Origin of the sequence: Helicobacter pylori, from assembly GCF_015904775.1 — a bacterium.
In the GTDB taxonomy this organism is placed as follows: Bacteria; Campylobacterota; Campylobacteria; order Campylobacterales; family Helicobacteraceae; genus Helicobacter; species Helicobacter pylori_DM.
Window position 1 is genome coordinate 54,786 of the sequence record NZ_JADZNC010000003.1, and the last position, 106,176, is coordinate 160,961.

Genomic DNA, 106,176 nt, shown 5'->3' on the forward strand with positions numbered 1-106,176 from the left:
AAAGTCCAAAATCCCTATAAACCGAATGAGGTCTCCCACAAATGCGGCATCTGGTATAAGCCCTTACTTGAAATTTTGGTTTCCTTTGAGCCTTTGCGATCATTGATTTTTTAGCCATATTAACCCCTTATCTCACTTTTGCAAAAGGCAATCCAAGCAATTCTAACAACTTGAACGCTTCTTTATCGTTGTCCGTAGAAGTTACCATAGTGATGTTCATGCCATGACTGACCATAATATCATCATAAACCACTTCCGGGAAAATCAACTGCTCATTGATCCCAAAGGTGTAATTCCCACGCCCATCAAAACCATTTCGTGAAATCCCTCTAAAGTCTTTCACTCTGGGTAACGAAATCACAATCAGCTTTTCTAAGAAATTATACATGCGTTTATTCCTTAAGGTAACTTTCGCCCCTACCGCCATGCCTTCTCTGATCTTAAAGCCTGCAACGGATTTTTTCGCTTTAGTGATAACCGCTTTTTGCCCTGCAATCAAAGAAATCGTTTGCGCGATATTTTGCATGATTTTCATGTCTTTTGCATGAGCCCCAGCGCCCACGCTGATAACGATTTTTTCTAGCTTGGGTAAAAGCATGGGGTTTTTGATGTCTAATTCTTGAGCGAGTTTTATTCTCACTTCATTTTGATAAAATTGTTTCAAACCAAACATGTATCCAACTCCTTAGGCTTTCTTCACATTGGAAATGTGCATGGGCTTTTCTTTATGGATAAAGCCCCCTTTAGGGTTATCATCAGTAGGTTTAATCGCTTTTTTCACCACTTTACACCCTTCAACAACCACTTGAGAAGTCTTAGGCAACACCGCTAAAACCTTAGCGACCTTGCCCTTATCGTCTCCTGCAATGACTTTCACCATGTCATTTTTTTTGATTTCGCTTTTCATTATACAACCTCCGGCGCTAGAGAAATAATTTTCATGAAATTAGCGTAACGCACTTCTCGGCTCACTGGCCCAAAAATCCTTGTGCCAACAGGATCTTTTTTAGCGTCCAAAATCACTGCTGCATTGTCATCAAAACGCACCAAAGAACCATTTTTCCTTTGGATTTCTTTTTTCGTTCTCACCACAACGGCTTTGACGACTTGACCGCGTTTCACTTTGCCATTAGGGATAGCTTTTTTCACGGAAGCCACGATCACGCTACCCACGCTCGCATAGCGTTTGTGGCTGCCTCCTAACACCTTAATGCACATGATTTCTTTAGCGCCGCTATTGTCAGCGACATTCAATCTTGTAAAACTCTGTATCATGCTCATACTCCCACTACTAAAATTTCTTTAAGCGTGAAAGACTTGGTTTTAGAAAGCGGTCTGCACTCAATCGCGCTCACAAAATCCCCTACTTTCACCTGATTGTTTTCATCATGGATGGTGTATTTTTTAAACTTTTTAACAATCTTTCTGTATTTTTCATGCACCACTTTTCTTTCTACAAGAATCACAGCGCTTTTTTCAGCAAACTTGCTGATAACCTTGCCTTGCACCAGCCTTTTATGCGGCTCTTTCGTATTCATTGCTTACCCTTTTTTACTCAACGCTAGAAGAATAATGTGCATTAATAGCCGTGTTAATGCGAGCGATATTTCTTCTAGCTTTCTTAATCTCGTTAGGATTACTCAATTGCATAGCCTTTAATTTAACGCGCAACTCAAAAAGCTCCGCCTTTTTAGCATGCAACAACTCTTCTAATTCCTTGATACTCTTATCTTTCAATTCAGTATATTTCATTTTCGCTCTCACAAGTTACAATTTTGGTTTTAAAAGGAAGTTTGCTCTGAGCTAGTGCTAAAGCTTCTCTCGCTAGTCCTTCTTCAATGCCTAGCATTTCATAAACGATTCTGCCCGGCTTGATATTCATCACCCATTTTTCCACAGAGCCTTTACCTTTACCCATCCTGGTTTCTAAAGGCTTAGCGGTCAAAGGCTTATCAGGGAATACTCTAATCCACACCTTACCCGCTCTTTTAATGTGCCTTGTCATAGCCACCCTTGCGGATTCAATCTGGCGTGAATCAATCCTCCCATGCTCTATGGCTTTAATCGCAATATCCCCAAACGCAATAGAGTTACCACGATGGGCTTTCCCACGATTGCGCCCTTTCATTTGCTTTCTGTATTTTGTTCTTTTTGGCATTAACATGATTATTGCCTCCCTCTTCTGCTTCTTCTAGGCTCTCTTTCTTCTTTAGCCTCTTCTTTTTTCTCAAATTGGATGCCTTTTTGCAAAACTTCCCCTTTGAAAATCCACACTTTCACGCCAATAATACCATATACCGTCATCGCTTCAGCAAAGCCGTAATCAATCTTAGCCCTTAAGGTGTGTAAAGGCACGCGCCCTTCCATATACCATTCGGTGCGAGCGATTTCAGCCCCTGCTAAACGGCCAGAAACGCGCACCTTGATCCCTTTAGCACCAGATTTTAACGCCGCTTGCATGACTTTTTTCATCGCGCGGCGGAAAGCGACCCTTTTTTCTAGCTGGGTGGCTACATTTTCTGCGGCTAATTGGGCGTCAGCTTGGGGGCGTTTGACTTCTTTAATATTAATGGAGACTTCTTTTTTGATGAGCGTTTTTAGGCCTTCTTTGACTTTTTCAATATCCACGCCTTTTTTACCAATGATAAGCCCTGGGCGAGCCGCTACGACCGTAACGCGCAGTTTTTTAGCCGCTCTTTCAATCACAATCTCGCTCACGCCAGCATAATAAAGCTCTTTTTTAAGGAATTTCCTAATTTTATTGTCTTCATCAATATTGCTTGGAGCGGTGCGAGCGCTAGGGAACCATCTGGAAGTCCAATTCCTATTAATACCTAATCTCAAACCTACCGGATTAACTTTTTGTCCCATGCCCTACTTACCTTCTGCTTGATTTTTTTTATGGCTTTTAGAAGATTTCATTTCTTTCCCTTCTGCTACTTCTACGAATACATGAGATGTTGGCTTTCTAATGGCTGTGGCTCTGCCTTTAGCCCTTGGAATGGAGCGCCTAAGCACAGGGCCAGCATCCACTCTGCAAGAAACAATCAGAGCGCTCTTGGCGTCTAAAGAGCTGTTAGCGACCGCAGAAGCCACCACTTTTGAAAGCACTCTGGCCGCTTTATTGGGCGTAAATTCCAAACTAGCGATCGCTAATTCAGCGTTCATGCCTTGAATCTGTCTTGCAATCAATCTGGCTTTAGTAGGAGATAACCGCACAAATCTTAATAACGCTTTACTCATTCTACCCCCTTACTTGCCAATCTTTTTTTGGACACTGCCTTTGTGCCCTTTAAAAGTTCTTGTAGGAGCAAATTCCCCTAACTTATAACCCACATGGTTTTCTGTGATATACACAGGGACAAAAACCCTGCCATTATGCACATTATAAGTAAAACCAATCATTTCAGGCAAAATGGTGCTTCTTCTAGACCATGTTTTAATCGGGCGGTTATCCTTGCCCTCTTTTGCCTTGAGCGTTTTTTTCATCAAGTGGTCGTCTATAAAAGGACCCTTTTTAATTGACCTAGACATTCTTTAACCCTTTATTTATGTTTCTTTCTGGAAATGATGAGCTTGTCGCTAGCTTTTTTCTTTCTAGTTTTATAGCCCTTAGCTGGAGTGCCCCAAGGCGATACAGGATGACCGCTTGTCCCTGTTTTACCCTCACCCCCACCATGCGGGTGATCCACTGGGTTCATAGCGCTCCCACGAGTTTGTGGGCGAATGCCTCTGTGGCGGTTACGCCCTGCCTTACCGATAGAGACATTGATAAAATCCTCATTCCCTACCACGCCAACACTCGCCATGCATTCGCTTAAAATGTAGCGCATTTCAGAGCTTGGCATCCTAATAATGGTGTATTTATTTTCCCTACCCATAATTTGAGCACTCATTCCCGCGCTTCTGGCTAATTGCCCACCAGCTCCTGGATGCATTTCAATGTTATGCACCACCGTTCCTATAGGGATATTTTTTAACTTCATCGCAAAGCCCACTTTAATATCCAAACCGCCTTCAGCAGCGATAACGCTATCGCCCACTTTCAAACCGCTTGGCTGTAAAATATAGCGTTTGTCCCCATCAGGATAGACCACAAGAGCGATGCGCGCGTTTCTGTAAGGATCATACTCAATCGCAGCCACTTTCCCTTCAATGTTGTATTTGTTGCGCTTGAAATCAATAATGCGATAGAGTTTTTTAGCCCCTCTCTCTTTGTGGCGGCTGGTGATGCGCCCGTTATTGTTTCTCCCTGCTGTTGCTTTAAGCTTAGTGAGTAAGCCTTTGACACTGCTTTTTGCAGTAATGTCTTTAGAGTCCAACACCGACATGAAGCGTCTGCTTGGGGTGTAGGGCTTATAAGTTTTAATCGCCATAACGCTTTCTCCTTATCTACGCGCCAAGGGCGGCAATGCTAGCGCCCTCTGGAACTTTCACATAAAATTTCTTAAACGACTTTCTTTGTCCAAGCTTCCCTCTAAAGCGTTTCACCTTACCTTCTTGTTTCAAAGAATTGATTTTCAAAGGCTCAAAACCAAAGTAAGTTTTAAACACTTCTTTGAGCTGGTTTTTGGTTACATTTTGAGCCGTTTGGACCACTAAAACACCTTTTTCTTGCAATCCTAATGACTTTTCAGTGTAAAGAATTGACTTTATATCCATGATGTCTGCCATTTTTTACTCCTCTGTCTTATCTTGCACCACATGCTGAAACGCTGCTTCTTCCATCACGACAGAGCTAAACGCCGCTAAAAGATAAGCGTTCAACTCGCTCACATCAATAATAAGGCATTTTTTAAGGTTACTAAAGGCTAACTCGGTGCATTCGTCCATGTTCATGCACACAAACAAAGTGTCTCGTTGCTCTAAAGCCTGGAACATTTGGTTGGCTTCTTTAGTCAAATGCTTTCTTTTGTTGTCTTCAACCACGCCTTTTATAGCGATTTTTTCCACCACAAAAAGCTTGTTCGCTTGCGCTTTTTCTTCTAAAGCGTATTCTAAAGCCAGGCGTTTTTGTTTTTTGTTGATTTTAAGGTCGTAATTGCGCTTATTCGTAGCCCCATGAGAGACACCCCCACCCACAAACACAGGCGAAGTGATGCTCCCTGCTCTGGCTCTTCCGCCCCCTTTTTGCGCCCAAGGCTTCCTGCCGCCCCCGCTCACTTCAGCGCGGTTTTTACTTTTAGCGGTATTAGCGCGCGCAGAAGATAAATAATGTTTCACATAAAGATAGAGGTTATGGCTGTTGATGCCCTCATATCTTTTAGGTAACTCCACGCTACCCTTTTCTTTCAAATGGCTGTCTAAAACGATGGCCTTACTCATATCAAACCCTTTATATTATATTCAATGTATGGTTTTATACCGCTCTAATGCGTCCATAAGCCCCAGAAAAGCCGGCCACTGAACCCTTTAGCACTAACACCATACTTTCTTTATCAAAAGAGAGCACCTCGTTTTGGCAAGTAACTAGCTCATTGCCATAATGCCCTGCCATTTTCCTACCCTTTTGCACTCTTCCTGGCCATTCTCTGTTACCAATAGAACCAGGGCGGCGATGGAAACGGCTCCCATGCGCTGCAGGCCCGCCTTGGAAATTCCAACGCTTCATCACCCCCGCAAAGCCTCTCCCCTTCGTTTTAAAGCTCGCTTTAACCCTTTTAAGCGTTTCTAAAGCGCTCAAATCCAAATCGCCCAACTCTTTTTGTTGGGAAGCTTTTAAGGTAGCGAAATGGTTGAACTCTTTGCTGAGCTGGTATTTCTTTTGCTGGCCTTCAATCGCCTTATTGTGTTTTTTATGCATCGCATAGGCCACTAAAGCTTTCCCGTTTTCTAGCTGGCACACTTTCGCTTGCAAGACTTTAAGCAAGGTTACAGGCGTGCTGTTAGCGTCAATGGTGCGACTCATGCCTATCTTTTGAACTAAAAATTCCATATCTAACCCTTATTTTATTATCTCAATGCGTTAGGACTACTTCGTTTCCATAGAAGTTACTTCTACATCCACTTCAGGAGCCAAATCCAACTTCATCAAGCTATCCACGGTTTCTGGGGTGGCCGAGATAATATCAATCAACCGGCTATAAACCCTAATCTCAAACTGCTCTCTTGAATCCTTATTGACATGCGGGGAGCGTAAAACGGTGTAACGCTTATTCTTAGTCGGTAAAGGGATAGGCCCTCTAATTTCAGAACCTGAACGCTTTACGGCTTCCACGATAGCCACAACAGAGCGATCCAACACTCTATGGTCATAAGCTTTGAGCTTCAACCTGATTTTTTCCATAAACTCTCCTAAAAGAACTCGTTTCATTCGTTACTTAAAAACAGAATAAAACAATAAAATAAAAACTGAAATACTACTCAAAATGCGCCATTTAGTCAATAACTTTTGCTATTTTTAGGGCTTTTTAGGGATTTTTACTTCCTTTTTATAAGGAAATATAAAAAAACGCGCTACGATTATCTTAATCCAATCCCATTTGAAAGGAAGTTCATGCCCCTTTCTTGCTTGCACCCTTTTGGGCCTTTTGAAACCCCTAAAGAGCCGGCTTTGAACAACCCGCTTTCAAACCCGCCTTCAAGCGATAAAATCTGTCTTTTAGGGCCGATGAAATCCGGTAAAACCACTTTCGCCCTCAAACTAGCGAAGGATTTTAAAAACCCTGTGTATCTCAACTACAACGACATGCGTTTGAACCAAAACATTCTAAGCTCATGGCTTTTAAAATGGCATTTGGAAAAGAAAATGGATTTGCTCATTTTAGACAATATAGAGCGGTTGGATTTCAGCCTGCCCAAGCTTCCCAAAATTATTCTTATCCCTAATTATTTAAGCCCCATAACAGCGCCCAATTTTAGCTTATGCTATGCGTTAGGGTTGAGTTTTAAAGAATATATTAGCTTTTTCAAACCCAACACCCCTAAAAACACCCTGTTTAACCGCTTTTTAAGAGACGGCAACGCTTTAGATTCGCTTTTTACAGAAAACGAGCAAGAAAAAATCCTAAAAAAACAAGAAAATATCAAACTAGCCTTTCAAACTTACGCCCCCTTAATGGCTAAAATCTGCTCGTATCAATCTAAATTTGTGAGCGCTTTTTATCTTTATACGCAATTCAAAAAAGAGCTTAAAACTTCTAAAGACACCCTTTATAAATTTTTACACGCGCTAGAAAAACAACGCATCCTTTTTTTAGTCCCCAGTTTTGAAAACCATAAAACCAAATTGTATCTGTGCGATTTTGCCCTACCTTATAGCCTAACTCCCAGCCCCTCGCTTTTAAATGTTTTTGAAAACATGGTTTTTTTAGAGCTTTACAAGCAATTCCCCAGCCATGAGCTTTACTCCCATGACAACGGGATTTTTATTTTGCATAAAAATTCTACCAACAAGCTCGCCCTCATCGCCCACGCTTTCCCCACGCCCCATTTTTTAGAAAAACAGCTTTTATGGTGCCATGAGCATGGGTTTTTTAATATCGTGGTGGTTTCTATCAACGCCCCTATTTCAGCCCATAATCCCCCCTACAAACACCTCAATTTCATTGATTTTTCTTTGGATATTCAATCTATTTTGGTATAATAGTTATTATGTATTTATGTATTTAATATTATTACTCACATTTTTAAATTATTATTGCATATTTTTATTTTTTCTTAAGCTAACCCACTATAAGCTATCCCAGTATTTCGCTTTTTTGAGAAATACCACCTACCCTAAAAGCGTAGGGCGTTTTTAATATTCTTTTATAGAAAGGAGTCTATAATGAACGCATTGAAAAAATTAAGTTTCTGCGCCTTGCTATCCCTAGGCCTCTTCGCTCAAACAGCGCATGCTAAGAGTTTGAAAGACACGATTAACTATCCTGATTGGCTTAAAATCAATCTTTTTGACGACAAGAACCCGCCCAATCAATATGTCGGATCGGCTTCAATTTTTGGTAAAAGGAACGATTTTTATTCCAACTATATCCCCTATGATGACCAATTGCCCCCTGAAAAGAACGCTGAAAAAGTGGCTTTTTTAAGGGCTAAAATGAACGCTTATAGCGCTTTAGAGGTTCTCTTAGTGACCAAGAAAGTGCGAGAACGCATTTATAAGGAGTTTCAAGATAAAGACCAATCCATCAACAATCTGTTTGGAGTGGTTGATTTGTTAGTGTCTAAATCCATTTTAGCCAAAAGGTTCGTGGATACCATCAACCATCGTGTGTATGTCATGGTGCAATTCCCTTTCATTCAGCCTGAAGACTTAATCGCTTACTTTAAAGCCAAACGCATCAGTCTTTCTTCAACGAGCGCTACCCATCTCAGCGCCGTTTTAAATAAGGCGTTGTTCCACCTCTAAGAGTTTGGGATTTAAGATGCGGTTTTTAAGCGTGAAGCTATACCGATGAAAAGGCGTAGCCCCTAGCTTAATGATCGCTTCTATATGCTGCTTAGTCCCATACCCGCAATTCTTATCCCAGCCGTATTCCTTAAACAAAGCGTGCAATTCTAGCATTTCTCTGTCCTTAAAAGCTTTCGCTAAAACAGACGCCATAGCGATTTGAGCGATTGTTTCATCGCCCTTGATGATGGTTTGTATATTGGGGTAGCGTTTGTTCAAGCCAAACGCCGTGTTGCCATCTATTTTTATTTCATTAGCTAAAGGGCAGCCATTTTCTACAATTTCTTGAATAGCGAGTTTCAAACACGCTCCCAATCCCAAATGATCAATTTCATTCGCGCTTTTTTTAATCACGAAAAACTTCACCTCACCATGCGTTTTGATTTTATCTTCTAGGAAAAAGCGCTTTTTGGGGCTGAGCTTCTTGCTGTCTTTTAAACCCATTTTTAGAAATTCTAAGGCTGTTTTTTCACTGCACGCCACCCCAGCCACAAAAAGCGACCCGGCCAAACACCCCCTACCCGCTTCATCAATGCCTAAAACCATTGATACGCAACCCAACCGGTATAAAATTCCTACTCATGCACTCCATGCGTTATCCTGTTTCCTCTTAGTTTCTTAATAAACTCTGTCAATTCTTTTTCAAAGTTTTTCACGCTTTTTCTGTCGCTTGGCGATGAGAGGATAGTCAAAGAATACGCCCCACTAGTCAGCTTGGCATGCTTACTTCCAGATTCCAAATAAAGATTCAAATCTTTATTGCCATGCAACGCCTCTTTTAAGATCTTACGAATCTCTTTGCAATGAGTGGCTTTTTCAGGATTCATCTCGCACGCCCACCCAAGGTTTCAAGCCTTAGGCCCGATCATCTTTTCAGGCACCACGAATTTGTCAAAATCTTCAGCGCTCAAGAGTTTCAGTTCCAGCGCGCTTTCTTTTAAAGAAATGCCTTTTTTGTGGGCGTTTTTAGCGATTTTAGCGGCGTTTTCATAGCCTACATGCGGGTTAAGGGCGGTTACTAGCATTAAAGAATGGTGCAAGTAATAATCAATTTTTTCTCTATTAGGCTCAATACCGATCGCGCAATGGGTGTTAAAACTTTCCATGCTGTCGCTCAACAGCCTCAAACTCTGCAAGAAATTATAAATGATCACCGGCTTGAACACATTCAATTCAAAATTACCCTGACTGGCCGCAATGCCAATAGCGGTATCATTCCCCATCACTTGCACGGCCACCATGGTCATCGCTTCGCATTGCGTGGGATTGACTTTACCGGGCATAATAGAACTGCCCGGCTCGTTTTCAGGGATATTAAGCTCGCCCAAACCACAGCGCGGCCCGCTCGCAAGCCATCTAATATCGTTAGCGATTTTCATCAAATTCGCCGCTAAAGCCTTAAAAGCCCCATGCGCATAAGCGATAGCGTCATGGCTAGTGAGCGCGTGGAACTTATTGGGCGCAGAGATGAATTTCACGCCGCTAAACTGGCTCAATTCTTCAGCCACTTTTTCACTCAATTCTTTATGAGCGTTTAGCCCTGTGCCTACGGCCGTCCCGCCTATGGCTAATTCCCTTAAATGCTCCAAACTCTCTAAAATTTGTTGTTTAGAATGCTCTAGCATGCTCGCATACCCGCTAAATTCTTGCCCCAAAGTTAAAGGCGTAGCGTCTTGCAAATGCGTGCGCCCGATTTTGACAATCTCTTTAAATTGTTGGCTTTTGTCTTTAAAGGTCTTTAACAAATTCTCTAAACTGGGCAGTAGTTTATGCGTGATTTCTAGCACGCTCACAATGTGCATTGCGGTAGGGAAAGTGTCGTTGGAGCTTTGAGACATGTTCACATCATCGTTAGGGTGGATGAGTTTTTTCTCTCTAAAATTACCCCCTAAAATTTCGGTAGCCTTATTGGCAATGACTTCATTGAGGTTCATGTTCGTTTGAGTCCCGCTCCCTGTTTGCCATATCGCTAAGGGAAACTCGCCGCACAACTCGCCTTTTAAAATGCAATCGCACGCTTTGATAATGGCTTGGGATTTTTCTGGGCTTAATTTCCCTAACTTGTGGTTGACAACCGCTAAACTCCTTTTGAGTTTGGCAAACGCACCAATGAGTTCTTTAGGCATTTTTTCAGTGCCGATTTTAAAGTTTTCAAGACTGCGTTGCGTTTGAGCCCCCCAGTATTGGCTATCATCCACTTGAATTTCGCCCATCGTGTCATGTTCAATTCTAAATTGCATACTAATCCTTTGAAATTTGATTTTAAAACCTTAAAAAAATAGCATAAACTCTTATACCTTCTACTTAAAAACCTTAATTTTTTAAACACCATTTCCACAATTTTTACACAAAAGAGGGTTATTATCCGTTCGCAACAAGGATTTTCTTGTTATCTTAATTTAAAGGTCAAAACGATGAAAAAGTTAGCCGCTTTATTTTTAATGAGCGTGTTGGGGGTTATGAGCTTAAACGCATGGGAGCAAACCCTAAAAGCCAATGACTTGGAAGTGAAAATCAAATCCGTGGGTAACCCCATTAAAGGCGATAACACTTTTGTGCTTAGCCCCACTTTAAAAGGTAAGGCTTTAGAAAAAGCTATCGTTAGGGTGCAGTTTATGATGCCTGAAATGCCCGGCATGCCAGCGATGAAAGAAATGGCGCAAGTGAGTGAAAAAAACGGCCTTTATGAAGCTAAAACCAATCTTTCTATGAACGGGACATGGCAGGTTAGGGTGGATATTAAATCTAAAGAGGGCCAGGTTTATCGCGCTAAAACAAGCCTGGATTTATAAGAGCATGCTATCTTTTGTAAGCGCGTTTTATAAAAGGGGCGTTTCAATACGCCTTTTAACAGCCTTGTTACTGCTTTTTAGTTTGGGTTTGGCTAAAGATTTAGAGATCCAATCTTTTGTGGCTAAATACCTTTCTAAAAATCAAAAAATACAAGCCTTACAAGAGCAAATTGACGCTTTAAATTCTCAAGAAAAAGTCGTTAGCAAATGGGATAACCCTATTTTGTATTTAGGCTATAACAACGCTAACGTGAGCGACTTTTTCAGGCTGGATAGCACCTTAATGCAAAACATGAGCTTGGGTTTGTCTCAAAAAGTGGATTTAAATGGTAAAAAACTCACGCAATCTCAAATGGTCCATCTAGAAAAGCAAAAAAAGATATTAGAGCTTAAAAAAACCAAGCAGCAATTGGTAATTAATTTAATGATAAATGGCATTGAAAATTATAAAAACCAACAAGAAATAGAGCTTTTAAAGACAGCGATTAAAAATTTAGAAAACACCCTCTATCAAGCCAACCATTCCAGTTCGCCCGATTTAATAGCGATCGCCAAGTTGGAAATTTTAAAATCGCAATTAGAAATCAAAAAAAACAATTTAGAAGAAGCGCTCTCTAGCAGCCATTATTCCATGGGCGAATTGACTTTTAAGGAAAACGAGCTTTTAAGCATTGCCCCTAAAAATTTTGAATTTAATAACGAGCAAGAGCTATATAACATTAGCGCCACTAATTATGATATTGCGATCGCCAGGCTTGATGAAGAAAAAGCGCAAAAAGACATCACTTTGGCTAAAAAAAGCTTTTTAGAAGATGTAAACGTTACCGGGGTGTATTATTTCCGCTCCAAACAATACTATAACTACGACATGTTTAGCGTCGCTTTGTCTATCCCTTTACCCCTTTATGGCAAGCAGGCCAAATTAGTGGAGCAAAAGAAAAAAGAAAGCTTAGTGTTTAAAAGCGAAGTGGAAAACGCCAAAAACAAAACCCACCACCTGGCCCTAAAACTCCTTAAAAAATTAGAAACCTTGCAAAAAAACCTGGAAGCGATCAATAAAATCATCAAACAGAATGAAAAAATCGCGCAAATTTATGCGCTTGATTTGAAATCTAATGGCGATTACAACGCTTATTACAACGCTTTTAATGATAAAATCACCATTCAAATCACCCAACTTGAAACCTTGAGCGCTCTCAATAGCGCTTATTTGTCTTTACAAAACCTTAAAGGATTAGAATGAAACGGCTTTTATTGTTAGCCCTATTTTTTAGCCTCTTATTGGCTAACGCTCAAGAAATTAAAGAAACTCAAGAGACTAAAAAAACTAAAGAAGCTAAAAGCCAAACTCATTTTAACATTTCCACCACTAAAGTTATAGAAAAAGAATTCGCCCAGAGCCGGCGCTATTACGCGCTTTTGCAGCCTAATGAAGCGCTGATTTTTTCTCAAACCCTGCGTTTTGATGGCTATGTGGAAAAGCTTTATGCGAATAAAACCTATACCCCCATTAAAAAGGGCGATAGGTTATTGAGCGTGTATTCCCCTGAATTAGTGAGCGTTCAAAGCGAATTGCTATCGTCATTGAAATTCAACCAACAAGTGGGAGCGATTAAAGAAAAACTAAAACTATTAGGGTTAGAAAACTCCAGCATTGAAAAAACCATCAGCTCTCATAAAGTCCAAAATGAAATCACTATTTACTCTCGTTTCAACGGCGTTATTTTTAAAAAAAGCCCAGATCTCAATGAGGGGAGCTTCATTAAAAAAGGGCAAGAGTTGTTTCAAATCATAGATTTAAGCCAATTGTGGGTGCTTGTTAAAGTCAATCAAGAGGATTTAGAGTTTTTAAAAAACACGCATCAAGCGATCTTGTTCGTAGAAGGGATTAAAGGCGAGCAAGAAATCACGCTTGAAAACATCAACCCTATCATAAACCCGCAAGATAAAATGCTAGAAGCACGCTTCAATGTGCCTAATGTTAAACAGCTTTATTACCCTAACATGTTCGCTCAAGTAGAAATCTTTCAAAAACCCCAAAAAATGAAGATCCTGCCTAAAGAAGCGGTTTTGATTAAGGGGGGGAAAGCTATCGTGTTTAAAAAAGATGATTTTGGTTTAAGCCCGTTAGAAATTAAAGCCGTCCGCTTGAGCGATGGGAATTATGCAGTTTTAGAGGGTTTAGAAGCGGGCGAAGAAGTCGCTAATAACGCTTTATTCGTGCTAGACGCTGACGCTCAAAACAATGGGGATTATTAAAAATGATAGAAAAAATCATTGATTTAAGCGTTAAAAACAAACTCCTTACCACTCTAGTCACTCTACTCATTTTCTTAGCCTCTTTGTGGGCGATAAAAAGCGTTCGTTTAGACGCTTTGCCAGATTTAAGCCCCGCTCAAGTGGTCGTGCAAATCACTTACCCCAATCAAAGCCCTAAAATCGTGCAAGAGCAGGTTACTTACCCGCTAGTTTCTACTTTCATGAGCATCGCTAACATTGACACGGTTAGGGGGATTTCTAGCTATGAAAGCGGCTTGATTTACATCATTTTTAAAGACGGCGTGGATCTATACTGGGCTAGAGACAGGGTTTTAGAGCAACTAAACCGAGTGAGCAATTTGCCCAAGGACGCTAAAGTGGAAATAGGGAGCGATTCCACTTCTATTGGCTGGGCGTATCAATACGCCTTATCTAGCGATAGCAAGAATTTAAGCGATTTGAAAGTCTTGCAAGATTTTTATTATCGCTATGCGCTTTTAGGGGTTGATGGAGTGAGTGAAGTCGCAAGCGTGGGGGGCTTTGTGAAAGATTATGAGGTAACGCTTCAAAACGATTCTCTGATCCGTTATAACTTGAGTTTGGAACAAGTCGCTAATGCGATTAAAAATTCCAATAACGATACCGGTGGGGGGGTTATTTTAGAAAACGGGTTTGAAAAAATTATAAGATCGCATGGCTATATCCAATCTTTAAACGATTTAGAAGAAATTGTGGTTAAAAAAGAAGAGGCTATCCCTTTAAAAATCAAAGATATAGCCAGCGTTAGGTTAGTGCCAAAACCGCGCAGAGGAGCGGCTAATCTCAATGGTGATAAGGAAGTGGTGGGCGGGATTGTCATGGTGCGCTATCACGCTGACACTTACAAGGTGCTTAAAGCCATTAAAGAAAAAATCGCCACCCTACAAGCGAGTAACCCTGATGTGAAAATCACAAGCGTGTATGACAGGAGCGAATTGATTGAAAAAGGCATTGACAATTTGATCCACACGCTCATAGAAGAAAGCGTAATTGTGTTAATCATTATTGCGATTTTCTTACTGCATTTCAGGAGCGCTTTAGTGGTGATCATCACTCTGCCTTTAAGCGTGTGCATTAGTTTCTTGCTCATGCGTTATTTCAATATTGAAGCGAGTATTATGAGTTTAGGGGGCATTGCGATCGCTATAGGGGCGATGGTGGATGCGGCTATTGTGATGGTGGAGAACGCTCACAAGCATCTGCAACACATTGATACGAAAGACAACACTCAAAGGGTTAATGCTATCATGCAAGGGGTTAAGCATGTGGGGGGCGCGATATTTTTTGCTTTAATGATCATCGTGGTTTCTTTCTTGCCAATTTTTGCACTCACCGGCCAAGAAGAAAAGCTTTTTGCCCCTTTAGCTTACACCAAAACCTTTGCCATGCTAGTAGGAGCGCTGCTTTCTATTACGATAGTCCCTGTTTTAATGGTATGGCTCATTAAAGGGCGGATTTTAGAAGAGTCTAAAAACCCTATTAACGCTTTTTTCATGAAAATTTATGGCGTGAGTTTGAATGTTGTGCTTAAGTTCAGATACGCTTTTTTGATAGCGAGCGTTGTGGGTTTAGGGGGCTTGTATCTAGCGTATAAAAAACTTAATTGGGAATTTATCCCCCAAATCAATGAAGGGGTAGTGATGTATATGCCAGTAACGCTTAATGGCGTGGGCATTGACACCGCTTTAGAATATTTGAAAAAAAGTAATAGCGCTATCAAGCAACTGGATTTTGTCAAACAGGTTTTTGGCAAGGTGGGGCGCGCTAACACCAGCACCGATGCCGCCGGTTTAGGAATGATAGAAACCTACATTGAATTAAAGCCAAAAAACGAATGGAAAGAAAAGCTCAGTTACAAAGAAGTTAGGGACAAATTAGAAAAAACCCTGCAATTAAAAGGCTTGACCAATTCATGGACTTACCCCATTCGTGGGAGAACGGACATGCTCTTAACCGGCATTAGAACGCCCCTAGGCATCAAGCTCTATGGTAACGACACGGACAAATTACAAGAATTAGCGATCCTTATGGAGCAACAGCTCAAAACCCTAAAAGAGAGTTTATCCGTCTTTGCCGAGCGATCCAATAACGGCTACTACATCACGCTGGATTTGAACGATGAGAATCTGGCTCGTTATGGCATCAATAAAAACGCCGTGTTAGATGCAATTAAATTCGCTCTGGGCGGAGCCACGCTCACGACCATGATTAAAGGCGTAGAAAGCTACCCTATTTCTTTACGCTTAGAAGACACCGATAGAGACACCATTGAAAAATTAAAAAACCTCTACATCAAAACCGCTTACAATTACATGCCCTTAAGGGAATTAGCCCATGTGTATTACGATAATTCGCCGGCGGTGCTAAAAAGCGAAAAGGGTTTGAACGTGAATTTTATCTATATTGTGCCGCAAAATGGTATCAGCTCTGATGCTTACAGGCAACTGGCTCAAAAAACGCTAGAAAAAATCCAATTGCCTAACGGGTATTATTATGAATTTAGCGGCGAAAGCCAGTATTTAGAAGAAGCGTTTAAAACCTTACAATACATCGTGCCGGTGAGCGTTTTTATCATTTTTATTTTAATTGTCTTTGCTTTAAAGAATCTCACCAATTCCTTACTATGCTTTTTCACTCTGCCTTTTGCGTTTTTGGGGGGGTTAATTTTTATGAATCTCATGGGATTTAACATGAGCGTGGCGGCGTTAGTGGGCTTTTTAGCCCTTTTAGGGGTAGCGAGCGAAACGGCTATTGTGATGATCATTTATTTAGAGGATGCGTTTCAAAAATTCATCAAAACCCCTTTAAAAGAGCAGAAGACTGCCGCCTTAAAAGAAGCTATCATGCATGGGGCGGTGCTTAGGGTAAGGCCCAAGCTTATGACCTTTTTTAGCATTTTAGCTTCACTCATTCCTATCATGTATAGCCATGGCACAGGAAGTGAAATCATGAAATCCATCGCTGCGCCCATGCTAGGGGGCATGATAAGCAGCGTTGTTTTAACGCTTTTTATTATCCCTACGGCGTATTTTGTGATTAAAAACGCTAGGGTTAGGAAACATGAATATTAAAAAAAGCCTTTTCTAACGCATGGCTTTGGACTAAAACCATATAAAGAATGGTAGGGAGCGTGATGCTTAAAACAAACACCTTAAAAATGCGGTGCAAAAGGATAACGGATAAAAAAGCGGTGATTTCATTGATCCCATAAGGGGGTTTTAAAATGTGAATGTCTTTAAAACAATAGATCACGAGCATGCCTATCACTGAGCATGATAAAGCCCTACCCAAATAACGCACAAAGTCGTTGGGCGGGTTTTTAGCGTTAAACACCATAAAAGGCCAAATGCGCGTGAAATAAGTCGTTATTATAATAACTAAAATAATAAGTATAGAATGCGTTAACATTCTAACTGCTTTCTAAAAACAATGAGAACAAGCACCATTAAAACCAAAGCGATGAGCAAAAAGTATTCAGTCCCAAAAAGCGCTAAACAAACAACCGCAATAAAAATCCCAAGCCATGCGTTTTTGTGATTCGTGTTTCGTTTGTATTGCTCCATGAACAGCACGATAAAAATCGCTGTCATCACAAATTCCATGCCTTGAGTGTCAAAAGAAAAATGCGAACCCACTAACGAACCCACTAACGAGCCAAAAATCCAATAAGAGTGGTTGAGTAAGGAAATACTAAAAATGAAGTCTTTTTCACTCACCCCCTCTTTAGGAGCGTATAAATTCAATAGAGCAAAGGTTTCATCCGTGAGCGCGTGCGCTAAATAGGGCAAACGCCATTGGGTGTTTTTGAATCGATCTAGCATGGAAAGCGCATAACAAGTCTGTCTCGCGTTCACTAGCAAGCTCACAATAACGACATTCATCAAACTCGCTTGCGCGCTTAAAAGCGTGATCGCTACAAATTGCACCGCCCCAGCGTAGATGAATAACGACATGAACAGGGCGACTTTATAATCATAGCCATGCTGGACTAAAAGCATTCCAAAAGTCATTCCCATAAGCAAATACCCTAAAAAGATAGAAATGGTATGAGGGAAAGCGTCTTTGAAGGCTTTTAGAAAATCATGCATCAACAACCTTTTATTTGAACCAGTCTTTAATTTTAGAAACGCAAGTTTCTAAAACGCCTTTATGCGGTTCGCCCTCATAGCCAAAACTCGCATGCAATTTTTCCAATAACCCTTGCTGCTCTTTATTCAAGCTTTTAGGATAAATCACTTGCAACACCACGATCAAACTCCCCCTATAAGAGCTTTCAGGGTGCTTCACGCCCTCGTTTCTAAACGCAAAAGTTTGCCTGTCTTTGGCGTTTCTAGGGATTTTTAATTCCAATTCGCCTCCTCTTAAAGACGGCACTTTAATCGTATGCCCTAAAGCGATAGTGGTGAAAAACACCGGCGCTTCAATGAACAAATCACAGCCTTCGCGCTTGAAATGCTCATCTTCTTTGACTCGCGCTTCTAAATACAAATCCCCTCTTTTCCCCTTCTCGTATTCATTGCCTTTATTTTTAAGCACCATGCGGTTTTGATCATCAATGCCCTCAGGGATTATCGCATCAATTTCTTCATCTTTAAGAATGTAGGTTTTACCCTTGCACGCTTGGCATGGGTTTTTAATGATCTTGCCCTTGCCTTGACACACCCCACAAGTTTGCGCAAAACTCATAAAACCTTGACGCATAAACACCTGCCCCTGCCCATTACACTGCTTGCAAGTCTCTAGGGCTTTATCTTTAGCGCCCGTGCCATCGCAACTTTCACAAACACTCTGGTATTGGACCTTAATGGTTTTTTTACAGCCAAAAACCGCTTCTTTAAAACTCAATTCAATGGTTTGCAAATAATCCGGCGCGATAGAGCTTTTTTGCCTTTTGCTCCCCCTAGCGCTAAACCCAAAAGCGTCTTCAAAAAACGAACCTAAATCTTCAAAAAAATCAGAAAAATCGCTCTGGCTCGCACCGGCTTGGTTTAAGCCTTTTTTACCATACCTGTCGTATAAGGCCCGCTTCTTTTCATCGCTTAACACCCCATAGGCTTCATTGATAAGCTTGAATTTTTCTTCGGCTTCTTTATCGCCGGCGTTTCGGTCCGGGTGGTATTTTAAAGCCAGCTTTCTGTAAGACTTTTTAATGGTCTCTTGGTTGCTGTGTTTTTCCACTTCTAAAATTTCATAATAACTCAATTCCACGATCGCTCCAAAAATGGCATCAAAACGCTTATTTTATCTTAAAAGCGATAATTTTGCGTGTTTTAGCGCATGCCAAAACTTAGATAAAATAACACGATGAAACTATAGTAATAAAGATAACCTTATGAGATTTTTTTGCTTCTTCTTATTTTTTCTAACCTTTTCAAACGCACAGATAATGATGACTTTTGATTCTCAAACTAACGCCAAGCTCTCGCGCTCTAACGAACAGCTTTCAGACATGCTTTACAAACTCAATGAAAGTTTAAGAATCTATCAAAGCGTGCTTTCCAATAACCAGGATCAACTTAAAGAAATCAAAAAGGCTAACAGCACCCTAACTAGTCAAAGGCGTTTTTTTAACGCCAGCCAGATCCGCCTTATGGACACTGATGCGTTATTGAAACAAAGCGCTTTGGAATTAGAAAAATTACAAGCTTTAGAAAAACGCTTAAAAGAGAGCATGGAGCATGAACGCTTAATCAAAGAATCCCAAACGCTTTTCTTACAAGAACATTGCCCTTATTTGAGCGGCGTTAAGAATTTAGAAGAGGCGTCAAACGCTTTAGAAGTCCAAGAAAAAAACAACGCCCTTTTCTTACTCAAAGAGCCTAAACTCGCCCAATTACTCTCGCAATTGGATTTGATGAGCGCTTTAAACGCCTTATGCGATCAGGTTTTAGAAAATGAAATACAGGATCAACAATCCCATAACAAAACCCTAGAATACAACGCTCTTAAAAACCATGATTTTCAAGCCTATAAAGCCATGCGTTTGAAAAAATTTAAAAACAAGCTTCAAAGCCAAATCCAAGCCAAAGAAGACGCCCTAAAAACCTTTTTACCCTTAGAAAAACGCCTAGAAACTTTAAAAACGCATTTTTTATGCGATAAAGAAAACCTCAAATCATGCACTAAAGAATTGCACCAACGCTACCAAAACGCCCTAATAGAGCGAGACAAGGAATTAAAAAACGCTAAAAACAACAAAGAAAAGCATGCTTTAATCCTAGCCAATTACGAGCATACTTTAAAAACCTTGAATATAGAATTTTTAAGCGAATTGAGTGAGCAAATGGCGTTTTTAAATGAAACCATGGCGTTAAACGCCCAAGTTTTAGCCCTTTTAGCCAAACAGCATGCCAAAACGCCAAAACCCTTCAATTTGAGCGGTGATTTGAGCGATAAAAAGGCTTCCATTAAAAATATCCGCCTAGATCCGCATGGATTCCCTAGCTTTGAAAATTTTAAGCGGGAGTGAGTTAAAAAGCAATCAATCAGGCTATGAGCGTAAAAAGCCTTAAACAATCACGCCCCCGCCAAGCAAGATGTCATCTTTATAAACCACTAAGGCTTGCCCTTTAGCCACGCCATAAAAAGGCTCTTTAAATTCCACTTCAATCACCTCATCTCTCAAGCTCACAAACGCTTTAGCAGGCACGCTCCTGTAACGAGCCTTGATAGAATATTCGCCCTGTTTAAAATCTTTCATCAAAGATTTGTTTTTAGCCTTAAGGGAATGCGTGGCTAAATCTTCTTTTTTGCCCACGACTAGCTCGTTCTTTTTGGCGTCAATCCCCACCACAAAATGCGGTTCTAACGCGCCTTTAATGTTAAAGCCTTTGCGTTTGCCAATCGTGTATTGCATATAGCCCTTATGCGTGCCAATGACTTCGCCCTGTAGGTTTTTCACCACGCCCTCTTTTTCCACTTCAACATGCTTTTTTAAAGTGTCAATGTAGCTTTTTTCCACAAAGCAAATTTCTTGAGATTCCTTATAAGTTTCTAAAGTGCCTAAAAAAGGCATCGCATTCAAGGCTAAAGGCTTAATGTCTTTTTTTAACAAATCCCCTAAAGGGAACACCAATTTAGCGATGACTTCATGCTCTAAAGCGTATAAAAAATAGCTCTGATCTTTAGTTTTATCCACAGCCTCTTGAATATAACTTATTTTGTCAATTTCTTTGACCCTCGCATAATGCCCGGTAGCGATCTTTTCACACCCTAATTTTAAAGCGTGATCTAAAGCTAGCCCAAATTTCATTAAAGGGTTGCACAACGCGCATGGGTTAGGGGTTTGCCCCTCTTCATAAGCGCTGATAAATTCATCATAAACCGCGCTTTTAAAATCCTTTTGAAAATCCAACACCTCTAAAGGAATGCCTAAAAACTCGCACGCTTTTTGAGCGTTTTTGATGTATAAATCATGCTTTTTTTCACTCGCATGGAGTTTTAAATAAATCCCCACTAATTCATGCCCTTGCTCTTTTAAGCTATAAGCGCTATAAGAGCTATCCACCCCCCCACTGAGTAATACCGCTATTTTCATTTTTAATCTTTCATTAAATGTTATGGCTCGTAGTCTAGCGCAAAAACCATTCATAACCACCTTTTTTAACCATTGGCATGCTAAAATACCTAAAGATTTTTTAAAATCGCATCAAAACGCATGGAGAAAATAAGGGTAATGGCCAAAATTGAATTGTTAGCCAGATTCACGCAAATCGCGCTCCCTAACAGCCACCCTTTGTTGAAAAAAGTTTTAAACTACGCTAAAAAACATTTCAGCCAGTGCCACATGCTCTCTTCATCGTTACTCATCTTAAACGACACGGAATGTTTTAAAAAAAACTACTTGCTCAATTGGGTCTATCATGCCCTTGAATGCACGCATGAGAAAGATATTAGCATGCATTCTTTAGAAGAGGTTTTACAAAAAAGCCACTTGCCCATACGCATCAAAATCATCAATCAAAACACGCTTTTAGAAAAGATAGAAGTGAAAGTTTTAACCTTTGGGGCAGAATACGCGCTTTTTATCACCAAACACCCTATCGCCAAGCGGTTTTTACGCCAAAAATTCAGCGGCTATGTGTTTTTAGAAACCCAAGACGAATTGCATATAAGAGGCGATTCAGAGCGTTTTTGGGAACTCATTGTAACGCTCAATGAAAATAGAATCGTCCATAACGCATGCTTAGATTTCATCTACCCTAATGGCTTTGGCAAGGACAGCTACACCACTATGGCTGAACGCAAATTAAAAGAATGCTATAAAACGCTAGGGTTTATCAAGCATGAAAATTTCAGCGAAGTCAAAAAGCGCTATTTAGAGTTGGCTAAAACCTACCACCCTGATTTATGCGATCTTAAAGAAAAAAAGGCTCTTTATGCCAAACGCTTCGCTATCATTCAAGAAGCCTACCGCCACATTAAAAAACACGCCTAAACCCCTAAACTAGCCCTAATCGCGCTAGAAGAAATCGGTGCGTCAATGCCCTTTAAAGGGAAATAACGCCCCTTAAATTGGATCTCTTCATAGCCAATCCTTTCAAAAACCACTAATTCCACCCTTTTTAAAAGCTCTGTAGCGTTAGTCCAAGAAGAAAGATGCCTCAAGCAATCCGCTCCTATGACTAAATAAAGCGTTTTAGGGCGGTAGAGTTTTTGAAAATGAAGCGTGCTTTCTATCGTAGGCACGGCCCTTTCTTGCTTGATTTCAAAATCGCTCAATAGCACCCTATCTATTCCCTTTAAAGCTCTTTCTAATTCCTTAAAACGGGTTTGTGCGTCCAAAAAACATGGCTTTTTGAAAGGGTTTTGATAAGCGGGCAAGACAATGAGCTTAGCGAATGGCAATAATTCTAAAGTTTGCTCAATAATGGCTAAATGAGCCTTGTGCAAGGGATCAAAACTCCCTCCATAGAGCGCTAATTCTTTGTATTTTAAGACGCTATTCATTGTATTCAAAGCTAGACGCCTTAGTCAATTTAGCGAATTTAACCCCCCTAAGCCCTCCGATTTCTAATTGCAAGCGTTGGATTTCAAACGAATTGCCTTGTAAAATAATCGTCTCCAAACAATTATGCTCATCTATATGAATGTGCGTGGTGCATAAAACATGCGTCCCGCTGGCATGCTGAATGTCTATCATGCGCTGGTTTAATTCCCTTTGATGGTGATCATAAATCACCACAAGCACGGCGATTTTGCTCTCATCATTAGGGTTATCTTCTGCCCAATTGTCTTCTACTAATTTTCCTCTGATCATGTCGCGCACCAATTCTGAGCGAGAAGAATAGCCGTTTTTAATGATGCGGTTGTCTAATTCGTCTAATAAATTTTGTTGCAAAGAAACCGAAAAGCGGATGATTGAATCGTCTTTATTGGGTGTATCCATTGAGAAAAATCCTTTTTTGGCATGAGTTTGTTAGAAGCCACTCATGCTAGTATGATTGAATTAATTTAAAATTAACAATTATAATACAGATCGGATTTAAATGGTTGGTCATAAGAGCGTTTGAATTTGATTGTAATTATTAGCTTAATCATTATTGACTTGTTATTATTAAAACAATATAATCAACAAAACAACATTCCTTTATCATTTTGGAGCATTTATGCGAACGGATGTTTCTTAAAGAGCGCATGCTCTTTGGAGTGTGGCTGTATCGCAGTGGCTTTAATCTTAAGGGAATTGTTTTATCATAGACAAGGAGTTTTTATGGGCGGTTTTTCAGTGGGAATGTTGAAAGATTATGTGGACATATTTGTTTTTGCGGTGCTTGGCGTGGCCAGTTTTTTAGCTTTGTGGTTTGTGATTGAAAGGGTTATTTTTTATTCTAAAGTCAATTTGAAAGCTTATGATGATATAGATGCCCTGAATTTGGATTTAACCAAGAATCTAACCATTCTCTATGTGATTTTTTCTAACGCGCCTTACGTGGGCTTATTAGGGACGGTTTTAGGGATCATGGTGATTTTCTATGACATGGGCGTGAGTGGCGGGATGGACGCTAAAACGATCATGGTAGGTTTGTCTTTAGCTTTAAAAGCGACCGCTCTAGGGCTTGCTGTGGCGATTCCCACTTTGATCGCTTACAATAGCTTATTGAGAAAATCCGATGTTTTGAGTGAAAAATTCAGGATCATGAAAAAATGAAAAGCATCAGAAGAGGCGATGGGCTGAATATTGTCCCTTTCATTGATATTATGCTTGTTTTGCTAGCGATTGTGTTAAGCATTTCTACTTTTATCGCGCAAGGTAAGATTAAAGTCAATCTCCCTAACGCTAAAAACGCTGAAAAATCCCAGCCAAACGATCAAAAAGTGGTGGTCATCTCTGTGGATGAGCATGACAATATTTTCGTAGATGACAAACCGACGAATTTAGAAGCTTTGAGCGCTGTAGTCAAGCAAACAGACCCTAAAACCCTTATAGATTTAAAAAGCGACAAAAGCTCTCGTTTTGAAACTTTTATCAGTATTATGGATATTTTAAAAGAGCATAATCATGAAAATTTCTCCATCTCCACAGAAGCTCAGTAAAGTTTCAACGAGTGTTAGCTTTTTAATTTCTTTTGCCCTATACGCTATAGGGTTTGGCTATTTTTTACTGCGCGAAGACGCCCCAGAGCCTTTAGCGCAAGCTGGGACCACTAAGGTTACCATGAGTTTAGCCAGCATTAACACCAATTCTAAAGTGAAGACGAATGCCGAATCCGCTAAACCCAAAGAAGAGCCTAAAGAAAAACCTAAGAAAGAAGAACCAAAAAAAGAAGTAACAAAGCCTAAGCCAAAACCCAAGCCCAAGCCTAAACCTAAACCCAAACCTAAACCCAAACCTGAACCCAAGCCAAAACCTAAGCCTGAGCCAAAACCCGAGCCTAAGCCTGAACCTAAAGTTGAAGAACCTAAGAAAGAAGAGCCTAAAGAAGAACCCAAAAAAGAAGAAGCTAAAGAGGAAGCTAAAGAAAAAAGCGCTCCTAAACAAGTAACGACTAAAGACATAGTCAAGGAAAAAGACAAGCAAGAAGAGTCTAATAAGACTTCTGAGGGTGCGACTTCTGAAGCTCAAGCGTATAACCCAGGGGTGAGCAACGAATTTTTAATGAAGATCCAAACCGCTATTTCTTCTAAGAACCGCTACCCTAAAATGGCGCAGATTAGGGGCATTGAGGGCGAAGTGCTAGTGAGCTTTACGATCAATGCTGATGGGAGCGTTACAGACATTAAAGTGGTCAAAAGCAACACGACTGATATTTTAAACCATGCGGCTTTAGAAGCCATTAAGAGCGCGGCGCATTTGTTCCCTAAACCAGACGAAACCGTGCATCTAAAAATCCCTATCGCTTATAGCTTGAAAGAAGACTAACTAGTCTTTCTTTTAAAGGCGGTTTTTAAGCCTTAAAAGTTAGGCCAAAACCCCTATTTTTCGCAATTTACAAAAAAACAAAAACAAAACCTCTGAAATTTAAAGCTAAAATTAGCCATAAAATTCCATTTATTGCTTATAATATGAAGTTTCTTTGTATCAAAGAAAAATCTATTAAAAGGAGAAAACATGAAAATCAAAAAATCCCTCTTACTCTCTCTTTCTCTCATGCTCTCATTATCAAGAGCTGAAGATGACGGATTTTACATGAGCGTGGGTTATCAGATCGGCGAAGCGGTTCAACAAGTGAAAAACACTGGAGCGTTGCAAAACCTTGCGGACAAATACGATAACTTAAACAACCTTTTAAACCAATACAATTACTTAAATTCCTTAGTCAATCTAGCCAGCACGCCTAGCGCGATCACCGGTGCGATTAACAATTTAAGCTCAAGCGCCATTAACCTCACTAGCGCTACCACCACTTCCCCCGCCTATCAAGCTGTGGCTTTAGCGCTCAACGCCGCTGTGGGCATGTGGCAAGTCATAGCCCTTTTTATTGGCTGTGGCCCTGGCCCTACCAATAATCAAAGCTACCAATCGTTTGGTAACACACCAGCCCTTAATGGGACAACCACCACTTGCAATCAAGCGTATGGGACAGGCCCTAATGGCATTCTATCCATTGATGAATACCAAAAACTCAACCAAGCTTATCAAATCATCCAAACCGCTTTAAACCAAAACCAAGGAGGCGGGATGCCTGCCTTGAATGACACCACCAAAACAGGGGTAGTCAACATACAACAAACCAATTATAAGACCACCACACAAAACAATATCATAGAGCATTATTATACAGAGAATGGGAAAGAGATCCCAACCTCTTATTCAGGCGGAGCATCATTCTCGCCTACGATACGATTGAAATACAACAATAACGCTGAATACCTTTTGCAACAAGCCGCCACTATCATGCAAGTCCTTACCACTCAAAAACCGCATGTGCAAACGAGCAATGGCGGTAAAGCGTGGGGGTTGAGTTCTACGCCTGGGAATGTAGTGGATATTTTTGGTCCTTCTTTTAACGCTATTAATGAGATGATTAAAAACGCTCAAACAGCCCTAGCAAAAACCCAACAGCTTAACGCTAATGAAAACGCCCAAATCACGCAACCCAACAATTTCAACCCCTACACTTCTAAAAATAAGCAATTCGCTCAAGAAATGCTCAACAGAGCGAACGCTCAAGCAGAGATTTTAAATTTAGCTAAGCAAGTAGCGGACAATTTCCACAGCATTCAAGGGCCTATTCAAGGGGATTTGGAAGAATGTAAAGCAGGATCGGCTGGCGTGATCACTAATAACACTTGGGGTTCAGGCTGCGCGTTTGTGAAGGAAACTCTCAATTCCTTAGAGCAACACACCGCTTATTATGGCAATCAGGTCAATCAAGAGAAAGCTTTGGCTCAAACCATTTTGAATTTTAAAGAAGCCCTTAATACTTTAGGGAACGACTCAAAAGCAATCAATAGCGGTATCTCTCACTTGCCTAACGCCAAGCCTCTTCAAAACATGACGCATGCCACTCAAAACCCTAATTCCCCAGAAGGTTTGCTCACTTATTCTTTGGATACCAACAAATACAACCAACTCCAAACCATCACGCAAGAATTAGGCAAAAACCCCTTTAGGCGCATCGGCGTGATTGACTATCAAAACAATAACGGCGCAATGAATGGCATCGGCGTGCAAGTGGGTTACAAGCAATTCTTTGGCAAAAAAAGGAATTGGGGGTTAAGGTATTACGGCTTTTTTGATTACAACCATGCGTTCATCAAATCTAACTTTTTTAACTCGGCTTCTGACGTTTGGACTTATGGGGTGGGAATGGATGCACTAACTAACTTCATTAACGATAAAAACACCAATTTCTTAGGCAAGAATAACAAGCTTTCCGTGGGGCTTTTTGGCGGTTTTGCGTTAGCTGGGACTTCATGGCTTAATTCCCAACAAGTGAATTTGACCATGATGAATGGCATTTATAACGCCAAAGTCAGCACTTCTAATTTCCAATTTTTGTTTGATTTGGGCTTGAGGATGAATCTCGCTAGGCCTAAGAAAAAAGACAGCCATCATGCCGCTCAGCATGGCATGGAATTGGGCGTGAAAATCCCCACCATTAACACGGATTATTACTCTTTCATGGGGGCTGAACTCAAATACCGAAGGCTCTATAGCGTGTATCTCAATTATGTGTTTGCTTACTAGGTGGCGCAAATTCTCTTTTTAAGGGGGCTTCATTGCGAAATGCCCCTATGCGCTTATGAGTTTTGATTAAAATTTAGTTACCGGCACTTAAAAAAAGCACAAAAACCTTTTATAAACCATTCATTCAATCTTAAAAGACCTAGCTTTTTTTCATTTTCTTTTCTATGAAAATGTTTAAGCATTCTATGAGCAAGGCAAAACCAATACCCGCATACAAATAATTTTTATCAACATGCAAATGCAAGCCCTCTAAAAACAAAAACACGCCCACAACGAGCAAAAACACAAAGGCTAAAGTTTTGATGCGATAATGCCTTTCAATAAAATCGCCAACGATTTTGGAAAAAAACATCATCACGATTACAGATAAAATAATAGCAAGCACTATGACTTCTAGGTGTTTAGCGATCCCAATAGCCGTGATCACGGAGTCTAAAGAAAAGACAATGTCTAAAAACATGATTTCTATTAAGGTGATGGAAAAGCCAAACGCTTTTTCTTGGTGTTTTTCTTTAGGGTAGATCTGCTCTTTTAATTCCACTAACGCTTTAAAAGCCAAAAACGCCCCCCCTACAAGCAGCACCACATCACGCCATGAAAAGCTCATGCCCGCTATAGTGAATAAAGGCTTTTGCAAATGGCTGATGAAAAACAAGCTCCCTAAAAGCCCTATACGAGCGATCATCGCTAAGCCCAAGCCTAAAATCATGGCTTTATTTTGCTGGTGTTTGGGGAGTTTATAGACCATCACCGTGATAAAAATGATATTATCAATCCCTAAAACGATCTCTAAAAGCGTGAGCGTAGCCAAGGAGACTATGCCATGCAGTGTAGAAAGAGCGTCTAAGAGTGAGGATAAAAATTCCATAAAAGGCTACAACCAGCCTTTCTTTTTAAAATAGAGCACAGGCAAAATCGTAGAAATCGCCATGACAATCAGCGCGAAAAGATACCCGTATTGCCATTCTAACTCCGGCATGAATTTAAAATTCATGCCATAAATCGTGCCAATCAATGTGGGGGGCATCATCGCCATGGTCGCCACAGTGAAGAGTTTGATGGTTTTATTTTGCTCCACATTCACTTGAGAAGCGAACAGGTTTTGAATGTTATCAAGCGAGTTGAGATTGACCGTTGTAGACTCCACCAAAGAGCTAAAATCGGTTAAAATGATATTTAAATTATTTTTAGTATCGCTATCCACTTTATTGCTCCTTAATAATGCGGTGATAATGCGCCGTTTGTCAAAAAAAGAATCCCTTAAAGCCACATTAAATTCTTGCAAATTGGACAAGCGCACTAAAATATCATCATGCGTAGAAGTTTCTTTGAAAATGATGTTTTTGCGCAACAGGCTCGTTTGTTTGTTGATCCACTCCAAACATTCCACGCCTTTTTCAAAATACACTTCAAAGATTTTAGTTAGAATATCAAACCCGTCTTCAAATTTTTTAGGGCTAGCCAAAACCTTTTTTTGGATAGAATCAAAGATTTCTAAAGTCCCGTAATAAATCGTGAAAAGAATGTTATTAGACAAAATAAAGGTCGCCATTTCCGTATGAAAAGTCTCATTTTCATCCTGATTAGTGAAAAAGGCGTTGATCGTAACGCTGGAGCTGTCTTCCCAATATTTGGTAACTGATGAGACTCGTTGGGAATGATCTGTGTTGTAGTGGATAGCGTATTCTTGGCTTAGAGTGGCTAATTCATTGGGCGTAGGGTTGATTAATTCAAACCATAAAACTTCATTTTCCTCTATATCAAAACCATTAAAATCATTAAAGCGTTTTTTAATGACAAATTTTTGCTGTTTGAAAAACACGTTCACCATAAGCGATCCTTAGAGTTAATGGCGTTTGTCCAAAACCTCAAAACAAGGTAAAATTTTGCCCTCTAATAGTTCCAAGCTCGCCCCCCCACCGGTAGAGATAAAGCTCATGTTATCCTTTTCGCCCGCACGATTGATCGCATCAATGGTATCGCCCCCACCAATGAGCGAGAAAGCGTAAGTGTTAGCGATTTTGTGGGCTAAAAAGGTTGTGCCTCTGGCAAATTCTTGCTTTTCATGCACGCCTAAGGGGCCATTCCATAGGATCGTGGGTGCACTCTCTATGACTTCAGAAAATAATTTCAAGCTCGCAGGCCCTATGTCAGCGATCTTGTGCTTAGGCTCAATGTCTTGGACGGGTGAAATTTTAATGTGTTTGGGGTTGAGAATGTCATCAGTGGTTACAGCGTCTATAGGTAAATAGACTTTGACTTTTTTTTCTTTCGCGCTTTGCAATAACTCTAAAGCGTCTTTTATCAAAGCGTCTTCTACAGAAGAATCTTGCACATCATAGCCTAAAGCTTTTAAGAAAGTGTTACTCATCGCCCCGGCAATAATGAGCTTGTCAATGAGATCTAAAATGTTTTTTAATAAAGTGAGTTTGGAGCTGACCTTAGCCCCCCCCACAATCAACAATAGAGGGCGTAAAGGGTGGTTAAACGCTTGATAAAACGAATCAATTTCTTTTTTGAGCAAAAACCCGCTCACTTTAATAGGGGCGAATTGCGCCGTGCCATAAGTGCTGGCATGCTTTCTGTGGCTCGTGCCAAAAGCGTCATTCACAAACACATCGCACAAGCTCGCTAAATCTTTAGCCAGATTTTCATCATTTTCTTCTTCGCCTTTTAAAAAGCGGATATTTTCTAAAAGAAAAATCCTTGTGGGCGCGTTTTCGTTTAGGGCTTGCTTGAGTTGTGCAATATTTTGAGAAAAAACCACTTCATGATTTAAGAGCCTTTCAAGGCGTTTTAAAAAGGGTTTCAAGCTCAATTTTTCTTCAACCCCTTTAGGGCGGCCCAAATGGCTCACTAAAATAATATCTTTAGCCTTGTTGTCAATACAAAATTGGATGGTAGGCAAGCTCTCTCTAATGCGCGTGTCATCGGTAATATTCAAATTTTCATCTAAAGGCACATTAAAATCCACTCTAATAAGCACCCTTTTGTGGCTCACTTCCACCTCTTGAATGTTTTTAACGTTTTGCATAAACGACATTTTAGCTAACATGAAAAATCCTTTCTTTTAATTTTGTGCTATATATTGCGCCATGTCTATCAAGCGCTCGCTATAACCCATCTCATTATCATACCATGCCAATACTTTAGCATTTTTTTCGCCTATTGTCATGATTTGATCATCAATCACGATCGCGCTAAAAGGCGAAGAAATAAAATCGCTTGAAACAAGCCTTTCTTCATCAATACTCACAACCCCTTTAAAGGCATGCTTACAAGCGTCTTTAAGCGCATGCTGAACGCTTGCTTTACTCACGGATTTTTTAAAATTTAAAGACAAATCCACCAAGCTCACATTAGGGGTAGGCACTCTAATCGCAAGGCCTGTAACTTTAGAGCCTAAATGCGGTAAGACTAGCGAAATGGCTTTGCTCACGCCGGTGCTTGTGGGGATAAGGTTTAAACCAGCCGCTCTAGCGCGGCGGATGTCTTTGTGCTTGGTGTCTAAAAGGTTTTGATCGTTAGTGTAGCTGTGGATGGTGGTTAAAAGCGCGTTTTCTACTTTAAAGGCTTCATCTAAGATTTTTAATAAAGGAGCGGTAGCGTTAGTCGTGCAAGAGGCGTTAGAAATCACGCTTTCGTTATGGTAATTAGTGTGATTCACCCCATAGACAAAGGTGGGCGTATTTTGCGCGGGAGCGGAGATGATGACTTTTTTCACGCTGTTTTTAAGATGAGCGCTTGAAGCTTCTAAGGAATTGAATTTCCCGGTGCATTCTATGATGATTTCTGCGTTAGCGGCAGAAAAATCAAGCTTGTTGATGTCTCGCTCGCTCAACACTAAAATATTTTTACTATGCCCGATATTTAGGGTTCTATTGGCGTTTAATTGGGCTTCAAAATGCCCATGCACGCTGTCATGGCGGATCAAATGCAAAAGAGTTTCTAATTCAGCGGTAGAATTGATGGCGACAATTTCTATATCCTTTCTTTGGCTAGCGACTCTTATAGCGCACAAACCAATGCGCCCAGTCCCATTGATAGCGATTCTAATTGGCATGTTTTCCCTTTATTTAAAAATCACCATTCTATCACAAATGCTCTTAAATCAAGGCATTCTTAAGGGGTTCTGTCTCATTAATCACAAACTAAAATCAAAATCCTTATGATAAACCTCTCTATAAGCTTTTTGAACGCTTGTAAAAACCCCACTCCCTAAAAAACCTCTAGATAAGGGGCTAGGGTGAGGAGCTGTGATGATGATATGCTTATTAGGGGGAATTAGCGCGATCTTTTTTTGGGCGACTTTCCCCAATAACACCACGATTAAGGGGGCGTTGGCTTCAAAAAGTCGCATCAATATTTGATCGCTAAAAGCTTCCCAGCCAATATATTGGTGCGAAGCGGCTTGGTTTTTTTCCACGCTTAAAATGGCGTTCAATAACAGCACACCCCTTTTAGCCCATGCGCTCAAATCCCCACAACAAGGCACAGGCACGCCTAAATTCGCATGCAATTCTTTAAAAATATTTTTTAAGCTTGGGGGGATGGGGGCGTTTTTTTCCACGCTAAAGCTCAACCCCATCGCCACCGGCAATTCTCGCTCATTTTCTAGGTAGGTGGAATGGTAGGGGTCTTGCCCTAAAAGGATGATTTTAACCGCACTAGGGGGCGTTAGATTGAATGCATAAAACAGATTAGAGCTTTTAGGGAAAATGGTTTTAGGGCTTTTTAGGGCTTCTAAGTAGCGTTTTTCTATTTCTAAAAAATAAGGCTTTTTAAATTCGCTTTGCAAAAACTCCCGCCAAGCCAAACTCAAAGGAGCGTAGTCAAAAAGCTTCATTGTTCGCTAGGGTTTAATTCATGATAGTGTTTTAAATACTCTTTTTGCATGCGTTCTTGTAATTCTTCATACCAGGTGGGCGAGTTAAAATCAGGCGTATAGCTTTCTAGCATGACTAAACGGGTGCGCGCTTTATAGGCTTCTAGAGGCTTGGAATTAAAGATTTTAATGGAATTGATTAACACCATGGGTTGGATTTTGAGCTGGAATTTTTCAGCGATAATCTTAGCCCCTTGCTTGAAAGGGAGGAATTTTTCTCCTCCTTTGCCCCTAGTGCCTTCAGGGAAAATCACTAAAGGGCGGTTTTGGTCTAGCTTTTCCTTACACGCTTTCAAAAGGCTCACAATCCCCTTTTTATCCTCTCTGTCAATTAAAATCATTCCGGTATCCGTTAAGGCATGCCCATAAAAGGGGATTTCGCCCAGCTCTTTTTTGGCGATCCAGCAAATATTATTGGGGTGGTAGGCTTCTAAATAAATGATGTCTAGTAAGCTTTGGTGGTTTAAGACAATGAGTTTAGCGTCCGTATCAAAAGCGCCTATTTTTTCTAAAGTAACCCCGGTAAGGGAAAAAAAGCACGAACAAGCCCTACGGCTGGAGCGTGCGTTATTGTTTTTGCGGTTAAAATAATTGAAAACAATGATAACGGCTAGTCCTACAGCGATCACTAAAGCCCTATAAATCGCTCTCAAACTATTTGACTTCATCTTTTTTGACCCATCCTATTTGTTCATGCGGCGTTAGGATTTTATAATAATCATCATGCGAACCTAAGATTTTAATCGGCATTTCATTTTTAGAAAGCCCTAAAATGGTGGAATTTTGCGTGGGCAGAATGCGGATTTTTTTATGAGCGAGCAATAGGGCTGATTTTTGCGTGAATAAAAGGTGATACAAAACAAACCCTAAGCACAAAATCCCAAGCCCTAAAAAAATGAGTTTGCGCCCAAAAATGAAAAACAACACCAAGAAAAACACGCACAAAGCGAGCAACGCCACATTAGAAAAGACTAAAAAATTGTTTTTAGGGATGAGATCGCTTTGAATACCGGTAGTGTCTTGAGTGGGAATGGTTGAAAAAGATAAGGTTTTAAATTGCTTATTTGAAAGCGAGAAATAATCAAAAGAAAGGTTTTGAATGGTTTTAGGCAACACGCAATAATAAAAAACGCTCCCTTCTTTAGCCTTGATTTGGTTTAAAGAGGCGTTATCAAACCCTTGTTTGATCGCTTCTTTGATGTGAAAATCTTCCCAAGTGGCTTCTTTGAACGCTAATTCCATCACCAAAATATTGTTTTTATCGTCATAATCTTTGGTTTTGTATTGCACAACTTGTAAATCTTTGGCCATGACATTCGCGTAACGAGGGTTTTTGGACAAATCCGTTACCTGCAAAGCAACTTTGGGGGCTATGGAATAATCTATATACTTGTCTTTATTGGAAAACGCGCTCACTTCTAAGGACGGGATACTCGCTTTTACGCCCTTAATCTTGTAATAATAAGTCGCTCTGAAAAGCTCTTTTTCCACCTTTTTCCATTTGGGCATCTTATTCAAAAGCTCAATTTGGGTTTTATCCAACCCGTCTTTGATTTTGGCTTCCAAAAACTCAGCGTCAAACAGCAATAAATCATAAGTTACGCCTATAATTTGACCGATATAAACCGGGGTGTTTTCTAAATCTTCTAATTGGGGGATTTTCACATAAACCACTTTAGCCTTGATTTCTTCTGACTCAGAAGTGTTTTCAGCAACCAAAAAGCTTACCAAAAGGCTTAAAATCAAGCTAACGATTGCGATGGTTTTCATTGAAAACGCCTAAAAATTAAAACATGGTTTTATCATTCTTCAAATAAAAACCCCATGAGTTTTTATTTCTTCTTAGGCGCTTTTTCATCCATTTTCTCATCCACGATAGACCAGGTTTTCAAGCTGTCAATAGCGGTTTTTAGCTGAATATCATCGTTGATCATTTTAGGAGTAACCTCTTTTTCCTCTTCATTTTTCTTGTCTTTATCCGCCTCTTTGGAATTAGGGGTTTTATCGTCAAGTTTTTTAAGCTCTTGCTCTAAATGGTGTTTTAAATCCGCTTCTTTCAAGCTGAATTTATTTTCATTTTCTGGCGCTTTACCCGGATAAATCACAATATCAGGCGTGATCCCCTTAGCTTGAATGGTGCGCCCGCTCGGCAAATAGTAGCGCGCGGTTGTGATTTTAATGGCTTCGTCTTTATTGACAGGGAGCAGCATCTGCACGCTTCCCTTACCAAAGGTTTTTTCACCGATAATCACGGCTCGCTTGTGATCTTGCAGCGCTCCTGCGACAATCTCGCTCGCGCTCGCTGAACCGCCATTGACTAACACCGCAATAGGCAAATTGGTATAAGGGGCTCTGCCATTAGCCTTGTATTCTAAATTTTCTTCTTTGTTTTTGCCTTTTTGAGAAACTAAAACCCCCTCTTTAATGAAGAGGTTAGACAGGCCCACCGCCTGGTTTAATAACCCTCCAGGATTCCCTCTTAAATCCAACACGATCCCCTTAGCCTTAGGGTTAGCTTTTAAGCCGTCTAAAACCGATTTGGTAACATTCTTGTCAAAACCACTCACTCTCACATACAGATAAGGGGTTTTTTCAATCTTTTTCACATAGACAGAGGGGAGTTTAATGATGTCTCTAATGATGTTAAACACCAAGGGTTTTGGCTCGTTTTTTCTTACAACAGTGATCTGAATAGAGGTTTTTGGCTTGCCGCGCATGAGGTTGATCGCATCATCAATGCTCATGCTCAGCGTGCTTTCGTTGTTGATTTTTAGAATGTTATCGCCTGATTTAACCCCAGCCTTGTAAGCGGGAGTGCCTTCTAAAGGCGCAATAACGGTTAAAACGCCATCGCGCATGCCCACCGTGATCCCAAGCCCCCCGAATTCGCCCTCGGTTTGGGCTTGAAATTCCTTAAACTTCTTTTCGTTCAAATACGCTGAATGCGCGTCCAAATTAGAGAGCAAGCCCTCAATCGCTTTAGCCATGATCTCAGAAATACTGATTTTATCCACATACTTTTTTTCAATTTCTGAAACCACATTAGTGAAGCGATTGAACGCTTCCACCCTTTTAGCCGCTAATTCTTGCGGATCTTCTTTAACCGGCTTGACCGGCTTTTTTTCCTTAACTTCACCACCATGCAAACTCACAGCAAGAGAAATCGCTAACAACCCTTTAAAAAGTCGTTTTGTCATTGTTAATAGCACCACCCATTTTTGAGATTAGAAAGAATCACCTTTAAGGTTTTATTCAATTTTTGCGTTTATTCTATCTAAAATTTAGATAACATGCCCACTCATTCACTCATTTTGAGCCTAAACGATACAACAAAAACGCATAACTCCCCGATCCATTCACATGCAAATCAAAAGCATGCCCGTTACAAAAACATTAGAAATGGGGCTTACTTTAGAGCTTCTATCGCAAAGACAATAACTTTTCTTCTAACTTTGACGCTAATTGCTGATAGATTGTTTTATTTTGTTGTCTAAAATGCTCTACTAACATTTTTAAAACTTTTTGTTCTGGGAATAAAATTAACACAAGATTGAAAATTCCATCATTATCCAAAAGCTTTCTATAAACGCTTGGCGCTAAATCTTTGATTTCTCTAAAGCTTTCTAAAGGATTTTCATCAAAATTCAAACTGGGCAAATCGGGTAAAATTTCACGCCGCTAAATGGTTTAAAACCTCATCCCAAACTTGCGGGACATTAAGTTTTTCAAACAACTCCTTACCATAGCACAAGCTCAAAGGCACGCCATAATCAACAGATAATTTTTGCAATTCTTCTTTATAATAATTTTGATTTTTATTCAAACCCCCATCTATAAAGTAAAAATAGCCTTGAATGTTTTCGCCATAACGATGGATTAAAGTCTCTAATTTTCTTTCAAAGTTATCTATTTGCCCTCTCTTTTTGGCGCTGTCATGGTCGTCTCGCATTTTTTGTTCTATAAAATAATAGGTGTTATCTTTTTTAGCGAACTGATCCAATTCTAAAGACTCCCTTTTTTCTTTATCCTTATTGTAATAAGGAATTTTTTTAGATAAAGGTGAAAAGTTATGCTCTTTTAAGTATTGTTCTATTAAGTATTCAAACGCATCGCCAAACTTAATCTCATGAGAAGTCAATAAATTTTGTAATAGTTTTGTTTTGGGCTTAGTGGGTCTAAAAATCCCCAAATAGCGTTCAGGATTTTCAGCAATATTTTCAAGTAATTTTGCTTTAGATGTTCCAAAAACAAAACGATTAAAAATCTCGTTAAAGGTTTGATAATCCATTAAAAATCCTTTTGGCAGATATAACGCAATTCATCTAGCAACAAAAATTGATTTTGATAATACGCATAAAAAAATTTCCAGCCATTATGGTTGGTTTTATTCAAATACTTAGCGCTCATCTTATGGATAGAAGTTTCATAATTTTCATTATCCCTTACCTGTCCGTTTTCTAAAACTTGACAAATTTTTTCTTTGTTAGGTGAGTATAAAAAATCCCCGATTTTTAATAATTGTTTAGAAATTAAAAGACTCATAGGGATTTTTGGGGGTTTAGTTTCTAAGTCTAAATTAGTGATAAAATCGCTTTTATCCCTAGCGCTATTAAGGCGTTTTGTCGCTTCTTTAATATAAAAAGAATCTTTTTCAATGCCAATAAAATACCTGTTCATGGATTTAGCCACAGCCCCTGTTGTGCCTGTGCCAAAAAAGGGATCTAAAACAATATCTTTAGGTTTAGTCGCGCTTAAAATGATTTTTTTTAAAAGCGCTTCTGGTTTTTGCGTGGAATGCACTTTTTTACCTTGCGCATCTTTTAGTCTTTCGTTACCCATGCAAATAGGGATTTGCCAAACCGATTTTTCTTGCTTGTCGTTATTGAGATACTTCATTGTTTTATAATTAAAGGTAACTTTGCTGTTTTTGTGTTTAGCGCACCAAATAAGCGTTTCATGGGCGTTGCATAATCTCTTGCCAGCAAAATTAGGCACCGGGTTACTCTTGTGCCAAATAATATCGTTGAGTATCCAAAACCCTAAATTTTGCAAATGAAAACCAATTCTAAAAATATTTTGAAAACTCCCTATCACACAAATACTGCCATTATCTTTTAAAATCCTTTGGCACTCTTTTAGCCAACCCAAACAAAAGGTATCGTATTCCTTAAAAGAGCCAAATTTATCCCAATGATCCTCAACGCCTTGAAATTTTGTGCCTTCAAAACGCTTCAATTCCCCCTCTGTTTGCATAAAATATGGGGGGTCAGCAAAGATAAAATCAACGCTTCTGTTAGGGAAATCTTTCAACTTTTCTAAACAATCCCCCTCTATGATAGTATTTAAGTTTTCTTTTAAAAAATCCATGATTAACTAACCTTTTATATCTGCTACTCTAATTATTTTAACACAAGCATTTTAAGGCTATCTTAATGTTTAATCTCTGACTCTGTTCTCATCAAATGATAGAAGTTACCTATCTCAACCTAATGTTAAACGATACAACAAAAACGCGTAACTCCCCGATCCATTCACATGCAAATCGCAAAGCATGCTCGTTACAAAAACATTAGAAATGGGGCTTACTTTAGAGCCTCTATCGCAAATGAGAGCGAGATTAGACAAGGCAGAATAAAGGGAAGGCTGAACCTCCGCCTCTGCGGTAGATATTGTTGTCGCTTGTTTCTTTGCTGATGAATGCGGCATCAAAGTCAAAATCTCCGATGGCTTTGGCTTGGCGCGATAAGATAAGGGCGATATTGGTATTAAATGGGGGGGGGGTGGATTTTGCAAGATTTCTTGCATTAAGGCTTGGCTGTCATTCCCTTTTAAATGAGGCAAATCGCTCGTCAAAAATCCAAGCGTTTTTTGGATTTCAATCGTGCGCGCGATGACTTTAATGATGTTACTTACATGATCAAGGTCGCAAGGCTCGTTTTTATGGCTTTTTAAATACTTGTCTAAAACGCCATACCCCCCTATCATGTAATTATAAATTTCCTCACTCACCCCCCTAAAATAAGCGCTATGGTTGATATAAAGCCGTTGTTCTGGTTTATTATAAGCGGGTTTTTTGATGATGCGATCATGCGCTTCTTTGTAGTAGGATTCGCCTATGGTGGCGTCTTTTAATTTGTTAAAGCTGTGATTCAAGCTTTCTTGGTTTAAGACATGCAAGCCGATTAGTTCAATCCCTAAAAGGCTTAAAGCCCTAAACAAATCCTTATTTTTTGTGAAAAGGATTTTAGGGTAATCGTTTTTAAGGAAGTCTTCATAACGCTTGCGGTAATTTGGGGAATACAATAACGCATAAATATAGCCTAAAACCTCTAACGGCTCAAAAGAGTGGTTATAATGCTTGTCTATGAAGCTTCTAAACTCTGGCGTAAAATTTTCGGTGTAGTTAGGATCTCTAAACTGATAAAGGGGGTAATTATATCCTACCCCCATGCTTCCTGCCGAAGCTATTAGATTTATATCAACTAATTCTTTATGTGCCATTACATAACGCCATTCGCCATGCATTTTGCTTTGTCGTGCAATATTTAGTGCGACATTTTTGCGCGTTTGATTGGGTGTTTTAGGGTTTGTTGGGGGGGGGGGGGGTAACATGTGTTTAAAAACATCATATACAGGTCTAGCTAAAAATCCACAACTTTTATCAGTGTAATAAGTCCAACGATAATCAAAAGGGCGGTATTGGCACAAAACGATGTATTTTTCTAATTCATGTTGATTTTTCTTAACATTTTCAATTGCCCTTCCAAGTTTCCAACCTTCAGTATCTTTTATATCATATTTTCTGCACAATTCAATGGGTTCTAAGGTTGAAAAATCCTTTAAAAGCTCTAGCAAGCTTTCTTTGTCTTTATGGAAAACGACATGATCTCTTTTAGAGCAAATACCAGTGCCTCCAACTTGAAACATCTTCTGAACGCTAAACCCTTGTTCATATTCATCTAACAAGCGCGTTTCTAAAGGCAACAGCAAGTAAAAAGGCTCTCTTGGGGTAAGCTCAAGCCACTCAATGCTATTCAAATCATTTTGGGCTAAAAAGGCGTATTTTTCAGCCCTTTCGCCATAGACATCATAATAAAAGATTTTTTGCTTGGTGGCTTGCACCTTTTTGACAAAGAGATTAATGGACACGCCTTGCATGATATTGAAAACGTTTTCATCTTTTGCGCCTTGTGGGGTTTCCTCCTTTTTCCTCGCATCTCCATGCAAGTTTAAGATATAAAGCTCATCGTAGCATTCTAAAAGAGAGTGCCTTAACCCCCTAAAAGTAGGGTTGTCTAAAAAGGCGTTGTTAGAGATAAAGCCAAAAAGGCCATGCCCTAAAGATTTAATCTTGTTTTGAGCGAAACGCATGAATTTCACGTAATCGTCTAAGAGCCATTTAGGGTTTTTCTCCTTTTGCAGTTTGTATTTGGAATGGAGATTTTTAAGTTCCTTTAGGGCGTTTTTGCTGCCGCTTTCTTTTTGTTTTTGAATGTTCTTTAAAAGCGTTTGGATCTTATCGGTAAGCTTAACATTTTTTTCAATTTCTATGGTTTGAAATTCAGGCTCTATGCCGTAAGTGGCTTTCACTTCCCATTCAAACAAACCCTCATTACTGCTCGCCCCGCTATAAGGGGGGTTACCGGTGATGATAAGGATATTTTCATCTTTTTTGATTTCTTGAGCGTTTGAAAGCTCTTTTTCAAAAATCGGGTTTAGCCCACGATAAGCGATGGTCTCACTAGGCTGTATGAGGGTGTTGGTTAAAATGATTTTAAGCGCATCGTTTTCTTTGAGAGGTTTTTTAAATTCCTCCTTAAAGGCTTGGCTGAGATTCAAATGAGCGATCGCATAAGGAGCGATCAAGTATTCAAACCCATAAAATTGTTTTAAGAGGTTTTGGTATTTGTCCTCTTTAGTGGAGATGCCTCCATCGCTTGTTTCTCTCATTTCTAGGGCTTTTCTGAACGCTTCTAATAAAAAAGTGCCCGTGCCGGTGGCAAAATCTAAGAGCTTGATATTTTCGTTATCCAAAGCGCTTTTTAAGCCTAAGGGAGCGTCTTTGAAACGCGTTTTAAGCAAACTATCCAAAGCGTTAATGATGAATTTCACCACAGAATCTGGGGTGTAATACACGCCCTTACTCTCTCGCAATTTAGGGTCATAAGCGCTTAAAAAGGTTTCATAAAAGTGCAAATAAGGGTCTTTATCGTCATTCAAATCTTTAATGATAAAATCCATATCAACATGATTTATCGAGCTTAAAATTTCATTTAAAAGCCATTGGATTTCTTTGATTGCATCAAGCCTCTTTAAAAAATCCGCCATTTCTCTGATCACAGCGAAGTTTTTAGGGATAGAGCTCCTCACATTATCCAAATCAATTTTTTCAAAAGGGTGGCTGAGCTTGGCTATAAAAAGGCTGTAAGTGAGCGTTTGAGCGAACGCATCGCTAAAGTCTTCAAAACTCAATTCTTCATAAAGATATTCTTTAAAATTCTTAAAAATGCTAGAAACTTGCTCGTCTTTTTGGTATTGGATTAAAGCGTCTTTTAAATACCTGGTGCGCGGGCTTAATGCGTTTGCGAAATCTTTAGCGTTAGTGATAGGGGCTGCTTCGTGATTGAAAAAGCTTTTGAACAATTCAATTAAATCGCGCTCGGTTTGTGGCTTGGGTTTTAGGGGTTTAGAGAGTTCATCAAGGCTAGCGACAGAGATTTCTTTTTTGATTAAAGGGGCGTTATTTTCATCTTTCCCTACCCACATGAAATTAAGATAATCAGTGAGCATGAGGTTAGGGTTTAATTCTAAATATTTACGGATTTGATCGCTTTTTAAGAGCTGGCTAAGATTGATCCCTGCTCTTTTATTTTCTATATAGCCGATGTTAAGCCCTTGAAAAGAAACGCGAAAATCAGGCTGGCTTCCTTGCTCTCTTTTAGGCTCATGTTCAATCTTAAATTCTTTATTGAAATGGTCTTTTAAGCGATTAAGCAAGTTGTATAAAGAAGGGCGGTGCGCGAGTTCATTGTCTTCAGTAAGATCTTTAATGCTTTCTAAATATTCTTTTAGCATGCTAATAACCCCTTTTAAAGTCTTTAAGCCATTTTCATGTGCATGTCAATAAAAGTGGCTTGATGGATTAAAGCCCCTACGCTAATGGCATCCACGCCGCTTTTGGCGTAAGCGTTGATGGTCTCTAGCGAAATGTTCCCGCTCGCTTCCAATAAGACAAAAGGATAATGCGCATCTCTATAAGCGGCAATTTCTTTAGTCTCTAAAACGCTCATGTTATCGCACATCACAATATCCGCTCCCGCATTCATGGCGTTTTTGGCTTCTTCAAAGCTCTCGCATTCAATTTCAATTTTAGCCGTGAAAGGCAAGTTTTTTCTGGCATGCGTTAAAAAGCTTTTTAAATCTTTCACATGCTTTAAATGCGTGTCTTTAAGCATTAAAGCGTCATCTAGCCCTAAGCGGTGGTTACTCGCCCCCCCATTAAGCACGGAATATTTTTCAAAGATCCTTAAAAGGGGTCTGGTTTTTCGTGTGTCCAACAAACGCACCTTATGAGAATTTAGAGCTTCTACAAAACGGCTCGTTAAAGTGGCGATCCCGCTGCTGTGTTGCAAAAGATTTAAAAGGGTGCGCTCAATCTTTAAAAGCATGCTAAAATCCCCCCTAATCTCCATTAAGGTGTCTTTAGGCTTGAAACGCTCTTTATCCTTAATCGTTTTGACGCATTCAATGCCGGTCATTTCCAACAACTCTAAAGCGTATTTTTCGCCTGAAAACACGCCCTCTTGTTTAGCCCTAACAAACGCTGTGGCTTTAAAGTCTTTTTCTAACACCCTTTCAAACAAATCCCCATGCCCTAAATCTTCTTTTAAAGCGCATTCTAAAAAGGTTTTAATCTCCATTAAGATAACTCCATCATTTTGGTTAAAGCGAGTTTGGCTAAGCGCGCCACCTCATCTTTTAATTCAACCGCATTATAAGCCCTGTGGTTTTTATAGGCTTTTAAGACTTCAAACAAATCCTTTAAAGTCGTTTCATTCATGGTAGGACAAAAGGCGAGCGTGCTAGAAAGAATGAAAGTGTTTTGATGGTTACGCTTAGCTTTCAAGCGGTTGACTAAATGGCTTTCAGTGCCTATGGCGACTTTTTGATGGGGGCTTAGCTTTTCTACAAATTCTATGATCTGACTCGTTGATCCGCTAAAATCAGCGTTAGAAACCACGCTAGGATCGCACTCTGGATGGACAGCGATTAAAATATCCGGGTATTTTTGGCGGTAAAATTCAATGTCTTCTAATTTGAAAAGCTGATGCACCGAACAAAAGCCGTTATAACAAACCACATCAGCGTTTTTGATTTCTTCTTGGCTATTTACGCCTAAAATCGCACTTTTTAAGCCATTTTCTAGAGCTAGATTTTCCCCCAAGCATTTATCCGGTAAAAAAAAGATTTTTTTATTTTGTTTTAAAGCGTGATTAAAGATTTTAGAAGCGTTGCGACTCGTGCAAACCACGCCATCATCTTTAGCGACTTTGGCCTTCACTTCAGCGTTAGAATTGATATAAGTGATAGGGTAAAATTCTTTAACGCCGCATTCTTTTAATAAATGAACGCTCCTATCGTAGTAATGGCTGTCTATCATTCTCGCCATAGAACAGCATGAGAGTTTGGGCATGATCACTTGTTTGTCAAAGGCTAGGGCTTTCACGCTCTCGCCCATGAAATGCACCCCGCAAAACACGATGAGGTTTTTATCGCTCTGGCTTGCGATTTTGGCTAATTCCAAACTATCGCCTGTATGGTGGGCTAACTCTACAATCTCATCTTTTTGGTAAAAATGAGCCACTAAAAGCGCGTCTAAATCGTTCAACAATTCCACAATAGAAGTTTTTAAATCGTTGTCAGTTGGCATGAAATTCCCCTATACTTTCCCCAAACTTCACGCTTTTTTCTTTCAAATCTTTAAAAGCGGTGTTTTGAATGAATAAAACGATAGTAGAGCCCATTTCAAAATTCCCTAAATTATCCCCCTTTTTGATTTTAATGGGGGGGTTGTAAGAGTAGGTTTGCGTGAAACGGGCTTTAGCGTTAGTTTGGATATTCTTATCAAAATTAAAACGCATTTTACCCACATTTAACGCCCCCACCGCTACAAAATACAATTGATTGCCTTGAATGTCTTTTGCAACAAGCACTACCCTTTCATTGCCCACAAACAGATTGTTGTTTTTATAAAGCGAGGGCTTATTGACTGGCAGTAATTTCCCCGCAAAATAACGAGCTTCTAAAATTTCTAAATCGCAAGGGGCGTGGTAATGGTGGTAATCTTTGGGCGAAAGGTAAAAATTCACATAGAAAAAAGAAGGGTTTAAGGGGTTGATTTCGCCCACTAATTCATGCGCTTTATAGGGCATGCCTTTAATCTGTAAAGCGCTATCGTTGTCTAAACAAGCGCATTCAGTGATTAAAGCGTCGCAAGGCGCAATGCAAATATTAGGGGCTTTGTCAAAGGGGCGTTCTTTTTTTAAAGAGCGCGTGAAAAGAGCGTTCAAACTCTTATAATTTTCCAAAGGTTCAAACTCGCTCAAATCAATTTTAAAGATCTTAACGTAAAGAGCGTTGATGCCTTTTTGGATAAAAGAAGGGAATTTATAACCAGCCACAGAGCCAAAAACCCTTGAAAGAGCGTTGCTTAAAGCTACCATTTTAACCCTGCCATATTCAGTATAAATTCCACCTCGCCCTTACTCACTTTAAATTCTTTAGAAATAGAATCCACGCTATAGCCTTCTTGATACATTTTCAAAACCTGTTTTTCGTTGATTTCATCGCTAGCAGCATAATGCCCCATGTCTTTGAATTTGTTTTCTAAAGTAATGATTTTTTCTTCTAAATAATCGCGCTCTTTGTCCATGGATTTTTGGATTTCTTGCAACTGGTTATAAAGGTGTGAAAGGGTCGTTTTTAATGAGCTATCCTCTTTAGCGCTTTTTTCTAAAGAAAGGCTTTCCAAACGCCCCTCTAATTCTTTCAAACGCTTAGAATAAATATAATTTTCTTGATAGGATTCATCTAAAGTCTTTTCTAAACGCCTCATTTTATGGTAAAACTCTTTTTCTTTAAGATACAAATACCCCACCAAGCACACCAACACCAATAAAATCGCCCCTAAAACGACCATAAACAAATCATTAGAAGATAACATTACCGCTCCCGTTCATAATTTCAAGCCTTTTCTTTCGCTATCAACAATGAAAGAATCATAACGCTTAATGTCTAGGGCATGCATGCGAGTGATTTCTAAAAAATCTTTATCCCTAGCCACGCCAAAAAAGGCTAGGATTTTCCCCTCTAACACGCAACGCCCATAGTAAGTTTGAGACGCTATCAGGCTTTGTTTTTTTAAGCAAATAAGCCCATGCCCTAAAGCGGTGATGCGATCCTTTTGCTCTAGTTCAAGTAAATTTTCTTTTAAAAGCAGGCTTTCTAATTTTTCTAGCTTAAAATACAGCGCTTTGAGCAATTCTAGAGTGTCATTTTCAACATTCAAGCGTGAAAAATCAAAGCCAGAATTTAACCAATCAAATTCTTCTAACACCGCTAAAGAGCGTTTACTTTTAGAAATAAACCTTTCATAAGAAAACGATAAATCGCACTGGACTAAGCGCGTTTCAAACCCTAAAGCTTGGGATCTTAAAACCAACTCATGCATGCTTAAACCCCACATCAAGGACGATAAAAATAAAAAACACCACCCCCAAATAGCCATTACTCACAAAAAAGGCTTTAGGGATATTTTTATAATCTCTGGCCACTAAAATCTGCTCATAGAGTAAAATCAAGGCTGAAACCCCTAAACCTAGATACGCAAAAAGCCCCCCATGATAGCATTTCACAAAACAAAGCCAGCAGATCAGCGCCACAAGGTGTGAGAGCCTTGAAAGGTTCAAGCACCATTTTTCCCCTAATTGGCTAGGAATGGAAAACAAGCCCCTTTCTTTATCAAACTCCATATCCTGTAAAGAATAGAGCAAATCAAACCCAGCCACCCATAACATCACCCCTAAAGCCAAAAAGACATTCCATAAAGGGATCGCTCCTAAAACCGCCACGCTTCCTGCAATGGGGGCCAAACCCAAAGCCAAGCCCACGATGAAATGCGCCAAAGAAGAAAAGCGCTTGAAATACGAATACCCCCCTAAAATGATCAAAAAAGGTAACGAAAGTTTGAAAGCTAAAGGGTTAATGAAATAGCTCACTCCCACGAATAAAAGAGCGTTTGAAACGCTAAAAATCACCATGCCTTTAACGCTGATTCTGCCATCCACGCTCGGGCGGTTTTTCGTCCTTGGGTTATCCTTATCAATGTCTCTATCCACCAAGCGGTTAAACCCCATAGCGAAATTTCTCGCCCCTAATAAGGCTAAAAAACAAAGGATTAAGGTTTCTAAGCCAAAAAAGAGCGTTTGATTTTTTTGATAGGAGCTTATGACCATAGCCATGAGTAAAAACATGCTAGAAAATATCGTATGCTCTAATGCGACCAATTCGCTTAAAGCTTTGATTTGGTGCGTGATTTTTTTAAGCAATTATTTGATCCCTAATAAAATGACTTTTCTAACCCACAATTGAACTAGGCATTATAATATATTGATAGCAACAATACAAGAAAAAGCCCGCACTCAAAACATTCATGCTCAAATAAACTTTAAAAAAACGCGCGCTCAAAATCGTTAAAAATAAATGCACCCCTAAAAGCCATAAGGGTGAAGAAATCGAAATCGTAGGGATTGCTAAAGGCATGCTTAGAATATGATCCAATAAAGACCCTAAACCCACCGCATGCAAGAACAAACTCAAAGGGAAAAACACGATAAAAATCAAGCCTAAAGGAATGCTAAAGAGCTGGTAGGGCGAAAACATAGGGAAAAAGGCATGCGCGACAATGAGCATGTTCAAAAACACTAACACGCTTAAAGCGATCGCTTGAAACGATCGCTTTAAAAAAGAAGAATCTTTAAAAAAAATTTGAGTGTGTTTTAAAAATAAAAAGATATACCACACCCCACAAACAGAAAGCAAAAACCCCACGCTAAAAAGCAATTTAGGGAGTAACGCTATGGCGATACAGCACGCTAAAATCAAAAGTTTAAAACTCAAAATCCTTACCCCAAAAAAGCATGCCAAAAACCCTAATAAGCCCATTAAAAACGCCCTGAAAAAAGAGGGTAAAAAATCTAATAGCAACAAATACCCCAGCAAAAAAACCCACACCAAAACCCCTATATCATAAAAAGCGTTCCTATAAGGGAAATAGCGTTTTTGTAAGGGGGTATAAAAAAGAGAGAAAAGGAAATACACGCTCGCACTCAAAATCCCTAAATGAAACCCGCTAATGGCTAGTAAGTGGTTGATCCCTAGCGCGTTAGCCCTGTCTCTTAAATCCTTATTCAAATTATCCCCTATGAATAACGCTCGATACAAATTACCCACCAAAGCGTTGGAATGGGCGCTGTCAATGAAATGGCGCGCATGCGATTTGAAATTGTGTTTTCGTGTTAAAGAAAAAGAATAAGTTTGAAAAAAACATGATTTTAGAGACTCTAAGAACGAACAAAATTTGAACTTGCCAAAAAATTGCGCATGGCGGTATTGGAGGTTTTTTAAAGGCTCTTTAATGGTGGTGTAAAAGATCATGCCCTTTGATTGGAGCTTTAAAACAAAATAGGTTTTTTGATCTTTAGTTTTAGGGTATTGTAACAAGATTTGAGCGTTCAGGCTTGTAGGTTTTGAAAAATCAAGCTTTTGGTAATTCAAGTATTCTAAATAAAGATTGATTGCCAACAAAAGGCTTAAAACAACCCCACACCATAAGTATTCTTTGGGGGTTGCAAGAAGTTCAAACGCCCCCTGAAAAGTTTTGTCTTTCAAGTTGTAACTATATCGTAATCCACTTTAGTTTCTTGCCCCTCTTCTAAATGAGAATCTATGGGCATGTCTTCATAGCGTGTGAAAGGAGCGTTAAAGCGCGTATAAACCGTTCCTGTAGCCCCATTCCTGTTTTTAGCCACGATGATTTCAGCCTCTTCAATGCTGCCATTTTGCTTGTGGATACGCCTTTCTTCATTAACTTTTAAATGCAACTCTTGCGCCTCTTCAATTTTGCCTTCTTTTTTGAGTTTGTCTATTTTGTTGTCTTCAGCCCTCATTTGATAGATATAGCCTCTATATAAAAATAAAACAATATCAGCGTCCTGTTCAATCCCCCCGCTGTCTTTAATATCCGAAAGAATGGGCCGTTTATCGTCTCGGTTTTCTAGGCTGCGGTTGAGTTGCACTAACGCTATGATAGGGATTTCTAATTCTCTGGCTAAAGTTTTAAGCTCCCTTGAAATTTCAGCGATTTGCTCATGGCGTTCTTTAGTGGCTTTACTCCCTGGCATGAGTTGCAAATAGTCAATAAAAGCGATACCCAATTCCTTGTGTTGGGATTTAAGCTTTCGCAGTTGCAAGCGGATTTGCTCTATCCTCACATAACTTTTATCGTAGAAAAAGAGTTTTTTGCAAGAAAGGTGATCGTAGCATTTGGCTAAATTTTCCCATTGATCATCATCAAGCCTCCCGCTTTCTAAATCATGCATGTTAATAGAAGTGAGATCCGATAACGCCCTTAAAGCGAGTTGCTCTGCGGACATTTCTAAGCTAAAAACCGCTACCCCCCTATCGTCATTGAGCGCAGCTAAGACCATGTTCATCATCAAACTGGTTTTACCCATAGACGGCCTTGCCCCTATAATGACTAAACTCCCCTTATTGAAACCGCTCGTATAATTATCCAACTGGACAAAGCCAGTCGGTATGCCAGTAACTTCCAAACTCCCCTTTCTTTGGTTTTCTGTAATAAGATCCATTGCGCTTGCAAGCACTTCTTTAATATCCCTAAAGCCTTCTATGGTGCTGCCATTCAATAACGCATAGACTTCTCGCTCCACAGCGCCTAAAATATCGCTGGATTTTTGCGCGCTTTCTAAAGCTTGCTCTCTAATGGTGTTGGCCAAGCCAAAAAGTTTTCGTTTAATGGAGGCGTTTTTGATCTCTTCCACATAGGCTTCAATATTATCTATGGGGCTTGCCGCAAAAATAGCGACCAGATCTTCTTCTTTGATTTGCTTGTCTTTAGGCATTTTTTGGCGGATAAAATTCTCATCAATGGGGCAATTTTCTTCATGCAGTTTTAAAGCGATTTCAAAAAACAAGCCGTTAGGCGGGTAGTAAAAATCGCTAGGCTCTAAAACGCTATGGACCTCTTCAATCTTATGATTGGCCAACACAATTCCTGAAAGCACGATCCTTTCAATGTTTTGCAATTGTTGCAAATGCTTTAAATGATCCATTTTTATCCTTTTATAATCGTTTGATCTTTTCTATCAAATCTAGGGGCGTTAAAGCGTAATTGTTCTTAAATTCTAAACCCGCTAGGGCGTGCGCTAAACTTGCGTTAATAGCGGCGTCTAAAGGCGTATAATTTTGAGAAAGTAGGCTTACAATCAGTCCCGCTAACACATCGCCACTCCCAGCTTTAGCCAAAGCCACGCTCCCTAAAGTGTTGATAAAAACCCGCCCTTGATGAGCGATTAGGGTATTAGCCCCTTTTAAAAGCAAAACCACCTTGGGGTATTTTTGAGAAAAATCCCTTGCGATTTCTAGTTTATTGTCTAGTAATTCTAGCATGCTTATATTGACCCCCACTGATTTTAACAACGATAAAAACTCTTTAGGGTGAGGGGTTAAAACGGCTTCTTTTTCTAAGGCTTGCAACACCTCTTTATGATAAAAAACGCCCGCATCTAAAACGCATGGGGCTAATTCAAGCCACTTCTTAAAATCCTTTGGCAAACCCTCTAAACCCATGCCAAGAGCGAACGCGCTCAATAAGTTAGGGAAATTTTCACAAAAAACCAATTCTAAAGGCTTGTTATTAGAAGTTATCTCGCACTCTAACGCTTGAACGCTCACCACCCCAGATCCAAAACTTAACGCGCTTAAAGCGCTCAATAACCCCGCCCCACTATGCTTGCCTAAAAGAACATGCGCATGCCCGTAATCGCCCTTATGAGCGTTTTTTTTATCCCTTAAGGGCAGTTTCAAATCGCTTTTTTCTAGTAAAAAAGTGTCTGTTGGGATCTCATAGATTTGATTAAAAACCCCCAAATGCCCCACTTTTAATTCCCCTACATAGTCTTTAGCCCTATCGCTTAATAAGCATGACTTGATAGCGCCCATGCTGATAGTCATATCCGCCTTAAACGCCCTCTTATCCACCCTGCCTTTAGAATCTATCCCGCTAGGAATGTCGCAAGCGATTTTAAAGCGTGCTTTTTGAGAAAGGCTTTCAAAGTTTAAAAACGGCTCTAATTCGCCCTTAAAAGCGCTCCCTACCACGCAATCTATTAAAACATCGCATTCTAAATCTTCATTCTTTTCTTCATATGTTTTGATGACTACCCCTGCTTTTTTAGCCCTTTCTTTTTGCAATTGGCACATGGGGCTTTTGGCTAATTTCATTTCAAAAACTAGCACTCTAAAACGCCCCACTAAACGCCTAGCTAGAGCATAACCATCGCCCCCATTATCCCCACTCCCACAAAGGATAATGACTTTAGCACCCAAAGAAGCGTTTTGTAAAACCGCCCTTTCTAAAGCCATAGCGGCGTTTTCCATTAAAATGTCTTCGCTTAAAAACAATTCTTCAAGCGCCCTTTTGTCTAGGGCATTCACTTTTTCATACACTGAAAGCATCTTCATCCTTGAAATTGAACGCAAAACGAATTTTCATAAAACGATCCTTTTAAAGAGGGTTCGCTATGAATTTCTAAACGCATTTTATACTTTTCACACACTTTTTTCACTAAATCTAACCCTATACCATAACCCAACACGCCAGAATTGAAACGCGCATAACGAACGCTTAATTCTGCGATCTTGTCTTTAGGGATTTCATACCCTAAATTTTTCACTTTCAAAAACGCATGCGTTAGCTCTATATGGATATACCCATGCGTGATGCTGTATTTGATCGCATTCATGAGCAAATTGCTATAAAGCGAAAGGAAATCCTGCTCTTTAGCCTTCAATTCCACTCCCACTAAATCGCTTTTAAATTCCAGCTTGTGGTAGTCTATCATCTCGCTAAAAAGCGTGTTTTCTTTAATAATCAGGGCTTTTAAATCTAAAAGCACAAAGGATTCGCGCTCAATATCTTGCATCACTAAATACGAGAGCGAGCGGTATAAAAAGCTCATGCGCTGGATAGCGATTTTAATGCGGCGGTGTTGTTGGCTGTCTTCTAGGGTTTTTAAAGACAAGACTAAAGCGCTCATGGGGGTGTTTAATTCATGCGTGGTGTTTTTTAAAAAATGATCAATACGGGTGATTTCATTCCTAATGGGCTTTAAAAACAAACGCCCCAAAAACACAGAAACCCCTATCACGCACAAAAACGCTACAACAAACACTAAAACAATGTTACGATACAAAGAAGAAAAATGAAGGGGTTTAGAATTTTTAAAAAGCATTTTAGCCACGCCTAAATGGGCGAAAGTTTCATCGCTGAATAGGTAATATTCCCCCTTAAAACTAAAAAAGCCCGCCTCTTTATGGGTTTTAATCAAATCCGTGCTTTCAGGGATATTGGAGTATAAAACACGCTTTTTGCTATCAAAAAGGGCTATGGAAGCGTCTTTATAGCGTGAAATCAGAGCGTTTAAAGCGTTGTGGTAATCCCCATGCGTTTGCATGTGCAAGGCAATCACTTCACTAGCGATCTTAGAAGCCATTTTGTCCATGTCCATGCGTATCATTTTGATTTTTTCGTTTTTTTCATAGTTAAACGCTAAAACGCTAATCACTAGCATTAACACAAACGAAGAGCCTAAATAAGTCCCTAAAAAGAGTTTAAGGGATTTTTTTTCATAGTGGGTTAAAGCGATAGCCCACCCCCTTATGCGTTTCTATACAATCTTTCCCCAAGAGCTTGCGCAACACTTTAATGTAAGTGCGTAAGGTGGAATCATCAATCGCTTGTTCCCATAAATTGTTTTCTAGTGCTTGAGAGCTGATGATTTGCCCTTTATACTCTAAAAAGTATTCTAAAAGTTGTGCGGTTTTGGGCGGCAAGATCTCTTTTTTGCCCCTGACACTCAAGCAATTTTGGTGATAAAAAATGTTAGGCATGATTTCTATGGGATCATCATTGAAAAACCTTTTAATGCGCGCTTCTAATTCGTCTAAATCAAAAGGCTTTTTCAAATAATCGCTCGCTCCTAAATTAAAAGCATTTTTTAAGGTAGCATTATCCTGTAAGGCGGTGATAAAAATCACAGGCGTAGAGATTAAAAAATCGTTTTTGATGCGCTTAAACAATTCCAAGCTATTCATTTCAGGCACTTGCACATCTAAAAGCAAGAGGTTGAAGCGCTCAACCGAGAGCCTTTCATAAGCTTCTTTCCCATTAAAAGCGCAAAACACTTCATAGCCTAAATGCTCCAAAAACTCCTTAACGCTCTCGCTTAAAAGGTAATCGTCTTCTAATAAAAAAATCTTTTTTTGCATGGGGGTATTGTAGCGCTAATTGCCTTTATACTAAAAGCGGTTATGAAAAACGCTCCCTTAAAAAAGACACCGCTTTATTTTATCAGCCGTTTTTAGAATGCAATAAATCTTTATTGTATTCCAACATGGCATTTTGTAAATCAAGTTTATATAACACATTTTCAATGTAAGTCAAATAAAGGCTTTCTTGTTCTTCTTTTAAGCCTTTAGATAAAACCACATCGCAATTTTCAAAATACAAACAAAGATGTTTATTTTGCGTTTGAGATATCTTCGCATGGTTAAAAGCGTCAATATAGATTAAATTTTCCCATTTATCCAAAAGATCAAATTCTTCTATAGAGCGAGCCAAGCATAAAGGCACAATATGGTGCAATTCAAAGCCCTTTTCTTTTTTAACGCCATGTTTTTCAAAATAAAGGGCTTTTTCTTTAATGGAGCGTTTGAGCTTTTTATCGTTTTGTTTGTTTTCTTCATTGAGCGTTTTTAAAATAAGCCTCTCTTTATTGGTTTCAAAAAACACGCTTTGTTCTAGCAAGCTAAAAATCTGTTGGGCTTGATTTTTCCAATTATGATAATCTCTCTTGTCTAACTTATTCCCGTTAAAATGGTTAGGGTTGCAATAATCTTGCACTAACTCTTTTAATTTTTCTTTTTGGATACGGCTTAAACTCCTATATTCTCTAATGTATTCTGTAATTCCACTTCTAGTAAAATTGTCAATATTTAAAAATGTAACAAAAAACATCATTTCTTCAATGTCTAAATAATGATTTTCAAGCTCTATCATCACCTCTCTGCATTCTGCCCCAAAACCTTGTAAAAGATTTTCTAAAGCTTGCGTGTAACAAAAATTTTTTCTTAACAAATCTTGCGCGTTTAAAAATTCTATAGCTAAGGGAGTTAAACTGATATATTTAATATTGCTTTGAATGTAGGGGTTTGTAGGTTCCTTATTTTTATTGTATCGCTCAATCAACCCCATTCTATGCATATCTACAAAAAGATTTTTTCTCAAGCTATCTTGAGTTACTTGATTCTTTTTTCTTAAATTGTCTTGAGGCATTTCAGATTTACAGATATTATCAACCACTTTTGCATAAACCTCTTCGCCTATGATATTGCTAGGGCGTTTACTCATATCAGTGGTGCGGATTTGTAAAAAATCCTCTCTCGCTTCATTAAAAATAGCTTGAATAATGGTTTTAATCTTATTTTGATCGTAACGATTGTGTTGGGATAAGTGTAAGCCCCTATAATCAGAGCTTTTTATGCGATTAGCTAAGAATTTCAAACACTCTTTACTAGGATCAAGCTGTGTGATTTCTAGCAAAATTTTTTCTAATTTTAGCATGTTAAATATCCTTTTTTATTCGCATTCATTATACCTAAACATTTCCAAACTCTCATGCACATATTCAGCATGGCTCTCACACCCTATAAAATTACGCTCCAAACTTTTAGCCACCAAGCTAATCATGCCACTGCCACTAAACAAATCTAAAATCAAATCGTTTTCATTAGAGCTAGCCTTTATCATGCGTTCAATGAGCGCTTTAGGTTTGATGCTGGGGTGTTTGGGCTTAAGGATTTTACCCTTCTCTTTTTCAACATGCCTTTGTGAAGTGATTTCCCACACATCAAGGCATAATTTACCCTTAGGGTTAGGGAACCAGCGTTTGTTATTTTTTAAAATCCCCTTACTTTGAGCATGTTTGATGCGTTCGGTGGATTCATAAGCGATGCGAACCTCATCGGCATTAAAGGTATAGTTTTTCTTGTGCATGCTATAAAATAAAATGCTTTCTTGCGCATGGTTATAACGCTTTTTGGCGTTGGCAAACCCATCTTTTTTAACCCAAGTGATAAAATTTAAAAAATGCACTTTTTTATGGCGCAAATACGCTAAAAATAAAGCGCAATTAAAGGGGGTATTAAAGATATAAAAACTCCCTGTGTCTTTAAGTTTGGGCAGCATTTTATCAATCCAAGCGTAAGAAAATGTTAAAAACTCTTCATCATTTTTAAAACTATCCCATGAAGCAATTTTAAGATTGTAGGGGGGATCAATAATGGCTAAATCAACGCTTTTATCTTCTAGTTTGTCTAAGAATGTGAAAACATCTTCTATATAAATCTTATTCAAAATCAAACAAGTTTCCTAATTTTTGCTCAATCAAGGGCTTATAATTTTCATAGAGTTCATAACCTATAAAATTTCTTTTTAAAAGCTTTGCTTCTCTTAAGGTTGTCCCGCTCCCGCTAAATGGATCTAGAACCACATCGCCCACGCAACTATACAATCTAATCAAACGCCTTGCTAATTCAGCCGGCATTAAAGCCGCATGCTTACCAAAAGCAATATCGTTTTTATTAGGGATTGGGATTTCCCAAATTTGTTTAGTGAATTCCACCCATTCCTCTTGAGTCAATTGGCTTTGTTCTTTTTGCTCCTCTGTGGGTTGTTTGGGTTTTCCGTCTTTGACAAACACGCCAATAAATTCTATAGTATTTTGTGCATAAAAATTTCTAGGATAAGGGTAGCTCCCAAACATCAATCTTTTAGTGGGATTTGCGCGTTTCCAAATATAGACATCTAGTAAGAACATTTTAGGCTTGTTTTCTAGCGTGTTGTTTAAATCATGCAAAATGGAGTGTTGAATATCAGCATGCAAATCAAAGATATGGCGGTTGTAGTGCGTGTTTAAAACCTTTTTAAGCATGGGCATTAAAGGCACATTAATGCACAACTTACCATTGGGTTTTAGCGCTCTGTAGCACTCAAGCCAAACTTTTAAAAGACCTAAAAGATAATCTTCATATTTTTCTAACGCCCCTAAATCTTCAACATGTTGGGCTGAATGTTGTAAGTCTTGTGTGCCATTTTTCGTGTAATCTTTAATGTTGAAATAAGGCGGGCTTGTGATGATCAAATCCACGCTATTATCTGGCACTTCATGCATGTTGGTGCTGCTATGATAAAACACTTTATTGATATTCAATCTTATTTTTACCTTTTATTAAACTTCAATGGGTTTCACAGAGATAATTTTACAATGAAATGGGGGTATTTTAAAAAATGAGTCAGTCAAGGCAATCTAAAATTTCAATAAGCCAAACGCCTTAACGCTCTCGCTTAAAAGGTAATCGTCTTCTAGTAAAAAAATCTTTTTTTGCATGGGTGTATTGTAGCGCTTAATGGGTGGGCTTTGTTATAATACTTTTTATGTTTTTAAGGAGCGTGATGATGAAAACGAACGAAGCGCAATTTTATGAAGTTTTAGAAAACCTTTTCATAGGCGTTAAGATTGAAGACAAACAAGAAAGCCTTTTAAATCCTAACGCTAAAGCGGTGAAAAGTGGCATGATCAATCTCATGAAGGCTAAAAGCCAGTATTACCACCATAAAAAACAAGAATTAAAAAAACTCATTGATTCAAAATGCCAAGACAACAACGATCTCAAAGAAGAATTGTTTGACAAACTCTATAGCTTTTTCAAGCGTTATTTCAGCGCTAATGGAGGGATTTATTTCAACGACACGCCCCTTTATGATAATCTTTATACTAAAAGCGGTTATGAAAAATGCTCCCTCAAAAAAGACACCGCTTTATTTTATAAAACTAAAGATCTTTATTATGTGAAAAGCGAAACGAACTATAAGGATTTTTGCTTTGAATTAGAAAACATTCTTTTTAACTTTGACACTTCTTTACTAGAAAGCAAAAAATATAATGAAAAAGTGGATTTGGTCTTTGATTTAAAAAGTATAGTAAAAGATACAGACACCAAAACTAACACCCTAAATTTTAGCGTTACTCTCAGTAGCAAGGGGACTCAAACAAAAACGAATGAAATCCTAAAAAAATGTTCCAATCAAGGCGTCAAACTTGATGAAGAAATCTTAAAAAAAGCGTTTGTCAAATTCAAAAAGCAAGGCAGTATGGATTATTTCATCCATAAAAACGCGCAAGGGTTTTTAAAAGAGCAGTTGGATTTGTATCTGTTTGAATACCTTTTTAAAGAAATGACTGCATTTGATGCTAAACGCCTTAATGAGATCAACACCATTAAGGAAGTGGCGTTGCAAGTGATTGTATTAGTGAGCGAATTTGAAAACGAACTTTGTAAGATTTGGAACAAACCCCGCTTTGTGTTAAACTCGCATTTCATCGTGAGCCTAGACAAATTAAAAGCCAAAAACTACGATTTGAGTAAAATCACAAGCCACACAAACTACCCCAAACAAGTCCAAGAATGGCAAGACTTGAATTTAAAAACCACAGACGATCTTTTAGAAAATGAGTTCTTGCCCCTAGACACGATTTATTTTAAAGATTTAGAAGAAGAGATTAAAAGCTTATTCAGTGAGAATGAAATCAACGGCACGCTCATTAAAAGCGAAAACTACCAAGCCCTAAACTCTCTTAAAAACCGCTATAAAGAAACAATAGATTGCATTTACATTGATCCGCCTTATAACACGCAAAACAATGAATTTATTTATGCGGATAATTTCAAACGCTCTAGCTGGCTTTCTATGATGGAAAACCGCTTAGAGCTTGCGCACAAGCTTTTGAGTGATAAAGGCGTGGTGTTTGTGAGCATTGATGACAACGAACAGGCTTACTTGAAAGTGTTGATGGACGAAGTGTTTAATGGGGGGGGGTGATAACTTTGTAGCCAATGTGGTTTGGCAACGATCCTATTCTCCCATTAATTTAAAAAAACATTTTTCTAACAACCATGACTATATTTTAACTTATTCAAAAAACATTGAAAACTTGCATGATTTTACCCTTGAGCGCACAAAAGAAATGAATGCACGCTATAAAAATTTAGATAATGATGAAAGAGGCGTGTGGAAGTCCTCCGATTTGTCAGTTGGACCGGCTGTTGAGCGCAATATTTACCCTATTTTTAACCCCTACACCAAGCAAGAAATCTTACCCCCTCATGGTTATTCATGGCTTTTTTCACAAGAAAGATTACAAGAATTGATCGCTGATAATCGCATCTTTTTCCCTAAAAGTGGTAGGGGTGTGCCATGTTACAAACGCTTTTTAAGTGAAGTCAAGCAAGGCGTAACCCCCATGAGTTTATGGACTTATCAAGAAGTAGGACACACTCAAGACGCTAAAAGAGAAATCAAAGAGATTTTTGATGGGAAAGCCCTTTTTGACACCCCCAAACCCGAATCCCTACTCCAACGCATTTTAGAAATTTCCACAAAAGAAAACGATCTCGTGTGTGATTTTTTCGCTGGGAGCGGGACGACTTGTGCGGTGGCGCACAAAATGAAAAGGAAGTATATCGGTGTTGAAATGGGGGAGCATTTTGAGAGCGTGATTTTGCCCAGGCTTAAAAAGGTTATAGGCGGTTTTAAAAGCGGTGCGCTTAAAGAATTTAATAAAGGTGGGGTAGTCAAAGTTTATGAATTAGAAAGCTATGAAGAGATTTTAAGAAAAATCAAGTATGAAGACAACGACAAACCCTTAGCGTATGATGAACAATACAGCGATTTAGTGGAGTGTAAAGAACATTCTTACACGCTCAATGTAAAAGTGCTAGAAAAAATGGGCGTGGATATTAAGGAAACTTTAGAAAATTTACACGGCGTTGGAGTGGAGTTTTTCAATGAAAAAGTGGTGAAATTTAAAGGGAATGATAAAGAAGTAGAAATCTTAAAAGCCTTAAAAGAAGCGCTCATTTGGTAAGGAAAAAATCATGGCAAAGAAAAAAGATTTAACCACCGATAATGAAATTTTTGTCGCTCAAAAACTCGCTGAAGAGGAATTGAACGCTAATGAGATTAACGATCCGTTAGAAAGGCTAGACTTTAAAAGCTTTGATAATAATAAGGAGCTTTTAGATTACCAACAGCAAGCTTTAATCAACGCTTTTAGAGTGCTTGTCGCTTATTTTAGGGATTTCAAAGAAGATAAAAAAGAATTTTACGCATTTTATCAAAAACATTATTCATTCGCTAATTGCGATTTCGCTAAAAAGAAACTCAATCCTTTGTTAAAGAGCCATTTTAAGGTAGAAAATGATTGCGTGCGTTTTGAAAATTTTATCAACCGCCTAGCCTTTTACATGGCCACAGGGAGCGGTAAAACGATTGTCATTATCAAACTGGTAGAACTTTTAAGCGTGGCTATAAGAATGGGTTTAATCCCTAAGAAAAATATCATGTTTTTTAGCGCGAACGAGCATTTAATCAAGCAATTTGAAAAAGAAATTGAAAAATACAACCGGAGTAAAGATTATGCCAAGCAAATTGATTTCAAAGACCTTAAAAGCGTTACTAATAAGGACTTTTATCGCGCTCCAAAAGATTCTTTAATGAAAAAAATCGCTCTTTTTTATTACCGTGCGGATTTAATGAGCGATGAAGAAAGCAAGGAAAACCTTTTAAATTATAAGGATTGTTGGGATAATGGGGAAAACTATGTGATTTTAGATGAAGCGCATAAGGGGAACAAGACTGAGAGCAAAAGACAGGCTATTTTTAGCCTGTTATCTCAAAAAGGGTTTTTATTCAATTTCAGCGCCACTTTCACTGAAGAGAGCGATCTCATCACTGCGGTGTATAATTTGAGCGTGGGCGAGTGGGTGAAGCTTGGCTATGGTAAAGAGTCTGTTTTATTGAAGAAAAACAATTTAAGCGCTTTTAAGGAATTGAAAGATTTAAACGATAGGGAAAAAGAAATCGCTCTTTTAAAAGCGTTATTGCTTTTGGGTATGCAAAAACGCTATCAAACAGAAGGCTATTTTTACGACCCTTTAATGCTCGTGTTCACGCATTCTGTGAATGTTGAAAACAGCGATGCGGAAATCTTTTTTAAAACTTTAGCGCGCGTGATTGAAAATGACGATGAGGGCGATTTTTTAAAGGCTAAAGACGATTTATTAGAGGAATTAAAGAATCCGGAATTTCTTTTTAGCGATGGCAAAGATAAAGAAAAAGAATATAAAATCAAGGTTTTTAAAGAGGGTTTAAAGAGCATGGATTTTAAAGGCTTAAAAGAAGAAGTTTTTTATGCCAGCAACGGGTATATTGAAGTCATTATTAACCCTAAAAACAACCAAGAAATCGCTTTCAAGCTCAACACAAGCGATAAAGTCTTTTGCCTGATTAGAATAGGCGATATTACAGAATGGATCCGTGAAAAATTAAAGAGCGTGAAGGTGGTGAGTAAGAATTTGAGCTTTAAAGAAGAGAGCTATTTCAGCCAGATTGATAAGAGCAGTATCAATATCTTAGTGGGGTCTCGCGCTTTTGACACCGGGTGGGATAGCACAAGGCCTAGCGTGATTTTATTTTTAAATATAGGGCTTGATGATGACGCTAAAAAGCTGGTGAAACAATCTTTTGGCAGGGGCGTAAGGATTGAAAGCGTCAAAAACCAACGCCAAAGGTTAGCGTATTTAGACATAGATAAAGCTATTAAAAAAGACTTGAAACCAAACGCTGCAATGTTGGAAACGCTTTTTGTGATACCCACCAACCATGCAAGCCTTGAAGCGATTTTAAAGTTCCAAAAAGAGAGCGAAAATGGGGGCGAAAATAGAGGCTCATGGCATGAAATCAAATTAGAAAAAACGCCGATGAAACACGCCTTGTTTGTGCCTTGCTACCAAGAAAAATCCATTAAAGCCACTGACTTAGGAAGCGGTTCGTTTAAAATGAGCGAAAAAAATTTTAAGGATTTAAAAGAGTATTTTCATTTAATGAGCGAAAAGCATTTTATTTTAAAGCATGAATTTTATAACCCTAAAGATTACGAGCTGTTAAAAGAAATGATACAAAAAGAATGTTTTGAAATAGAATTAAACTGGCATTATAAAGATTTAGATGACTTGATTTCTATCCTTAAAAAGAGGCTATATCTCAATCAAAAAGTGCCTAAAGACGAGTTTAACGCCCTAGATGATGAGAAAATCGTGCATTTTAAAAGGATTAAAATTAAGGCGGGTAAAAAAGAAGAATTAATGAAAGCCATCCAAGAAGTGAAAGAGTATGCGCCTTTGGATACAGAAAAGCACAAACAAGACAGAACATTCAAAGTTGATGATGCAGAGCTGTTAAAACTCAAGGAGCATTACTACACCCCTTTAATTAAAGCCAAAAACTGCGATTGGCTTAAGCATGTGGTTAGAGTAGAAAGTGAAATTGATTTTTTAAAAGAGTTACAAAAAACTGAAACGATAAAAACACTACAAGAAAACTATGATTTTTGGGCGTTCAGCAAGATTGATGAGCATTTAGACAATTTGTTTATCCCTTATTTCAACGGCGCTACAGAAAGGAAATTTTTCCCTGATTTTATCTTTTGGCTGCAAAAAGGCAGCACGCAAATCATTTGCTTCATTGATCCTAAAGGGATCGAACACACTAGTTCCCAACGCAAGGCAGTTTGGTATAAAAAACTTTTTAAAGATAAAATTTTTAACCCTAAAAACGATCCCAATCTCAAAATCAAAGTGGTTTTAAAATTTTATGGGGATAAGGATAAAGTGGTGGAGGGTAGGGACTATTGGATCAAAAAAGGGAAACTAGAATATTTTTTTCTGGATTTAAAGGATTAGCCTGATTTGATTGAAAGGGGTTAAAAACGCGCTTGAATAGCCTTGAATAGAGCGCTAGTTTTTCACATCGCTTAAAAACACATGCCTTAAAAGTTTGGCGTCGCTTAAAAAAGCGTTTTTCAACACCGCGCTTTTATAAGTGTAATGATCTTCAATGCTTGAAACTTCACCCACAAACACCCCCGCTCCAAAAATCCCATCCAGCCCGCTCGTTAGCACTTGATCGCCTATGTTGATTTCAGCGCTAGGGACAATAAAATCCACGATTAATTCTTGCTTGAAATTAGTCCCTATAAAGCCTAAGACTTGATTTTGGCCTATCATCACGCTATAAGCGCACCGCTTGTGGGCGTTCAAAAACCCGTTCAAGCGCCCTTTTTCTAACACCGCAATGCCTATGGCTTGATTGTGGGAGACAAGACCATAAATCTTATTTTCTTCTAAATTCACAATAGGGTTGAGAGAGACGCTGTGCGTGTCTTCTAAACTGATGAATGAAGTCATAAAAGTAGGGGTATAAGTCATTTTTGGATTTTCTAAAGGATAAATACTATTCAAACGCTCTTTCAAATCGGCGTTTTCTAGTTTTAAAGCTTCTAAAATCAAGCGTTCTTTTTGAAATTCTTTAATGTTTTGGGCTTGAAAAAAATACGCTTGAATGTTGTCTAATAAGCTGTTTTTAGCGCTCATCAAGGCGTTTTTAATCCGGTCGCTGATATAAGAAGAACTGCCTTTAATGTCTAAAAAATAAAAAATAAGAAAAATCCCTAAAAGCCAAAGGAATTTAAAATAAAAACGCATGCATTATTCACTAAAACCCACACGGCTGAGTAAATCCAAATCTTGTATGGCTTCCCCTGTGCCTTTGGCTACGGCCAATAAAGGCTCATCGCCCACATACACAGGGAGTTTAACCATATCGCTTAAATACTTGTCTAAGCCCTTAATCAAAGCCCCACCGCCGGTAAGCACCACACCATTTTGCACAATGTCTTTCGCTAGATCCGGCTTCACCTCTTCAAGCACGCTCCTTAAAGCGCTAGAGATTTCCCTCACCTGATCTTTAATGGCTTCAAACACATCATCAGAGCTCAATTCAATCGTGTGCAACAGCCCGCTCACTTGATCCCTCCCTGACACTTCCATGGTAAGAGGCGGATCCAGTTTGATCGCGCAACCGATTTCAATCTTAATCTCTTCGCCGGTGCGCTCCCCTATCAATAAATTGAATTTCTTGCGGATGTATTCCACGATGCTTTGATCCAATTTATCCCCGGCCACTCTAATGCTTTTAGAAATGACTAGCCCCCCAAGACTGATCACGCCAATTTCAGTCGTGCCTCCACCAATATCCACAATCAAACTCCCTTGCGGCTCTTTGACTGGTAAGCCTGCTCCAATCGCTGCTGCCATAGGCTCTTCAATCAAAAAGACTTCTCTAGCCCCAGCGCTCAAAGCGCTCTCTTTAACCGCATTCCTTTCCACGCTTGTCAACCCATAAGGCACGCACACCATGATGCGCGGGCGAATCCATGTCTTTCGTTTGTGCGCTTTTTCAATAAAGTAGCGGATCATTTTAGCGGTAATGTCATAATCGGCAATCACGCCATCTTTCATGGGGCGAATCGCTCTGATGCTGTTAGGGGTTTTGCCTAGCATTTCCTTAGCCTCGCTCCCCACTGCCAAAATATCATAAGCTTTAGAATCAAACAACCCCATGCGCACCGCCACAATAGAAGGCTCATTGATAATAATGCCCTGCCCTTTGACTAACACGATCGTGTTAGCCGTGCCTAAATCTATGGCAATATCATGCGAAAACAAACCGATCAATTTGCTAAAAATCATGCCCTTTCTAATCCTTTATCGTTAAATTTATAAGCGTGTTCCTTAAGGAAGAATTTTAGAATGCGTTTTAGCAATGATCAAAGGTTCAGCCTGTTTTAAAACACAATCTTTAGTGATACGCACTTCCGATCCCTTAAGCTTGGGTAAATCAAACATAATATCCAAACAAAAATCTTCAATGATCGCCCTTAGTCCCCTAGCCCCGGTTTTTCTTTCTAATGCGAGTTTGGCGATTTCTTTAATGGCTTCTTCTTCAAAAATCAAATCCACCTCATCCATTTTGAAAAGTTGTTGGTATTGCTTGATTAGGGCGTTTTTAGGTTTTTGCAAAATATCCACCATCGCTTCTAAACTGATGCTATCTAGCGTGCTTAAAACCGGCAAACGGCCGATAAGCTCAGGGATAAGCCCATAAGTAACCAAGTCATGGGTTTGGACTAAATGCAAGATCGCTTCTTGCTCTTTTTTGCTCATCTTTTCTTGAGTGAAACCCAACACGTTTTGCGTGGTGCGTTTTTTAATGATTTCAGCTAACCCGTCAAACGCTCCGGCGCAAATGAATAAAATATCGCTCGTGTCAATTTGAATGAAATTGCCCTCAGGGTGCTTTCTGCCGCCTTTAGGGGGGATATTCACTAAAGAGCCTTCAACGATTTTTAACAACGCTTGCTGAACGCCCTCGCCAGAAACGTCTCTAGTGATGGAGCGGTTTTCTGACAAACGGCTGATTTTATCAATCTCATCAATAAACACAATGCCTTTTTGGGCTTTTTGGACATTCCAATCGCTCGCTTGCAACAATCTTGTAAGGATATTTTCCACATCTTCGCCCACATAACCCGCTTCAGTCAAGCTAGTCGCATCGCTAATGGCGATAGGAATATCCAAATGCTTGGCGAGAGTTTGCGCCATTAAAGTCTTGCCTGAACCTGTAGGGCCGATCAATAAAATATTAGACTTGCTCAACTCCACTTCTTCTAAATGTTCCAACTCCACATTGCTGTCTTGGTTGTCTTGTTTTTTGAGTTTTTCTTTAAAAGATAAGCGTTTGTAATGGTTATACACGGCTACGGAAAAAACCTTTTTAGCCTGCTCTTGGCCTATCACATAATTGTCTAAAACCGCCTTAAGCTCTTTAGGGGCTGGAATGCGAGAGAGCAAAAACTCTTCTTCATAAGCACTGGATTCCATTCGCCTCAATCGGTCTCTTTTGAGCGCTAATAAAGAATCCATTCTGTCGTATTTGTGTAATTCCCCATGCATCACATCTATACAATATTCGCACACGCACACATCTTTATTCAGGTTGCTCGCAAAAATAATGCGGCGTTTTTTGGGATCTCTGGATTCTGGTTTTTTGCAAAAACTGCAATAAAGCGTTTCGTTCATGTTATTCCTCTTGTTTTTCTTCGCTAGAATATTCGCTTGACTTATACGCCACGCCCCTAGAACTCTCTAAAATAAAAGAGCAAATCTCTTTTACAAAAGGGTTATTGGCATGCTCTTCTAACTCTAATTTAGCGCTCTCTCTTAAAGAGGGAATAGGGCGGAACAACCTCTTATAAAGTGCATGAATAAAATCAATATCCTTACTTTCTAATAATTGGCGCATCCGGTGGCGGTTTAACCCCCTAATAAAAGCGCGATTGCCCTCTACGGTGCAATAAGGCGGCACGTCTTTGCCTAAAGCGCTCTTACCGGCTATCATGCACCCTTTAGCGATACGCACAAACTGATGGATCGCTGTAAGACCGCCGATATTGACATAATCGCCTATTTCAATATGCCCTGCTAAAGTTACGCCATTAGCCAAAATACAATGGCTGCCAATCACGCAATCATGGGCGACATGCACATAAGCCATGAGCAGGTTTTTATCCCCAATAATGGTTTTTTTAATCCCCCCTTCAGTGCCGGGATTTATCATGCAAAATTCACGAATAAGGTTGTCTTCTCCAACCATCAGTTCGCTGTATTCGCCCTTGTATTTTAAATCTTGAGGCTGTGTGCCTAGCACGGCAAAAGGGAAAATTTCGGTGTTTTTCCCAATAAAAGTATGCCCTTGTAAGGTTACATTGTTGTGGAGTTTCACGCCATCATCTAGTTTGACGCCATCTCCAATAACGCAAAATTCCCCAATCTCTACGCCTTTGCCAATCTCTGCTTTAGGAGAAATAATGGCTGTTTTTGCAATTTTACTCATTTTTATTCTCTCTCTGCGATCATGGCTTTCAATTCGGCTTCAGCGACCACTTTGCCATCCACTTGAGCCGTGCCACCCACTTGCCAGATCATGCCCTTATGCTTTAAGACTTCTAAATGGTATTCTAATCTGTCGCCTGGAGTTACAGGAATGCGGAATTTAACCTTGTCAATCGTCATGAAATACACGATTTTTGTTTTCGCCATTTCAGGGTCAAACCCCCACATGCTAGTGAAGGCTAAAAGCCCTCCGCTTTGCGCCATGCCCTCTACGATCAAAACGCCCGGGAAAATGGGCTTATTGGGGAAATGCCCGTTAAACACGTCTTCATTAAAAGTGATATTCTTATAAGCGACAATTTTTTGATTGGCTTGTAACTCTATAATTCTATCCACTAAGAGCATGGGATAGCGGTGAGGTAAAATCTGTAAGATATGCTCTATAAAAAATTGAGATTGTAAGTTTTGATGGCTTTGTTCCATAAAAATAAACTCCTTGTTTTGGATTCAATTAAAGCGCCATTTTTAGCGTTGGTTATCCTATAAAAATAACCGCTATTATACCATAAGAAAACCGCTCGCTTGTATTTGCAAAAACGCCGATGCATTGCACCATAAGCTTAAAGAAACGCTTTACACAGACACCACTCATGCACCGCTCATGCGTCATTCATGCGTGTGGCTTAGAATATTCTCTCTTAAATGGTAGTGCGGGTATTTGTTAGAATCCAAAACCACTTGCCCCATGAGCTGCTTGTCCAAATTGAAAATTAAAGGGGCTAGATAATTCACGGTGGAAAGCTCAATGGGGGTTTGAACGACCATGATATTAGCGACCAGAACGCTCTTGGCTCCCTCTAATTCTAAAAGGATTTTTAAGGGGGTAGGCACTTCAAATTCGTATTTTCTTAAAGCAAAGGGATTGACCAGCGTGAAAGACACCACGGAATCATCTTCTGTGCTGTTCAAACGCAAAAAGATTTCATCAATCTTTTGCAAGTGCATTTTATGAATGGTTTCAAACCCTAAGATAGGCGCTTTCACATCAAAAATCATAGGCGATTGCATTCCCTTTAAAAAAGCACAAGATCTTCTCCTTAAAGAATAAAAGACCGCCTTAAAACCAGCGCTCAATGATTTCTAAACTAAAAATCTGTATTATATCAAACAATTTTGGTAAAATCAATTTTTGCTAGTTTTGGGTATAATTCAATGACTGAATAACGATGAAAGTTTAACTGAATCATTATAAAATATAACTAAGGAGTGAGAGATGAGTAAAATAAAACCACAAATCAAGAAAAATAATCCTAGCAAATCTAATTATAGTAGTGGGTGGCACATTTTTGGCACGGTGTGCATGATTGGAGAAATGGCGCTTACGCTATTGGGTGGGGCTAAGAATAAGAAAAAATAACCATGAGTGGTTCAAAAATTTAATTTTATAAGACAAATGGCATGCGTTTAAAACATTTTAAAACTTTCCTTTTTATCACAATGGCAATCATTATTATAGGCACCGGTTGTGCGAACAAAAAGAAAAAAAAAGACGAATACAACAAACCGGCGATCTTTTGGTATCAAGGGATTTTGAGAGAAATCCTTTTTGCTAATTTAGAGACAGCGGACAATTACTATTCTTCCTTACAGAGCGAACACATCAATTCCCCCCTTGTCCCAGAAGCGATGCTAGCCTTAGGGCAAGCACACATGAAAAAGAAAGAGTATGTTTTAGCGTCTTTTTACTTTGATGAATACATCAAGCGCTTTGGGACTAAGGACAATGTGGATTATTTGACCTTTTTGAAACTGCAATCGCATTATTACGCTTTCAAAAACCATTCTAAAGACCAGGAATTTATCTCTAATTCTATTGTGAGTTTAGGCGAATTTATAGAAAAATACCCTAACAGCCGTTACCGCCCCTATGTAGAATACATGCAAATCAAATTCATTTTAGGGCAAAATGAGCTCAATCGCGCGATCGCGAATGTCTATAAAAAACGCCACAAGCCTGAGGGCGTGAAACGCTATTTAGAAAGGATAGATGAGGCTTTAGAAAAAGAGACTAAACCCAAACCATCGCACATGCCTTGGTATGTGTTAATTTTTGATTGGTAGGATATTTCAAACCATACAAATTATAATAGAGAGATGAAAAATGACTGAAGATTTTCCTAAAATTCTGCCTTTATTGGTAGAAGAAGACACCTTTTTATACCCCTTTATGATAGCCCCTATTTTCTTACAAAATAACGCGAGCATCAAGGCAGCAGCTTACGCTAAAAACAATAAATCGTTAGTCTTTATTGCATGCCAAAAAGACAAATTGAACGACAATGAAGCCCCTTATTATGATGTGGGGGTGATTGGATCGGTGATGCGTGAAGCCAACATGCCTAATGGGCGCGTGAAATTGCTCTTTAATGGCATCGCTAAGGGGCGTATTTTAGAGCCTGCTAAAGAAAACGAGCAAGGCTTTTTGGAAGCTCAAATAAGCCCCATTGAGTATTTAGAGTACGATAAAGAAAACATTCAGGCTATCGTGGAAGTGTTAAAAGAAAAGGTGATCACTCTAGCCAATGTCAGCTCGCTCTTCCCCCCGGATTTGATCAAGGCTTTAGAGGACAATGACGATCCTAACCGCATCGCTGATTTAATCGCAGCGGCCTTGCATTTGAAAAAAGATCAAGCGTATTTTCTTTTTGCTAACAACAACACCGAACAGCGCTTGTTGGATTTGATTGATATTGTGATAGAAGAGACTAAAACCCAAAAGCTCCAAAAAGAAATCAAATCCAAAGTCCATCAAAAAATGGAGCAAACCAATAAGGAATATTTCTTAAAAGAGCAGCTCAAACAAATCCAAAAAGAGCTTGGCACAGACAAACAGCGAGATGAAGATTTAAACCAATACTACCAAAAACTAGAAAGCATCAAGCCTTTTTTAAAAGAAGAAGCGTTTAAGGAAATCAAAAAGCAAATTGACCGATTAAGCCGAACCCATGCGGACAGCTCTGATAGCGCAACTTTACAAAATTATATTGAAACCATGTTAGATGTACCTTTTGGGCAATATGAAAAAAAAGCGCTTGATATTAAGCATGTCAAAGAGCAACTAGATAACGATCATTATTCCTTAAAAAGGCCTAAAGAGCGTATTGTAGAATACTTTGCTACCATGCAGCTTTTAGAAATGCGCCACAAGAAAAAGCCAGAAAAAAAAGACAAAACTAAAGGCACGATTTTATGCTTTTATGGGCCTCCTGGCGTGGGTAAAACGAGCTTAGCTAATTCCATTGCTAAAGCGATAGAACGCCCTTTAGTTCGGATCGCTTTAGGGGGATTAGAAGACGTGAATGAATTAAGAGGGCACAGACGCACTTACATAGGCTCAATGCCCGGGCGTATTGTCCAAGGGCTTATTGAAGCTAAAAAGATGAATCCGGTCATGGTTTTAGATGAAATTGATAAGGTGGATAGAAGCGTTAGGGGCGATCCAGCGAGCGCTTTATTAGAGATTTTAGACCCTGAGCAAAATATCGCTTTTAGGGATCATTATGCGAATTTCAGCATTGATTTGTCGCAAGTGATTTTTATCGCTACCGCTAATAATATTGACAGAATCCCGGCCCCTTTAAGAGACAGAATGGAATTTATCAGCGTGTCCAGCTACACGCCTAGCGAAAAAGAAGAGATCGCTAAAAACTATCTCATCCCCCAAGAATTAGAAAAGCACGCCTTAAAGCCTAGCGAAGTGGATATTAGCCATGAGTGTTTGAAACTCATTATTGAAAAATACACCAGAGAAGCGGGCGTTAGGGATTTACGAAGACAGATCGCAACGATTATGCGTAAAGCGGCTTTAAAATACCTAGAAGATAACCCGCACAAAAAAGGGCGGACCAAAAAAGGCGAAAATGAAAAAAGCGAAGATCAAAAAAGCGAAAATCAAAAAGGCGAGAATAAAGATTTCTGCGTCTCTATCACGCCTAACAACCTTAAAGAGTATTTAGAACGCATGGTGTTTGAAATTGACCCCATAGATGGAGAAAATAAAATCGGTATCGTCAATGGTTTGGCATGGACTCCAGTGGGCGGTGATGTGCTTAAAATTGAAGCGCTTAAGATTAGAGGCAAGGGGGAATTGAAACTCACCGGGAGTTTAGGCGATGTGATGAAAGAATCCGCTCTCATCGCTTTTTCTGTTGTCAAAGTCTTGTTGGATAACGAAACCTTAAAAGCGCCCAAAATCCCTAGTGAGGCCGATGCAGAGGGCAAGAAAAAGAAAAAAGCGCTGAAAGTTTATAACGCTTACGATTTGCATTTGCATGTCCCTGAGGGGGCTACGCCTAAAGACGGCCCGAGCGCTGGGATCGCTATGGCGAGCGTGATGGCGAGTATTTTGTGCGACCGAGCTACAAGAAGCGAAGTGGCAATGACGGGCGAATTGACTTTGAGCGGGGAAGTTTTACCCATAGGAGGGTTGAAAGAAAAGTTGATCGCTGCTTTTAAAGCCGGCATTAAAACCGCTCTCATTCCTGTCAAAAATTACGAAAGGGATTTAGATGAGATCCCTGCTGAAGTGCGAGAGAATTTAAACATCGTTGCGGTGAAAAACATCGCTGAAGTGTTAGAAAAAACCTTACTTTAGAATTTGGCATGAAAGCAGGCATTATTGGTTTAGGGCTTATGGGGGGGAGTTTAGGGCTAGCCTTACAAGAATGGGGGCGTTTTAAAAGCGTTATAGGCTATGATCATAACGCTTTGCATGCCAAATTGGCTTTGACTTTGGGGCTTGTAGATGAATGCGTGGAGTTTGAAAAGATTTTAGAATGCGATGTGATTTTTTTAGCCATTCCAGTTGAGGGCATCATTGGGTGTTTGAAAAAAATGACCTCTATCAAAAAAAGTGCAACGATTATTGATTTAGGGGGCGCTAAAGCGCAAATCATTCGCAATATCCCTAAAAGCATTCGTCAAAATTTCATCGCCGCGCACCCCATGTGCGGGACAGAGTTTTATGGCCCTAAAGCGAGCGTTAAGGGGCTGTATGAAAACGCTTTGGTGATATTGTGCGATTTAGAAGATTCAGGGGCTGAGCAAGTAGAGATCGCTAAAGAAATCTTTTTAGGCATTAAAGCGCGCTTGATTAAAATGAAATCTAGCGAGCATGACACCCATGTGGCTTATATCAGCCATTTACCCCATGTTTTGAGCTACGCTCTAGCTAATAGCGTTTTAAAGCAAAACGACCCAGAGATGATTCTATCCTTAGCGGGTGGGGGTTTTAGGGATATGAGCCGTCTGTCTAAAAGCTCGCCTTTAATGTGGAAAGATATTTTCAAACAAAACCGAGACAATGTCTTAGAAGCGATTAAAAAATGCGAAAAAGAAATCGCGCAAGCTAAGGCTTGGATAGAAAATAACGATTATGAAAGCCTTGCAGAATGGATGGCGCAAGCGAACAAACTCCAGGAGTTCATGTAAAAAATTAAAATTTGCATATTGTTGTTTTTAGGGGTGCGAGGAGCAGGTAATAATCGTTTTTATCTCATTCCTCCAACACCTATGAAACCCTTATCGCTTCCAACAAAAAACCGATTTTAGCCGTTTAGAAATTTGATTTCTTAAACCTTTATCCAAAATACCGGTGTTTTTACGGGTATTTTATATTGGTATTTTAAGAGCAGTTTTTAATATTTCTTAGAATTATTCATGTATTTGGGCAATTCATTCAACTCAGCGTTTTTATTGTTCTTAAAAACCACTTGTTTTTCAACTCGTTCGTATTCTTTACAATCTCTTCTCATTTCTTGTAAGGGGTATTTTTGGTTGTCATTAGGGATATAAAAGCATTCGCTTTTAGCGTTTTCATAGCTGTCCGTTAGGCTTATGTCATAGTGGTACCAAAAGCCGCTAGGGATAGCGATATTCTTAGAGCTAAAAGTCCTATAACCCTGTTTGATGATAGTAAGTTCTTCTACTAAGACTTGATGGTATTTTCTAGCTAAATTACGGCCCTCTTTTTCCACCAATAAAACAGAATGCCTGTTGGTGTTTTTGGCTTCAGGGGTGATATTAGTCATTCTGTAAGTCTCTCTTAAAGGGTTAGACGCAAAATCAAAAGAAGCGTCATTCGCCACAAAATGCCCCCTATCAAAACCGCTTCTGGTGTAATCTTGTGTCGTGGCTTGTTGGTATTTGGCTAATCGTGTGTCCGGCTTAAACTCATAGCGTTTTTCAATATTATTTTTATCCACTAAATCCCCAAACAACACGCTCACGCCATAAATAGGGTTTTTTAATTCGCTAGAATAACACACCGAATAGAAGTTATTTTTTAAGACCTTGCAATCAATGTTAGTGAGCATGCCATTAGCGTTATAAGCGGTATTGTGATTTTTAGCGGGGTTAGCGCTATTGACTTGATCTCTGATTTCATTAAGCTTTTTAGCGGTGTAGCTGTTAATAGCCTTAGTGAAATTATCCAGCATGTCCGCTTGGAGCCAACTCATAGCGATCAGGCTAAAACAGAGCCAATTTTTAAAAATTTTCATGTTTCACTCCTTGTTGATTGGCTTGAATACTACAATAATATTTTTAATCGTTTATTTTTAATGATCTTTTTTATTTTATAGCGAGTTTATAGCGAGCGAATGCTTACTGCTAGCGGATTAGTTATCCTTATGTCAAGCAAAGCTAAAATTTTTTTTAGCCCAAGCGTTTTAAATTCCTCTAGCTTTTAAACCACATTGTTTATTCTATATTGTTTATTTTTACCCACTAAATAGGCGTAGCGTTTTGATGCGTTGAGTGGTGCACGTTGAACGATCAAACTTAAGAATAAAAAATTTCATTGTATTTTTTAGTGATCTCATCTATCTCCCATGCGTCTTCGTCAATATCGCCCAGGTTTAAATAGTCTTCGTTAGAGTCTAAAAGATTACAACAAATCCTTTTTTGCTCGTTTAAATCTAAATTGTGGAACTCTTCGCTATGGATTTCACCAATTTTACAATCGGCGCGTTTTAAAAAACGCTCATTAAGATCGTTAAAGATTTTTAGGCATTCGCTCTTACTTTTAGCGTTAAGGATTTGTTTTTTAATTTCTAAATTCACTTCTTTCAATTCAGCATAGACAAAACTCCCGCCCCCTTTAAAATCGCATTTTTTAGAAATGCCCCCTTGCTCGCCCTCTATGACTTTTTTTAACCTTTCTTTGGTGATCGTTTCTATATAGTCCATTTGCTCGATGCCAATGTAGCGGCGTTTCATTTTGTGCGCTACCGCACAAGTCGTCCCGCTCCCAGCGAAAAAATCACACACGAGATCGTTTTCTTTTGTGGAAATTTCTAAAATGCGTTGGAGTAGGGCTTCGGGTTTGGGGGTGTCAAAAAGTTTTACATTATTAAAGAGAGCTAGCAATTGTTTTGTGGCGTCTTGATTATGTCCTACTTCTGTATATTTCCATATTGTTAAAGGTGTTGTGCCTTGCTTGACTTCACTTAAAAAGCGTTTCAAACTAGGAACATTGTCTCCATTTCTTCCAAAATAAATACGATTATCATCTACAAGTTTTTGAAAATTTTCTTTTGAAGTCATCCAACACCGCCCTTTTGGTGGCGTTACAACTTTTCCACTTGGTGTAGTGATAGGATAATCATAACTCGCCATATAAGTTTTTACCAAACAATCACTAGGTTTCCACGCACCCCTTTCATCGTTATCTAAATTTTTATAGCGCGCATTCATCTCGCTTGTGCGTGGTAATAAATTAGGTCGCCAAATTCCTTTATCTTTAGCGTATAGTAAAATAAAATCGTGATTATCAGAGAACCATTTCGCATCATTTTGTGGAGAATACTTTTTTTCCCAAATAATCGTGTTTACAAAATTCTCTCTCCCAAAAATCTCATCCATTAACACTTTTAAGTAAGCCTGTTCGTTGTCATCGCATTGCACAAAGATCACGCCATCATCGCTTAAAAACTCCCTAGCCGCTTCAAGCCTGTTTTTCATAAACACTAGCCAAGAGCTGTGGTTGAAATTATCGTTGTAATTAAAGCTGTCATTACCGGTATTATAAGGGGGGTCAATGTAGATGCATTTTACTTGTTTAGCGAATTTCTTTTTTAAAGAATGAAGAGCGATCAAGTTATTGCCTTTGATAAGGTAGTTCGTGTTTCTATCTTTTAAAGCGCTTTCTAAATCGCCTTCTCCATGCATTTCAAAATGGCACAACGCTTTTTTCTTTGAAAGCGTGTCAATTTCTTTTTTATGCAATATTTCATGGTAAAAAAGCTCGTTAGGTTTGGTGCTGTTGTCTTTAGCGTTACCGAGTAAAACATTGTCTTTAAAAGGGAAATTCAAAACGACTAATTCGCTGGATTTTATCAAACCCCCTTGTGAATATAGACCTATTTTATTTTTAAATCGTGTGAAAGATTTTTCTAATTCTTTTATTTCTAAACATTCTAATAACGCCTTTTCATTAAATACAAGCGTGTTGGCGATCGTTTTAAAAAAAGCGTTTTTGTAGTCGTTAGCGTTTTCATGCTCAAGCATGAAAATTAAAAGCTTTTCATCATGTTGTAAGATTAAAGTAACTAAGCGTTCTTTAGTGAAATGATTGATTAAAATATCTACTAGGGTTTTTAGTGGGTTTTTTAACATTTTTAATCCTTAAAAATTTGATCGAAAGCGGTTGCAAATTCGCTTTTTACTGCTTTATTGTTATGGAGCGTGAAAAACGGCAAGCCTTTTAAATGGAGTTTTTTGTTATGGCTTTTAAGCGTGGCGTTTTCTAGCGTTTCTAAAAATTCTTTTTTCCAAGCGTTAGAATGCTCTAAATGTTCGCCTTTAGCTTCCATATAGCAAGTGAAGCCTAAAAATTCATCTTCATGCGTTTGTGCAAAAAGAATAAAATCCGGTTCAAAACCTTGTGCGTAAAAGGGGCTATTTTCTATATTGCAAAAAACTTTTAATTCAGCGAAATGATCATTCCTTAAAACGCACCATTCTTTGAATTTCTTGTCTAAAACCTCTTTATGGTCGTTGATAAAACCTAAAAAACTCCCTTTCTAAATCGCTGTCCAGTTTTCGCATGTCCTTAAAAAGCAGCCATTCATAAAAGGGAATGTCTTTTTCCCATTCGCTAGCGCTAAGGCTTTTATTATGCGTTTCAAATTCTTTTAATTCTAACGCGCTCACCTCGTATTTATCTTGCTCTTTTAAAAGCGTGTCTTTTAAGTTTTCAATGATATAAACAGCGAGCTTTAAAAGGATTTCGTTGTTATCAAACTTTTGGCTTTTATGGAAGTTTGTTTTTAATGAAGAAACATACCGCTCTATAAATTCCACTTTATTGTTAAAGGCATGTTTTTTAAAGGCTTTTTTAAGCGTTTTGAAATCCAGGTTTTTTAAATTAAGGGCTTTTAAAAAATAGTTTATAGGGATTTTATCTAAGGTGTGGGGTATATAATAAGTTGTATCGCCTTTATTTTCTTCTTTAAAATCCACTTTCTTTTCACGCACAATAAAGCCAAATAAGGGGACATGCAAACTTTGGAGTTTGACTATAACATGGTCTGTATAGTCTTTATTGAACAGGTTTTTATTTTTGTCTTTTGTATTGCTCGCATAGTAGCATTTGAAACGCTTGGTGGGCGTTAAGGGGATAGTTGTTTTTTCCTTTTCCTTTTCAATGAATCCTAATCCTAACTCTCGTAACTCTTCTTTTAATTTAGCGATAAATTCGCTGTTATAAATGGCATGGTAGTCTAACCTTTCTAACGTGCTTAAGGGGTTGGAAAGATCAAACTTGCGTTGGTAAAATTCTATGTGGCTTGGCTTGAAATCGTTATAGCTAAAGGGGTAGTATCTCGCTCCTCGCCCTATGAGCTGGGCGTCTTTAATGGTGTCTTTTTGGCTCGCTTTATTTTTAAGCCTGACAATGTCAAACAAATTCAACACATCCCAGCCTTCATTGAGCTTATCCACGCTAAAAATCACTCTTTTAGGGTTGTCTCTGTCTTCTAGGGAGTTCAATAAAAGCATGCCCTTTTCTAATTCTTTTTCGTTATTGGTGTTGATCTGGGTGCTTTTTTTGAATTTCGTTTGCAAGAATGCCACAAGGTTAGGGGTGTATTTTTGCTTGTCAAAAAAGTTTTTAGCGTCTTTAAAAAAAGCGTTGCGGCTGTAATGGAAAAAATTTTCTAAATCTAAAGGGCTTAAATTTTCTAAAAAGGTATTGAAGCGCTCTTGATTTTTTTTACTCTCTTCAATCCTCTCGCTTTTAAACAAAATACAGGGTTTAAAGTTTTCAATATTGTGGTGTTGGGCTAGTAATTTTTTATACAAGCTGGAAACGCATGCCCCTAAAAAGTGCGTTTCTAATTCTTTATTTTCATAGGAAAGGGAGTAGATGTTTTTGCAAAATTTATTCTCGCTAAATTCTTTTAAGGTGTAGGTGAACGCCTTTAAGTTTTCATACTTTAGCGAATGTAATTATTTTCTAATCTCTAAGAAATCAATATCTAGGAATTAGGACCATGCAAGAAAGAGTTTTTAAAAGAAAAGTTTTAGATGCGAATATCTTAAAAGAAATGCATGCGAACAATGTCTGTTATTCCAAGCATTCAAAAGATAGGTTTATTCCTTTCAGATTTGACAAATCTCGTTATGTTGAATGTAAACTCTTTAAAAAGATATTAAACTTTCCTAGCAATACAACTTTCTTTGGTGGCACAGGCTGTAAGAAACTCATGGAACTTTTAAGTGAAATTGTTATAGATTCTAGAAGTTCTAAAATCGCGTTAAACCGCCATTATGCCTTAACTCGCTTGCAATGGTGTGATAGAACCTTAAGACATAATCTCAAGATTTTAGAGGAAATAGGATTTTTAACTGCTTTTAAGAACAAAAAGGGTTATGTTTTTTGTCTATGCATGACTTCACTAAAATAGAAGACTACGAACATTCAGGTTTGAATGGGGAGAGCAACTTACCTAATAACTTCTTTTTAGGAATTTGTGGGTATTTGAAAAAAATTTTCAAGAAATTAAAAGATAGAGAATTCAAGCTCGCAAACAAGCACGGTGTATTCTTTTTGAAAATTCCTAAGCATTTTCAAATGCAAAACTTTAACAATATTTTTTTGGAGTTTGTGTCGGTTAATAATCCTTGTCTTTCTTGCAGATTGACTTATGATCAACTTGTTGGCAAAAAAATTCCAAACATCAAGTGCTCTTACCAACAAGCAATTGTAAAAAAGAATATCCATAGAGCATTAGAAGAACTATCTATAGATAAGAAAATTCTAGCATCATAAAGAAAACAAAGGACAAAAAATGCAATTCCCACTCAAAAAAGATTTAAAAATTTCACAAAAATATGTGATCCCTAAAGGCTTTGATCCTACAAACAAAGAATACAGAAATCTTTTGGCAAAAGATCTACCCAAATCAGTGTATAGGGAAGTTGAAATCGCTATGAAATTATTATTTGAAATCAACGAAGTAGAGACTGCAATTGAAGTCATGAAATTTTTCACTCAAGCAATGGATCGTATTTTGTATGATGCGAGAGCCAAACATTATGAAATGAGACTAGCCAAAAAGATTAAAAAAAAGTAGATTTGGGTGAAAGATTATGGCTTATATCTCTAATTTACAATTCTTACCATTAGATGAGATTTTACTCTCTAATGGCTATAAACACAAAGTAGAGAAATCAAGCAAAAATAACCCGGCTCTTTACAATGAGTACGATACCATTAAAGGCACACTTATTGTTTCAAGAAAACCTGATGGGAGTTATCATTATTTCAACACTCATAATGATGAAGATAAAGGCACGATTATCGCCTTTTGTAAAAATCGTGGGCTAGATTTTAATGATTTGATCAAAAATAGAGATGATTTAGAAATTAGCGATAAGCCAAACCACAAATATAACAATTCCAAGCCTTATACAATCATTACCAAAAAACAGGAAGCAGAGCGTCAAAAAGTAGTGAAACAATTTGAAAAGCTCCCTACCTACGATATAGAAAGCTCATATTTGTTTCACACTTTATTGGATAGTCGCTCTTTGGATAAAACTTTACTCAAACCTTATAGTCATTTAATCAAAGAAGATGAACATGCAAATTTATGTGTGCCTTGCTATTTGACCAATGATAATGGAAACTTAATACAGGGTGGGTATAACAAGCGATTATCCAAACCTTTCACTATGCAAGGCGCTACTAATCCCACTAAACACTTAATGCAAGCAGGTTCTATCAAGGGTTTTGAAGTTTTATCTCCACAAAATATTAAAAATATTCAAAATATCATTGTAGCTGAAAGCGTTTTTGATGGCTTAAGCGTGTTAGAAATGCAAGGGTTTGATCCTAATCAAACAGCTATTATTTCTACTATTGGTAATTTCACAGAAGAAAGAATGCAAAAATTTGTAGATAAATTTCTTAATACCATCAGCACTTATAAGTGTAAGGAATACAATGAATACCACAAAGAAATTGATCGCTACAACAAGCAATTAGAGTACTATGAAAATTACACAAATTTTCAAAAAAGATATGAAAAATGGCGTGCTAAAGAGTTAGCTAAACACAATAATGACCCTAAAAAAGTCCCTAAAAATCCTATTTTCTCGCCCATAAGAGATAAAAATAATCTTATCCCTAGACCCGTTTTTAAGCCTGTTCTAGCCTTACCCCCAAAAGAACCAAAAATTCCTAATTTAAGTCTTAATGTTATTTTAGCAATGGATAATGATGAACAGGGGCGAAAATTCAACGCTATTTTGGAAAAAATTTTTTACGCTCACACTAAAGAAATTCCAAACATTTATACGCCTATCAGCAAAGATGCGAACGATGATTTGAAAATCGCTAAAGCATTAGGATTGAAGCAAATTAGCAATAGGATTTTACAAGATTTTTTATTTGATGCCAAAGAAAAAATGCGAAACCCTATTACCACACCATCACAAAAAAGCATCTTGGCTAACCAATTACAAAAACTACAAGATCTAATGCCAAAACCTAAACTACCACAAGGAGTGTTTCATGGTTACCAACAAGATCATGGATTTGGATCTAAATATATAGCTAATTCTGTCTATTACACCAACAATCAATCTCAAAACAAAGGACATGAAAGATGAAAACAAAACATAAAGGAATAAGAATGTTCAAGCAAATTCGTAGAATGATGAGCTTGGCAATATTAATGCCTAGTTTTTTATTGGCGGCGCCAGATTACAAACAAAAATTCACTCAAATATTGGATTTCATAAGCAATGACTTTATCAAAGCTATTGGTGGTCTAATCATTGTTGGGACTTGCATTTACGCCTATAAAAATTGGGACAGGCTTGGAGAAATTGGTTGGAAATGCGTTGGGATTATCATTATAACCGCTGCTATTTCTAATGCTAAAACTTTAAGTCAATGGTTATTTTAGATGTCATTGCATATTGTTTGTGTTGAAAGTATCAACATTAGAGAAATTAGCAAAAGAGAAACTTTTTTGGGATTAAACTTGGATAGTTGGATTGTTAGTTTCTTAATGTCGGCATGGTTACTTTCATTCCAACCACTTTATGCTATGGGTTTAATGGCTAGTTGTGTGTTTGTATTCTATATTTTAGAATTTTTTGATGAAGATATAACAGCCATTTTGCATGTGCTTTTCACATTAAGGACAGGAGCTAGAAATTATTATGCTTGAGAAAATTTTTAATTCTTTATGCTCGCTAGTTCCTAAGCGTTATAGCATGAAAGAAGAAACTAACATAGTGGGCATTTACAATGAGCATTATCTTTTAAGTGAAAAATCAAACCTTGTAGGCGCTCTTAAGTTAGAGGGAATTTCTTATTTATCTTTAGATGACAAAGAAATAGCGCAAAAATTTAATGAACGCATTTTAGCTCTTAATGAGATTGTAGATGGCGTGCATTTTAAAATCGTAGCTAAAAGGCGTAAGATTTTCATGCACCATGAATATACTCAAGAGGAGATAAGCAATCCTTTTGCATTAGAGGTTATCAATTTATGGGAGCAGGGGGTTGAGGATGTTTATCAAAATTTCTATTACTTAATTTTTGAAACTAAGAATGATAGCATTAAAGGTTATTTGGAACGATTTAAGAAAAAAATCACTACCAATGAATTAGAAAATATTCAAGAAAATAACAAACAAGATGAAGTTAAATATCAAGAAAACTATTTCATAGGCTTTGATAATTTTAATCTATTAGATAAATCTAAAATATTAGACAGCATTATCAATAATGTTAAAAACATGCTTTCTGGCTTATTTGTAGAAAAAATAGATGCCAACAGTTTGCTTAATTTTTATGCGGAATATATCAATGGCGTTCCTAGTGAATACACTTTTGCTAGAGGTCGTTTGCATGATGGCATGATTAATTCTGATGTGCATTTTAAAAAAGATTTTTTCACTCACATTCATAATAGTAAAGAGATCTTCAAGCGTTTCATCAGCATTAAGACTTATGATATAGACAAAATTGTCAGCACTGCTCTTTCTTCAGTGTTGCATTTATCTTTAGAATTTGATGTGATTTTAAACATTGACAATATTCCTAAAGCAAAGGCTGAAAAAAGGATTGAAACTAAAAGAAAAAGAGCGAATAAGAGCATTAGAGTTGAAATTGATAAATTGAATGACATGATTAAAACAGACAGGGTTTTGATGCAGGAGATTTCTTTAAACATTTTAGTTCATGCCAAAACTAAAACCGATTTAGATAGTGCTTGTATAGAAATTACCAACTTGCTTAAACAAAAAGGTATTGTAAGCACACAAGAGAGTATTGGCATGTTGCCTATGTTTTTTAGCTTTTTCCCCAATCGTAATCGCTTGAATTTTAGAAAGCGTTTGTTGTCTAGTCAAAATATTGCTTCTTTAATCATATTGGAAAAACAAAATTGTGGTTTTTCTAGAAATTCATGGGGTGATCGCCATTTAACTATTTTTAGAAACCAAGACAAATCGCCTTATTTATTCAATTTCCATGCTTATGAGGCAAAAAGAAAAAATGATATGGTATCAGGGCATACCATCATCTTTGGTGGCACAGGGGCTGGTAAAACCACTTTAATTGAATTTTTAATCACCAATTGTTTTAAGTATGAAGATTTAAGTATTTTGGCTTTAGACAGAAATAATGGCATGCGTGTGATGACTGAGTTTTTAGATGGTCAATACAACGATAGCAATGATTTTTACATTAATCCGTTTTCTTTAAAAGATACAAGCGCTAATTGCACCTTTTTGGTGAGTTGGTTGGCATTCATGCTCAATATTGATGAAGATACTAAAGATGAAAAAGAAAAAAAGACTTTAAGCGCTTTATCCAAAACAATCAGAGTTTGCTATAACAATATCACAAAACAAGGGGGTGCTATTTTTAAGTTAAGAGATTTTAAAGACACGCTAGAAAGAGACTATTTAGATAGCAAAGACATTTTAGAAAAAGAGAGTTCAAAAGACTTATACAAGCATTCTACTGATTGTTTAGACTTTGCTAAAAAGCTTTCTGTTATTGATATGGATGCTCTTTCTAGTAGTAAAAAAGATTTCAACTTGGCAGTGCTATACCTATTCTACAAAGTCATGAATAGAGCTAAATTAGAAAACAAGCCTTTTTATATATTCGTTGATGAAGCAAAATCTGTTATTGAAAATCCCATCATGTTAGCCAAAATCAAAGACACACTCGCTCAAGCTAGAAAACTCAATGGGGTTTTAACTTTAGCCTTTCAAGATATTAACCAACTTGATGGTGTAGAGGGAGCAAAGTCCATTATAGAAAACGCCGCTCAAGTCATACTCTATCCTACAAACAATTTTGAGAAATTAGAGAGCTATGGCATTTTATTAAGTCCTATTGAAAAATCCTTTTTAAACAAAACGCCGTTAAACGCTAGGCAAGTATTAGTGAAAAACCTTCTCACTCAATCTAGCGTATTTTTAGAAATCAATTTAGAAAAGCTAAACAGCACCAGTAAAAAATTTTTAAGAGCGTATAGCTCTAGTGCGTCTAGCGTTTTTGAACTGGAAACGCTTAAAAAGGATAATCCAAAGAATTATAAAGAAATTTACTTGACAAAGGAGTAGGAATGAAAGATAGCGTGATTATCATTGAAAGCCCTAATAAGGTTGAAAAGATTAAACAACTAACAGGTGCGGAAGTTTATGCAACTATAGGGCATTTTACTAACCTTATAGGCGTAGATATTGAAAATAATTTTGCTTGTAAGTTTGAAATCAAAGAAGACAAGGCTAAGAAAATAAATTTTTTAATCAATGCTTGTAGGGACAAAAAAGTCTATATCGCTACTGACCCTGATAGAGAGGGCTATGGTATTGGCTATCAATTTTACGAAAAAATTAAAAATGTAGCTAATGAAATTTATCGTGCAGAATTTCATGAGATCACACCAAGCGGTATTGAAAACGGCTTAAAAAATGCGGTGTTATTTTCTCGTTCTAACACTAATTTATACCAATCATTCTTAGGCAGGATTGCAAGCGATCAGGTTGTTGGATTTGCTCTAACAAGCTATTTAAGAAAAAGTTTAAATATTAGTGAATTGAGCGCTGGTAGAGTGCAAACTCCAGCTCTAGCTTTAATCTGCCAAAGAGATCAAGAAATAAGGGATTTTGATAAGTTGGATGCTGAACAAAAAGTAGAATATCAAATCCAAGCTAATATTGTGTGCAATGAAAAAGAAGTGATTATTAAGCATGTAAGGGCGAATGAAAAAAACGAACTAGTAGATTTTAAATTTAAAGACAAAAACGAAGCATCTCAATTTTTAAAAGATCTAAAGGACGGATTAGGCTCTATGAGTGTTCTAGTTTCATTAAAAGAAAGTCTATCCAACAAAGAACCCAAAAAACCTTTCACCACCTCTAAACTTTTATCCCAAGCGAGCAAATCCTTAAAAATACCCACTAAAGAAATCGCACAACTTGCTCAAAAACTCTTTGAAGCTGGTCTCATCACTTATCATAGAACTGATAGTGAATTTTTAAGTCCTGAGTATCTCAAAGAACATGAAGTGTTTTTTGAACCTATTTATCCGAGTGTTTATCAATACAGGGAATATAAGGCTGGCAAAAACTCACAAGCTGAAGCGCATGAAGCCATAAGAATTACACATCCGCATGCTTTAAAAGACTTAGAAAAAGTGTGCAGTGACGCTAAAATAAGCGAAGAATTAGCGCTGAAGTTGTATCAACTTATCTATGCCAATACAATTTGTTCTCAAAGTAGAAACGCCTTATACAATCAATATGATTGTAACTTTAAAATTAAAAGCGAGAGTTTTAAGCTCTCTTTCAAACTTTTAAAAGAAAAAGGTTTTTTAGAGATTGGAGAACTCATTCAAGGCAAAGAAGAATTTAACAAGGAAGAACAAGAAAGTGAAATAGAAAACTTTTCATTAAAAGAAAATGATAGTGTCCCATTAAAAGAAGTTTTTATTAAAAAAATAGAAAAACCCAGTCCCAAACCTTATAAAGAAAGTGCCTTTATTCCCTTATTGGAAAGCGAGGGGATTGGTCGTCCTAGCACTTATGCGAGCTTCTTAGATCTTCTTTTGAAGCGTAAATATATTAGCATTGATGCAAAAACTAACGCTATCACCCCTACTAGTCAAGGATTAGAAGTGATTTCATTTTTCAAGAAAGATAAAGAAGTGGATTTCATCGCTCTTACAAGCAAGGATAAGAGCAAATTAGGAAGCACTACCAAACAATTTGAAGAATGTTTGGATTTAATTGTGAGAGGTGAAGCTAGTTATGAAAAGTTCATGCTTGAAGTCATAAGCAAATTAAAAAGTACCGCCAAGTTTTATCAAGCGCAATCTACTGACAACAACATGCCTACTGATAAGCAATTTGAACTCATAGACAAAATCTGTAAAGATAAAAAATTACAAAAACCCAGTCAAGAAATCCTGCAGAATAAGGAAAAATGTTCTGATTGGATTGCAGAGCATGTTAAAGAAAAACCTAGTCAAAAACAACTAAATCTGGTTAAAAAAATTTGTGAAGAGTGTAAATTGGCAATGCCCACCAATAAAATATTGAATGACAAATTCGCTATCTCTAAATGGATTGATAAACACAAAAAAGCAAAGAAATGAGAATATTTTTAATAGGAATAATTTTGTTAGCACTAAGTGGATGTTCTAACAAACAATATGAAATGTATAAAAGCCCTTGTGCCTTTTTTCACTTAAATCAATCCATAGGCTAGTTGATGTCAAAAAGAAGCGAAGTTTTAGAACAATTTCATGGCGGTTTAAAAAATTTAGAATTACAAACTAAAAGACGCATGGATTTGTGGGGCGATCTAAAAGAGAATGAAGAACAAACTTTGCTTTTAGGAGAAATTGAAAATGAATTAAAGCAATTAGAAAACAAAGAAAATCTTAAAGCAGACAACAACACAGAATTTAAAGAAGAAAATCAAGACACTAAAGAAAACTATCCTAACGATTTGTTTTCTTTGCCATTGCCCACTCAAACCACCATCAATGGAATTAAAGAATTTGTAGAAGAGCCTGTGATAGAAACAGAGGAAAAAGAAATACCCCAAAACGAGCCAATCCAAGAAAAAAAAGAAAGAATTTTTAAAAACTTTTTCTCCAGAATAGGCTTTGATAAAAGCATTGCCCCTACAATGCTCTTTGAAGAAGTGAGAGATGTAAGCGTTATCTATCATTTAGAGAAAAAATTAGGCGATTATATCTTTTATGTAGCGTGTTTCTTCTTTGGCACAACAGCGTTGCTTATTATCTTACTGACTGTTCTGTTGCCCTTAAAACAAAAAGAGCCGTATTTAGTGCAATTTTCTAACAATAAAGAAAATTTTGCTTTAGTTCAAAAGGCAGATAGCACCATTACAGCCAATAAAGCCCTTATTCGTTCATTAGTGGGAGCATATGTGCTAAACAGGGAAAGCATTACTCATATTGAGCAACATGAAAAAATGCGTCAAAACACCATTAAAGAGCAAAGTTCCAATGAGGTATGGTATGAATTTGAAAAACTCATCGCTCATTATGACAGCATTTACACTAATCCTTTACTCACAAGAAAAGTAAAGATTGCAAATATTTACTTAGATAAAGATTTAGCCTATATTGACATTGAAGTGAGCTTGTATCATAGTGGAGAATTAGAGAGCTTAAAGCGCTATAAAGTGGTGATGAGTTTTGAATTTAAAAAACAAGGAATCAATTTTGACTCCATGTCTTTAAACCCTACAGGCTTTATTGTTACAGGTTATGATGTGACTGAAATTGCGATTTTAAAAGACTTGGATGAAAAAAATAAAGTCAAAGATGATGGTGTGAAATCTAGGATTATCCATACCGAGAAAAAAGACCCTCACATGAGCCAGTATAAAGATGTTAAGGAACAATAATGAAAAAATTCACTCTATCGCTATTTTTGTATTGCGCTTTACTTAGCGCTGAAGAGGATATTTTTAGGAACAATACAAATGAAACTGATTCTACAAGTTCTTTTGAACATGGCAAAGAAAACAACAATCTTATCCCAGCAAAATCTGATAGTTTAGAAAGTTTCAAAGAACAAGAAAACAAAGAAAAAGCTAAACAACTTATGGATTTAAAAGCCTTACAGAGCGTGTATTTTTCTAAAAGTAGAAAATTACAAGACAATAATTTCAATGTCTTATATGTGGCAGGCAACACCAACAAAATCCGCTTACGCTATGCGATGACTACCACTTTTATTTTTGATAATGATCCTACTATCTATGTGAGCTTAGGAGATCCTAGCGGTTTTGAACTCACTTATCCTACTAATGATCATTACGATTTATCCAACATGCTAGTGATCAAACCATTGCTTATAGGAGTGGATACAAACCTAACCGTAGTCGGAGCGAGCGGAACAATTTATACTTTTTACGTGTTTAGCACCACTTACACTAGCAAGTTTCAAAGCTATTTTTCAGTGTTTGTCTCTAATAAAAGATCTATCGGTAAGCTCAATATTTTGTCTAAAAACGAGCTGGAAAAAAGAGAGCAAGAACAATTGGCTAAAACAGAAACAGGAACAAATAGCTCTAATAAACAAGACAAACAAAAGCTTGACTACAGAAAAATCAATTATGAGAGCAAGGAAATTGATGATGGCAAGTTTATAAGAATTGGAGATGAAGTCAATCACATTTTCATTGAAAAAGCTAAAATCAATCGTGGTTATTTGCAAAACCCCAAACACAAACGCACCTGGTGGAGTTTGTGGCTTTATAAAAAACCCAGTGATGATGCGCTTGATATAAAGGCACTAGATGTCTTTGATGATGGCAAATACACTTATTTTAGATATGACAGAGATCAAGCCTTTTCAAAATTTCCTTACACCTATAAGGTTGTAGATGGGTATGATAATCCTATCAATAGCCGTGTGGTAGGGAATTACATTATTGCTGAAGATGTTTCTAAAAAATGGACTTTAAGGAGCGGTAAGGAATACGTGTGCGTAAGAAGAGATAAACACAAATACCAAAAATCTAAGGACTTCATGCGTTTAAAAAGACTTTTAGAGCAAGATGAAACCATGAAAGCCAAACGAAACAATATTCACTTGATTGAAGACGCTACGCCTCAACCTAAAAATGCCATTAGCGTAACGGAGTTGTTAGCTCAAATCAAAAACCAAACTCCAAATGAAAAATGCCGAGCCTTAAATGAAGAAGAAGTTAAGACTTTAGAAGAGGTTAAAAACATCATAAAAGCTCCCCTATATAGAAATACCAAAAACCACTGATGTTTAGAGAAGAATAAAAAGGGGCTAAATAACACCAAAAAACAAAATCAAGCGAACCCTATTAAAGAGATTAAAGAAAACAAGAAATGAAAAAACTTCTTTTACTCTTGGAGCATAAGATCGTAAAAATTGGATTAATTATTGTGATTGTGTTAGTGGGTTTTTTTCTTTTTTATGAACAAGAAATCAAAGAAAAAGCTGTTAATGTTTCTCAAGGTAAATTCCCTACTTCGTCTTATTTGTTTCAAGCTTACGAAGGCATTAAAAATAAAATAGATACTATCAATGAAGTGAAACCAAACGATGAAACTAAAAGCGTTAATGAGAATATAGAAAAAACACAAAAAGATTTAGATGATTTTAATGCGCTAGTGCAAAAATTACCAAATTTGCCTAAGGACTTTAATAAAACACTTATTAAACCACAAAGTCCATTTTTCAACTACAATAGCGCTAACGAAGAAGAAAAAACCCGCCTTGTGATTTTAGCGTCTCGTATTAGCAGCCAAAAAGAAACACAGCCTCCAACCTCTATAAAAAATAGTGTTTCTAATACAAAATCCAAAGAAAAACAAGAACTTGAAAAAGAATACGGCTCTAGCGGTTTTAAAAATTTTAAAAGAAAAAATGTAGCGAGCAGTGAAAACAAACTTTTAAGAACGATTACAGCTGACAGAATGATCCCAGCCATTCTGATCACTCCTATTAGTAGTGAAATAGGGGGGAGTAAGATAGTCGCTCAAGTGGAGAGTGATATATACGCAACGATGGGTAGAGCGGTTTTAATCCCTAAAGGGAGTAGAGCCATAGGTTATTACAACTCTAATAACAAAATAGGAGAATACCGCTTAGAAATTGCTTGGAATAGGATAATCACGCCACAAGGGGCTGATAAATTTAGAATTAAAGTTAAAGCGCTGACAATCCCACTCAATTAAAGCTTTAAAAAACAAGGGGGCTGATGTCAAGGGCTATAACGGCATGATAGGCACACTCCATAACAAATATTGGGAACGCTATGGTATTCCTTTATCCTTAAGCACCTTGTCAAATGGGCTACTCATAGGTCTTACTAGCGGTCTTACCGAAGCGATGAAAAACAAAAAGGGTGGTTTTAACCAAAACTATTTTGGAGATTACATGATGATGCAAATGACAAGACAAACTGGTATCAGCCTGAATAACATTATCGCTCAAATCATGCGAGATCAAATCAGGATTAAGCCCATTATCACTATTAGAGAAGGAAGCCATATTTTTATTAGTCCTAATACGGATATTTGGTTTCCTATCCCTAAAAACAATGAAGTCTTAGCGAAATTTTTTAATGAAGAAAAGGAGCAAAACAATGATACAAAATAGCATTATTAATAATAATTTTATTCTAAATAGTGTAAAATTAAAATACAATACTAAACATAAGGATTACCAATGAAACTCAACCCTGAAGAAGAATTATTGAACACTCTAGAAGAAAGCAAAGATACAGAATATGTGGAGCTTTGCAAAAAAGTAGTAGAGGCACAAATGGAATTAAGAAAAGTTATGGATAAACGCCTAGAAAATGAAATCAAAGAGTCAAGATCTAGAATGCAAGCAAGGATTACTGAAAGGCTGGTTTCAGAAATTTTAAATACCGAAGAGCATTTTTCAAAAAAGATTATCCAAAACGAGAAACCGCTTGAAATTATTTTTGATATAGAAAGGACTTATAACAATGATTGGTGAAAATTTTAATTACGATAAAAAGCTTGCTCATTTAAATGAAGAGCAGCCCATTTTAGAAGCACCTAAAAAAGATAAAAAACCTAAAAAAGCCTAGAAATTCTAAAATCAAGAGTTTAGATTTTTATGCCTCCTATGTGAGCAAAAATGTTGAAATCCAAAAAAAATTTGATGAGACTTATAGGTTGTGCGAACAAAAACAGCAAGAACTCAATAGTTTATTAAAAGAACTAGAAAACTTAAGGAAACAATTATGAAAGAAAAACTAGACAGATTATTAAAACTAGAGCTTAATGAATTAGATAAACTAGATTTAGAAAAAGAGTTATCTAATCTAAAACTCACAAGCCATAAAATTTATCAAGAATACTTACTGGAAAAGCACGAAATTTGTGAAAAAAACTTGGAGATTAAAGCTAATAATAAAAGGCTTTCCAAAATACACCATCTCTATTCTTTAGCTAAAAGAATAGAAGATAAAAGAGAAAAAGAGTGCATTGAACTTCAAAAAAAAATGTTAAGGGATTTTGATAACCATCAAGGAGAGCCATAATGATTTCTAACCTTTTAAAAAGTTACCTTGATGACTTTATGCCTATTTTAAGCCAGCCTAATTTAAATGAAGTGGTTTTTAATAAAGAAAAAGAGTATTTCTTGCACCGCCCAAAGGAAAAAGTAAGGTGTTTTAATGAAAAATTTACTAATGATTATTTGTTAGTTTTTTGTGAGCAATTAGCCATTTTTAGAAACCAAAAATTCACTCTAAAAACGCCTAAGTTAAACACTTCTTTGCCTTACCCAAAACTAACGCCTTAAAGCCCCTAGCTTTTAGCTATGGGGATACAAGGCGAAACGCCTTTAGGCGTTAAATGCCATATGAAATAGGGGTATCAGAGTTAATATCATGCACAAAAATAAAGGTAATGTTATGAATATCTTGTATTATTTATTTTTTTTTATATATACTACAAATATGAGTAACGCTGTTTTATACAAAAGCAATCATAATGTTGTCTATTCTTGCAAATACCATATCGTGTGGTGTCCTAAATACAGGCGTAAGGTCTTAGTGGGAGCTGTAGAAATGAGATTGAAAGAAATCATTCAAGAAGTGGCTAAAGAATTAAGAGTAGAGATCATAGAGATGCAAACCGATAAAGACCATATCCACATTTTAGCTGACATTGATCCAAGCTTTGGAGTGATGAAGTTCATTAAAACCGCTAAAGGTCGTAGCAGTAGGATATTAAGACAAGAATTTAACCACTTAAAAACAAAACTACCTACTTTATGGACCAATTCCTGTTTCATTTCAACAGTGGGGGGTGCGCCTTTGAATATTGTCAAACAATACATTGAAAACCAACAAAACAGCAACCGCCCTAAGCAAAAAGAAAAATGGAAAAGTTATGTTGATAACCTACAAACAAAAGCTCTATAAGAACGATAAGAATAGGCGTATAGACACACTATTAAGGCGTTATGGCGTGTTTTATAATCATTGCATTGCCTTGCACAAACGCTATTATAGACTTTTCAAAAAGTATTTAAAGCTTAACGATTTGCAAAAACACACCACCAAATTGAAAAAGACCCATCGTTATGCTTTTTTAAAAACACTAGGCTCACAAACCTTGCAAGATTTAACTGAAAGGATAGATAAAGCGTTTAAAAAATTCTTTAAGAGACAAGCCAAATTGCCACGATTTAAAAAAGTAGCCAACTACAAATCTTTCACTTTCAAAAGCCAAGTTGATAAAAAGACAGGGTTGAATAAGGGAGTGGGGTTTGAGATAACAAACAATGTTGTTTCTTTTAATGGTTATAGCTACAAGTTCATTAAAACTTATGCTTTGATAGGGAAAGTAAAAACTCTAACCATTAAAAGAGATAATATGGGCGATTATTTCTTGTGTCTAGTCTGTGAATTAGAAAATAACCCTAACAAGCAAACCGCATGCGATAAAAGCGTGGGCTTTGACTTTGGGTTAAGGACTTTTTTAACCGAATCTGACAATACTAAGATAGAATCGCCTTTATTTTTCTCTAAATACTTGCCTTTGATTAAACGACTTAGTAAAAACCTTAGCAAGAAAGTTAAGGGTTCTAATAACTTTAAAAAAGCTAAAAAGAAACTAGCCCAACTGCACCAAAAAATCAAACACTTAAGAACCGATTTCTTTTATAAATTGGCTTTGAAGTTAAGCAGAAAATACCAAAGCATTTTCATTGAAGACTTGAACATGAAAGCTATGCAAAAACTTTGGGGTAGGAAAGTGAGCGATATAGCTTTTAGCAAGTTTGTGAAAATCCTTGAAAACAAGGCTCATGTCGTTAAGATTGATAGATTCTATCCTAGCTCTAAGACTTGTTCTAATTGCTTATCTGTTGATGAAAACTTTAATAAAGACATAAAAAAATTAGGCAAAACAGATAAAGAAAGAGAATACCACTGCAAATATTGCGGATTGGAACTAGATAGGGATTTAAATGCGGCTATCAATATTCATAGGGTTGGGGCATCAACTCTTGGGGTAGAATTTGTAAGACCTACCTAGTAGGCTGAGTTTGCTTGATCCCAATTTTTCTCATGCTTTAGCTAGAATCACCTAGCTTTAGCTATGGGGAGTATGTCAATAACGCTTAGCGCATTACACCCTAGCATTATTGCTAGTTCTAATATCTCTATCAATATCAGAGTGCCTAGCAATTTCAAGTTTGAAATTAACGCCTTTAAATTAAGTGAGAAATGTCTGGCTAAAAACATTACCTATGATTTTTTACTTAGCTTAGTAAGCTCAGGTAAAAATATCTTAATCAGTGGTGGCACAGCTAGTGGTAAGACTAGCTTTGTTAATTCTTTGATTGAAAATATTCCAAAAAACGAAAGAGTTGTTACTATTGAGGATAGTCCTGAATTAAAAATCGGTAACGAAGATCAAGTCAATATTTTAGTGGATAAAAGCGGGAGCGGGTTTTTCACTTATGAAGATGGCTTAAATGCGGCTATGAGAATGTCTCCTGATAGATTATTATTAGGCGAAATTGACACGCATAACACTGCATTATTTTTGCGTTTAGCAAATACTGGGCATAAGGGCATGCTCTCAACCATTCACGCCAATAGTGTAGTAGATGCTTTTATAGCTATTTGTCAAAATATCAACTTGAATAAAGGCGGTAAGCCTACGCCCAAAGAAACGCTTTTAGATTATTTTTGCACTGGTATGGACTATGTTATCCAAATCAAAAAAAAAGGTAGCGATAGGATAATTGATGATGTTTTAAATGTTAAAAGCGAATTTAAAAAGGAGTTGATGTTATGAAAAATCCAAGACTTTATAGGAAATCTAAACAAAAAGAGGGCGCTAAAAGGATGGAATTTTTATTGGATGTTAGATGTGTCCAAATTTTAAAGGATTTAAAAACTAGGCACAACAAGTCTTACACCAAAATTGTAGAAAATCTTATTTTAAATAGCCAAATTAGTTTCTACAAACAGCAAAAAATCACAAGCGCTTTAGGCAGTTTAGCGATGTTATATAGCTCATTGAATGCGACTTGTTCTAATTTTAACCAAATTGCTTACCATTTAAATAATGCGGCACTTTTAGGAGAAAATGTTATCCATTTGGGCTTATTGCAAGACATTGAAACACAACTGAAAGCTTGGAGTGAAAAAACAAAAATTTTAAACCTAGCTATCAAAAAAAGCGCTTTCGTCGTAGCGCATTGTTTAAAAGGGGATAAGAAAAATTTTAAAGGGATGAATTTATGACAAAAGAAACTGATATTGATTTGATTAGAAATTATTTAGAAAAAATGGCATCTATTATTAAAAGTTCTCAAAGCATTATCAATGCTCCCCATTTTCTAAAAGATGGAAATCAAGCAAAAATATTACAAGAAAATCTAAAAGAAAATTTCACTCTTTTAATGGAATATATTAGTGAAGTTTGGGCTAAAAGCGAAGAGGAGTTTGAAGAGTTTATGAAAGATGAGAGTTTTGAGAATGATTTTATGCATTTTATGAGTTTATTAGACAATAAAATCAAAGTAGAATAAATGCAAATTTATAAGCCTTATTGCTATATCATTTCTATTTTAGCCATTCCTTTTATTTTTTTAGGTGTATCGCATTACTTCTTAGATTTTCCTAGTTTTTTAGCGAGTTATAACTATCTAAAAAAGATTATTCTTAATCTACATAATTTTCCCCATTTTAAATTTGAGATTTATTTTTCATTCTTTTGTGCGTTATTACCGCTATTTTTGACAGCCTACTTATTTTTTAATGGGCGCAATATGGATAGTCATGGCAAGGCAGTTTGGTCTGGAATGAAAGATATTATTAAATACGAATATAGGATTTTTAATGTTCTTAAAGGCTTGTTCTTAATTTTGTTTTTACCTCTAATGCTTGTTGTCTCTAGCTTTACGCTATTGCCTGTTTTTATAGGGTGTATGTTTTATAAAGTTTATCAATTTGCCAAGAAAAGACCTAAGGTTTTCTTTACGATCTTATCTTTTTTAGTAGTGATTTGTGTCTTAACCTTTATATTTAGGGGATTTTTAAGCGTAAAACTAACGCTATTTATGAAATATCTAAAAGGATTATTTTAAATGAGAGAAAAATTCAAAACATTAAGAGATAAATTTAAGGATAAAACCAGCAATTTATTCCATAAGCTTAATAGCATTCAAAAAGATTATTACACTAAAACTCTCCCTAAGGCTTGCAAAGATGTCTTTACGCTAGGTTCTTCTAAGAGTTATCCTATGACCTTAAATTTTAACAAAGGTTTTTGTGTGGGGCTATATAAAGGTTTAAATTCGCTTAAGCCTACTTATTATGATGCTCCGCTTTCTACTTTAATTATCGCTCCTCCTGGAAGTGGTAAAACCGCAGCTGTGGCTGTGCCTAATCTTTTAAATGTGCCTAGCTCTTGTGTGGTGTTAGATATTAAAGGGGAATTGTTTGATTTAACGGCTGGTTACAGACAGCAAGTTCTAAAAAATAAAATTTTTGTATTTGATCCCTTAGGAAATGACAACACGCTTAAATTCAATCCGTTTGATAAACGCATCGTAGAAAAATTAGATTTTAACAGAAAGCGAAGGCTTGTAGATGAAGTGGGTAATACTATTTTTTCTGAAGATGTGGCAAATAAAGACCCTCATTGGACACAGCAAGCTAAAAATTTATTTGTTTTTTATGCCCTTTATGATTTGTGCGTGCATAACACCAGCACCTTTTTTGAAATTGCAAGCGCTCCTATAAAAAATTATGTCCCCTTAATCAATCCACAAAGCCGATTTTATACTGAATTATATGAATGTCAAAGTAGTGATAATGGTTTTGTTAAAGAGAATGGGCGTTATATGGCTAAAGTAGAAAATGGCGTTAAAAAAATGAAACCTAATGTCAATGTGGAATTGCTATGGTATAAACAAGTAGCCGAACAAGTCTATACTGACCCAGAAAATCCTAAAAATTATGATGGATCTGTGAATACTTTAGAAAAAGACAATCAAGGCAATGTTGTAATGAAAGAGGGCATGTTGGATCCTGTTATTAGAAACGAAGCGAACAAATGGGCTAAGGCGAATGATAAAGAGTTTGCGAGCATTAAATCAGTTTATAGCCGTTTTATGCAAGTCTTTACAAGCTATCAAGTTAAAAGCGCTACAGATAGCATGAGTTTTGAATACGAGGATTTAAGGGCTGACAATATTTCACTCTATATTAAAATCGCTCAAACAGATATTGACACGCTCGCACCGCTTATCCGTATCCTTTTGGAAAGTATTGCTAAAAATCTTTTATTGAAAGAGAGTAAGAAATTTGAAGAAAGGGTGTATCTGTTTTTAGATGAATTTGTGCGTTTTGGTAAATTGCCTTTTTTGTTAGAAATGCCCGCATTGAGCAGGAGCTATGGTGTGGTTTTAATTTTTATCACGCAATCCAACGCTCTTATTGAAAAATATTATGGTAGAGAAGACGCAAGAATTGTTAATAGCACCGTGGCTTACAAAGTAATTTTCAAAATGGATGATTTAGAATACGCTAAACAGGTGAGCGAAGAAATCGGCAAGATGACTAGAAAAACACGAAGCCACTCTACAGAAAAAGGACAGCTTATTATGGGTGGGACTTCTAGTATAGGAAAAGAAGCGTGGGACTTATTGAGCGCGCAAGACATCATGAATATTGATAAAGATGAAGTGATCATTTTAGTGAGCGGTCATAAGGCCAAACCCTTAAAATTAAAAGCGAATTATTATTTCAAAAACAAAGAATTACTCTCTCGTATTAACTGGGAAGTCAAGCCCAATGAAGAAGTGTTTTGATGAATTAAAAAAGTTTGCATGAGTGTTTTTTAATTGCTTTTTAAAAATCGCTTTCTACAACTCCTTATCCTTGTTACTAAAAAAAGAATGCGCCAATTTCTAACACGGATTCGCGTTAGATGATTAACAAGATTTAAAATAAAGATTAACATTTTTGCAGTGTAGCTTAGCGTAGCTTGTTTTTAGAAATTAGCATGTTTATTTTAAAGTTAGCGCGATTTGAATTAAAAATTAGCACGGATTGTTGTAGATAATTTTTTAGCGTTTGATCACTTTTTAAATAGCTCGCTATGAGTGTCTAGACGCAATAAAACAAGTTCGTTTTCTTGTTTTTTGATTTCATAAATCAATAACAAGTTTGGCTTGACATGACACTCTCTCAGCCCTTTAAGATTGCCGCTCAAGGCATGGTCGCAATATTTTTGTTGGAGTGGTTTTTGTTCTTTGAGACAATCAACAATGCTTGTAACATCACTTTCTTTAATACGCCCAGATAAGATATGCTTATTAAAGTCTTTAAGAAAATCTTTCTTAGTTCTGACTTTAAGCATCATGCCTTTCTCTTTCTTGTTTTGCTATTTGCAAAAAATCATTGAAGTCTCCAAACGAAACATCGTATTCTGGGTCATCTTTTGAGGCGATCGTATTTAACAAACTTGGTGTGGGTTCTTTTTCTTGAGAATGTTTTTGGGCTAAAACTTGTCTGATCATTTGTTCTTGCAATTCACACTCTTGGATTTTTTTTATCGCCTTATTTTTATCCCCTTCTGCCTTAAGCAATTGTTTTTCAATGGAGTTTAAGAAATTGTGCAGTTGTTTTTCATTGTATTGCGAGTAATCTGTAATAATATTTGGCATATTGGACTCCTTTTTAATAAGAGATTGTTAAGAGAGATTATAGCCCAAATTCTTGTAAAAAATTGGTTTGAAAAGAGCGAATTGAAAGTTTTAAAATAAGTTTTTTTAATTAAGTTTGATTTAAGAATATCTTAAAAGCTCGTGTTTTAGCCACCTGCAAGGTCAAATTGACTTCAATTTTTACGGAATTGAAGTGTTATCCTGCACTTTAAAAAGGGGGGATAATAATGTTAGAATAAGGGCTTAAGAAAGTTAAAACAAGCGAAAGTTTTTGGGAGAATAAAATTACAATAAAATGGCGTTAGAAAAAAGTTATAGTAAAGACTTTGAAAGCGATGAGCTTTTTGATTATGAGATCATCAAGCCCAAAAAGACGCTTAAGATACAATACACTTATGCTAAACGCTACTATAAAGAAGTAGAAAAGTTTGCTAAAAATTTAACCCAACTCACACAAGAAAACTTCATGCGTTTAAGAGAGCCGCAAAAACAAGTGGTCATCAAAAACATAGGCAATATGACACGCTTGCATTCAAAAAGGGCGATGGATTATACCGCTAAACATGGTGAGCTGGTGAGAGATGAATTTTTTAATGAAGTTAATTATAATGATATAGCAGAGCAATGGAATGAGCAATTTGAAAAATTATTAGAAAATAAGAGCCGTGTTAAAAATTGCGCTTTACATCTGGTGTTTAGCATTGATGAAAATTGTAATGAAAAAAATTTAAAAGTTTTGGAATTAAGCGTGTATCAAACACTCACTAACACGCTAGGTTATGATTATCCTTTCATAATAAAACTCCATGCACACCAAAACAATCCGCATGCGCATGTGATTATCAACAAAACTAACAAAATTACCAATAAGCAACTACGCTTTCATTCTAAAGACAGCTGTAAAGAGTTTTACCACACGCTAAGAGAAACATTTAAAGATTATTTATTTGCTAACTCAAAAGGCGAATTGCAATATTCTAACACGCCTAATATTTATAGGGCGATTAAAGACATAGAAACAGAGTTAGATACGCTAGAAACACAAGCTAGAAACAATAAGAGTTTTAGGCATGAAAACTATTTCTATAAAGTTTTGGGTAGCGCGACTTCTCAAATAGAAAGCTTGAAAAAAAGAGAAAATGCTCTATTTGATCATTTAGATAGTCTAAAAAATCTATTAGAAAAAACACATTGGGAAAAAGAAAATTTCACACCCCCAACAAATGAAAAAGAACTTAACCAACAACTTAAAGAAATAAAATGGTTAAATAAAGAGTCTTTAACCCCTAAAAACACTTATAAGAAAATTCAAAAATTAGCTGTTTATAAAAGCCCTTTAATAAAAGACTATCTTTATACCATTAAAAAACTTTTTGCCACACAAAAAAAGATTATAGCTTTAGAGAAAGATTATAAAGATTTAAAAGTCTTAAAGGAAGAATTTAGCAAAGATTTAGAAGCTGATTTATCCCATTCAAAAAAACGCTTTGAACTTTACACTAAATTAAAAAGCATGAGCAAAGTTTTCACAAGTAAAAACATTGTTAAAAATTTAGAAAAAATTGCTTTAGATTTTAAAAGCGATAGGCATAGTATTTCGCAAAGAGCTTTTGAATTTTTTAGGTATATGAATTATCAAAATTTAAGCTTGACTGATAAAAGTAATATGTTTTTAGTGGCTAAGTTTTTTAAAGATAGCGCTTTACTTGTTGGTATTGCTCGGCTTGAAATAAAAAAGATAGATGATAATGTTAAAAATTCTAACCCACAAGACAATTTGTTAGATAAACAGAATTGGCTCAATCTTTTAGAACATTTAAAGAGACTTGAAGAGGAAAATTATTGTTTTGCTAAGAAGCGAAAAGAATTCTTAGAGACTAGAGCGATGGAGCTATCAAAAGATTTGAAATTTTTAACGCAAGCTAATGAAAATGATTTGCCCATTCATGAAAGAGGGCAAAGAGGTAAAATCATTAAACGCTGTGAAAAATCGCTTAATTTTTTACAGAAAGAATTACAATGCTTTAAAACCTTATCAAAAAGTGCAAGTATAGCTTTAGAAAACTTGCAAAATAACCATCAAATCACAGCCGTTACACAAGACACGCAAGAAAACACAAACGCACTCAAAAAAATACCACTCAAAGATTTTAACAAAACTACCAATGAAACCACAAATCCTAACAATAACTATGAAATGGATTTTTAAAACCATTCATAAAATTAAATAACTTTACTTAGCGTATTTTTTAACCAATTCTTCTAAAGTGAAGCCTTTGTTATCGTCTCTCAATTGCTCTTTTTGGCATTGTGAAATATTTTGCTCCACTTCTTCTTTAGTATTAGAAGTGTCTAAAAGACAAGTTTTTAAGTCTTTTTGGTAATCTTGTATGAATTTGTCAAAGTGCTCTTTGTTGTTATAGACTTTGGCTTGCGATTGGGCGCAACTCTCTTTAAGACTGATAAACTCTCCTTTCTTATGTTCGTTACGCTCCATGCAAATATCTGCAGCAAAAGCGATTAAGACATCTTTATTCTTTCTCAATAACCCCGCAGATTGCATAGCCATTTTATCCGCATCAATAAAAGGGCTTTGCTTTTCTAATTTAGGGTTCATATCCAAAGCGATTTCTTTCAAGCTCTTATTGTCTAAATGCGTTCTTTGGCAATGGGTGGATTTTTTATAAGGGCTTATACCAACGCCATTCATCAGAGCGGCTTTTTCTAATTTTGGATCAATTTTTTTAATGCAAAAAGAAATAGCCGATTGAACGCTCAATTCTTTAGAGCTAGAATAAGGGTCGTGAAATTTTTCATGCGCTTCTTTTTGGCATAGTCTTTCCCTATTGGCTAAATGGGGCGAATTTTTAACGCATTCTTTGGTGAAGTAAGGGATAATGTATGATTGATATTGCGCGTATTCTTTTTCAAACGCTTCTAATTGCGCGAGATTGATTAGCCTTTTTTGTTGGTATTGTTGTTTTTCATAAGCGTTAGTTTTGTCTTTGCATTGTTCTTGTAGCTCTGGGTTATGGAAGTCAGAGCAACTAAAACGACGCTCTTGTTTTTGAATGATGGGCGTTAAAAGAGTGTTTAGGTATGCATCGTTTCTTTTAAAGCACTTATCTTTTAAGCCTTCATTAGTGAAATCACCGCATTGATACTGATCAATCTTTTTAGTGATAATCGGTTCAATAAGCTCTTCTTGAGCCTTTAAGCATTGCTCTATTCCATTGTATTTTTTAGGGAAGGACCACATTTCTTTTTGGCAATCGTATTTTGGGTTATTTTTAGCTTTAGTCAAATGGTCGTTTAAGATTTGCTTGTCTAAAAACGCGCACCCGCTCACGCCTAATCCCATTAAACATGCTAAGCTCAACGCTCTTAATTTTAAAAGTCTTGTTTCTTTCATTTAAACTCCTTGATATGAAAATTGATATGAAAACACAATAAAATCACAACTTGCTCGCCTTATCTAAAAGCATTTGCTTCATTTCTTTTTTCTTGTGTTCTAAATAAAAAACAATAGCGTCTTGAACAAACACGCTTTTATTTTCCCTGAACGCTCCAAATTCATTCAAATACTCTTCTATGCTATTCATCACTTTCTCTGAAATATAGAGCGTGTGGGCTTTTTTCCTGTCTTCTTTTTCATGTTGGTTTGTTTCATGCTTGTTGGCATTCTCAAAGCGATTTTCTAAATCGCTCAGCCTGTCTTTTTTAGTGTTTTTAAATTCCATATTTAGCCTTTAAAGTAGATTGTTTTTAATATCATAACACAATTAAGCGTTATTTAGAATTAAATTATAAATTCTATCATTTTCATTTTTTGCCCCCTAAATACCCAATCAATTCATCATAGAATTGAGACCATTCGTTTTTAGCCTTATTGTCATTGTATTCCATCACGCCCATACCTTCACTCACTGAACGCTTGTAAGCTATCCTTTCGCTTAATAGATTATCCATTAAAAACACGCTTTCATTAGCGTTATTTTGGTTGATAAAATCAATGAGAGCTTTTTTCTCTTTAAGGGTGGGGATAGTAGGGATGCGATTCATCACAATACAAGCTTTCAAATTTTCATTCAACGCTTGGATGTCTCTAATCCTTTCTAGCATGTCTAATAGCACCGCTGTGTCTAGTTGGCTTGGCGTGGTGGGTATTAGCACCCAATCGCTCAATAGCATAGCCCTTTGGCTTTCTTTGGAATGTTCGCCTTTAGTATCAATAAGGATGTATTCGTATTTATCCGTCATCTGTTTTAAGGTGTCTGTAATGTTTCCTGTGCGATTAAAGAGCGTGAAATTAGGCAAACTTGTTTCACTTCTAATATTGTTAAACACTTCCAAACTCTTTTGGCTATCAGTGTCTAATGCGGCAATATCTTTCTTGTCTAGCAATAATTGAACGCACAAGTTCAAACACAGAGTGGATTTACCGCTCCCTCCTTTTTCATTAGCTATGGTGATTATCATCGCTTATTCCTTTATCATTTTGTTAAACATATTTTAAAGATAAATAGCTTAAAATTATATAAAATAGAAAAACTTAATACTATTTTATTGTAAATAGTTATATTATCTGTTAGTTCTTTTTGAAATGGTTAGCAGTGTTTTATTAGTGGTGGTTTTTTAGGGTATTTCTAAAAATGGAAAAATTTAGAGAAAAAGAATATTAAAAGGCGTTACGCCAAATTCAATAACATTATTTAAAAACATGTTATTGAAAATATTAGTGGAACTCACATCCCCATGTCATAATCATCATTAACCGCTTTTTTCATTGGCCTATGCGCTTCTTGGTTGGCTTGCTCTTTTACCTCTTCCCTCTCATCCACTAAACTCGCTCTTTTTTCAGCGTTCATTTTCTCTAAGACTTCTTTAGATTTAGGGATAATCAGCTCTAAATCTTTCACATTCGCCTCTAATCCCTCCACACCTTGATTGATAGCTTCTTTAACTTCTTTGAGTTTTCTTTTCACATTACCACTCAAATAATCGTTCGCTAAAATGTAGTCGCCATTATCCTTGTGGTCTTTATAAATCAGCTTTTGCTCTAAAAGTTCTTTAATGGTGGTTTCTAAGCTTTGAGTTTTAAAATGATCCATAATGAAATGCAAGTCCAAACCCCCTTTTTGATTGATGCTTGCGATTAACGCCTCTTTAGCGTTAGTGATGATGAGTTCTTTTTTAGGGTTTAAAGTCCTTTCAAAAAAGATTTGAGCTTTTTTAGCTTGGGCTTGCCTTGGCTCTATGTTTTGCATTTTAGCGCTTCTATGGGTGATTTCTTTTTCAAAGTCTTTTTCTAATCCTAAGACTTTAAGCGCCATACAAATCTTGTTTGATGTCCTTGCGGTTTTTGTTTTCATTGAGATAGCCAAATTTCTTGACAAATCCATCATAAACAAGATTGAGTTTAGCCCTCTTGTTTTCTAGCTCTAAATCAGAGCTTAAGGGGTTTAATTCCGCGCTCGTTAAATCATTCAAAGCGTCTTTGATTTTAAGATAGGCTTTTAGTCGTGAGTCTTGGGCTTTAGAGTTGATTTTAGTGGGTCTTAAAAAAATGCCTATTTCATTATCTTGCTCCAGTTTATAGTAAAGATTACCCCACTTGACTAATTCCCCCCTTTCTACATTTTTGATAAGTTTTTGGACTTCTTGATAGAGTTCGTTATTTGCATCAATGATGAGAGCGTCTGTTTTAAGGGCAAACCCTAAAGAAGTGGAGCATATTAAAAACAACACTAAGAGTAAAAATAATCCTAATGGCTTTTATTATAAGGCAAGTATTGCTTATATTAGAGATTATGAAATGCGCTATGTTAAAGCAAGAGATGAACAGGGTAATTTAATCCCCCTTAAAGACAAAGAGGGCAATCTTAAGCATTATTCTAATGGCGAAGTGATTTATGAGAATGAAAAAGTTCCTCAAAGAGACAAAGAGGGCAATATCAAGTATATGCAAGATGGCAAAACGCCCTTTTACGAATTTAAAAAAGAAAAGATAGACATAGAGCCGACTTTAGAGATTAAAAATCTCTACAATGTCAATGTTTTTCAAACGCTAGACAAAACTAAGCTTAAAGAATTAGACCCTAAAACTTTAAGAACACAATACATTAGCAATACTTTCTCTATGAATAATCAAAATTTGGTGATTTATGATTTATCCAAGCATTTGAATGAAAAGCAGTATAACAAAGTGCTAGATTATGTCAATCAATATGGGGCAACCCATCATGAAAAAAGAAAGCAACACAAAATCTATCAAGAACCACAGCAACAAATTGCACCTAATACAGACAACAATGCCAAAGAAAACAACACTAAAGAGCCAAACAACAATGAAATGAATATGGCAGAGTTTTCTAAAATGCTTGAAATGGCTCAAAACAATCCCCAAATGTTAGCGATGTTGCAACAAACTCTTAATAAAGGAGCAGAGCAACAAAAGTATGACCACTACTTTGCTAATGATGAAGTAGTGCTTACTCAATCTAAAGGCAGGGGCAGATAATGCAAGATTTTATCAATGGATTTTTAAAGGCGTGGAAAGCTTGGAGTGATGATGGAAAGGACGCTTTTTTAGAGAGTTTTTTAGATGAAGTTAAAAATTCTAAAAATGACCCCACCAATTTTTTAGGCATTTTAGAACAAGAAATCAAGTCTTTAAGTCAAGAGGGCTTAAAAGATGACATTTCTTCTATGCTAGAAGTCATTGAGAGCATGAAAAATGAAATCTCTAATACAAAAGACAATGAAAATGTAAGCGATTTTTTTAATGCGTTCCAACAAGAAATCAATGAAGAGCAATCTATCTCTAATGATAATCCAAGCGAGTTTGTAGAAAGTTTAGAAAAAGTGATTGTTGAGACACAAAATGCTAATAAACATGAGATACAAAATTCTAGCAAAAATGAAGTAGAGCTTACAGAAGAAAAAAGCTTTTTAGAAATGAGCGAAGATGAGTATTATGAATACCAACAAGAGCAATACATACAAATGAATGAAGATGATGGCATTGCACGAGTTAGTGCCAAGTTAGAACAACAAGAGCTTGAAAGAGAAGAGGCTGAGCTTAAAAGTAAGGCACTACAAGATTATGAAGAAAATCAAATTCAAAGAGCTGGAGAAATTAGTATTGCAGAGCATGAAAATAAGCTTGAAAAAGAAGAGCTAGAAAGATACGCCCTAGAGGGCGAAAATAAAGCCCTAGAGCAATATTATGAGAGCCAAAACCCTGATACTCTCTATGAGCAACAAGTTTTTCAAGAGCAAGAAAAAGAGCAAGAAAAAGAGCTTTTAAACCAGCAAGACTTAGAATTAGAGACATTAAGAGATAATAATACCAAGCAAGGTTTGGATAATGAAAGTGCAACACTTTTAGAGAGTTTGCAAGTTATAAGAGATGAAACAAACGAAGTTATCACTTTTTTAAATCCTAATGAGCTTGAATTGCTAAGATCTATAGGAGAAAATACTACAAGTAAAATCGCTTCTATTGCTTTAGAAGAAAGCAATAAGCTTAATGAAAAAGAGCCTAACACACAAGAACAAGGCGAATACGCACAAAAAGAGCAAGAAAAGAAAACACCTAGCAATGATATAGACCTTAAAGACAAATACGCTAGTTTGCATAGTTTCTTTAAACAAACCGAGCTTGATATTAAGCAAAAACGCATTAAGACTAAGCTTGATTTTAAAGAGAGCTTTTTAAATTACGCTAAAAACCACATGAATGAAGATGAATTGAAAGTCTTATTAGTGGTAAGCCAAAAAGAGCCAACCAAGCTCACTAAAGAGCATATCAATTTGATTAAGGATTGCTTAGAACAAGCGCATGGTAATAAGCACATGCAAGATAAGGGCTTGCAATTAAGCGTTAAGTCTATCTTGGGACACCAATTAGAAAAAGAACACCACGAAGTCTTAAAAGATTATTTATCTAAATCTAAAGATAGCTTAGAGCCTATGGATAATAGAGTGTATGAAGTGATGCGAAAGCATTTAGACAAGCAACAAGCAAAAACACTCAAAAATTTAGATAGCACCACTCAAAGTGTGGGGGTAAATGCTATTAAAGAGCAAAATAAGGCTAATAAAAATTCAGAGCAACCTAAAAACTCACAAAATGAGCCAAGACAAGAGACTACTAGCGCTCAAACTAATAGCACCGCTACACAACAAGAAAACACAAAACAAAACCAAGCTATAGAGCAAAATGGCACTACTCAAGCAAAAGAGCCACAATCTAAGCAAGAGCCAAAGAAAACCTTGCATCCTGATGAACCATGGCTAGATTATGACCCTAAAGCTCACAAATGCTTACAAGAACGCCAAAAAGAAGAAATCCAAGAGAAAGCACAGAGTAATAACAGCGATGAGCCTTGGATAGAGCATGGCAAACGCATGCAAGAAAAAGCCAAAGTGCATTATCAAGCTTGTTTAGAAAGAGAAAAAGCTAAAGAATTAGCTAAAGAGCAAAATAACGCTCAAAAAGAAGTGAAAAAAGAAATGCCAACTATAGATTATGGCTACACACAAAATACGCTCTCTAAGAGCAGAAGGCGTTAGGAAAATCCTATGAGTTATATCCCTAATCTCACTGCCTTGCCTTTGCATGAGATTTTATTAGATAATGGCTATGTTATCAACAAAAATAAGCATAGCAAGAATAACCCAAATACCTCCTAAATCTTGTGCCTCCTCATCACCCCTCGCATACAACTTAATAAGCTTACAAAAGAGTGTCAAATTGCCTAAATTCATATTATCAAAAGTGTCGTAATAATAATTTTCAACATTACGATTTTCAAGCATTTTAGCCTACTCAAGGTCGCTATGCTTATTTAAGCCCTCCGCACACGATAAAGCGGTAAGAATGATAGCAGAAGCTTGATGTCCTTTTCCTTGATAAAACATAGGGGTCAATAACGCACCAATCCTACTTTTTCTATCAGTAAGGAAATAGTCTTTAGCTACCACCGAGAAACTAGACTCGCTTTTTTCCTCAAAACCGAAAGAGAGTTTAAACTTGTCCTCTTTTTCTTTTGGCTCTTTAGGAGTTGAAGTCCTGTCCTTAACACTCGGTCCGCTAGTTACCACTTTAATCCCTTTCAACAAATCATCAGCGCTTTTTTCATTTTTAGCGTGAAGTCTCATATGCTCGGTCAATGGAACTTTATTGAACCACTTTAAGAATTTATCGCTATTGAAAGCGTATGCGGCTTCGTTGCCTTTTTGGCTCCTTAAGGTTACACGATTGAACCCAATATTAATGACTTTAGCCTCCACCACTTTGTTGTTGATCGTAGCTTTGACTAACACCCCTACTTTTAATTTATTTTCATTTTGAAAACCCATAAAATACTTCTTGGTAAAATTTGTTTTAATTCCGCTATAATCGGTCGTTCAATGTTTTTTAATATTCTTTATCTTTTTGGCATGGCTTGTTCCTCCTTGTTGTGGTGTGGGCGTTTTTTAAACGCCCCCTTATTTTTGAGTGATCGCATCATCTGATCTCTTTTAAAAGAGCGTTTTTAAAAGCTTTAATGGCGCTTTCACCCACCAATTCAGCGATGCGATAATGCGCGATCAAAAAGTCTAATAGTTTTTCGCTCCTTTGTTGAATCTCTGTAATCCCGAAAGAAGCGTTTTTAGCCACTTCTTTTTCACTATAAGAGCCTTTCATGTATTCTTTTCTTTTTTCCTCAAAAGGCTTGTTGCTTAAAGAGCTGTTAGCGTTTTTAGAAATTAAGAGCAAGTTCCCTAAAGCATGCACGACATGGGGATTTTTAGCCCAACTTTTTTCTTTAGCACTATAGCCTTGATCGGGTTTTTGGGGCAGGATATGCTCAATGCTTTCTAGACTGCTATCAAAATTCAGAGTCGTTTCAGGGTTATGGTGCAACTCGTATTCATACAGCAAGTAATTCAGTGCCTTGTTCCACTCATACCATTTTTTAGCATTATTAAAATTAATATTATTCTCAAGCAGTTTTAAACCACTATGCTCTCCCTTGAAAAAATTCTTTTCTAGCGTTGGAAGATCTTCAATGGTTATTTTATCTCCCCAAAATCTACACGCTTGAATCGCTTTGAAGGCTAATCCAATCCATTCATTTTTAGCCGTATTCTTGCCAGCAACCCCATAGATTAAAAACCCGAAACGCTCTAAATATTCTAATAAGCCTTCCAATTCTTTGGTGGTATAATGCCGTTCATCGCCACTTCTTACAGCAAGCTGTATGGTTAAAAGAGAGAGCAATAAGGGCAGAAAAGCGTTTTCGCTCAAAGCGTTTAAGTGCCGCATTTTGTCTAGTAAGCCGCGCATTTTAGGCGTGATTTCAATCCTAAGCTCTTCATCATCAAGCGTGTGCAAGAAATACCAAACCTTAGAAGAATAAGAAAGATACAATAACAAATCATTTATTTTTTCATATTCGTCATATGATGAGTGGTATTTTTTATGGGCGTCAAACGCTGTATTCAATAATCTCTCTTTAAACCTGCTATTCTCGCCATAATAATACGCCACAAAATGCTTTAAAAAATCCTCTAAATGAGCGTCTTCAAACTGCCTCAAATCGTGATAAATCCTGGTGTAGGTGTCATTGATTTCGTTTTGAAGATTTTCTAAATCTTCTTCATCGCAAATCTTGTGCACCACAAAATGCAAGCGGTTTTTTAACAATTCCAGAGTGGATAGATCCTTACCACGATTGTTAATCGTTTCAAAAGAGCTGAACGGATCGATTCGGTTATCGTTCAATTCCACCACGCTAAAAAGCATTTTTTTAGTGAGGGCATCAAACATTTTTTCAAGAGTTCCAACAGGCGTATCGCTGATTTTTTCTTGAAAAAATGCGTAAGCCTTAATAAGATTTTTAGCGTAAAAAGAAGTTTGAAACGCTTTTAAATCTTTTTCTTCTTCCATGATCGCCCTAAAAGCTTCACTCAAACCATAATACTTATAGGATAAAATGGGTTCGAGGTTCATTGAATAATACTTTGGGTCTTTGTTTTGGGTGGTTTTTGCTAAAAGGCCCAGTAAAATCAGGCTTGTAGCCAATCGTTGCTGGCCGTCTATGATTTCAAAAGCACTGCTTTCAAACTCATTTTCAGACTCTCTTAAGGTTAAACTATGCATGTAATGGAATTTGTTTCCTAGCTTAGAGACATGCTCTAAATCGTTCCAAAAATCCTCTAATTGCTCTTTCTGCCATGCATACCCCCTTTGATAGCTAGGGATTTCAAACACGCCTTTTTCAATCACTCCGTCTAAATCCAACAATTCCATTAAAATCCTTTCTTAATAATGAGTGGGTTATGGGTTAAAAACCCATAATCCCTTAACTTTTTCGCTCAATCAATTTCATTGAATTTTGAAGTTGTAGGTAATTTGTCAAACAATATGCGTTTTTATTGACTAATTCTTCGTATTCTTGGCTCCCTTTTTGAGCGCAAACGCCATAAATCCCTAACGATCCCCCATCATCAACTTCAATGCGATCATGGTCAATCTTTAGGGCAAAAACGCTCCGTTGGACTATAGCTTCTTTAGTTGATTTCTCATACACAATAGCAACAGCATAATCCGCTTTACGCACCTTTTGAAAATCCTCTTCTTGAGCCACTTTATCCATTCTTGGGCGAAAAAAAGTCAAAGTGCATTCCTCACAAGCTTGTTTGAAAGGCTTGCCTTCTAAATCCGTATTTGTTGGATCGTTGTAATAATCGCTTTTGAATAAGCACAACAACAAATTGTATTTTTCATGCACTTTTAAATCTTCTAACTGAGTCATCGTCTTCTCCTTGTATTGAATTTAACTCTGTAAGCCCCACTGATTTAAAAATGGGGCTTATGGAATCAAATGGTTGAAAAATGCGGTGTGGGTTAATGCAAGAGGGAATAAAAGGGTTAATGAAAGGGGGAATAATAAAAAATAGGGGATTTTTAAATAGGTTTTTGTAAAAGGGATAAAAAGTTATGGTAGCGTTGCTTGATTGCTTGATTGCTTGATTGCTTGATTGAATGATTGAATGATTGAATGATTGAATGATTGAATGATTGAATGATTGAATGAATGATTGAATGATTGAATGAATGATT

98 protein-coding genes and 14 pseudogenes (1 of these 112 cut by a window edge) are annotated in these 106,176 nt (G+C 37.3%); 44 read left to right on the forward strand and 68 right to left on the reverse strand.

Annotated elements, in window-relative coordinates:
* The 15 genes in view from I6852_RS02710 to rpsJ are tightly spaced (at most 36 nt apart) and all read right to left on the reverse strand, a layout consistent with a single transcriptional unit that may run on beyond the window.
* Positions 1 to 118, reverse strand: partial view of a type Z 30S ribosomal protein S14 gene (locus I6852_RS02710; RefSeq protein ID WP_001085694.1) — the 5' portion only. 68 nt of this gene lie to the left of the window's left edge; only the first 118 of its 186 coding nucleotides appear in the window; its start codon is at positions 116 to 118; its stop codon lies off the left edge, out of view.
* 9 nt (positions 119 to 127) lie between these two features.
* Positions 128 to 673 carry a 50S ribosomal protein L5 gene (gene rplE, locus I6852_RS02715; protein WP_000467384.1) on the reverse strand — a complete coding sequence of 182 codons (546 nt, stop codon included), beginning with the start codon at positions 671 to 673 and terminating at the stop codon, positions 128 to 130.
* A gap of 12 nt (positions 674 to 685) precedes the next feature.
* Entirely contained in the window at positions 686 to 907 is a 222-nt protein-coding gene (rplX, locus tag I6852_RS02720; protein WP_000834238.1) for a 50S ribosomal protein L24, read from the reverse strand.
* On the reverse strand, positions 907 to 1,275 hold the full coding sequence (gene rplN / locus I6852_RS02725) for a 50S ribosomal protein L14 (RefSeq protein ID WP_000616110.1): 369 nt from the start codon (positions 1,273 to 1,275) through the stop codon (positions 907 to 909). Before rplN ends, rplX begins: the two co-directional genes overlap by 1 nt.
* Before the next feature lie 2 nt (positions 1,276 to 1,277).
* A complete protein-coding gene (rpsQ, locus tag I6852_RS02730) occupies positions 1,278 to 1,538 on the reverse strand; it encodes a 30S ribosomal protein S17 (RefSeq protein WP_001092746.1) in 261 nt (86 codons plus the stop codon).
* A 13-nt stretch (positions 1,539 to 1,551) separates the two neighbouring features.
* Positions 1,552 to 1,752: a 50S ribosomal protein L29 gene (rpmC, locus tag I6852_RS02735; protein ID WP_000877884.1), complete on the reverse strand. Its 201-nt coding sequence runs from the start codon at positions 1,750 to 1,752 to the stop codon at positions 1,552 to 1,554.
* Complete coding sequence (gene rplP, locus I6852_RS02740) at positions 1,739 to 2,164, reverse strand: 50S ribosomal protein L16 (protein WP_000928961.1); 426 nt, start codon at positions 2,162 to 2,164, stop codon at positions 1,739 to 1,741. The genes rpmC and rplP overlap by 14 nt, the downstream gene beginning before the upstream one ends.
* Positions 2,165 to 2,166: 2 nt before the next feature.
* Positions 2,167 to 2,871 carry a 30S ribosomal protein S3 gene (gene rpsC, locus I6852_RS02745; protein WP_000529972.1) on the reverse strand — a complete coding sequence of 235 codons (705 nt, stop codon included), beginning with the start codon at positions 2,869 to 2,871 and terminating at the stop codon, positions 2,167 to 2,169.
* A gap of 3 nt (positions 2,872 to 2,874) precedes the next feature.
* Entirely contained in the window at positions 2,875 to 3,243 is a 369-nt protein-coding gene (gene rplV / locus I6852_RS02750; RefSeq protein WP_078267405.1) for a 50S ribosomal protein L22, read from the reverse strand.
* Between the two features lie 9 nt (positions 3,244 to 3,252).
* On the reverse strand, positions 3,253 to 3,534 hold the full coding sequence (gene rpsS, locus I6852_RS02755) for a 30S ribosomal protein S19 (RefSeq protein WP_000091385.1): 282 nt from the start codon (positions 3,532 to 3,534) through the stop codon (positions 3,253 to 3,255).
* Positions 3,535 to 3,545: 11 nt separating this feature from the next.
* On the reverse strand, positions 3,546 to 4,376 hold the full coding sequence (rplB, locus tag I6852_RS02760) for a 50S ribosomal protein L2 (RefSeq protein ID WP_000985807.1): 831 nt from the start codon (positions 4,374 to 4,376) through the stop codon (positions 3,546 to 3,548).
* A 16-nt stretch (positions 4,377 to 4,392) separates the two neighbouring features.
* Positions 4,393 to 4,674: a 50S ribosomal protein L23 gene (locus I6852_RS02765; RefSeq protein WP_000763613.1), complete on the reverse strand. Its 282-nt coding sequence runs from the start codon at positions 4,672 to 4,674 to the stop codon at positions 4,393 to 4,395.
* A 3-nt stretch (positions 4,675 to 4,677) separates the two neighbouring features.
* Positions 4,678 to 5,325 carry a 50S ribosomal protein L4 gene (rplD, locus tag I6852_RS02770; protein WP_197291583.1) on the reverse strand — a complete coding sequence of 216 codons (648 nt, stop codon included), beginning with the start codon at positions 5,323 to 5,325 and terminating at the stop codon, positions 4,678 to 4,680.
* Positions 5,326 to 5,359: 34 nt separating this feature from the next.
* A complete protein-coding gene (gene rplC / locus I6852_RS02775) occupies positions 5,360 to 5,935 on the reverse strand; it encodes a 50S ribosomal protein L3 (protein WP_000395313.1) in 576 nt (191 codons plus the stop codon).
* Between the two features lie 36 nt (positions 5,936 to 5,971).
* Complete coding sequence (gene rpsJ, locus I6852_RS02780; RefSeq protein WP_000411561.1) at positions 5,972 to 6,286, reverse strand: 30S ribosomal protein S10; 315 nt, start codon at positions 6,284 to 6,286, stop codon at positions 5,972 to 5,974.
* A 267-nt stretch (positions 6,287 to 6,553) separates the two neighbouring features.
* Here rpsJ and I6852_RS02785 point away from each other — a divergent pair, with 267 nt between their 5' ends.
* A complete protein-coding gene (locus I6852_RS02785; RefSeq protein ID WP_331458751.1) occupies positions 6,554 to 7,585 on the forward strand; it encodes an ATP-binding protein in 1,032 nt (343 codons plus the stop codon).
* Positions 7,586 to 7,768: 183 nt separating this feature from the next.
* A complete protein-coding gene (locus I6852_RS02790) occupies positions 7,769 to 8,350 on the forward strand; it encodes a hypothetical protein (protein ID WP_197291581.1) in 582 nt (193 codons plus the stop codon).
* Here I6852_RS02790 and I6852_RS02795 read toward each other — a convergent pair.
* From I6852_RS02795 to fumC, 3 genes are read right to left on the reverse strand one after another with little or no spacing between them, the layout of a single operon-like run.
* Positions 8,324 to 8,938: a ribonuclease HII gene (locus I6852_RS02795; protein WP_197291580.1), complete on the reverse strand. Its 615-nt coding sequence runs from the start codon at positions 8,936 to 8,938 to the stop codon at positions 8,324 to 8,326. The two genes, I6852_RS02790 and I6852_RS02795, sit on opposite strands and share 27 nt — an antisense overlap.
* 29 nt (positions 8,939 to 8,967) lie before the next feature.
* A complete protein-coding gene (locus tag I6852_RS02800; protein WP_197291579.1) occupies positions 8,968 to 9,219 on the reverse strand; it encodes a hypothetical protein in 252 nt (83 codons plus the stop codon).
* A gap of 21 nt (positions 9,220 to 9,240) precedes the next feature.
* Positions 9,241 to 10,632 carry a class II fumarate hydratase gene (gene fumC, locus I6852_RS02805; RefSeq protein WP_197291578.1) on the reverse strand — a complete coding sequence of 464 codons (1,392 nt, stop codon included), beginning with the start codon at positions 10,630 to 10,632 and terminating at the stop codon, positions 9,241 to 9,243.
* A 174-nt stretch (positions 10,633 to 10,806) separates the two neighbouring features.
* On the opposite strand from fumC, the gene crdA reads away from it, so the two are divergent.
* Genes crdA through I6852_RS02825 form a run of 4 tightly spaced genes read left to right on the forward strand, consistent with a single transcriptional unit; the run spans position 10,807 to position 16,553 of the window.
* Positions 10,807 to 11,184, forward strand: coding sequence for a copper resistance determinant CrdA (crdA, locus tag I6852_RS02810; protein WP_000731606.1), 378 nt, complete (start codon positions 10,807 to 10,809; stop codon positions 11,182 to 11,184).
* Positions 11,185 to 11,188: 4 nt separating this feature from the next.
* The gene (crdB, locus tag I6852_RS02815) at positions 11,189 to 12,427 is read left to right on the forward strand and encodes a copper resistance outer membrane protein CrdB (RefSeq protein ID WP_197291577.1); all 1,239 of its coding nucleotides are present in this window, start codon (positions 11,189 to 11,191) and stop codon (positions 12,425 to 12,427) included.
* Positions 12,424 to 13,443, forward strand: coding sequence for an efflux RND transporter periplasmic adaptor subunit (locus I6852_RS02820; protein ID WP_197291576.1), 1,020 nt, complete (start codon positions 12,424 to 12,426; stop codon positions 13,441 to 13,443). The genes crdB and I6852_RS02820 overlap by 4 nt, the downstream gene beginning before the upstream one ends.
* A 2-nt stretch (positions 13,444 to 13,445) precedes the next feature.
* Positions 13,446 to 16,553, forward strand: a complete 3,108-nt coding sequence (locus I6852_RS02825; RefSeq protein WP_197291575.1) for an efflux RND transporter permease subunit — start codon at positions 13,446 to 13,448, stop codon at positions 16,551 to 16,553.
* On the opposite strand, the gene I6852_RS02830 is transcribed toward I6852_RS02825, so the two are convergent.
* The 3 genes from I6852_RS02830 to dnaJ are packed head-to-tail and all read right to left on the reverse strand — an operon-like array spanning position 16,534 to position 18,690.
* Positions 16,534 to 16,890, reverse strand: a complete 357-nt coding sequence (locus I6852_RS02830) for a branched-chain amino acid transporter permease (protein ID WP_000955455.1) — start codon at positions 16,888 to 16,890, stop codon at positions 16,534 to 16,536. The genes I6852_RS02825 and I6852_RS02830 overlap by 20 nt on opposite strands.
* Complete coding sequence (gene azlC, locus I6852_RS02835) at positions 16,884 to 17,570, reverse strand: azaleucine resistance protein AzlC (protein WP_197291574.1); 687 nt, start codon at positions 17,568 to 17,570, stop codon at positions 16,884 to 16,886. The genes I6852_RS02830 and azlC overlap by 7 nt, the downstream gene beginning before the upstream one ends.
* Positions 17,571 to 17,580: 10 nt before the next feature.
* Positions 17,581 to 18,690 carry a molecular chaperone DnaJ gene (dnaJ, locus tag I6852_RS02840; protein ID WP_197291573.1) on the reverse strand — a complete coding sequence of 370 codons (1,110 nt, stop codon included), beginning with the start codon at positions 18,688 to 18,690 and terminating at the stop codon, positions 17,581 to 17,583.
* A gap of 181 nt (positions 18,691 to 18,871) precedes the next feature.
* Here dnaJ and I6852_RS02845 point away from each other — a divergent pair, with 181 nt between their 5' ends.
* On the forward strand, positions 18,872 to 19,951 hold the full coding sequence (locus tag I6852_RS02845; protein WP_231626112.1) for a hypothetical protein: 1,080 nt from the start codon (positions 18,872 to 18,874) through the stop codon (positions 19,949 to 19,951).
* A 39-nt stretch (positions 19,952 to 19,990) separates the two neighbouring features.
* Here I6852_RS02845 and mnmA read toward each other — a convergent pair whose 3' ends face one another.
* A complete protein-coding gene (gene mnmA / locus I6852_RS02850; protein ID WP_197291572.1) occupies positions 19,991 to 21,019 on the reverse strand; it encodes a tRNA 2-thiouridine(34) synthase MnmA in 1,029 nt (342 codons plus the stop codon).
* Positions 21,020 to 21,157: 138 nt separating this feature from the next.
* On the opposite strand from mnmA, the gene I6852_RS02855 reads away from it, so the two are divergent.
* Complete coding sequence (locus I6852_RS02855) at positions 21,158 to 21,919, forward strand: J domain-containing protein (protein ID WP_079353479.1); 762 nt, start codon at positions 21,158 to 21,160, stop codon at positions 21,917 to 21,919.
* Here the strand turns inward: I6852_RS02855 and nadD are convergent.
* Both nadD and nikR read right to left on the reverse strand, forming a co-directional pair.
* Positions 21,916 to 22,431, reverse strand: coding sequence for a nicotinate (nicotinamide) nucleotide adenylyltransferase (nadD, locus tag I6852_RS02860; RefSeq protein ID WP_197291594.1), 516 nt, complete (start codon positions 22,429 to 22,431; stop codon positions 21,916 to 21,918). The two genes, I6852_RS02855 and nadD, sit on opposite strands and share 4 nt — an antisense overlap.
* Positions 22,424 to 22,870: a nickel-responsive transcriptional regulator NikR gene (gene nikR, locus I6852_RS02865; protein ID WP_197291571.1), complete on the reverse strand. Its 447-nt coding sequence runs from the start codon at positions 22,868 to 22,870 to the stop codon at positions 22,424 to 22,426. The genes nadD and nikR overlap by 8 nt, the downstream gene beginning before the upstream one ends.
* 324 nt (positions 22,871 to 23,194) lie before the next feature.
* Between nikR and exbB the strand changes: the two genes are divergently transcribed.
* From exbB to hopM, 4 genes are all read left to right on the forward strand, one after another.
* Entirely contained in the window at positions 23,195 to 23,632 is a 438-nt protein-coding gene (exbB, locus tag I6852_RS02870; protein WP_001911827.1) for a TonB-system energizer ExbB, read from the forward strand.
* On the forward strand, positions 23,629 to 24,018 hold the full coding sequence (gene exbD, locus I6852_RS02875; protein WP_131158503.1) for a TonB system transport protein ExbD: 390 nt from the start codon (positions 23,629 to 23,631) through the stop codon (positions 24,016 to 24,018). The genes exbB and exbD overlap by 4 nt, the downstream gene beginning before the upstream one ends.
* Complete coding sequence (locus I6852_RS02880) at positions 23,984 to 24,844, forward strand: energy transducer TonB family protein (protein WP_197291570.1); 861 nt, start codon at positions 23,984 to 23,986, stop codon at positions 24,842 to 24,844. Before exbD ends, I6852_RS02880 begins: the two co-directional genes overlap by 35 nt.
* Before the next feature lie 189 nt (positions 24,845 to 25,033).
* Positions 25,034 to 27,115 (forward strand): Hop family outer membrane protein HopM/HopN, encoded by a 2,082-nt coding sequence (hopM, locus tag I6852_RS02885; protein WP_231626108.1) that lies wholly within the window; start codon positions 25,034 to 25,036, stop codon positions 27,113 to 27,115.
* Between the two features lie 139 nt (positions 27,116 to 27,254).
* Here hopM and I6852_RS02890 read toward each other — a convergent pair whose 3' ends face one another.
* The 26 genes and pseudogenes from I6852_RS02890 to I6852_RS03010 all read right to left on the reverse strand — a co-directional run bounded on the left by I6852_RS02890 (position 27,255) and on the right by I6852_RS03010 (position 54,631).
* Positions 27,255 to 27,983, reverse strand: a complete 729-nt coding sequence (locus I6852_RS02890; RefSeq protein ID WP_197291569.1) for a TerC family protein — start codon at positions 27,981 to 27,983, stop codon at positions 27,255 to 27,257.
* Positions 27,984 to 27,989: 6 nt separating this feature from the next.
* Positions 27,990 to 28,946 (reverse strand): magnesium/cobalt transporter CorA, encoded by a 957-nt coding sequence (corA, locus tag I6852_RS02895; RefSeq protein WP_000248520.1) that lies wholly within the window; start codon positions 28,944 to 28,946, stop codon positions 27,990 to 27,992.
* 15 nt (positions 28,947 to 28,961) lie between these two features.
* Entirely contained in the window at positions 28,962 to 30,170 is a 1,209-nt protein-coding gene (locus tag I6852_RS02900; RefSeq protein WP_197291568.1) for a phosphoglycerate kinase, read from the reverse strand.
* Positions 30,171 to 30,185: 15 nt separating this feature from the next.
* Entirely contained in the window at positions 30,186 to 31,178 is a 993-nt protein-coding gene (gene gap, locus I6852_RS02905) for a type I glyceraldehyde-3-phosphate dehydrogenase (protein ID WP_197291567.1), read from the reverse strand.
* An 81-nt stretch (positions 31,179 to 31,259) separates the two neighbouring features.
* Positions 31,260 to 31,961 (reverse strand): uracil-DNA glycosylase, encoded by a 702-nt coding sequence (gene ung / locus I6852_RS02910; protein WP_197291566.1) that lies wholly within the window; start codon positions 31,959 to 31,961, stop codon positions 31,260 to 31,262.
* Entirely contained in the window at positions 31,958 to 32,668 is a 711-nt protein-coding gene (locus I6852_RS02915) for a 1-acyl-sn-glycerol-3-phosphate acyltransferase (RefSeq protein WP_197291565.1), read from the reverse strand. Before I6852_RS02915 ends, ung begins: the two co-directional genes overlap by 4 nt.
* A complete protein-coding gene (locus I6852_RS02920) occupies positions 32,655 to 33,770 on the reverse strand; it encodes an SH3 domain-containing protein (RefSeq protein WP_197291564.1) in 1,116 nt (371 codons plus the stop codon). Before I6852_RS02920 ends, I6852_RS02915 begins: the two co-directional genes overlap by 14 nt.
* A gap of 62 nt (positions 33,771 to 33,832) precedes the next feature.
* A complete protein-coding gene (locus tag I6852_RS02925) occupies positions 33,833 to 35,197 on the reverse strand; it encodes a S41 family peptidase (protein ID WP_197291563.1) in 1,365 nt (454 codons plus the stop codon).
* A 109-nt stretch (positions 35,198 to 35,306) separates the two neighbouring features.
* A pseudogene (locus I6852_RS07955) lies at positions 35,307 to 35,431 on the reverse strand (DNA methyltransferase); the annotation flags it as partial.
* Positions 35,421 to 36,288: pseudogene (locus I6852_RS02930) on the reverse strand (HpyAIV family type II restriction enzyme). The pseudogenes I6852_RS02930 and I6852_RS07955, both read right to left, overlap by 11 nt.
* On the reverse strand, positions 36,288 to 37,367 hold the full coding sequence (locus tag I6852_RS02935) for a DNA-methyltransferase (protein WP_197291562.1): 1,080 nt from the start codon (positions 37,365 to 37,367) through the stop codon (positions 36,288 to 36,290). Before I6852_RS02935 ends, I6852_RS02930 begins: the two are co-directional and overlap by 1 nt.
* A 114-nt stretch (positions 37,368 to 37,481) precedes the next feature.
* Positions 37,482 to 41,075, reverse strand: a complete 3,594-nt coding sequence (locus tag I6852_RS02940; RefSeq protein WP_197291561.1) for a type ISP restriction/modification enzyme — start codon at positions 41,073 to 41,075, stop codon at positions 37,482 to 37,484.
* 23 nt (positions 41,076 to 41,098) lie between these two features.
* Positions 41,099 to 41,920, reverse strand: coding sequence for a carboxylating nicotinate-nucleotide diphosphorylase (gene nadC / locus I6852_RS02945; RefSeq protein WP_197291560.1), 822 nt, complete (start codon positions 41,918 to 41,920; stop codon positions 41,099 to 41,101).
* Positions 41,920 to 42,930 (reverse strand): quinolinate synthase NadA, encoded by a 1,011-nt coding sequence (nadA, locus tag I6852_RS02950; protein ID WP_197291559.1) that lies wholly within the window; start codon positions 42,928 to 42,930, stop codon positions 41,920 to 41,922. Before nadA ends, nadC begins: the two co-directional genes overlap by 1 nt.
* A complete protein-coding gene (locus I6852_RS02955; RefSeq protein ID WP_197291558.1) occupies positions 42,920 to 43,723 on the reverse strand; it encodes a phosphatidylserine decarboxylase in 804 nt (267 codons plus the stop codon). Before I6852_RS02955 ends, nadA begins: the two co-directional genes overlap by 11 nt.
* A complete protein-coding gene (locus I6852_RS02960) occupies positions 43,717 to 44,223 on the reverse strand; it encodes a DUF6115 domain-containing protein (RefSeq protein WP_001947779.1) in 507 nt (168 codons plus the stop codon). Before I6852_RS02960 ends, I6852_RS02955 begins: the two co-directional genes overlap by 7 nt.
* Before the next feature lie 12 nt (positions 44,224 to 44,235).
* Positions 44,236 to 44,730 (reverse strand): hypothetical protein, encoded by a 495-nt coding sequence (locus I6852_RS02965; RefSeq protein ID WP_197291557.1) that lies wholly within the window; start codon positions 44,728 to 44,730, stop codon positions 44,236 to 44,238.
* Positions 44,723 to 45,565 carry a menaquinone biosynthesis prenyltransferase MqnP gene (gene mqnP / locus I6852_RS02970; protein WP_229256262.1) on the reverse strand — a complete coding sequence of 281 codons (843 nt, stop codon included), beginning with the start codon at positions 45,563 to 45,565 and terminating at the stop codon, positions 44,723 to 44,725. The genes I6852_RS02965 and mqnP overlap by 8 nt, the downstream gene beginning before the upstream one ends.
* A 70-nt stretch (positions 45,566 to 45,635) precedes the next feature.
* Positions 45,636 to 46,949: a ComEC/Rec2 family competence protein gene (locus I6852_RS02975; RefSeq protein ID WP_197291556.1), complete on the reverse strand. Its 1,314-nt coding sequence runs from the start codon at positions 46,947 to 46,949 to the stop codon at positions 45,636 to 45,638.
* Positions 46,946 to 48,412 (reverse strand): replicative DNA helicase, encoded by a 1,467-nt coding sequence (locus I6852_RS02980; protein ID WP_197291555.1) that lies wholly within the window; start codon positions 48,410 to 48,412, stop codon positions 46,946 to 46,948. Before I6852_RS02980 ends, I6852_RS02975 begins: the two co-directional genes overlap by 4 nt.
* Positions 48,413 to 48,422: 10 nt before the next feature.
* Positions 48,423 to 49,817, reverse strand: a complete 1,395-nt coding sequence (locus tag I6852_RS02985; protein WP_197291554.1) for an NAD(P)H-hydrate dehydratase — start codon at positions 49,815 to 49,817, stop codon at positions 48,423 to 48,425.
* 2 nt (positions 49,818 to 49,819) lie between these two features.
* Complete coding sequence (gene crdS, locus I6852_RS02990; RefSeq protein WP_197291592.1) at positions 49,820 to 51,022, reverse strand: copper-sensing histidine kinase CrdS; 1,203 nt, start codon at positions 51,020 to 51,022, stop codon at positions 49,820 to 49,822.
* Positions 50,988 to 51,629, reverse strand: a complete 642-nt coding sequence (gene crdR, locus I6852_RS02995) for a copper response regulator transcription factor CrdR (RefSeq protein WP_197291553.1) — start codon at positions 51,627 to 51,629, stop codon at positions 50,988 to 50,990. Before crdR ends, crdS begins: the two co-directional genes overlap by 35 nt.
* An 82-nt stretch (positions 51,630 to 51,711) precedes the next feature.
* Complete coding sequence (locus I6852_RS03000; protein WP_197291552.1) at positions 51,712 to 52,983, reverse strand: restriction endonuclease subunit R; 1,272 nt, start codon at positions 52,981 to 52,983, stop codon at positions 51,712 to 51,714.
* 15 nt (positions 52,984 to 52,998) lie between these two features.
* A complete protein-coding gene (locus I6852_RS03005) occupies positions 52,999 to 53,781 on the reverse strand; it encodes a site-specific DNA-methyltransferase (RefSeq protein WP_197291551.1) in 783 nt (260 codons plus the stop codon).
* Entirely contained in the window at positions 53,768 to 54,631 is an 864-nt protein-coding gene (locus I6852_RS03010) for a DNA-methyltransferase (protein WP_120814808.1), read from the reverse strand. The genes I6852_RS03005 and I6852_RS03010 overlap by 14 nt, the downstream gene beginning before the upstream one ends.
* Positions 54,632 to 54,855: 224 nt before the next feature.
* Here I6852_RS03010 and I6852_RS08095 point away from each other — a divergent pair, with 224 nt between their 5' ends.
* The 3 genes from I6852_RS08095 to I6852_RS03025 are packed head-to-tail and all read left to right on the forward strand — an operon-like array spanning position 54,856 to position 60,221.
* Positions 54,856 to 56,301: a DNA methyltransferase gene (locus tag I6852_RS08095; RefSeq protein WP_197292970.1), complete on the forward strand. Its 1,446-nt coding sequence runs from the start codon at positions 54,856 to 54,858 to the stop codon at positions 56,299 to 56,301.
* Positions 56,288 to 57,346, forward strand: a complete 1,059-nt coding sequence (locus tag I6852_RS08100; protein WP_197292971.1) for a site-specific DNA-methyltransferase — start codon at positions 56,288 to 56,290, stop codon at positions 57,344 to 57,346. The genes I6852_RS08095 and I6852_RS08100 overlap by 14 nt, the downstream gene beginning before the upstream one ends.
* 10 nt (positions 57,347 to 57,356) lie before the next feature.
* On the forward strand, positions 57,357 to 60,221 hold the full coding sequence (locus I6852_RS03025) for a DEAD/DEAH box helicase family protein (RefSeq protein WP_197291550.1): 2,865 nt from the start codon (positions 57,357 to 57,359) through the stop codon (positions 60,219 to 60,221).
* Between the two features lie 54 nt (positions 60,222 to 60,275).
* Here the strand turns inward: I6852_RS03025 and mreC are convergent, their stop codons facing one another.
* From mreC to fabZ, 5 genes are read right to left on the reverse strand one after another with little or no spacing between them, the layout of a single operon-like run.
* Positions 60,276 to 61,022: a rod shape-determining protein MreC gene (gene mreC, locus I6852_RS03030; protein ID WP_197291549.1), complete on the reverse strand. Its 747-nt coding sequence runs from the start codon at positions 61,020 to 61,022 to the stop codon at positions 60,276 to 60,278.
* 3 nt (positions 61,023 to 61,025) lie between these two features.
* On the reverse strand, positions 61,026 to 62,069 hold the full coding sequence (locus I6852_RS03035) for a rod shape-determining protein (RefSeq protein WP_000577744.1): 1,044 nt from the start codon (positions 62,067 to 62,069) through the stop codon (positions 61,026 to 61,028).
* Positions 62,070 to 62,111: 42 nt separating this feature from the next.
* The gene (clpX, locus tag I6852_RS03040; RefSeq protein WP_001006306.1) at positions 62,112 to 63,458 is read right to left on the reverse strand and encodes an ATP-dependent protease ATP-binding subunit ClpX; all 1,347 of its coding nucleotides are present in this window, start codon (positions 63,456 to 63,458) and stop codon (positions 62,112 to 62,114) included.
* 1 nt (position 63,459) lies between these two features.
* Positions 63,460 to 64,272 carry an acyl-ACP--UDP-N-acetylglucosamine O-acyltransferase gene (lpxA, locus tag I6852_RS03045; RefSeq protein WP_077648720.1) on the reverse strand — a complete coding sequence of 271 codons (813 nt, stop codon included), beginning with the start codon at positions 64,270 to 64,272 and terminating at the stop codon, positions 63,460 to 63,462.
* Positions 64,273 to 64,274: 2 nt separating this feature from the next.
* On the reverse strand, positions 64,275 to 64,754 hold the full coding sequence (gene fabZ, locus I6852_RS03050) for a 3-hydroxyacyl-ACP dehydratase FabZ (protein WP_197291548.1): 480 nt from the start codon (positions 64,752 to 64,754) through the stop codon (positions 64,275 to 64,277).
* Positions 64,755 to 64,772: 18 nt separating this feature from the next.
* On the opposite strand from fabZ, the pseudogene I6852_RS08170 reads away from it, so the two are divergent.
* Positions 64,773 to 64,980: pseudogene (locus I6852_RS08170) on the forward strand (flavoprotein oxidoreductase).
* On the opposite strand, the gene fliW reads toward I6852_RS08170, so the two are convergent.
* On the reverse strand, positions 64,938 to 65,327 hold the full coding sequence (gene fliW / locus I6852_RS03055) for a flagellar assembly protein FliW (protein WP_165543078.1): 390 nt from the start codon (positions 65,325 to 65,327) through the stop codon (positions 64,938 to 64,940). The pseudogene I6852_RS08170 and the gene fliW sit on opposite strands and share 43 nt — an antisense overlap.
* A gap of 217 nt (positions 65,328 to 65,544) precedes the next feature.
* On the opposite strand from fliW, the gene I6852_RS03060 reads away from it, so the two are divergent.
* From I6852_RS03060 to I6852_RS03075, 4 genes are read left to right on the forward strand one after another with little or no spacing between them, the layout of a single operon-like run.
* Complete coding sequence (locus I6852_RS03060; RefSeq protein WP_165533518.1) at positions 65,545 to 65,688, forward strand: hypothetical protein; 144 nt, start codon at positions 65,545 to 65,547, stop codon at positions 65,686 to 65,688.
* Between the two features lie 41 nt (positions 65,689 to 65,729).
* Positions 65,730 to 66,392 (forward strand): outer membrane protein assembly factor BamD, encoded by a 663-nt coding sequence (locus tag I6852_RS03065; RefSeq protein WP_197291547.1) that lies wholly within the window; start codon positions 65,730 to 65,732, stop codon positions 66,390 to 66,392.
* Positions 66,393 to 66,432: 40 nt separating this feature from the next.
* Positions 66,433 to 68,925 (forward strand): endopeptidase La, encoded by a 2,493-nt coding sequence (lon, locus tag I6852_RS03070; protein ID WP_197291546.1) that lies wholly within the window; start codon positions 66,433 to 66,435, stop codon positions 68,923 to 68,925.
* Between the two features lie 8 nt (positions 68,926 to 68,933).
* The gene (locus I6852_RS03075) at positions 68,934 to 69,761 is read left to right on the forward strand and encodes a prephenate dehydrogenase (RefSeq protein ID WP_197291545.1); all 828 of its coding nucleotides are present in this window, start codon (positions 68,934 to 68,936) and stop codon (positions 69,759 to 69,761) included.
* A gap of 206 nt (positions 69,762 to 69,967) precedes the next feature.
* On the opposite strand, the gene I6852_RS03080 is transcribed toward I6852_RS03075, so the two are convergent.
* The 3 genes and pseudogenes from I6852_RS03080 to I6852_RS03090 all read right to left on the reverse strand — a co-directional run.
* Positions 69,968 to 70,831, reverse strand: coding sequence for a DNA/RNA non-specific endonuclease (locus I6852_RS03080; RefSeq protein WP_197291544.1), 864 nt, complete (start codon positions 70,829 to 70,831; stop codon positions 69,968 to 69,970).
* Positions 70,832 to 71,111: 280 nt separating this feature from the next.
* A complete protein-coding gene (locus I6852_RS03085; RefSeq protein WP_197291543.1) occupies positions 71,112 to 72,947 on the reverse strand; it encodes a site-specific DNA-methyltransferase in 1,836 nt (611 codons plus the stop codon).
* Positions 72,948 to 72,949: 2 nt separating this feature from the next.
* Positions 72,950 to 74,768 (reverse strand): annotated as a pseudogene (locus I6852_RS03090) (DEAD/DEAH box helicase family protein); the annotation flags it as partial.
* A 56-nt stretch (positions 74,769 to 74,824) separates the two neighbouring features.
* On the opposite strand from I6852_RS03090, the pseudogene I6852_RS07965 reads away from it, so the two are divergent.
* The 21 genes and pseudogenes from I6852_RS07965 to I6852_RS03200 all read left to right on the forward strand — a co-directional run bounded on the left by I6852_RS07965 (position 74,825) and on the right by I6852_RS03200 (position 93,203).
* Positions 74,825 to 75,603 (forward strand): annotated as a pseudogene (locus I6852_RS07965) (hypothetical protein).
* Positions 75,604 to 75,622: 19 nt separating this feature from the next.
* A complete protein-coding gene (locus I6852_RS03105; protein WP_197291540.1) occupies positions 75,623 to 75,907 on the forward strand; it encodes a hypothetical protein in 285 nt (94 codons plus the stop codon).
* 16 nt (positions 75,908 to 75,923) lie between these two features.
* Entirely contained in the window at positions 75,924 to 77,447 is a 1,524-nt protein-coding gene (locus I6852_RS03110; protein ID WP_197291539.1) for a toprim domain-containing protein, read from the forward strand.
* Positions 77,444 to 77,746, forward strand: coding sequence for a hypothetical protein (locus tag I6852_RS03115; protein ID WP_000850076.1), 303 nt, complete (start codon positions 77,444 to 77,446; stop codon positions 77,744 to 77,746). The genes I6852_RS03110 and I6852_RS03115 overlap by 4 nt, the downstream gene beginning before the upstream one ends.
* Entirely contained in the window at positions 77,747 to 78,013 is a 267-nt protein-coding gene (locus I6852_RS03120) for a virB3 type IV secretion protein (protein WP_197291538.1), read from the forward strand. It begins immediately after the preceding gene.
* Positions 78,006 to 80,429, forward strand: a complete 2,424-nt coding sequence (locus I6852_RS03125; protein ID WP_197291537.1) for a VirB4 family type IV secretion/conjugal transfer ATPase — start codon at positions 78,006 to 78,008, stop codon at positions 80,427 to 80,429. The genes I6852_RS03120 and I6852_RS03125 overlap by 8 nt, the downstream gene beginning before the upstream one ends.
* Before the next feature lie 2 nt (positions 80,430 to 80,431).
* Positions 80,432 to 82,465: a type IA DNA topoisomerase gene (locus tag I6852_RS03130; RefSeq protein WP_197291536.1), complete on the forward strand. Its 2,034-nt coding sequence runs from the start codon at positions 80,432 to 80,434 to the stop codon at positions 82,463 to 82,465.
* A gap of 116 nt (positions 82,466 to 82,581) precedes the next feature.
* Positions 82,582 to 83,751: a VirB8 family type IV secretion system protein gene (locus tag I6852_RS03135; protein WP_197291535.1), complete on the forward strand. Its 1,170-nt coding sequence runs from the start codon at positions 82,582 to 82,584 to the stop codon at positions 83,749 to 83,751.
* A pseudogene (locus tag I6852_RS03140) lies at positions 83,751 to 85,217 on the forward strand (TrbG/VirB9 family P-type conjugative transfer protein). Before I6852_RS03135 ends, I6852_RS03140 begins: the two are co-directional and overlap by 1 nt.
* Positions 85,214 to 86,489: pseudogene (locus I6852_RS08105) on the forward strand (DNA type IV secretion system protein ComB10). Before I6852_RS03140 ends, I6852_RS08105 begins: the two co-directional pseudogenes overlap by 4 nt.
* 69 nt (positions 86,490 to 86,558) lie before the next feature.
* The gene (locus tag I6852_RS03150) at positions 86,559 to 86,855 is read left to right on the forward strand and encodes a hypothetical protein (RefSeq protein ID WP_197291534.1); all 297 of its coding nucleotides are present in this window, start codon (positions 86,559 to 86,561) and stop codon (positions 86,853 to 86,855) included.
* Positions 86,845 to 87,109, forward strand: a pseudogene (locus tag I6852_RS03155) (hypothetical protein). Before I6852_RS03150 ends, I6852_RS03155 begins: the two are co-directional and overlap by 11 nt.
* Positions 87,106 to 87,405: a hypothetical protein gene (locus I6852_RS03160; RefSeq protein WP_197291533.1), complete on the forward strand. Its 300-nt coding sequence runs from the start codon at positions 87,106 to 87,108 to the stop codon at positions 87,403 to 87,405. Before I6852_RS03155 ends, I6852_RS03160 begins: the two are co-directional and overlap by 4 nt.
* Positions 87,405 to 87,659, forward strand: a pseudogene (locus I6852_RS03165) (hypothetical protein); the annotation flags it as partial. The gene I6852_RS03160 and the pseudogene I6852_RS03165, both read left to right, overlap by 1 nt.
* 166 nt (positions 87,660 to 87,825) lie before the next feature.
* Entirely contained in the window at positions 87,826 to 88,293 is a 468-nt protein-coding gene (gene tnpA, locus I6852_RS03170; RefSeq protein WP_197291531.1) for an IS200/IS605 family transposase, read from the forward strand.
* Positions 88,262 to 89,410, forward strand: coding sequence for an RNA-guided endonuclease InsQ/TnpB family protein (locus tag I6852_RS03175; RefSeq protein WP_197291530.1), 1,149 nt, complete (start codon positions 88,262 to 88,264; stop codon positions 89,408 to 89,410). Before tnpA ends, I6852_RS03175 begins: the two co-directional genes overlap by 32 nt.
* Positions 89,411 to 89,488: 78 nt before the next feature.
* Positions 89,489 to 90,178: pseudogene (locus I6852_RS03180) on the forward strand (CpaF/VirB11 family protein); the annotation flags it as partial.
* Positions 90,175 to 90,630 (forward strand): mobilization protein, encoded by a 456-nt coding sequence (locus tag I6852_RS03185; protein ID WP_197291529.1) that lies wholly within the window; start codon positions 90,175 to 90,177, stop codon positions 90,628 to 90,630. The pseudogene I6852_RS03180 and the gene I6852_RS03185, both read left to right, overlap by 4 nt.
* A complete protein-coding gene (locus I6852_RS03190) occupies positions 90,627 to 90,917 on the forward strand; it encodes a hypothetical protein (RefSeq protein WP_197291528.1) in 291 nt (96 codons plus the stop codon). The genes I6852_RS03185 and I6852_RS03190 overlap by 4 nt, the downstream gene beginning before the upstream one ends.
* Positions 90,918 to 91,475, forward strand: a complete 558-nt coding sequence (locus I6852_RS03195) for a hypothetical protein (RefSeq protein WP_197291527.1) — start codon at positions 90,918 to 90,920, stop codon at positions 91,473 to 91,475. It abuts the gene before it with no gap.
* On the forward strand, positions 91,476 to 93,203 hold the full coding sequence (locus I6852_RS03200; protein WP_197291526.1) for a type IV secretory system conjugative DNA transfer family protein: 1,728 nt from the start codon (positions 91,476 to 91,478) through the stop codon (positions 93,201 to 93,203). It abuts the gene before it with no gap.
* Between the two features lie 269 nt (positions 93,204 to 93,472).
* Here the strand turns inward: I6852_RS03200 and I6852_RS03205 are convergent, their stop codons facing one another.
* Together I6852_RS03205 and I6852_RS03210 are read right to left on the reverse strand one after the other, a co-directional pair.
* Complete coding sequence (locus I6852_RS03205; protein WP_000921926.1) at positions 93,473 to 93,754, reverse strand: type II toxin-antitoxin system RelE/ParE family toxin; 282 nt, start codon at positions 93,752 to 93,754, stop codon at positions 93,473 to 93,475.
* Complete coding sequence (locus I6852_RS03210) at positions 93,747 to 94,061, reverse strand: hypothetical protein (protein ID WP_197291525.1); 315 nt, start codon at positions 94,059 to 94,061, stop codon at positions 93,747 to 93,749. Before I6852_RS03210 ends, I6852_RS03205 begins: the two co-directional genes overlap by 8 nt.
* Positions 94,062 to 94,356: 295 nt before the next feature.
* Here I6852_RS03210 and I6852_RS03215 point away from each other — a divergent pair, with 295 nt between their 5' ends.
* A complete protein-coding gene (locus I6852_RS03215) occupies positions 94,357 to 96,270 on the forward strand; it encodes a relaxase/mobilization nuclease domain-containing protein (protein WP_197291524.1) in 1,914 nt (637 codons plus the stop codon).
* A 24-nt stretch (positions 96,271 to 96,294) separates the two neighbouring features.
* Here the strand turns inward: I6852_RS03215 and I6852_RS03220 are convergent, their stop codons facing one another.
* The 4 genes and pseudogenes from I6852_RS03220 to I6852_RS03235 all read right to left on the reverse strand — a co-directional run.
* Complete coding sequence (locus tag I6852_RS03220; RefSeq protein WP_197291523.1) at positions 96,295 to 97,473, reverse strand: hypothetical protein; 1,179 nt, start codon at positions 97,471 to 97,473, stop codon at positions 96,295 to 96,297.
* A gap of 43 nt (positions 97,474 to 97,516) precedes the next feature.
* A complete protein-coding gene (locus tag I6852_RS03225) occupies positions 97,517 to 97,801 on the reverse strand; it encodes a hypothetical protein (protein ID WP_120982575.1) in 285 nt (94 codons plus the stop codon).
* A gap of 82 nt (positions 97,802 to 97,883) precedes the next feature.
* On the reverse strand, positions 97,884 to 98,540 hold the full coding sequence (locus I6852_RS03230) for a ParA family protein (RefSeq protein ID WP_000587412.1): 657 nt from the start codon (positions 98,538 to 98,540) through the stop codon (positions 97,884 to 97,886).
* Positions 98,541 to 98,806: 266 nt separating this feature from the next.
* Positions 98,807 to 99,770, reverse strand: a pseudogene (locus tag I6852_RS03235) (hypothetical protein); the annotation flags it as partial.
* Here I6852_RS03235 and I6852_RS07975 point away from each other — a divergent pair.
* Both I6852_RS07975 and I6852_RS03245 read left to right on the forward strand, forming a co-directional pair.
* A pseudogene (locus I6852_RS07975) lies at positions 99,763 to 100,581 on the forward strand (ArdC family protein); the annotation flags it as partial. The pseudogenes I6852_RS03235 and I6852_RS07975 overlap by 8 nt on opposite strands.
* Positions 100,581 to 102,638 carry a hypothetical protein gene (locus I6852_RS03245; RefSeq protein WP_197291522.1) on the forward strand — a complete coding sequence of 686 codons (2,058 nt, stop codon included), beginning with the start codon at positions 100,581 to 100,583 and terminating at the stop codon, positions 102,636 to 102,638. The pseudogene I6852_RS07975 and the gene I6852_RS03245, both read left to right, overlap by 1 nt.
* A gap of 105 nt (positions 102,639 to 102,743) precedes the next feature.
* On the opposite strand, the pseudogene I6852_RS03250 reads toward I6852_RS03245, so the two are convergent.
* The 3 genes and pseudogenes from I6852_RS03250 to I6852_RS03260 all read right to left on the reverse strand — a co-directional run.
* Positions 102,744 to 103,427 (reverse strand): annotated as a pseudogene (locus I6852_RS03250) (hypothetical protein); the annotation flags it as partial.
* Positions 103,428 to 103,575: 148 nt separating this feature from the next.
* On the reverse strand, positions 103,576 to 105,363 hold the full coding sequence (locus I6852_RS03255; RefSeq protein ID WP_197291520.1) for a DUF262 domain-containing protein: 1,788 nt from the start codon (positions 105,361 to 105,363) through the stop codon (positions 103,576 to 103,578).
* Positions 105,363 to 105,868: pseudogene (locus tag I6852_RS03260) on the reverse strand (hypothetical protein). Before I6852_RS03260 ends, I6852_RS03255 begins: the two are co-directional and overlap by 1 nt.
* Positions 105,869 to 106,176 lie beyond the last annotated feature (308 nt).

What these genes read in the sequence shown, in the direction of transcription:
- I6852_RS02845 (WP_231626112.1), top strand. Translation starts at nt 18,872, where the DNA reads ATGACTTTTGATTCTCAAACTAACGCCAAGCTCTCGCGCTCTAACGAA.
- nikR (WP_197291571.1), bottom strand. Translation starts at nt 22,870, where the DNA reads ATGGATACACCCAATAAAGACGATTCAATCATCCGCTTTTCGGTTTCT.
- I6852_RS03225 (WP_120982575.1), bottom strand. Translation starts at nt 97,801, where the DNA reads ATGGAATTTAAAAACACTAAAAAAGACAGGCTGAGCGATTTAGAAAAT.
- fabZ (WP_197291548.1), bottom strand. Translation starts at nt 64,754, where the DNA reads ATGGAACAAAGCCATCAAAACTTACAATCTCAATTTTTTATAGAGCAT.
- I6852_RS03255 (WP_197291520.1), bottom strand. Translation starts at nt 105,363, where the DNA reads ATGGAATTGTTGGATTTAGACGGAGTGATTGAAAAAGGCGTGTTTGAA.
- I6852_RS03130 (WP_197291536.1), top strand. Translation starts at nt 80,432, where the DNA reads ATGAAAGATAGCGTGATTATCATTGAAAGCCCTAATAAGGTTGAAAAG.
- lon (WP_197291546.1), top strand. Translation starts at nt 66,433, where the DNA reads ATGACTGAAGATTTTCCTAAAATTCTGCCTTTATTGGTAGAAGAAGAC.
- I6852_RS02955 (WP_197291558.1), bottom strand. Translation starts at nt 43,723, where the DNA reads ATGGTAGCTTTAAGCAACGCTCTTTCAAGGGTTTTTGGCTCTGTGGCT.
- lpxA (WP_077648720.1), bottom strand. Translation starts at nt 64,272, where the DNA reads ATGAGTAAAATTGCAAAAACAGCCATTATTTCTCCTAAAGCAGAGATT.
- I6852_RS03185 (WP_197291529.1), top strand. Translation starts at nt 90,175, where the DNA reads ATGAAAAATCCAAGACTTTATAGGAAATCTAAACAAAAAGAGGGCGCT.
- I6852_RS03195 (WP_197291527.1), top strand. Translation starts at nt 90,918, where the DNA reads ATGCAAATTTATAAGCCTTATTGCTATATCATTTCTATTTTAGCCATT.
- I6852_RS02925 (WP_197291563.1), bottom strand. Translation starts at nt 35,197, where the DNA reads ATGACAAAACGACTTTTTAAAGGGTTGTTAGCGATTTCTCTTGCTGTG.
- crdR (WP_197291553.1), bottom strand. Translation starts at nt 51,629, where the DNA reads ATGCAAAAAAAGATTTTTTTATTAGAAGACGATTACCTTTTAAGCGAG.
- azlC (WP_197291574.1), bottom strand. Translation starts at nt 17,570, where the DNA reads ATGCATGATTTTCTAAAAGCCTTCAAAGACGCTTTCCCTCATACCATT.
- I6852_RS02795 (WP_197291580.1), bottom strand. Translation starts at nt 8,938, where the DNA reads ATGGTTTTAGGCATTGATGAAGCGGGTAGGGGGTGTTTGGCCGGGTCG.
- rpsJ (WP_000411561.1), bottom strand. Translation starts at nt 6,286, where the DNA reads ATGGAAAAAATCAGGTTGAAGCTCAAAGCTTATGACCATAGAGTGTTG.
- I6852_RS03175 (WP_197291530.1), top strand. Translation starts at nt 88,262, where the DNA reads ATGTTGATAACCTACAAACAAAAGCTCTATAAGAACGATAAGAATAGG.
- I6852_RS02765 (WP_000763613.1), bottom strand. Translation starts at nt 4,674, where the DNA reads ATGGCAGACATCATGGATATAAAGTCAATTCTTTACACTGAAAAGTCA.
- clpX (WP_001006306.1), bottom strand. Translation starts at nt 63,458, where the DNA reads ATGAACGAAACGCTTTATTGCAGTTTTTGCAAAAAACCAGAATCCAGA.
- rplC (WP_000395313.1), bottom strand. Translation starts at nt 5,935, where the DNA reads ATGGAATTTTTAGTTCAAAAGATAGGCATGAGTCGCACCATTGACGCT.
- I6852_RS03135 (WP_197291535.1), top strand. Translation starts at nt 82,582, where the DNA reads ATGTCAAAAAGAAGCGAAGTTTTAGAACAATTTCATGGCGGTTTAAAA.
- I6852_RS02980 (WP_197291555.1), bottom strand. Translation starts at nt 48,412, where the DNA reads ATGGATCATTTAAAGCATTTGCAACAATTGCAAAACATTGAAAGGATC.
- nadD (WP_197291594.1), bottom strand. Translation starts at nt 22,431, where the DNA reads ATGAATAGCGTCTTAAAATACAAAGAATTAGCGCTCTATGGAGGGAGT.
- I6852_RS03085 (WP_197291543.1), bottom strand. Translation starts at nt 72,947, where the DNA reads ATGTTAAAAAACCCACTAAAAACCCTAGTAGATATTTTAATCAATCAT.
- fliW (WP_165543078.1), bottom strand. Translation starts at nt 65,327, where the DNA reads ATGATTTTTGATGTGAAAGCGCCTATCTTAGGGTTTGAAACCATTCAT.
- exbD (WP_131158503.1), top strand. Translation starts at nt 23,629, where the DNA reads ATGAAAAGCATCAGAAGAGGCGATGGGCTGAATATTGTCCCTTTCATT.
- I6852_RS03200 (WP_197291526.1), top strand. Translation starts at nt 91,476, where the DNA reads ATGAGAGAAAAATTCAAAACATTAAGAGATAAATTTAAGGATAAAACC.
- I6852_RS03150 (WP_197291534.1), top strand. Translation starts at nt 86,559, where the DNA reads ATGAAACTCAACCCTGAAGAAGAATTATTGAACACTCTAGAAGAAAGC.
- tnpA (WP_197291531.1), top strand. Translation starts at nt 87,826, where the DNA reads ATGAGTAACGCTGTTTTATACAAAAGCAATCATAATGTTGTCTATTCT.
- I6852_RS03075 (WP_197291545.1), top strand. Translation starts at nt 68,934, where the DNA reads ATGAAAGCAGGCATTATTGGTTTAGGGCTTATGGGGGGGAGTTTAGGG.
- crdB (WP_197291577.1), top strand. Translation starts at nt 11,189, where the DNA reads ATGCTATCTTTTGTAAGCGCGTTTTATAAAAGGGGCGTTTCAATACGC.
- rpsS (WP_000091385.1), bottom strand. Translation starts at nt 3,534, where the DNA reads ATGTCTAGGTCAATTAAAAAGGGTCCTTTTATAGACGACCACTTGATG.
- I6852_RS03120 (WP_197291538.1), top strand. Translation starts at nt 77,747, where the DNA reads ATGTCATTGCATATTGTTTGTGTTGAAAGTATCAACATTAGAGAAATT.
- I6852_RS03125 (WP_197291537.1), top strand. Translation starts at nt 78,006, where the DNA reads ATGCTTGAGAAAATTTTTAATTCTTTATGCTCGCTAGTTCCTAAGCGT.
- rplV (WP_078267405.1), bottom strand. Translation starts at nt 3,243, where the DNA reads ATGAGTAAAGCGTTATTAAGATTTGTGCGGTTATCTCCTACTAAAGCC.
- I6852_RS03205 (WP_000921926.1), bottom strand. Translation starts at nt 93,754, where the DNA reads ATGCTTAAAGTCAGAACTAAGAAAGATTTTCTTAAAGACTTTAATAAG.
- rplP (WP_000928961.1), bottom strand. Translation starts at nt 2,164, where the DNA reads ATGTTAATGCCAAAAAGAACAAAATACAGAAAGCAAATGAAAGGGCGC.
- I6852_RS03080 (WP_197291544.1), bottom strand. Translation starts at nt 70,831, where the DNA reads ATGAAAATTTTTAAAAATTGGCTCTGTTTTAGCCTGATCGCTATGAGT.
- I6852_RS02855 (WP_079353479.1), top strand. Translation starts at nt 21,158, where the DNA reads ATGGCCAAAATTGAATTGTTAGCCAGATTCACGCAAATCGCGCTCCCT.
- I6852_RS02830 (WP_000955455.1), bottom strand. Translation starts at nt 16,890, where the DNA reads ATGTTAACGCATTCTATACTTATTATTTTAGTTATTATAATAACGACT.
- I6852_RS02935 (WP_197291562.1), bottom strand. Translation starts at nt 37,367, where the DNA reads ATGGATTTTTTAAAAGAAAACTTAAATACTATCATAGAGGGGGATTGT.
- I6852_RS03245 (WP_197291522.1), top strand. Translation starts at nt 100,581, where the DNA reads ATGCAAGATTTTATCAATGGATTTTTAAAGGCGTGGAAAGCTTGGAGT.
- I6852_RS02985 (WP_197291554.1), bottom strand. Translation starts at nt 49,817, where the DNA reads ATGCTTTCAGTGTATGAAAAAGTGAATGCCCTAGACAAAAGGGCGCTT.
- rpmC (WP_000877884.1), bottom strand. Translation starts at nt 1,752, where the DNA reads ATGAAATATACTGAATTGAAAGATAAGAGTATCAAGGAATTAGAAGAG.
- corA (WP_000248520.1), bottom strand. Translation starts at nt 28,946, where the DNA reads ATGGTGAACGTGTTTTTCAAACAGCAAAAATTTGTCATTAAAAAACGC.
- crdA (WP_000731606.1), top strand. Translation starts at nt 10,807, where the DNA reads ATGAAAAAGTTAGCCGCTTTATTTTTAATGAGCGTGTTGGGGGTTATG.
- ung (WP_197291566.1), bottom strand. Translation starts at nt 31,961, where the DNA reads ATGAAGCTTTTTGACTACGCTCCTTTGAGTTTGGCTTGGCGGGAGTTT.
- rplN (WP_000616110.1), bottom strand. Translation starts at nt 1,275, where the DNA reads ATGATACAGAGTTTTACAAGATTGAATGTCGCTGACAATAGCGGCGCT.
- I6852_RS02920 (WP_197291564.1), bottom strand. Translation starts at nt 33,770, where the DNA reads ATGAAAACCATCGCAATCGTTAGCTTGATTTTAAGCCTTTTGGTAAGC.
- rplX (WP_000834238.1), bottom strand. Translation starts at nt 907, where the DNA reads ATGAAAAGCGAAATCAAAAAAAATGACATGGTGAAAGTCATTGCAGGA.
- nadC (WP_197291560.1), bottom strand. Translation starts at nt 41,920, where the DNA reads ATGGAGATTAAAACCTTTTTAGAATGCGCTTTAAAAGAAGATTTAGGG.
- hopM (WP_231626108.1), top strand. Translation starts at nt 25,034, where the DNA reads ATGAAAATCAAAAAATCCCTCTTACTCTCTCTTTCTCTCATGCTCTCA.
- I6852_RS08095 (WP_197292970.1), top strand. Translation starts at nt 54,856, where the DNA reads ATGTTTTTAAGGAGCGTGATGATGAAAACGAACGAAGCGCAATTTTAT.
- I6852_RS03190 (WP_197291528.1), top strand. Translation starts at nt 90,627, where the DNA reads ATGACAAAAGAAACTGATATTGATTTGATTAGAAATTATTTAGAAAAA.
- I6852_RS03220 (WP_197291523.1), bottom strand. Translation starts at nt 97,473, where the DNA reads ATGAAAGAAACAAGACTTTTAAAATTAAGAGCGTTGAGCTTAGCATGT.
- exbB (WP_001911827.1), top strand. Translation starts at nt 23,195, where the DNA reads ATGGGCGGTTTTTCAGTGGGAATGTTGAAAGATTATGTGGACATATTT.
- I6852_RS02890 (WP_197291569.1), bottom strand. Translation starts at nt 27,983, where the DNA reads ATGGAATTTTTATCCTCACTCTTAGACGCTCTTTCTACACTGCATGGC.
- I6852_RS02900 (WP_197291568.1), bottom strand. Translation starts at nt 30,170, where the DNA reads ATGTTAGCTAAAATGTCGTTTATGCAAAACGTTAAAAACATTCAAGAG.
- rpsQ (WP_001092746.1), bottom strand. Translation starts at nt 1,538, where the DNA reads ATGAATACGAAAGAGCCGCATAAAAGGCTGGTGCAAGGCAAGGTTATC.
- I6852_RS02915 (WP_197291565.1), bottom strand. Translation starts at nt 32,668, where the DNA reads ATGAAGTCAAATAGTTTGAGAGCGATTTATAGGGCTTTAGTGATCGCT.
- I6852_RS03065 (WP_197291547.1), top strand. Translation starts at nt 65,730, where the DNA reads ATGCGTTTAAAACATTTTAAAACTTTCCTTTTTATCACAATGGCAATC.
- I6852_RS03160 (WP_197291533.1), top strand. Translation starts at nt 87,106, where the DNA reads ATGAAAGAAAAACTAGACAGATTATTAAAACTAGAGCTTAATGAATTA.
- nadA (WP_197291559.1), bottom strand. Translation starts at nt 42,930, where the DNA reads ATGCCAACTGACAACGATTTAAAAACTTCTATTGTGGAATTGTTGAAC.
- I6852_RS02960 (WP_001947779.1), bottom strand. Translation starts at nt 44,223, where the DNA reads ATGTTATCTTCTAATGATTTGTTTATGGTCGTTTTAGGGGCGATTTTA.
- I6852_RS03105 (WP_197291540.1), top strand. Translation starts at nt 75,623, where the DNA reads ATGCAATTCCCACTCAAAAAAGATTTAAAAATTTCACAAAAATATGTG.
- fumC (WP_197291578.1), bottom strand. Translation starts at nt 10,632, where the DNA reads ATGCAATTTAGAATTGAACATGACACGATGGGCGAAATTCAAGTGGAT.
- I6852_RS03035 (WP_000577744.1), bottom strand. Translation starts at nt 62,069, where the DNA reads ATGATTTTTAGCAAATTGATCGGTTTGTTTTCGCATGATATTGCCATA.
- rplE (WP_000467384.1), bottom strand. Translation starts at nt 673, where the DNA reads ATGTTTGGTTTGAAACAATTTTATCAAAATGAAGTGAGAATAAAACTC.
- I6852_RS03215 (WP_197291524.1), top strand. Translation starts at nt 94,357, where the DNA reads ATGGCGTTAGAAAAAAGTTATAGTAAAGACTTTGAAAGCGATGAGCTT.
- rplB (WP_000985807.1), bottom strand. Translation starts at nt 4,376, where the DNA reads ATGGCGATTAAAACTTATAAGCCCTACACCCCAAGCAGACGCTTCATG.
- rpsC (WP_000529972.1), bottom strand. Translation starts at nt 2,871, where the DNA reads ATGGGACAAAAAGTTAATCCGGTAGGTTTGAGATTAGGTATTAATAGG.
- I6852_RS02820 (WP_197291576.1), top strand. Translation starts at nt 12,424, where the DNA reads ATGAAACGGCTTTTATTGTTAGCCCTATTTTTTAGCCTCTTATTGGCT.
- I6852_RS03115 (WP_000850076.1), top strand. Translation starts at nt 77,444, where the DNA reads ATGAAAACAAAACATAAAGGAATAAGAATGTTCAAGCAAATTCGTAGA.
- I6852_RS03210 (WP_197291525.1), bottom strand. Translation starts at nt 94,061, where the DNA reads ATGCCAAATATTATTACAGATTACTCGCAATACAATGAAAAACAACTG.
- I6852_RS03025 (WP_197291550.1), top strand. Translation starts at nt 57,357, where the DNA reads ATGGCAAAGAAAAAAGATTTAACCACCGATAATGAAATTTTTGTCGCT.
- mnmA (WP_197291572.1), bottom strand. Translation starts at nt 21,019, where the DNA reads ATGAAAATAGCGGTATTACTCAGTGGGGGGGTGGATAGCTCTTATAGC.
- rplD (WP_197291583.1), bottom strand. Translation starts at nt 5,325, where the DNA reads ATGAGTAAGGCCATCGTTTTAGACAGCCATTTGAAAGAAAAGGGTAGC.
- mreC (WP_197291549.1), bottom strand. Translation starts at nt 61,022, where the DNA reads ATGCGTTTTTATTTTAAATTCCTTTGGCTTTTAGGGATTTTTCTTATT.
- I6852_RS02965 (WP_197291557.1), bottom strand. Translation starts at nt 44,730, where the DNA reads ATGCATGAGTTGGTTTTAAGATCCCAAGCTTTAGGGTTTGAAACGCGC.
- I6852_RS02880 (WP_197291570.1), top strand. Translation starts at nt 23,984, where the DNA reads ATGAAAATTTCTCCATCTCCACAGAAGCTCAGTAAAGTTTCAACGAGT.
- I6852_RS02940 (WP_197291561.1), bottom strand. Translation starts at nt 41,075, where the DNA reads ATGCTAAAAGAATATTTAGAAAGCATTAAAGATCTTACTGAAGACAAT.
- I6852_RS03110 (WP_197291539.1), top strand. Translation starts at nt 75,924, where the DNA reads ATGGCTTATATCTCTAATTTACAATTCTTACCATTAGATGAGATTTTA.
- gap (WP_197291567.1), bottom strand. Translation starts at nt 31,178, where the DNA reads ATGCCAATTAGAATCGCTATCAATGGGACTGGGCGCATTGGTTTGTGC.
- I6852_RS03230 (WP_000587412.1), bottom strand. Translation starts at nt 98,540, where the DNA reads ATGATAATCACCATAGCTAATGAAAAAGGAGGGAGCGGTAAATCCACT.
- I6852_RS02800 (WP_197291579.1), bottom strand. Translation starts at nt 9,219, where the DNA reads ATGAATCCTGAAAAAGCCACTCATTGCAAAGAGATTCGTAAGATCTTA.
- I6852_RS02790 (WP_197291581.1), top strand. Translation starts at nt 7,769, where the DNA reads ATGAACGCATTGAAAAAATTAAGTTTCTGCGCCTTGCTATCCCTAGGC.
- I6852_RS03000 (WP_197291552.1), bottom strand. Translation starts at nt 52,983, where the DNA reads ATGCTAAAATTAGAAAAAATTTTGCTAGAAATCACACAGCTTGATCCT.
- I6852_RS08100 (WP_197292971.1), top strand. Translation starts at nt 56,288, where the DNA reads ATGGGGGGGGGTGATAACTTTGTAGCCAATGTGGTTTGGCAACGATCC.
- I6852_RS02825 (WP_197291575.1), top strand. Translation starts at nt 13,446, where the DNA reads ATGATAGAAAAAATCATTGATTTAAGCGTTAAAAACAAACTCCTTACC.
- I6852_RS03060 (WP_165533518.1), top strand. Translation starts at nt 65,545, where the DNA reads ATGAGTAAAATAAAACCACAAATCAAGAAAAATAATCCTAGCAAATCT.